This is a genomic window from Streptomyces sp. NPDC091280 (assembly GCF_044768565.1).
Taxonomy (GTDB): domain Bacteria; phylum Actinomycetota; class Actinomycetes; order Streptomycetales; family Streptomycetaceae; genus Streptomyces.
The window spans coordinates 202,444-314,420 of the sequence record NZ_JBIVUZ010000008.1; the positions used below are offsets into that span (position 1 = coordinate 202,444).

Here is a 111,977-nt window from a genome sequence, read left to right on the forward strand (position 1 = left end):
CATCGACAAGATCACCTGGGAGTGCGACTACCCGCACTCCGACTCCTACTGGCCCAAGAGCCGCGCCTACGCGGCCGAGGTCCTCGCCGATGTGCCGGACGACGAGGTGCACAAGATCGTGGAGCTGAACACCCGCCGCCTCTACAACCTCCCCGCATGAGCAGGCGCCCGGAGTCCGAACGCTCCGACTGGACCGACCTCGACCTGCTGACCCGCGACGAGGCGTACGGGCGCCTCCAGGAGGAGATCGGCCTCACGGTGGGCCGGCTCGCCGAACTCGGCGCGGCCGACGCGGCCGAGCGTGAACTCCTCGACACCCGGCTGCGCGCCCTGCGCGAGGCCGCCGAGGACCTGAATGTCCGCTGAAGGAAAGGGAGTCGGCGTGGGACGTATGGAAGGCAAGGTGGTCCTCATCACGGGGGCCGCCCGGGGGCAGGGGCGATCCCACGCGGTGCGGCTGGCGGAGGAGGGAGCCGATGTCGTCGTGACCGACGTGTGCCACGACATCAGCGCCGAGCTGCCCTACTCGCTGGCGTCGAAGGAACAACTGGAGGAGACGGCGGAGTTGGTGCGGGCGACCGGCCGCCGCTGTGTCGCCCTGCAGGCCGACGTGCGCTCGGTGGCGGAGCTGCGGGCCGCCGCCGACGCGGCCTGGGAGGAGTTCGGACGGCTCGACACGCTGGTGGCCAACGCGGGCGTGATGAGCATCGGCGCCGCCTGGGAGCTGTCCGAGGAGGCCTGGGACGTCACCGTGGACGTCAACCTCAAGGGCCCCTGGAACACGGTACGGGCCGCGGTGCCCAGGATGATCGAGGCCGGGCAGGGCGGCTCCGTCGTCATCACCAGCTCCGCAGCCGGCATCCGCGGCCATGTGCCGTACGCCCACTACACGGCCAGCAAGCACGGTGTGGTCGGCCTGATGAAGGCGCTGTCGAACGAACTCGCCCCGCACCGCATCCGGGTGAACACCGTGCACCCGACCGGCGTCAGCGACACCGGCATCACCGTCGGCGTCCCCATCGAGGAACTCGCCGCGCGCGAGCCGCTGTTCGCGCTGGCCGCGATGAACCCCCTCGCCCCGTACGTGGAACCGCGCGACGTGTCGAACGCCGTCCTGTTCCTCGCGTCGGACGAGTCCCGCTATGTCACCGGCCTCCAGTTCACCGTCGACGCCGGCTCGACTAACAAGCCGTAGAACGGAGTTGTGCATGAAGATCACGATCGACTCCTCGCTGTGCTCCGGGCACGCGAGGTGTGCGGCGGCGGCGCCGGAGGTGTTCCGGCTCGACGACGACGGCTATGCGCTGCCCTACGACGGCGAGGTGCCGGCGGAACTGGAACAGGCCGCCAGAGACGGTGAGTCGGCCTGCCCCGAGCGGGCGATCACCGTCGAGCGCTGACACCGAGGAGCCCCGCGGTCCACGACCGCGGGGCTCCTCTCACGCGCGCTCGGCTCAGCCGGCGGGCTGCGGCGGCGGGGTGAAGTGGTGGCCCCAGAACGCGCCGTCGGTGATCTCGTACACGGGGACCGGCTCCGGCACCTTCAGGCCGTTCCAGCCGAACTCGACCGCGTAGTTCTCCGGCGACCACACGTAGAACGACACCATGTGGTCGTTGGTGTGCTTGCCGAGCGAGTGCATCATCGGGACGTCCAGCTTCGCGGCCCGGTCCAGCGCGCGGCCCACGTCGTCCAGCGTCTTGCCCTCGACCATGAAGTGCAGCAGCCGGCCCGGGCCCGGCGCCGGAGTGACGCCCAGGGTGTGGTGGCGGGGGTTGCAGCCCATGAACCAGGTCGTGCCGCCCGGCGAGCGCATGGTGTTGCGCTCGATGAAGCCGAGGGTGTTGACGTAGAAGTCGAAGGTGCCGCGCGCGTCCTCGGCGGAGACGATCGCGTGCCCGAAGCCCATGTCACCGGTCAGGAAGCCCGAGACCAGCGGCGTGTGCGCCGGAACGTGGTCGAGGATCGCGCCGTAGAACAGCTCGACCGGGTTGCCGCCCGGGTCGTTGAACTTGACGAAACCGGTGACCCGGCGTTCCGCGGCCTCCTCCTCGGTGCCGGCGGTCACCTTGATGCCGGTCTTCTCGACGTCGGCGACCAGCCTCGCCAGCTCCCGTTCGTCGATGACCTCGAAGCCGAGGGCGGTCATCCCGCTCTGCGAACCGGGGGAGACCACGATGCGGGCCGGATAGTCGTCCATCCGGTAGTAGAGGGACTCCGGGTCGCCGCCCGCGACAGGCATCAGGCCGAGGAAATCCGCCCCGAACACCTTCCATTTCTCGATGTCACTGGATTCCAGCCGTACATACCCGAGTGAGCGCACACCCATCAGGGATCTCCCATCACCGTCGTCAAGTCCTTGCGGTCCGACGCTAATCAGGCGGGCCGGTCAGGAGCCGCGCACGTCCCACTGATCGGGAGGAGTGCGACACCCGGCCCGGACGCGGTGGCACGGTGACTGTCGCCCGTCATCCCGCGACCGGAGGCCACGCACCGCCATGACACTCACCGCTGAGGACACCCTGCGCGAACTGCGCACCGACGAGGGCACGTTGCGCTACCACGAGGCGGGCGACGGGCCGCCGCTGCTCCTGTTGCACGGTTCCGGTCCGGGGGTGACCGGCTGGCGCAACTACCGTGGGAACCTGCCCCTGTTCGCGAAGCACTTCCGCTGCCTGGCGCTGGAGTTCCCGGGCTTCGGGGTCAGCGACCCCACCGACGAGAACCCGATGATGGCGGCCCCGAAGGCCGTGCTGCGCTTTCTCGACGGCCTCGGCCTCGACCGCGTCGACGTGATCGGGAACTCCATGGGCGGCTTCGTCGCCGCCGGACTCGCCGTCGCCCACAAGGACCTGTTCCGCCGGGTGGTCACCATCGGCGGTGTCGGCCGCAACATCCTCTCGCCCGGCCCGAGCGAAGGCCTCAACCTGCTCGTCGAGTTCGCCGAGAACCCGACCCGCGAGAACCTGGTCCAGTGGCTGCGCTCGATGGTCCACGACCCGTCCCTCCTCACCGACGAACTCATCGAGGAGCGCTGGGCGAGCGCGACGGATCCGGCCACTCTGGAGGCCTCCCGGCGGATCTACGGCCGGCAGGCCATGGCCGCCATGCAGGCCGCGCAGGCCCACTCCGACCAGCCCATCTGGGCCGCCCTCCACAAGATCACCGCGCCCACGCTGCTGACCTGGGGCCGCGACGACCGGGTCACACCACTGGAGAGCGCGCTGATCCCCATGCGTACGATTCCCAAAGCGGAACTGCATGTGCTGCCCGACTGCGGACACTGGGCCATGATCGAGCAGAAGGAGGCCTGGGAGAGCGCGGTCCTGGCCTTCCTGACCCGACCCGAGGCGTCCTGAGCGTCGGCGGGAGCACCCAACGACCAGGGGGGACGACGTGGCGAGACCCGCAGCGGGACGGCGACCGGCGGCCCCGATGTCGAGCGGCCAGGCCGCCCGCCGGGTCGGCATCCTTCGCGCCGCCTCCGAACTCGGCGCGCGCGAAGGGCTGGCCAGCGTCCAGATGCACGACGTGGCCAAGGAGGCCGGCGTCGCCATCGCCACCCTGTACCGCTACTTCCCGTCCAAGCCGTACCTGTTCATGGCGGTCCTGGAGTGGCACATCGAGCAGTTCGTCGGCGGCCCCGAGAACACGGCCGCCGCCGGCGGGGGCACGGACCCCGCCGGCGAGATCGCCGAACTCCTCGTCTCGCTCAGCGGCAAGCTGCTGGACAGCCCGCTGCTCGCGTCGGCGGTGGCGCTGGCGTCGTTCACCGAGTACACGAGGATCGTCCCGGCCCGCACCGACCTCGTCGACAGCGCCCTGGGCCAGGCCATCCTGCGGCTGCTCGGCGTCGGCCCCCAGGAGGCATCGGCCACCGAGCGCAGCAGGGCGCGCCTGTTGATCTACGGCTGGTGGGGCCTGTTCGTGGCCGTGCTCACCGAGGAGCTCTCCACCGCGGAGGCGGAGACCAACATGCGCCTGGCCGCGCGGCTGCTCCTCACGCCGTAGAGACCTCAGGACGCCGTAGAGACCTCGTGACAGTGCCCGGAACACCCCTGGTGTTCCGGGCACTTGACGTGCTGTCAGATCCCGGCTGTCAGTTCTCCTCGCCCGCGATGTCCCGCACGGCCAGGTACGAGAACGCGACACTCGTACCGATGGGGGCTCCCGCACCCGGGTACACGCGGCCCGTCATCGCGGCCGCGGTGTTGCCGGCCGCGTACAGCCCCTCGATCGGGTTGCCGTCCGGGCGCAGCACCCGCGCGTGCTCGTCGGTCTTCAGGCCGCCCTTGGTGCCGATGTCGGCGGGGACGATGGTCGCGACGTAGTACGGCGGAGTGTCGAGCGGGGGCAGCAGCGGGTTGGGCCACTCGTCGGTGGGCGGCGGCGCCGGGTAGTTGAGCTGGGGCAGCGCGGGGAAGCCCAGGACGTACTGGGCCATCTGGTCCCAGGGTGTCTCGCCGCGGTGGAACTTCTCGTCGACCCCGGTCCGCGCGTAGGAGTTGAACTCCTCGACGGTCCGGCGCAGGGCGTCGAACGGGACGTCGATCAGCCGCGCCAACTCCTCAAGCGTGTCCGCCTTCTTGAGCGCGCCCGACGCGAACCACTCGGGGCGGACCGGCTCGTCGTAGGGGCCGCCGAAGCTGTCCCGGTCCAACTGGCGCTGGTCGATGACCCAGTGGGCGGGGATGTGCGAGACCCCAGAAGTCGCGTGCAGGCGCACGATCTCGCGGCCCGCCTGGTCGTAGGGGCGGGTCTCGTTGACGAAGCGTTCGCCGGCCGCGTTGACCCAGATTCCGCCGCGGGTGCCCGTGTGGAAGAGCGGCAGGCCGTCCGGCCACACGAGTCCGGGCGTGAACCAGGCCGCGTCGAGCAGATCGGTGGCGGCACCGATCGCGATACCGGCCTGGAGCGCGTCACCGGTGTTGCCCGGCGCGCCGTGGGACCACTCGCTGCCGCGCTCCGGGACCGGCTGGTACTTCTCGCGCAGCTCACGGTTGCGCTCGAAGCCGCCGGCCGCGAGGATCACCCCGCCCGTGGCACGGAACGTGACCCGTTCCCCGCCGCTCACCGCCTCCACGCCGACGACCTTGCCGTCCTCGACGACCAGGTTCTCCAGCGCGGTGTCCAGGCGCAGCGTGCCGTGGCCCGTCTCCAGGAACGCGGCCAGCGTCCGGCCGATCAGCGCGCGGCCCCCGCTGAGCACCGGGCCCTCGTCCTGGCCCCAGCGCTGGGCGGGCAGGCAGGCGCGGACCAGCCGGGCGTGTTCGCCGAGCTCGGCCACGGTGACCTTCGGCGGGAAGATCGTGTGCCCGGTGGGGGACGAGCCGGCGACCGCCGGGTAGTAGTCCGGCACCGGGAGGTGCTCGAAGGACTGGAACCACGGGTTCCGCTCCAGCTCGTCGATCAACTGCACGCCGGCCCGCAGATAGGCCTCCTGGAGCGGCTCGCGCGACGCGTCGTCGACGGTCTCGCGCAGATAGGTCCGCGCGTCCTCGACGCTCTCGTCGAGCCCCGCCCGCCGCATGGGCGCGGAGCCCGGGTACCACAGACCGGAACCCGAGTAGGCGGTGGTGCCGCCGACCCGGTCCGTCTTCTCGATGACGAGGGTGCGCAGGCCGCGCGACGCGGCGGCATAGGCACCGACCAGACCTCCCCCCGACCCGACCACGATCACGTCGTAGACGTCCTCGTTGCTGGCCAAGATGCCCTCCTCAGGTGTGCTGACGTTCTCGACGGCCGAGCGCGGCTCAACGCCACAACCTCTCGCGATGTGCGGGCGACGGTATCGAGCCAACTCACCCGCTCCGACCGGTCATCTCGCTCACCGAGACCATTTGTCCGCAACCGGACCGAGTCCCGGTGAGCGGAACGCGCCGGACCGCGAAAGGGCGCGGATGCCCAGGCTGGAGACCATCACGAGTTGAGGATGCGAATGACAGACGTTTGGGAACCGAGGGCCGTCGCGGACCGTGCGGGGGCGGTGGCCGAGGCGGTCGCACGACTGACGCGCGCGGCCGGCGACCGTCGACCGTGCGCTCCCGTACGGGATGTGCTCGGCGCCACCGACATCAGCCTCGCCTACGCCGTCCAACAGCGCGTCGTCGCCGACCGGATCGCGGCCGGATCGCGCGTCGTCGGCCGCAAGATCGGACTGACCTCCGCGTCGGTACAGCGCCAAGTCGGCGTCGACCGGCCCGACTTCGGGGTGCTCCTCGCCGACATGGACGTCAGCGCGCTGCCGGCCGTGCCGAGCGAGCGGCTGCTGCAACCCCGGGTCGAGGCGGAGATCGCGTTCGTTCTCGCCGCCGACCTCGACGACGAGGACCTCGATCTCGAACGGGTCCGGTCCGCCGTCGCGTACGGCGTCGCCGCGCTGGAGATCGTGGACAGCCGGGTGGCCGACTGGGACATCGCGATCACCGACACGGTCGCCGACAACGCGTCCAGCGGACTGTTCGTACTCGGCGCCGAGCGCGTCGAGTTGAAGGCCTTCGAACCCCGGGACGTGCGGATGCGGCTGTACGCCGACGGGGAGTTGGCGTCCGAGGGCGATGGCACCGCCTGCCTCGGCGATCCGCTCGCCGCGCTGCTCTGGCTGGCGCGCACCGCGCGGGAGTTCGGCGATCCGCTGCGGGCCGGTCAGGTCGTGCTCTCGGGTGCGCTGGGGCCGCTCGTCCCCACCCCGCCCGGAGTGACCGTACGGGCCGAGATGTCGGGCCTCGGCACCGTGACCGCGACGTTCTCGGCCGGGCCGGCGGACACAGCCGCGTCAGCTGGATCGACCGACGCATCCGACTCATCGGACTCTTCGAAGGAACAGGGATGACGAAGACCAAGGTGGCCGTCATCGGCTCCGGGAACATCGGGACCGACCTGATGATCAAGGTGCTGCGGCTGTCCGACACCCTGGAGATGGCCGCGATGGTGGGCATCGACCCGGACTCGGACGGCCTCGCGCGTGCCGCGCGCCTCAAGGTGCCCACCACGCACGAGGGCGTGGACGGGCTGATCCGGATGGACGGCTTCGAGGACATCGCGATCGTCTTCGACGCCACGTCCGCGAAGGCGCACGTCGAGAACGCCAAGCGCCTCACGCCCTACGGCAAACGGCTGGTCGACCTCACGCCCGCGGCCATCGGCCCGTACGTCGTGCCGCCCGTCAACCTCGACGAGCACCTCGCCAACGATGTCGACAACCTCAACCTGGTCACCTGCGGCGGCCAGGCCACCATCCCGATCGTGCACGCGGTCAGCAGGATCACACCGGTCCCCTACGCGGAGATCGTCGCCTCGATCGCCTCGAAGTCGGCCGGGCCCGGAACCCGCGCCAACATCGACGAGTTCACCGAGACGACGTCCGCCGCGATCGAGAAGGTGGGCGGCGCCCAGCGCGGCAAGGCGATCATCGTGCTCAACCCGGCCGAGCCGCCGCTGATCATGCGGGACACCGTGTACTGCCTGATCGGCGACGCCGACCACGAGCAGGTGCGGGCCTCCGTGGAGGGCATGGTGGACGCGGTCGCCGAGTACGTGCCCGGCTACCGGCTCAAGCAGCAGGTGCAGTTCACCCCGATCCCGGCCGGCGACCCGGTCCACACCCTCTTCCCCGGCGACGCCTCCGAGGTCACCACCAAGGTGTCCGTCTTCCTCGAAGTCGAGGGCGCCGCCCACTACTTGCCCGCCTACGCGGGCAATCTCGACATCATGACCTCGGCCGCCCTGCGGGTCGCCGAGCGCATCGCCGAGCGCTTCTCCAGCGAGGTGGCCAAGTGACCCCCAGGCTCTATGTGCAGGACGTCACCCTGCGGGACGGCATGCACGCCATCCGGCACCGGATCACGCCCGAGAACGTGGCCGCCATCAGCGCGGCCCTGGACCGGGCGGGCGTGGACGCCATCGAGGTCGCGCACGGCGACGGCATCTCCGGCGGCAGCCTCAACTACGGCCCCGGCAGCAACACCGACTGGGAGTGGATCGAGGCGGCGGCCGGCGCCATCCACCGGGCGACGCTCACGTCCCTGCTGCTGCCCGGCATCGGTACCATCGCCGAACTCAAGCAGGCGTACTCGCTCGGCGTCCGCTCGGTCCGCGTCGCCACCCACTGCACCGAGGCCGACGTGGCCGCGCAGCACATCGCCACCGCCCGCGAACTCGGCATGGACGTCTCCGGCTTCCTGATGATGGCCCATATGACCGACCCCGCCGAACTCGCCCGCCAGGCACGGCTGATGGAGTCCTACGGCGCGCACTGCGTGTACGTCACGGACTCCGGCGGCCGGCTGACCATGGACGGCGTCCGCGACCGGATCCGCGCCTACCGGGACGTCCTCGACCCGGACACCCAGATCGGCATCCACGCGCACGAGAACCTCTCCCTGTCCGTCGCCAACTCCGTCACAGCGGTGGAGGAAGGGGTCACGCGGGTCGACGCGTCGCTGGCCGGGCAGGGCGCGGGCGCTGGGAACTGCCCGATCGAGCCCTTCATCGCGGTCGCCAACCTCCTCGGCTGGGAACACGGTTGCGACCTGTTCGCCCTCCAGGACGCCGCCGACGATCTGGTCCGGCCGCTCCAGGACCGCCCGGTGCGGGTGGACCGGGAGACCCTCACCCTCGGCTACGCGGGCGCCTACTCCAGCTTCCTGCGGCACGCCGAGACGGCCGCCGGACAGTACGGCCTCGACGCGCGCACCATCCTCCAGGAGGTCGGCAGGCGGGGGCTGGTCGGCGGGCAGGAGGACATGATCGTGGACATCGCGCTGGACCTCACGCGCGGCTGCTGAACGCGCGTTCCGGCAGCGCCGCTTCCCGGTCCACACGCCGGGGGCGGCGCTTTCGCGTGTTGATTAGACCGGGCGTACCAATAAACTCGTGCACGCCTCTTGGCCTGTGTCCGGCGTCGTTGTACGTTGACGAAGGCGCCGAACTAGAATTGATTTCAGTTTGAGCAGAGAGGCATTGACGATGACGTCTGCCCTTCGCCTGGAACCGCGATACGAGGCCGACCGGCATGCGCTGCCACCGTCGATGATGGAGCGCGTCACGCTGATCATGGACCTCTTCGAGCGGCCCCAGACACACCTCACCCTCGAAGTGGTCTCCCGCCGCACCCAGTTGCCGCGCTCGACCACCCACCGGATCCTCGACCAACTGGTCCGCCTGGACTGGCTGCACCACACGGTCGCCGGATACGCGCTGGGACCGCGCGCGCTCGGCCTCGGCGGGCGGGAGATCGGACACAGCACACTGCGCGCGGCAGCCGCGCCCCAACTCCTCGATCTGGCCGTGCGGACCAAGATGGTCGTCCATCTCGCCGTGCTCGACGGCCCGGAGATCTACTACCTCGACAAGGTCGGCGGCCGGGCCGCGGTCGACATCCCCTCCCGGGTCGGCGGCCGGGCGGTCGCGCACTGCACCGGGCTCGGCAAGGCGATGCTCGCCTGGCTGAGCCCGGAGGAGATCGACGCCCGCTACCAGCAGTCGATGGAGTGCCGCACCTCGCACAGCATCGGCCGGCTCGACCTGCTGCACCGGGAGTTGAGCACGGTACGGCGGCGCAACGGGCTGGCGATCGACCGGGGCGAGTGCTTCCCCGACCTCGGCTGCGTCGGCCTCGCGCTGCGCGGGCCGGACGGCCCGGTCGGCGCGATCTCCGTGGTCGGCGACGGACGGGCGCCGCTGGAACTGGTCGCCCCGCTGGTCGTCAACGCCGTACGGACCGTGTCCGAGGAGCTGTTCGGGGACGGGGAGTCCTACCGGCGCGAGGTGGCCGAGGCGGCGGGGCTGTAGCCGGGGCGGTCAGGCCGCCGAGGGGTGCGCGGAGAGCAGGTCCGCGAGGTCGACGCGGGTCAGGAACTCCTGCCGGACCCGGTCGGACAGCACGGACACCGCCTCGGAGCCGTCGTCGGCCGGGTCGACGTGCACCCGGTACGGCCGCTGTCCCGCGGGCAGCGCGACGATCCGGGCGATCTCCTCGGAGACCAGCGAGGCGTCCGCGCCCTCGGGCGCCAACGCGGCCAGTTTCTGAGCCACTTGGGTCATCAGACCCGCGTACCGGGTCTCGTACCGCTCCTCGACCGCGCGGTCGGCCGGGCGCCCGGAGTGGGCGAAGTGGTTGGTGCCGCTGGTGAAGGAGCCGGGCACCACGATGGAGGTCTCCACACCCCAGCGCGCCAGCTCGGCCGCGTAGCTGACGGCGAGGGAGTCCATGGCGGCCTTGGCCGCGAAGTACGGCGCGAGATAGGGCGGGGTACCGCCCTTGACGCTCGAACTCGACACCCAGATCACCAACCCCCGCCCGGCCGCGCGCAGATGGGGCAGTACGGCGCGGTTGACGCGCTGGGTGGAGAGGACGTTGACGTCGTACAGCTCGGCGAGCTGCTCGGGTGTGAAGGCCTCGGCCGGGCCGGTGACCATGTGGCCGGCGTTGTGGATCAGGACGTCGACGCGGCCCTGCTCGGCGATGATCCGCTCGATCGCCGCGTCGACGGAGTCCTGCTGGTTGACGTCGAGTTCGACGGACCTGAGGTCGACGCGGTGCTTCTCGGCGTAGTCGGCGGCGGCCCGGACCTGGGGTGCGTTGCGGGCGGCGGTCTCGCGCATCCCGGCGTAGACGGTGTCGCCCCGGTCCGCGAGGGCGCGGGCGGTGAGGGCGCCGAAGCCGCTGGAGGCACCGGTGATCACGATGACGTTGTTCATGAAGTTCACTCCTCGAAAGGGGGTGGCTCAGGCCAGCCCGCCGTTGGCGAACAGCACCTGGCCGTTGATCCAGCGGGCCGGGCCGGCGAGGAACGCGACCGCCTCGGCGATGTCGTCCGGGGTGCCGAGGCGCTCCAGCGGGGCGGCCTTGGCGAGGTTCTCCACCGTCGCCTCGTCCTTGCCGTCCAGGAACAGGGGAGTGGCGGTCGGTCCGGGGGCCACGGCGTTCACGGTGATGTCCCTGCCGCGCAGCTCGCGGGCCAGGACGAGGGTCATCGCCTCGACGGCGGCCTTGCTCGCCACATAGCCGCCGTACGTCGGGAACTTGGTGCGGGTGACGGTGGTGGAGAAGTTGATGATCGCGCCGCCGCCGCGCACCCGGCGGGCCGCCTGCTGAGAGACGACGAACGTGCCGCGGATGTTGGTGCGGTGCATGCGGTCCAGGGCGTCGAGGTCCATGGTCGCGATGGGGGAGAGGGTCATGATCCCGGCGGTGTTGACGACCACGTCGATGCCGCCGAACTCCGCCTTGACCGCGTCGAACGCGGCGGACATCGCCCCCTCGTCGGCGACATCGCCGCCGACCGGGATCGCCCGGCCGCCGGCCGCGACGATCGCGGCGACCGTCTCGTCGGCCCTGGCCTTGTTGCCCGCGTAGTGCACGCCGACCGCGATGCCGTCCTTGGCCAGCCGCTCGGCGACCGCGCGGCCGATGCCGCCGGAACCGCCGGTGACCAGGGCGACGCGGGGAGTGGTCTCGGTGTCAGTCATGGTGCGGGTCCTTCCGGGTGGTGGGGATCTGCGTGAGCCACTGGCCGAGCAGGGCCGACTCCGCTGGAGTGAAGGGTTCGGGGGTGAGGCCGTCCAAGGACGAGAGCAGCGTGGTCGCGGCCACCGCGCGGGCGTCGGCGGCCGTGGTCTCCGCCGCGGGGTCGACCAGGATCGCCTGGTGGATCGCGTCGCGGACCAGCCTCGACAGGGCGGCGTCCGGATACAGCGCGGGGCGCGTGATCAGGGCCAGGGACACTCCGGTGTTGGCCGACATGACCATGCGTGCCGCGATCTCCGGTGCGACCCGGAGCCGGCCCTGCGCGGCGAGCCGCTCCAGGTCCCCGCGCAGGATGCGCATCGCCTCCGCCGCCGCCTCGGGCACGGCACGCAGCGCCGGGGCGAACATGAGCTTGTAGGCGTTGGGATGCGCCAGCGCGAACGCCGTGTGGCTGTCCCAGCCGGCCTGGATGTCCCGCAGTGGGTCGTCCGACTTCTCGGCGGCGCGCTTCGTCTCCAGGTACTGGTCCCAGACGTGGTCGACCGTCGCCGCCAGCAGCCCGTCCTTGTCGCCGAACAGCCGGTACAGCACGGGCTGTTGCACACCGGCCGCCTCGCACACCGCGCGCGTCGACACATCGCCGCTCGGTGACCGGGCGATCAGTTCCGCCGCCGCCTCGATAATCAGCGATCTCGTGTTCATGTAATCGACGATAACACCGATGCGTATCGCTGACAACGGTCTGCTGTTAGCGGTGAAAACAGGGGTGCCTCCCACCGCGTGCGTGCGGTGGGAGGCACCCCTGTGCTGCCGTGCGCTGGCTCAGGACTGCACGGTGAGCTGGAAGGCCTGCGCGGCCGAGCCGTCGCAGGTCCGCTGGGTGAGCTGGACACTGTTGGTCGCCGCCGCGGCGGCGGTCAGGCACTTGCCGCTGTGCCGCGCGACGAAGTGATAGCGCCCGCTCGTCTCCCGCACCGGCTGCCACTGCTGGTTCGTACCGCCGGAGTAGGCCCACAGCTGGAGCGGCGCGTTGTCCGCCGTCGAGCGGTCGGTCACGTCGATGACCTGCGCCGGGTTGCCGCGCGCGGTGATCTCCATGTACCCGCTGTCGGTGGAGCGGAACTGGTACTGCTGCGCCGCCGTACCGTTGCAGGCGTACTGCTGGATCGCCGTGCCGTTGGCCGTGGCCGCCGAACGGGCGTCCACACAGGTGCCGTTGCCGCCGTTCCGCACGGAGTACCAGGCGGTCTCGGAGATCGGCGTGTCCGTCGGCGGGGTCGAAGTGCCGCCCCCGCCCAGCCACTTGAGCCCGTTCAGCAGGAACTGGTTCTGCGTCGCGCTCGCGAAGGTCGACGACAGCCGCGTGTTGGTCGTGTAGTTCATCGCGTTGTGGCCGAAATTCGCGTACAGCATCTTGTACTTGGTGTTGGTCCAGATGATCGGGTAGTACCCGCTGTACCAGGACTGGTTGGGATCCGTGCCGACCGGGAAGCTGCTCGGGTCGATCGACGCCAGGATCTTGATGTCCGGGTTCTGCCGCAGGTCCTTGGACCAGCTGTACCACTCGCTGACCGACGAGGTGAACGTGGCGGGCAGGGCGGCGGTGGGCGGGATCGAGTGGTCCTCCACCTTCAGGGTCACCGAGGTCGGACCCCAGGTGTTGGACACGAAGTTCCCCGAGCCGAGGAACGTGTTGTGGTACCAGGACCAGCTCGCCGCGTCCGTGGTGAAGGCGGAGACATGGAAGCCCATGAAGCCGCCACCGCCCCGCATGTACGCCTCGAATCCGCTGCGTTGGGCGGCCGTCTGCGGCAAGTCGTCGAGGAACAGGACGACTTGGTACGCGTTGACCCCGCCGTCGGCGAGCAGGTCCCAGTCGGTGCTGGCCGTGTAGGTGTAGCCGTTGGCCGCCGCCTGTTGCGGGAACCAGACGTTCGCCTCCTTGTCGAAGTCGATGTGCGCCGCGTCGTAGGTCCCGCTGTAGAGCGCGAGGATCTTGAACGGTGTGGCGGCCGTGCTCGCCTGCGCGAGGGGCGGTACGGACGCGAGGCCGAGCAGGGTCGCCAGCAGGAGCAGGACCCGCAGCAGCGCGCGGGTGGAGCCGGATCTCATGGAGGTGTTCATCGGGTGATCGATCCTTTCCGCGCGGTCTACGGGTAGGTGGTCAAGTAGGCGACGTTGTTACTGGAGTTGGACGGTCCGCCGGTGTTGTTGATGATGTGGCTGATCGTGCCGACCCCGCCCAGCGAGACGGTCACCATGTCGTGGAACCTGACCCCGGACACGCTCGGCACCTCGAAGGCGTGATCGGCGACCACGCCGGAGTTGGAGCTGAAGTAGCAGTAGCTGCCAAGTCCCCACGCCTCGTGGGTGGTTACACCGGCGGCCACCTTGTAGGCGGGGTAGCCCTTGCCGGAGCCGTTCATCCACGAGGCCTGGTTCGGCGGGTCGTAGGGCATCTCGTTCTGGAAGAAGTACGTCCGGCCGCCGTTGCCGTTCCAGACGACCTGGGTCTTCTGGAAGTGCTCGACGAACAGGCCGTACGCCGTGACGTTGGCGCCGTTGACGATCAGCCCGGTGTCGGCCGTGTTGGTGGTCCAGCCGACCGTGCCGGAGTTGCCGTGGTCGGCCCGCCAGATCCAGGTGTGGTCGATGATCGTGTCGGCGCTGTTCACCACAAGGGAGTTGGTGGCCCTGCCGACGGTGGCGCCGCCGATGCGGACGAAGACATCGGACAGCTGTGTCGGGTCGGACGCGTGGGACGCGCTCGCACCGGACGGGCCGATCTGCACCAGTGTCCCGGAGTTGGTGGTGCCCGCGTCGATCAGCAGGCCCGCCAGCTGGATGCCGTCCACGTCGGCCGTCGAGATCGCGGTGATCCCGCCGTCCGGCACGAGGGTGGCGAGGCCCATGCCCAGCACGACCGTGTCGGGGCGGGTGATGTTGAGCGTCTGGTTCAGGTGGTAGACACCGGGAGTGACCAGCAGGTTCTTGCCGGCCGCGAGCGCGGTGTTCATGTCGGCGGCGGTGGCGCCGGGCCTGACGATGTAGAACTGGTCGATCGGCAGGGACTTGCCCGCCGGCGTCTTCCCGCTCCACGTCGTGCCTACGGCGTTGGACTGCAACCCCGGTACGAACACCTGGTAGTTGCCCGCGCTGTCGACGTAGAGGAAGGGCTTCTCGCGGATCGTCGGGGAGCTGGCGACATTGGTGTACGTCGGGAAGGACTGGGCGGGTGCGCCCTGGTCGCCGACGAAGACCATGTTCCAGTTCGAGCCGGACCAACTGCCCATCGTGGAGTTCCTGGTGAGGAACTGCTGCTGCGAGCCGGACTGGATCTGGCCGTCGACCTTGGTGTCGGCGATGAAGCCGCCACTGGACCAACCGCCGTCGTCCAGCGCCAGGTTGCCGCGCACATGCATGCGCCGGTACGGGGCGGCCTGCGAGACGGCCCAACGGTCGCTCCCGCCGGTGGGGTTGACCGACAGGTTCTCGGCGTCGCGCCAGAAGTTCTGCGTGGCGTTGCCCTGGAACCAGTCGGCCTCCGCGTGCACGGAACCGTTGATGGTCACGTCGTCAGGGGAGAAGCCGAGACCCGCGACCTGGGTGTAGAAGCCGACGTTGGCGTTCGCGCTGTACGTGCCCGGCTTGAACAGCAGGGCCTGGCGGGCCGAGCCGAACTGGTTGGTCTCCTGCTGGGCGAAGACCGAGTTCAGCTTCGCCTGGATGCTCGACGCCGACATCGACGGGTCGAACACGGTCACGTTGGGGCCGAAGTCCGGGGTGCCCGGCGGGTTGGTCGTACCGCCGCCGCCCAGCGTGAACGACTGCGCGGCGGTGCCGTTGCAGGTGTACTGCGCGAGTTGGACGCTGTCGGCGGTCGACGCGCTCGGTACGTCGAGGCACTTGCCGCTGTTGCGGTTCACGAAGTGGTAGGCGCCGTCGGCCTCGGCGACCGGCAGCCACTGCTGGTTGTTGCCGCCGCCGTAGGTCCACAGCTGGACGGGTGCGGAGTCGGCGGTCGAGACGTCGGTGACGTCCCAGGCCTCCGCGCCGTTCAGGTTGCTGTTCACGCGGTAGTAGCCGCCGCTGGTGGCCGCCAACTGCCAGTTCTGCGCGGTGCTTCCGTTGCACGCGTACTGCTGGACGGCGGTGCCGTCGGCACTCGCGGCCGAGCGGGCGTCGACACACTTGCCGCTGCCCTTGTTGACCACGGTGGTGTAGCCGGTGGGTATCGCGGCGGCGGCCGAGGGAGCCGCGCTCGCCGAGGCCTGCGCGGCGAACTCGACGCCGCTCATGGTGGTCGCTACGAGCGCGACCGCCGTGAGCGCTCTCGGAACACGGTGGCGGCCGGTCGGTTTCTTCCGTCTGGGCACGGATTCTCCTCGGGTGGTGGGGGGTGGACGCCGCCCGTGTGAAGGCGGTGAGAGGTGAACGCCGGCATTCATGTATGTGAGCGCGAAATACACTCGTGCGAGGTCTGCTGGCTGGTGAACCTAAAGGTCTGCACCAAAGCCGTCAAGAGATGCGACCGGACAAGTCCCGCGGGTCCCGCCTGAGTTGAGAAGTTGTAGGCGAAGGAAAAGAAATGACCAGGACCGTTGAGCGGCCGGTGCGCGCGGGGCACACTGTGCGGGCTTCGTGATGATCGTCAGGGCGTGTGTCGGAGGGGACCATGAACACAGCGGGGACCGCGGAGGTCGCGGTCCGGCACATCCTCGGTGACAAGGTCACCGGCGGCCTCCTCGCGCCGAGGACGCGCACGATCACCTGGTCCGCCGCCCACTACGTGGTCAAGCGGCCCCCGTCCGGCAAGCACACCGTGGAGCTGACCTGCACCGAGTGCTCGGCCTCCCTGCTCGCCGAGGTCCGCGACCACTCCTTCACCCGCACGTTCGCCGCCGTGCTCAAGGTCCTCGGCGTGCTCTGCGCGGTGGTCTTCCTCGCCGCCTTCGCCTATGCCGTCCACGAGGGCGGCAAGACGCTCCCGGAGGGGCAGTCGCTGCCGGTCCTCTTCCCGGTCAGCGTGATCGCCGTCGCCGTGACCTTCGTGGCCGCGCCCACGCTCTACGTGCAGGGCCGGAAGTACAACGGCGTCAGCATGCTCGACGCCCCCAAGCCGCGCCGCCGGCACCAGATAAGGCCGGTCCCGTCGGGGTCGCGGGGCGCGCGAACTCCCCGCTGAGCGCGACGGGCGCGGGCCGTGCGACGGCCCGCGCCCGCGCCCTGCTTGTGCCTCACGCGTTCGGGTCGAAGGAGATGCCGGACGGCTTCGCGATGGACAGGGCGTAGTTGAAGTCGCTGTCCCTGATCTTCAGGGTGGCCGAGCCGAAGTCGGCGGCCAGGAGCTTGTCCTTGAGGCCGGCCGGGTAGCCGTTCCAGCCCACCAGGCGCGGGAAGAACCAGTTGCCGGTGGCGTTCTCCGCGGGCTCGTCGTTCGTGTTGGCGAAGCGGAAGTCGTGCGAGCCGATGCCGTCCTTGTGGTAGACGATCTTGGGGTGCGTGCCGTCGAAGCGCACCCCCGAGGCCGCCGACACCTGGTAGGCGGAGTGCTGCGACACCGACACGTACTGGACCGTGTTGTCCTTGATCCACACCACCACGTGCTCCCAGTCGTGGGTGTGCCCGATCGCCGCCGGACCCAGGGTGACCTGGTCCTTCTCGAAGTAGCTCGCGTACATCACCGCGCACCAGTCGTTGTTGCACTTCTCGCGGGAGTACGTGTTCGCGTTGTTCAGCTGGGCGAGGTCGTGGCAGTGGCCGTTGACGTCGCCGCCGAGCTTGAGCCCGGGGTTGATGGTGCCGTCCAGACCGATGGCGGCCGTGGCGTAGCAGCCGTCGCCGTCGTAGTCGTAGGCCGGGGAGAAGGTCTGCTCCAGGCCGTCGGCGTTCTGCGGGAGCAGGGTGAGGACATTGGCCTGGGCGGCCGTCGCCTGGCCGACCACGAGGGCCAGCGCGCCGAGGACGGTGACGACGGCGGAGCGGCGCAGGCGTCGGCCGCGGGACTTCGGGGTTCTCGCCGGGCTGTCGGTGGGGGGTGTCAGTTCGGGCACGCCGACTCCAGTTCTGGGCTGTGGGGGCGCTCCAGGATGCGCCAGGTCCAGACCTTTGCAGCCGGGTGTGTGCACGTCAACACCCGTGCGATGTACGGGCCTTGGCCCACCGCTGAATTCTCCCGCGCCCCAGGCGACCGCCCGCCGGCCAGCTCCCGGTGTCACCCCTCCGATCGGTCGGGAAGGTCCGGAAGGTCGTCCAGGAAGTCCGCGGACGGCACGAAGAAGAGGCTTCCGGTGACGGCCGTGGAGAAGTCCAGGATGCGGTCGTGGGACGCGGAGTCGGTGCCCAGGAACATGTTGCGCAGCATCTCCTCGGTGACCGAGGGCGTGCGGGCGTACCCGATGAAGTAGGTGCCGAACTCGCCCTGTCCCGCGCTGCCGAAGGGCATGTTGTCGCGCAGGATCTTCCGCTCGGTGCCGTCCGGGCCGGTGATGACGTTCAGCGCGATGTGCGAGTCGGCCGGTTTGACCTCGTCGGCCATCTCCATGTTGGTCGACTTCGTCCGCCCGACGACCCGCTCCTGCTGCTCCACCGTCAACGCGTTCCAGGCGGCCATGTCATGGACGTACTTCTGCACGATCACGTAGCTGCCGCCCGCGAACTCCGGGTCCTCGCCGCCGACCACCACCGCCTGCCGGGCCGCCTCGCCGACGGGGTTCTCCGTGCCGTCGACGAAGCCCAGCAGATCGCGCATGTCGAAGTACTGGAACCCGGACACCTCGTCGCGCACGGACACCGCGTCGCCGAGCCGGCCCATGATCTCGGCGGCCAGCTCGAAGCACAGGTCGGCCCGTCCGGCCTTGATGTGGAACAGCAGGTCGCCGGGGGTGGAGACGGCGGTGTGGCGGGCGCCGGCGAGTTCGCGGAACGGGTGCAGCTCGGCGGGGCGGGGACCGTCGAACAGTCGGTCCCACGCCCGCGATCCGACACCGGTCACGCAGCTCAGCCGCCCGTCCGGGGCGCGGAACCCGATGGAGCGGATCAACCCGCCCAGATCGCCGAGGAGTTGACGCACCCGCCGCGCGCCGCCCGGCTCCACGGTGACGACGAGGAAGGTCGCGCTGGGCGTCAGCGACTCCAGCACCGCCTGCGTGGCCGGGACGGTCCCCGCGCCGCCCGCCGTGCCGTCCGTGCTCTCCACCGAGCCGTCAACTGTCATGAACTCCACGCCTCCGCTGTGTCCTCCGGGACGCCCGGCGGCGCCTCGGAACTCAGCCGAGTTTCCCAGTCCGCGCGTCCCGCCACAGATCCACCCCGCCGTCGACGGCGTACGAGTCGATCTCGGCCAGCTCCTCGGCGGCGAAGTCGAGGTTCTCCAGCGCGGCCACGTTCTGTTCGAGCTGCTCCGTGCGCGAGGCGCCGATCACCAGCGAGGTGACCCGCTCGTCGCGCAGTGCCCAGGCGAGCGCCATCTGGGCGAGGGTCTGACCGCGCTTGGCCGCGATGTCGTTCAGCGCGCGCAGCCGGCGCACCATGTCCTCGGTCAGCCAGCCCGTGTCGAAGGACGTGCCCTGCGCGGCCCGCGAGCCCTCCGGGATGCCCTCCAGGTACCGCCCGGTCAGCAGCCCCTGCGCGAGCGCGGTGAAACCGATGACCCCGAAGCCCTCGTCCCGCGCCGCGTCCAGCAGCCCGTCGTGCTCGATCCAGCGGTTGAGCATGCTGTACGACGGCTGGTGGATGAGCAGCGGTGTGCCCAGCTCGCGGAGGATCGCGGCGGCCTGCCGGGACCGCTCGGCGTCGTAGGACGAGATGCCGACGTAGAGGGCCTTGCCCTGGCGGACGGCGGTGTCCAGCGCGCCCATGGTCTCTTCGAGCGGGGTGCCGGCGTCCAGGCGGTGGGAGTAGAAGATGTCGACGTAGTCGAGGCCGGTCCGCCGCAGGGACTGGTCGAGGGAGGCCAGCACGTACTTGCGGGAGCCGCCGCCCTGGCCGTAGGGGCCGGGCCACATGTCCCAGCCGGCCTTGGTGGAGACGATCAGCTCGTCGCGGTACGGCGCGAGGTCCCGCTTCAGCAGGCGGCCGAAGTTGGACTCGGCGGCGCCGTAGGGCGGGCCGTAGTTGTTCGCCAGGTCGTGGTGGGTGATGCCGAGGTCGAAGGCGCGCAGCGCGATCTCGCGCTGGGTCTCGAAGGGGCGGTCGTCACCGAAGTTGTGCCAGTAGCCGAGGGAGAGCAGGGGCAGGTCGAGTCCCGAGCGGCCCGTGCGGCGGTAGCGCATCGTGGTGTCGTAGCGCCCCGGATCTGCGATGTGGTTCACCGCGCCCACTCTGCCCGCGCCCGCCGCGCGCGTCCAACCGTTCGCGGTCATCGCATTCAGTGGCTACGGCGCATAATCCGGCGGCGGCCCGCCCGCCCCGGGACGACATCAAACTTGAACCATTTGTTTTCTTGAATCACTCGTGTTTATGGCTGTAGGTTGAACGCCATGACCGCTTCCCCGCCTCCGACCACCGCCGAGGAGCTGCGCGGTGCCGGCCTGCGGGTGACGGCAGCCCGCGTCGCACTGCTGGAGACCGTTCGGCACGGTGACCACCTGGACGTCGAGGCCGTCGCCTCCGGCGTCCGTGACCGTGTCGGGCACATATCGCTCCAGGCCGTCTACGACGCCCTCCACGCGCTGACCTCGGCCGGACTCATACGCCGCATCGAACCGGCGGGCAGTCCCGCCCGCTTCGAAGGACGCGTCGGCGACAACCACCACCACCTCATGTGCAGGTCGTGCGGTGTCGTCGCCGACGTCGACTGCGCGGTCGGCGAGGCACCCTGCCTGACCGCCTCCGACGACCACGGCTTCGCGATCGACGAGGCCGAGGTCATCTACTGGGGTCTGTGCCCCACCTGTACCACCGCCCCCAGTTCCTGAGTCACGTGATCCACCCCGTTTGGAAGGATTCCCATGTCTGAGAACCACGACGCAATCGTCACGGACGCGAAGTCGGAGGACACCGGGGGCTGCCCCGTCGCGCACGGGCGCGCCGCGCACCCCACCCAGGGCGGCGGCAACCGTCAGTGGTGGCCCGAGCGCCTCAACCTGAAGATCCTCGCCAAGGACCCGGTGGTCGCCAACCCGCTCGGCGCGGACTTCGACTACGCCGAGGCGTTCGGTGCCCTCGACCTCGCGGCCGTCAAACAGGACATCGCCGAGGTACTGACCACCTCGCAGGACTGGTGGCCGGCGGACTTCGGCAACTACGGCCCGCTGATGATCCGGATGGCCTGGCACAGCGCCGGCACCTACCGCATCAGCGACGGCCGCGGCGGCGGCGGCCGGGGCCAGCAGCGCTTCGCGCCCCTGAACAGCTGGCCGGACAACGGCAACCTGGACAAGGCCCGCCGACTGCTGTGGCCGGTCAAGAAGAAGTACGGCCAGTCCATCTCCTGGGCCGACCTCATGATCCTCACCGGCAACGTGGCGCTGGAGACCATGGGCTTCGAGACCTTCGGCTTCGCCGGTGGCCGCGCCGACGTCTGGGAGGCCGACGAGGACGTCTACTGGGGTCCCGAGACCACCTGGCTCGACGACCAGCGCTACACCGGCGACCGCGAGCTGGAGAACCCGCTCGGCGCCGTCCAGATGGGCCTCATCTACGTCAACCCCGAGGGCCCCAACGGCAACCCGGACCCGCTGGCCGCGGCCCGCGACATCCGTGAGACCTTCCGCCGCATGGCGATGAACGACGAGGAGACCGTCGCCCTCATCGCCGGTGGCCACACCTTCGGCAAGACCCACGGCGCCGGTGACGCGGACCTGGTCGGCGCCGACCCCGAGGCCGCCCCGCTGGAGGCGCAGGGCCTCGGCTGGAAGTCCACCTACGGCAGCGGCAAGGGCGGCGACGCCATCACCTCCGGCCTTGAGGTGACCTGGACCACCAAGCCCACCCAGTGGAGCAACGACTTCTTCGACATCCTCTTCGGCTACGAGTGGGAGCTGACCCAGAGCCCCGCCGGTGCCAACCAGTGGGTGGCCAAGGACGCCGAGGCGATCATCCCCGACGCCCACAGCGACGCCAAGAAGCTCCCCACGATGCTCACCACCGACCTCTCGCTGCGCTTCGACCCGATCTACGGCGAGATCTCCAAGCGCTTCCACGAGCACCCGGACCAGTTCGCGGACGCCTTCTCCCGCGCCTGGTTCAAGCTGACCCACCGCGACCTGGGCCCGAAGTCCCTCTACCTCGGCCCGGAGGTCCCCGCCGAGACCCTGCTGTGGCAGGACCCGCTGCCGCAGGCCGAGGGCGAGACCATCGACGCCGCCGACGTCACGGCCCTCAAGGCGAAGATCCTCGCCTCCGAGCTGACCGTCTCCCAGCTGGTCTCCGCCGCGTGGGCGTCCGCCTCCACCTTCCGCGGCAGCGACAAGCGCGGTGGCGCCAACGGCGCCCGCATCCGCCTGGAGCCGCAGCGCGGCTGGGAGGCCAACGACCCCGACCAGCTCGCCCAGGTGCTGCGGGTCCTCGAAGGCGTCCAGCGGGAGTTCAACTCCGGCGCCAAGAAGGTCTCCCTCGCCGACCTGATCGTCCTCGGCGGTGCCGCCGCGGTCGAGAAGGCCGCCAAGGACGGCGGCGTCGACGTCGAGGTCCCCTTCACGCCGGGCCGTGTCGACGCCACCGAGGAGCACACGGACGTCGAGTCGTTCGCCGCGCTGGAGCCGGCCTCCGACGGCTTCCGCAACTACCTCGGCAAGGGCAACCGCCTCCCCGCCGAGTACCTGCTGCTCGACCGCGCCAACCTGCTCACGCTGAGCGCCCCCGAGCTGACCGTCCTCGTCGGCGGCCTGCGCGTCCTCGGCGCCAATCAGGGCCAGTCCACCCACGGTGTCCTCACCGACAAGGTCGGCACGCTGACGAACGACTTCTTCGTCAACCTGCTCGACCTGGGCACCACCTGGTCCTCGACCTCCTCGGACCAGCAGACCTTCGAGGGCCGTGACGCCTCCGGCGCGGTCAAGTGGACCGGCACCCGTGCCGACCTGGTCTTCGGCTCGAACTCCGAGCTGCGCGCGCTCGCCGAGGTCTACGCGAGCGACGACGCGAAGGAGAAGTTCGTGAACGACTTCGTCGCCGCCTGGGTCAAGGTCTCCGACCTGGACCGCTTCGACCTGGTCTGAACAGTCCGCACCACCTGATGTCCGGGTCGGCCCGCACGGGCCGGCCCGGACATCGCTCCGTCACCGAACCCGTGGCACAGGAGCGCACGTTCGTCACATAAGCTCCTGCGCATGAACGAGGGGGAGACCGACAGACGGGTCGTCGACGGCCGCTTCGAGCTGGAGTCCCGGCTCGGCGGCGGAGGCATGGGCACGGTCTGGCGCGCCCGCGACCTGCTCCTGCACCGCCATGTCGCCGTCAAGGAGGTCCGTCCGCCGGACGTCGACCTCGCCGAGTACGACCCCGGCGCCGCCGAGACGCTCCGCCAGCGGGTCCTGCGCGAGGCACGGGCACTGGCCCGGGTCCAGCACCCGAACGTGGTGACGATCCATCACATCGTCGACGGCGGCGAGGGCACCTACCCCTGGCTCGTCATGGAACTCGTCCAGGGCGGCTCGCTGGCCGACCGGTTGGAGCGGGGACCGATGGCACCGGCCGAGGCCGCCCGGCTCGGCTCCGGAGTGCTCGACGCGCTGAACGCGGCACACCAGGCGGGCGTCCAGCACCGTGACGTGAAACCCGCCAACGTCCTGCTGCGCACCGACGGCCGCCCCGTCCTCACCGACTTCGGCATCGCCGCGATCCGCGACGCCACCGCGCTCACCGCCACCGGCTCCATCATCGGCACCCCCGACTACATGGCCCCAGAACGGGTCTCCGGCCACAGCGGCGGCCCCGCCGCCGACCTCTGGTCGCTGGCGATGATGCTGTACGTCGCGGTCGAGGGCCACCATCCGCTGCGGCGCGGTACGACCCTGGCGACGCTGGCCGCCGTACTCCAGGAAGAGGTTCCGCCGCCGGTACGGGCCGGGTCGCTGACCCCGGTGCTGTCGTGTGTGCTGGTGCGTGATCCGCAGGGGCGGCCGGACGCGGGGACGGTGGCGCGGATGCTGGCCGTCGCGGCGGCCCAGCCGGAGACCCGCGGTCCCGAGACCACGTCGTACCCCCTCGCGCCCCCGGCCCCGCCGGTGCTCCCGCCCACCGACGACATGCAGGTCGCCCAGCGGCGCGGCCGGAAGGCGAAGCGGTCACCGGCTGTCGCGGTCGCGGCGAGCGTCGTGGGCGTCCTGCTCGTCGGCACGCTCACCTGGAAGCTGCTGCCGGGCGGGGACGACAAGAACGACGCGATCCAGTCGCCGGGCGCCACCGGACAGACCCAGCAGACCCAGCGGACCCAGGGGACTTCGCCCACGACCACCCCCAGCGCGACGTCCGAGAAGACCACGAACCTCCTCACCCCGAACGGCATCCGCACCGCGATCAAGGCCATCGAGAAGGAGACGGGACGGGACAGCTTCGGCGGCCTGACCGTCTATCCGGAGTACGTCATGGCCGATGTGATGGTGAAGGGCAGCCGCACCAAGTACGACTCGTACACCTATCGCGTCGGAAGCGGTGTCGAGAAGGACATCATCTCGGGCAAGTTGATGGACGGCTTCGAACCGGTCGACCTGCGGGAATACGAGTGGGACGCCGTTCCCGCGCTGCTCACGCGTGCGGGCAAGGTGCTCAACGTGAAGAACCCGACGTCCCGTTACCTGGTGGTCCAGGGCGCGTGGAAGACCTTCAACGATCCCGAGTACATGTCCGTCTACCTGAGCGACGCGTACCAGTCGAGCGGCTACCTGGAGGCCACTCCCCAGGGCAAGGTCACCAAGGTGACGCCCGCCGACGACTAGGTTCGCCCCATGCCCACCCTGCTGATCGTCCATCACACCCCGTCGCCCAACTGCCAGTCGATGTTCGAGGCCGTCGTCTCCGGAGCGACGACCCCGGAGATCGAGGACGTCCGGGTCGTACGCCGTGCCGCCCTGTCCGCGACCGTGTCGGACGTGCTGGCCGCCGACGGGTTTGTGCTGGGCACGCCCGCGAACCTCGGGTACATGTCCGGTGCCCTCAAGCACTTCTTCGACCAGGTCTACTACCCGTGCCTGGACCAGACGCGCGGCCGGCCCTTCGGGTACTACGTGCACGGCGGGAACGACGTGACCGGAGCCGTGCGGGGTATCGAGGCGATCACCACCGGACTGGGCTGGCGGCGGGTGGCGGAGCCGGTGACGCTCACCGGCGAGCCCGACAGGGCGGGCATCGAGGCCTGCTGGGAACTCGGGGCGACGGTCGCCGCCGGACTGACGGCCTGAGCGGTCGGCCGGAGGGGGTGGCCGGAAGGGGCGGCATGAGGGGCGGGCGCCACCCGTTCGGCCGTCGAAGAGTGTCGGGACCCCCCGGAGCACCCTCAGCGTGGAGGGACATGCCCCTCCGAGTGACAGGAGTTCTTCATGAGGAAGCGTCTGACGGCCGTGGCGGGTCTGGCTGGTGCGGCGTTGCTGCTGGCTGCCGGTACGGCGAGCGCGGACCCCGACCCCGTGGGTACCGCCGTCGGCAGCCCGGGCGTGCTCTCCGGAAACGTCATCCAGATCCCCGTGGACCTGGACCTCAACCTGTGCGGCAACACGATCAACGTGATCGGGCTGCTGAACCCGGCCGTGGGCAACCACTGCCAGGGCTGACGAGCCGTGCCGTGGACGAGCCGTGGGCCCCGCGCCCACGGCTCGTTCCGTGCGGTCGGGGGCGTACGTCAGGGCACGTCGGTCAGCCGGTGCAGCGGGGTGCCGTGGGCCCAGCGCCGTAGTCGCGCGCCGTCGATGAGCTGGACGCCGCCCTGACGGCGTGCCCACTGCACATCGCGTCCGCTGAAGGTCCCCCGGTGGACGACGAGCCGCAGATGCGGCCCGGAACCGGCCGTGCGCCCGGAGCGCGTGGGGGCCTCCTCGTCGGGCAGCGGTTCGGCGACCGGCCGGAAGGCCACCTCCAGCCGGCGACCGCGCCGGTCGCGCGCGTGCACCCGGGTGCGGCCCATCGGGTCGGAGCGGGCGAGCGCCCGCCAGCCGTCCCGGCGCAGCATCCGCGAGACGGCCAGCGCGAGCCCCTCCACATCCAGGTCGGCGATCTCCTCGGGCGTGTAGAAGCCCAGGCGGCGACGGGCCAGCGGCCGGTGGTGCACGACCGCCGCCCCGACGACCACACCGATCAGCGCCAGGCCCCCGACGAGCGCGCCGGTGCCGAGGGCGCGGTACGCCACGGCGAGGCCGGCCACGATCCCGCACACGACGGCGGCCACCGCCACCAGCGCGGGCAGCACCTCGGGCAGTCCGGGGCCGTAGCGTCCCTGGGCGCGCAGCGCGCGGATCGTCTCGCGCCGTAGCGAACGGCGTGACGCGCGCTTCCGATTCCTCCACAACCTCTGCGTCAACAGGGCCAACTCCCCCCACCCCCAAGCGCGTTGGCGCCTGCGGTACTGATACCCGGGGGAGGCGGTCCATGTGCGCGCCGACCGCGAACCGGCCACCGAAGCGGCCGAACCATTTCGACGCGCTCCTGCCCCCGGGGGCGGTGAACTCCTCCCTCCCGACCTCTGGCCCCCGGGACTTACCGCCCGGTATACAAGCCAGTGGATTGAGAGACGACCACGTCGGGCCGCCCGCCGCGCCGTCTCCTACCTGGGGGAGGACTCCATGAACCGTGAGACGCATCCGGCCGCGACGGCGCACCACCGCGGCAGGGCCGCGGCGGTCGCGGCGGCGGTCAGCGGCTGCGCCCTCGTCGTCGCGTCGGCGGCACCCGCCGCGGCACACGACCGGGGCCCCGGCCACGACCGCACCACGCGGTACGTGTCGCTCGGGGACTCCTACACGTCGGGCCCGTACATACCGACCCAGGTGGACGCCAACTGCGCCCGCTCCGACCAGAACTACCCCTCGGTGGTGACGGCCGACCAGAGAGGTACCGTCCTGACCGACGTGAGCTGCGCGGGCGCGAAGACCGACCAGATGTGGCAGGCCCAGGGCACCAACCCGCCCCAACTCGACGCCGTGCAGCGGGACACGGACCTGGTGACCCTCCAGATCGGTGGCAACGACATCGGGTACGCCTCCATCATCGCCACCTGCGCCAAGCTCAGCGCCACGGACCTGACGGGCAACCCGTGCCAGCGCTACTACAACTCCACGGGCACCGACCAGTTGGCGCTCGCCACCCTCGACACCGCGCCCAAGGTGGCCAAGGTGCTGCGGACCATCCACAAGAAGGCACCGCACGCGCGCGTGCTGGTCGTCGGCTACCCGGACCTGCTGCCCGACGACGGCAGCGGCTGCTACCCGCAAGTGCCGTTCGCCACCAAGGACTTCCCGTATCTGCGGGACGTCGACAAGCACCTCAACCTGATGCTCCGCGTGGTGGCCGCGCTCAACGGCGCGGAGTACGTGGACACTTACGGCCCGACCGTCGGCCACGACATGTGCAAGGCCCCCGCCGACCGCTGGATCGAACCCTTGCAGCCCGCCTCACCGGCGGCTCCGGCGCACCCCAACGCCAAGGGCGAGGCGGCGATGGCGGGCGCGGTCCTCAAGCAGCTGGAGCGGCGCCACCGCCACTGACGGACAGCGGCGGCCCCGGTTTTCCACAGGCCCAGGTGGTGTACTCGCGAAACGCGCCCCTGACGAGGAAAGATGGGGCCGTACGCGAAGTCGGTCGATGCGGAGGAGCGGTCAGATGCCACACGAGCGAGCGGGCGAACAGGCCCGTGCCGAGGATCTCGTAGACGTGGCCCGACTGGTCACCGCTTACTACGCGCTGCACCCGGACCCCGCCGAGCCGGGGCAGCGCGTCGCGTTCGGCACCTCCGGGCACCGCGGGTCGTCCCTGAACACCGCGTTCAACGAGGACCACATCGCCGCCACCAGCCAGGCGATCTGCGAGTACCGGGCGGGCCGGGGCACCGACGGCCCGCTCTTCCTCGGCGCGGACACCCACGCGCTGTCCGCGCCCGCGACCGTCACCGCGCTGGAGGTGTTCGCGGCCAACGAGGTCACCGTCCTCATCGACAGCGCGGACGGCTACACGCCCACCCCGGCGGTGTCCCACGCGATCCTCACCCACAACCGCGGCCGGACCTCGGGCCTCGCCGACGGGGTGGTGGTCACCCCCTCGCACAACCCGCCCGCGGACGGCGGCTTCAAGTACAACCCGCCGAACGGCGGACCGGCCGGTTCCGAGATCACCTCGTGGATCCAGGACCGCGCCAACGAGATCATCGCGGGCGGCATGAAGGACGTGCGCCGCATCCCGTACACGCGGGCCCTGGCCGCGCCCGGCACGGGCCGCCACGACTTCCTCGGCAGCTATGTCGCCGACCTGCCGAACGTCCTCGACCTGGACGCGATCCGGACCGCCGGGGTGCGGATCGGCGCCGACCCGCTGGGCGGGGCGTCCGTCGCCTACTGGGGCCGGATCGCCGAGGAGCACCGGCTCGACCTGACCGTGGTCAACCCGCTCACGGACCCGACCTGGCGGTTCATGACGCTGGACTGGGACGGCAAGATCCGCATGGACTGCTCGTCGCCGTACGCGATGGCCTCGCTGATCGCCCAGCGCGACCGGTTCGACATCGCCACCGGCAACGACGCCGACTCGGACCGGCACGGCATCGTCACCCCCGACGCCGGTCTGATGAACCCCAACCACTACCTGGCCGTGGCCATCTCGTACCTCTACGCCCACCGCGAGCGGTGGCCCGCGGACGCCGGGGTGGGCAAGACGCTGGTGTCCTCGTCGATGATCGACCGGGTCGCCGCCGACCTCGGACGCCGGCTCGTCGAGGTGCCCGTCGGCTTCAAGTGGTTCGTGGACGGACTGGTCGACGGCTCGCTCGGCTTCGGCGGCGAGGAGTCGGCCGGCGCGTCCTTCCTGCGCCGGGACGGCTCCGTGTGGACCACCGACAAGGACGGCATCATCCTGGCGCTGCTCGCCGGCGAGATCACCGCCGTCACCGGGAAGACGCCCTCGCAGCACTACGCGGCCCTCACCGACCGCTTCGGCACCCCGGCCTACGCCCGCATCGACGCCCCCGCCTCGCGCGAGGAGAAGGCGCTGCTCGCCAAGCTCTCGCCCGCGCAGGTCACCGCCGACACCCTGGCCGGTGAGCCGGTCACCGGCGTGCTGACCGAGGCACCCGGCAACGGCGCGGCCCTCGGCGGCATCAAGGTGACCACCGCCAACGCCTGGTTCGCGGCCCGGCCCTCCGGCACCGAGGATGTGTACAAGATCTACGCCGAGTCCTTCCTCGGGCCCGACCACCTCGGCCAGGTGCAGGAGGAGGCCAGGGCCGTGGTCGGGGCGGCGCTGGACGGCTGACCGCCTGGTCGGCCGTGCCGTCGCCCGTGACCGGAATGAACGGTGGGGCGGCCGGTGTTGGGCCGACACGTGAGTCACGACGCCAGGTGGAGTTGAACCCCGTATGTCCCTCGAAGCCACCGACTACACGGGGCAGACGTCGTGCGGCGACGAGGCCCGCACCCCGCTGCGCGACTTCCTGCGGACCGAGACCGGAAGCGCCGCCGTCCTGGTGGCGGCGGCGTTGGTCGCCCTCGTCTGGGCCAATGCCACCCCCTCGGCCTACGAGTCGTTCTGGCACACCGACCTCTCCGTACGGGTCGGCTCGCACGGGGTCTCCCTCGGTCTGCGGGAGTGGGTCAACAGCGGGCTGATGACCCTGTTCTTCCTCGTCGTCGGCCTGGAGGCGCGCCGCGAGTTCGACATGGGCGAGCTGCGCGAACGCAAGCGGCTGGCGCTGCCGCTGGTCGCGGGCCTGAGCGGCATGCTCGTGCCGGTCGGCATCTACCTGGCGATCAACGCCGGCCACGGAACGGCGGGCGGCTGGGGCGCGGCGATGTCCACCGACACCGCGTTCGCGCTCGGCATGCTCGCCGTCGTCGGCCGGGGCATGCCGCCCGGACTGCGGGTCTTCCTCCTCACGATCACCGTCGTCGACGACTTCCTGGCGCTCGTGGTGATCGCCGTCTTCTACAGCGACCGCATCGCGCTGCCGGCGCTCCTGGTCGCCGTGGGCACGTTCGCCGTCGTCCTGGCGCTGCGGCGGTCCGGGGTGCGCCGGGGCCCGGTGTACGCGCTGCTCGGGGTCGTCGCCTGGGTCGCGCTGCTCGAATCGGGCGTGGACCCCGTCGTCATCGGCCTCGCCATGGGGCTGATCACCTACGCCTACCCGGCCGGGCGCGACGACCTGGAGCGCGCCACCGGACTGTTCCGCCTCTTCCGCGAGCAGCCCACCCCCGAACTCGAACGCGACGTACGGGCCGGTATCGCCGCGTCCATCTCCCCGAACGACCGGCTCCAGCGCATGTACCACCCGTGGGCGAGCTATGTCGTGGTCCCGCTGTTCGCGCTGGCCAACGCGGGATTGCAGCTCAGCGGGGAGCAGCTGGCGAGAGCCTTCACCTCGCCGGTCGGGCTGGGCATCCTCGTCGGATACGTCGTGGGCAAACCGCTGGGCATCGTCGCCTCGACGGCGCTGACCGGCCTCCTGTCGCGCGGCCGGGTCCGGCCGCCGGTCGGCTGGGGCGCCGTGACCACGGGCGGCACCCTGGCGGGCGTCGGCTTCACTGTCTCCCTGCTCATCGCGACGCTCGCCTTCGACGGGACCACCCTGGAGGACGCGAAGACGGGCATCCTCAGCGCCGTCGTCGGCTCGTTCCTGGTGTCCCGGCTGGTCACCGGGGTGATCGGACTGCTGCCGCCGCAGATCCGGCCCCGGGTGCTGTTCGGCCGGGCGGAGACCATCGTCGACCTGTCCGTCCCGGTCGACCCCGACCGCGACCACCTGCGCGGCCCGCGCCACGCCCCGGTGACCGTTGTGGAGTACGGCGACTACGAGTGCCCGTACTGCGGCCAGGCCGAGCCGGTCGTGCGTGAGCTGCTCGGCGACTTCGGGGACGAGGTGCGGTACGTGTGGCGGCACCTCCCGCTCACCGACGTCCATCCGCACGCCCAGCTCGCCGCCGAGGCGGCCGAGGCCGCCGCCCTCCAGGGCGGCTACTGGGACATGCACGACCTGCTGCTGAGCCACCAGGGCGCCCTGCGCCTGAAGGACCTGCTGGGCTACGCCGAACGGATCGGCCTGGACACCGCCCGCTTCGAACGCGACATGCGGGCGCACGCCGGGACGGGCCATGTCGCCGAGGACGTGGAGTCGGCCGATCTCAGCGGGGTCGCGGGCACCCCCACCTTCTTCGTGAACGGCCGCCGCCACTACGGCGCCTACGACATCGACGGCCTCTCCCAGGCCGTACGGGCGGCCAGGGAGAGGGCCGCGGTACGGGTCTAGGGGGCGGGAATGCGCCGGGGGGTGCCGGTGTTGGAACGCATGTAGCTGACATGCTCGGGACAAAAAACCCGGGATGTGGGCGGAAGGAGGTCCTCATGGCACGCACCACGAACCGTCCCGTCGTCACCCTCAGGTCGACGGCCGGGACCGGCGTCACCTACGTGACCCGCAAGAACCGGCGCAACGACCCCGACCGGCTGGTCCTGCGCAAGTACGACCCGGTCGCGGGCGAGCACGTCGAATTCCGCGAACAGCGTTGAACCCCGCACAGCGGCCGTCCCTCCAGGGGCGGCCTGAGGAAGGAAACACCATGAGGTCCGGCATCCACCCCGTGTCCCGTCCCGTCGTCTTCCGCGACCTCGCGGCGGACACCGCGTTCCTGACCACCTCGACCGCGCGCTCGGCGCGCACGATCGAGTGGGCGGACGGGAACACCTACCCGCTGATCGACGTGGAGATCTCGTCGGCCAGCCACCCCTTCTACACCGGCAACACGCGGGTCGTGGACACCGCCGGCCGCGTGGAGCGCTTCGAGCGCCGCTACGGGAGGACGTCATGAAGGTCCGCAAGTCCCTGCGCTCGCTGAAGGCCAAGCCCGGCGCGCAGGTGGTCCGCCGCCGCGGTGTGACGTTCGTCATCAACAAGAAGGACCCGCGCTTCAAGGCCCGCCAGGGCTGACCCGGCGCACACGGCCCATCGGCCCGGCCCCGCCACGGCGGTGGCCGGGCCGTTGTCGTGCCGTCACCGCCCGTCCTGATCCATCGCGCCCCGGAGGTAGGCAAATCGGTTCTTTATGCTTATAGCGGCACCAAACCCTTTGGAGTGGTCGATGTCCCGGAAGCGCCCCACGGACGACGGCGACGAGCTGCTGGCCAGGCTCGGGACGCTGACCGCCCAGGCACGCGAGCGGGCGGAGCTCCAGCGCTCCCTGCTCCAGCTGGCCGTCGCGCTCCAGCGAGGCATGCTGCCCGGGGACATGCCTGTCACCCCCCGCTTCCACCTGGCGGTGAAGTACTCGCCCGCCAACCACGGCCTGAACGTGGGCGGCGACTGGTACGACGCCTTCACCATGCCCGACGGGCGCATAGGCCTGTCCATCGGAGACGTCCAGGGCCACAACATCGAGGCCGCCGCGTTCATGGGCCAGGTCCGGGTCGGCCTGCGCGCCCTCGCCTCCGTCACCAGCGAGCCCGGCGAACTCCTCGCCCTCACCAACGACCTGCTCCTCTCCCTCGGCACCGAACTCTTCGCGACCTGCACCTTCGTCCGGCTCGACCCGGCCACCGGAGTGCTGGAGAGCGCCCGGGCCGGACACATACCCTCCGTCTGGGCCACCGCGGACGGCCGGTGCGGCATCGCCGACGACGAGGGCGGACCGCCGCTCGGCATCGTCGCCGGACAGCGCTACCCGGTCAGCGAGCACCGGCTCACCGCCGGCGGAGTCTTCGTCCTGGTGACCGACGGAGTGGTCGAGGGCCCCTCGATGAGCGTCGACGAAGGCCTCGACCAGGTGATGCGCCTCGCAGGGATCGCCGCCGTCGCGGGCATGGAGGCGGGCTCGCTCGCCGCCGCCGTGATCAAGGGCGCCGAGCGGGTGGGACACGAGGACGACGCGGCCGTCCTGGTCGTGGGACACGACGCGCCCGGGACCGGGTCGTAGGCCGCCCCCGCGTCGCTCGCCTCGCCGACACGGCGGGGTCGGTGTCTGATGGCAGCTGTGGTGGGTTTCGATGATCTGCGGCGACCGGCCGGGTACGCCCTCCTGACGCTGGCCGTCGCGGGCTGCTACTTCGCGGCGGGACGGCTCGGCCTGCTCCGCGAGCTGGTGGTCGACGGCGCCGTCTTCACCCCGATCTACCCTCCCACCGGCGTAGCGGTGGCCGCCCTGCTGATCTTCGGGCTGCGGGTCTGGCCCGGCATCGCCCTCGGCATCCTGTTCGTGGTCATGTCCCTCACCTCGCTCCAGCCGACCGCGCTCGTCGTCCTCGCCGGCAACACCCTGGCGCCCGTCTGCGCCTGTCTGATGCTGCGCCGGGTGGGTTTCCGCACCGACCTCGGCAGACTCCGCGACGGCCTCGCCCTCGTCTTCCTGGGCGCCTTGACCGCCATGCTGATCAGCGCGACCTGCGCGGTCGGCCTGCTCGTCGCCACCGACAAGCTCGGCTCGCACTCCTTCTGGCCGGTCTGGCTGGGCTGGTGGGTGGGCGACGCGATGGGCGTGCTCATCGTCACCCCGCTGCTGCTCATGCTGCGCACGGTCCGCCTCCCGCTGGAGCTGCGCCGCTGGAAGGAGGCCCTGCCGCTGGCCGCCACCGTCGCCGTCGTCGTCCCCCTGGTCACCCACAGCCACGTCAGCATGCTGTTCCTGGTCTACCCCCTGCTGATCTGGGCCGCGCTGCGGTTCCGGTTCGCGGGCAGCATGCTGTGCGCCCTGTTCGCCTCCGTCATGGCCACCATCGCGGCGACCCGGCAGTCGGGCCCCTTCGCCGACCTCACGCATGTCGAGGTGATGATGAAACTCCAGGCATTCAACGGCACGATGGCCCTCACCGCCCTGCTGCTCTCCTCCGTCATCACCGAGCAGCGCAACACCAGACTCTCGGTGGAACAGGCCTGCCAGGAACTGGCCGAGGTCCTGGAACACCTCACCGCGGGCGACCCCCGCCAGGGCGGCCGGCCCTGACCCTCCGGACCCGTCAGGGGAGCCGGGCGTCGCCCCTGCGGCGCAGCACCAGCAGCGCGGTGTCGTCGCGGGGCGTACCCGCCGTATGGCGGCGCAGATCGCCGTAGAGCGTGGCCGGAACGTCCTTCGGGAGGACATCGCCCCAAGCCGCGGCCCGCTCCTCAAGGGGGTAGAACGCGCCGGACGGATCACGTGCCTCGGTCACGCCGTCCGTGCAGAGCAGGAGCGTCCCGTCGGCGGGGAACGCGAACCACTCGACGGTACGGGGCTCGGGCGCCAGCGCGTCCAGGCCCAGCGGCACGCACGGCTCCTGCCGCAGTACCGGGGCGGCCCGCTCCGCGCGCAGCAGCAGCGGCGCCACATGACCGCAGTTGATCGCCTGGACCTCCTGCTCGCCGTCGATGCCCAGGACGATCGCCGTCACGAACCGCTCCCGCTCACCGGTCTGGGCCGCGAAGGAGTTGTGCCGCAGCACCGCCTCCTCCAGGGCGTCCACCACGGCCGTGAGCGTGGGCTCGGCCACCGCCGCCTCGCGGAAGGCGCTCAGCACCGCGAAGGCGGCGCTGATCGCCTGGAGGCCCTTGCCCTGCACGTCGGCGATGAAGACCCGGGTGCCGTAGGGGGAGGCGACGACCTCGTAGACGTCACCGCCCACCCGGCTGTCCTCCTCCACCGGCCGGTACAGGCCGTGGACCAGCAACTGGTCGGTCATCAGGGGGAACGGGCGCAGGATCTGCCGTTGCAGGGCAGCCGCCGCCGAGCGCAGCCGGGCGATCTCGCCCTCCCAGCGGATCCGCTGCGCCGCCCGCGCCACGCTGAGACCGTTGAACACCAGAGCGAAGGCGATGACCGCCGCGTCCGCGCCGACCGTGCGCAACGGGCTGTCGAAGAGGGAACCGGCGATGACGATCGTCACCCACACGGACGCCACCGTGGTCTGACGCACAGTGCCGCGCCCCGCGATCAGCGCCGGCAGGACCACCAGAAAGGGTGCCGGCCGGGTGTCGCGGCCCAGCGCGATACCGGTCAGGGCCACCAGCGCCGTGCTGCTGACCAGCCAGAACACCACCACGGCCCAGCTGAGCGGAGGCGTGGACCGCTGTCCGGCGTCTACCGAGACGGAAGCGGCCGGATCTCCAGAGATACGCACCGGCCCTCCCACTGCCTGCCCTCGTCGGCCAACCGTCGGGAACACTTCCCACTCTTCAATATCAGCCCCATGTGTACCGTACGCGAGCCGCACCACCACTCCGGCCCGCACCCGGGACGCGCCTGACCCCGTCAGGGGGCTAGATTCCGATCCGTGTGTTCGTCCGAGGGTGGGGGAGTGGGGAGAGCGTGTTCATCTGGCGCACACTGCGGGGTGAATGGCAGGGCATCGTCGTCGATCCCGTACGACAGCTGCTGCGGCGCGGACTGCCGGGCATGTCCCTGGCGTTCGTCGCCGCCTTCGGCGTCATCTTCTTCCACGCGCTGGCGCAGCGGCCGGGCGGCGCCTCGATCGTCCGGCACCTCGGCGGTGTCCAGGGCGACCTGCCCCTGTGGCTCGCCCTGCTGCGCACCCCCATATCGCTGTACGTGCCGGCCCTCGACCTGCCCGTGTGGGCCGGCATCACCCAGCTGTTCCTGGCGTTCGCGCTCGCCGAGCTGGCGCTCGGCCGGGTCCGCACCCTGGTCGTCGCCTACGCGACCACCCTGGCGGGGACCCTCACGGTGCGCGTCATGCTCCTGATCGGGCCCGGCTGCGGGGGGATCGGGCTGAAGCCCGAGATCGGGCACATCCTCGACACCGGGCCGTCCGCAGCGGTCGTAGGACTCTTCACCTATCTCTCCGTCGTCCGGCGCGCGCCCATCGTCTTCTTCCTCACCGGCGGGTCGATGGTGTGGGAGTCGATCGTGAAGCCCAACCTGGCGGGCCGCGAGCATCTCGTCGCGGTGGCCGCCGCCATCGTCCTGGGCGTGGTCCACGAAGTGCGTCAGAAGCGTCAGAAGCGTTCGGCCGTCGGCACACTGCTCCCGCACATCAAGGCGGACCGGCCGGTCAGGCCTGAGGCACGCTGCCCATCTCCGCGCTGAAGCCCACCGGCTCGCTGTCGAACCCGCGCACCATCGGGCGGAACTCCCAGTCACCGGAGGCGTCCTTGGTGAACTCGCCGACCGTCGCCGCGGTGGATGCGCCCAGCGTGGAGAAGTCGTCCGACAGCAGCTCCTTGTACCCCTCCACGATCTGCGTCCTGGCGTGCGAGAGATCGCCGAAGGTGCGCGTCCCGCCGTTCTGATGGATCGCCACCCCCACCACCACCCGCCCGAAGGTCGGGGCCAGGCGGTCGAGTTCCAGCACCATCACCTCGATGTCGCCGTAGCCCTGACCGGTCTCGCTGTGCCGGCTCATGTTGATGGTGCCGTCCGGCGCGCGGGTCTCGGAGTTGACGACGTAGACCGGTCGTCCGTGCGGGGCGGCGGCCGTGTAGGTCGCCGCGACGATGTCCAGTCGGCACGGTCGGCTGCCCCAGGGGCTGGGATCCCAGCGGAGCCGTACCTCGATCTTGCCCGCCACCTTGCTGATGCTGCTCACCGGATGCCGCTCTCCCGATTCAGACCAGGACGGGACGATCCCCCGTATGGTCAAGTATGGCTCTTCGGGGGTCGGTTGATGCCGTCCGGGCGGTTCTGACATGCCCGGGATCAAGCACGGCGGATCGCGTCCACCAGTCCGGCGACGAGCCGCGCCCGCTCCACCATCGACGCGACCTCCAGGTACTCGTGGTCGGCGTGCGCGCCGCCCCCGACCGCACCCAGTCCGTCGAGCGTGGGCACGCCGAGCGCGGCCGTGAAGTTGCCGTCGCTGCCACCGCCGACCGCTCTGCCTTCGAGACCGGGCAGCAGCCGCCGGGCCACCGCGAACAGTCCGGCCGACGCCGACTCGGGCATCGGCGGCCTGCCGACCCCTCCCCGTACGGTGATCACGGCCTCGGCGAGACGCGGGGTCAGCGCCGCGAACGCGGACTCGACGCGCCGTGTCTCCCCGGCCGACTCGACGCGGACGTCCACGACGACGGTCGCCGCCGCCGGTACGACGTTGTCCAGCGTGCCCGCCGAAGCGACGGTCGGGGTGACCGTCGTACCGATCTCGGGCCGCCCCAACTCCGCGATGGCCAGCACCTGGTGGGCCGCCTCGACCAGCGCGTTCACCCCGGCGGCGGGCTCAAGGCCGGCGTGCGAGGCCCGGCCCGTGACCGACACCTCGAAGGTGCCGCAGCCCTTGCGGCCGGTCTTCACGCCCCCGCCGTCGGCGGCACCCTCGGCCACCAGCACGGCACCGCAGGCGAGGGCGCGTTCCTCGATGAGGGCCCGGGAGAAGTGGGAGCCGACCTCCTCGTCGGCCGTCACCAGGATCTCGACGCCCGACCGGTCGTCCAGCGACGCCAGCCCGTGGATCGCCTGCACCAGACCGCCGAGCATGTCGAAGACACCGGGTCCGGTCGCCCGACCGTGCTCGACCCGGAAGGGGCGGCGGGCGAGTGTGCCGAGCGGGAACACGGTGTCGTGGTGACCGAGGACCAGCACGCGCGGGGTGCCACCGCCGGACCAGTGGACATGCGGCCCGCCCTCGCTGTCGACGAGCACGGCCCGCCCGCCGAGCCGGGCCTCGATGACGGCGGCGACGGTCTCGGCCGATCTCCGCAGCGCCTCCAGGACCCGGGAGGGGGACTCGACCTCGACGAGGGTCCGCAGGTCTTCGATCATCGCGTCGACATTCGGGTCGACCGTCTCGCTTGTGGTCACCAGGGAAGGGTACGCGGGTCCCGTCCACGATCGGACGGACGAAGGGCCGGTCCGACGGCGAACCCGTCGAACCGGCCCAACGGCCTTGCGGACAACCGGAGTTCGGTCAGTCCGTGCCGGACTCCATCGCGGCGCGGTCCAGCAGCGCGTCGTCCTCGTCGACCTCGCCCCGGGAGGCGATGGCCTCGGCGCCGCCCTCCGGCATGCTGCCGATGAGGCCGGTCGCGGCGGCCTGCGCGGCGCCGATCGCGGTGTTGCCGGCGCCGATCAGACCGAGGCCCGCGTACTGCTCCAGCTTGGCGCGGGAGTCGGCGATGTCGAGGTTGCGCATGGTGAGCTGGCCGATCCGGTCCACCGGGCCGAACGCCGAGTCCTCGGTGCGCTCCATCGACAGCTTGTCCGGGTGGTAGCTGAACGCCGGGCCGGTGGTGTCGAGCAGCGAGTAGTCCTCGCCGCGCCGCAGCCGCAGGGTGACCTCACCGGTGACCGCCGAGCCGACCCAGCGCTGGAGGGACTCGCGGACCATCAGGGCCTGCGGGTCCAGCCAGCGGCCCTCGTACATCAGGCGGCCCAGGCGCCGGCCCTCGTTGTGGTACTGGGCGAGGGTGTCCTCGTTGTGGATCGCGTTCACAAGGCGCTCGTAGGCCGCGTGCAGGAGGGCCATGCCGGGCGCCTCGTAGATGCCGCGGCTCTTGGCCTCGATGATCCGGTTCTCGATCTGGTCGGACATGCCCATGCCGTGCCGGCCGCCGATGGCGTTGGCCTCCATCACCAGGTCGACGGGGGAGGCGAACTCCTTGCCGTTGATCGTCACCGGGCGGCCCTGGTCGAAGCCGATCGTGACGTCCTCGGTGGCGATCTCGACCGACGGGTCCCAGAACCGGACGCCCATGATCGGCTCCACGGTCTCCACGCCCGTGTCCAGGTGCTCCAGCGTCTTGGCCTCGTGGGTGGCGCCCCAGATGTTGGCGTCGGTGGAGTACGCCTTCTCCGTGCTGTCCCGGTAGGGCAGCTCGTGCGCGAGCAGCCACTCCGACATCTCCTTGCGGCCGCCCAGCTCGGTCACGAAGTCCGCGTCCAGCCAGGGCTTGTAGATCCGCAGATGCGGGTTGGCGAGCAGGCCGTAGCGGTAGAACCGCTCGATGTCGTTGCCCTTGAAGGTCGAGCCGTCGCCCCAGATCTGGACGTCGTCCTCCAGCATCGCCCGGACCAGCAGGGTGCCGGTGACGGCACGGCCCAGCGGGGTGGTGTTGAAATAGGCGCGCCCGCCGGAGCGGATGTGGAACGCCCCGCAGGTCAGCGCGGCCAGACCTTCCTCGACCAGCGCCGCACGGCAGTCGACCAGACGCGCGATCTCGGCGCCGTAGGCCTGCGCGCGGCCGGGCACCGAGGCGATGTCGGGCTCGTCGTACTGGCCGATGTCGGCGGTGTAGGTGCAGGGGACGGCACCCTTGTCGCGCATCCAGGCGACCGCGACCGAGGTGTCGAGTCCGCCCGAGAAGGCGATGCCGACGCGCTCGCCGGTGGGGAGGGAGGTGAGGACCTTAGACATAGGAAGATTATGCATGCTCGCGCATGGTCATGCAAAGTCCCCCTGCTGGAGCAGTTCCGCCGGGCACCCCGGAAGCGGTGCGGTGCCCGGCGGAACCTGCCTCGCCGACCGGGTCAGCAGCCCGCCTTGTAGAAGTACTTGCTGATCTCGGGCTGGTTCATGTTGGCCTTCGTGATGGCGACCATGTTCGTGCCGATCGACTTCTGGACCGACTTGCCCTCGAAGGCCGCGGCGAGTTGGTCCACGGCCTCCCTGCCGATGGCCGCCGGGTCCTGCGCGACCAGCACCTGGAGCGTGCCCGCCTTGAGCGAGGCGACCTCGTCCGGCTCGGCGTCGAACGCGGCGACCTTCACCGTGCCCTGCTTGCCCGCCTGCTTGAGACCGGTGGCTATGCCCGTACCGGTGTTGGTGTTGCCCGCGAAGACACCGCCCAGGTCGGGGTGGGCCGCCAGGGTCGACTGGATCTGGGAGGCCGCGGTGGCCGGCAGGTCGTTGTCGTAGAGCGTGGGCAGCATCTTGATGTTCGGGTACTTCTTCATCTCCTCGGTGAAGCCCTTGATGCGCGCGTCCGTGGTGGAGACACCCGGCTTGACGCTGATGACGATCGCCGAGCCCTTCTCGTTCATCAGCTTGGCGAGCGCGTCGGCCGCCACCCGGCCGCCCTTCTCGTTGTCCGACGAGATCCGGGTGATGCCGATCGAGGGGTCGGTGACCGTGGTGTCGACGAGACCGACCTTCGTCCCGGCCGACTGGATCTGCTTCAGCGACGGGGTGAGCGCGCTGACGTCGACCGGCGAGATCAGCAGCCCGTCCGGACGGGACGCCGCCACCGAGTCCAGGAGGGGCCGCTGCACCGACACGTCCCACTGCGCCGAACCGTCCGCCGAGAAGTCCATGCCCTTGGCCTTGGCCTCGGTCTGCGCCGCGCAGGTCATCGTGATGTAGAAGGGGTCGCTCTTCACGCCGGTGATCAGCCGGACCTTCTTCCCGGAGGCACCCCCCTTCGACCCCGAACCGCCGCTGCCGCTCGACGAACTACAGGCGGCGGCGCCGGTCAGCACCAGCACGGTGCCCGCGGCGACCAGTACCTTGCGCGTGATGCGAATGCTCGACATAAGGCTGTCCTCCAGAGTCATACGAGGGGTGGGGCGAAGGCCGGTGAGGCGGTCACGCGCGCTCCCGGGTCTGCCTGCGCATCTGGTCGATGTAGACGGCCGCCACCAGGACCACACCGACGGCGACGTCCTGCCAGTACTGCTGTACGCCGATGACGATCAGCCCGGTCGTCAGCACGGCGGGGATGAACACACCGATCACGGTGCCCAGGACCGAGCCCCGCCCGCCGAACAGGCTGGTGCCGCCCAGCACCACCGCGGTGATCACCTTCAGGTTGTCGGTGGAGTGCCCGGCGATGGACGTGGTGCCGTACGAGGCTAGCCACATCACCGCGCCCAGCCCGGCCAGCAGGCCCATCAGGCCGTACACCATGATCAGATGGCGGCCCACCGAGATGCCCGCGCGCCGGACGGCGGTCGGGTTGGAGCCGATCGCCAGCGTGTGACTGCCGAACCTCGTGGCGCCGAGCACCGCGCCGAACAGGGCGGTGACCGCCGCGGCCAGGATCACCATCCAGGGGATGCCGGCCAACTTGCCGAAGCCCAGGCTGTTCTGGAGATGGGTGGCGGCGGCCCCGGCCGGGTCCTGGCCGCCGGTGGCGAGTTCGGCGATGCCCAGCGCCGCGCCCAGTCCGCCCAGGGTCACGATCAGCGGCGGCACCTTCCCGGTCGCCACCACCGCTCCCTGCAACGCGCCCCAACCCGCGCCCACGGCAAGGGCGATGAGGACACAGACGGCGACCGTGCCCCAACTGGAGGCGGGTCCGCCGTGGTGGATGTTGTACTCGCCCGCCGCGACCGCCGCCAGCACCAGCACCGAGCCGATCGACAGGTCGATGCCCGCGGTGATGATCACGAACGTCATGCCGACGCCGAGCACCAGGTAGATGGCCGCGTTCACGGCGATCTGCGTGAGGTCGTACTGCGTGAAGAACTTCCCCGGCGCCGCGATGGTGAAGAACGCGACCAGCGCGACGAGGATCACGAACGTCCACAACTCGCTGATGCCGGCGGCCCGTCGCAGCCACGGGGGTAGCGCGAGACGTCCGCTGTCGGGCCGGGGCGGATCCGGGGCCGGGGCGGCCGGCTTGATGTCCTGGCTGTTGGCGCTCATCGCCCGTCCTCCGCTTCCGTCGCGCCGGCCGTGCCGGAACCGCCGTCGGGCACGGGCTCGTCCAGCGATCCGGTCATGGCGCCGACGAGTTTCTCGATCGTGGCGTCGGCCGCCGTGAACGAGGCGACCCGGCGGCCCAGCCGGAGCACCTCGACCCGGTCCGCGACCGACAGCACCTCGGGCATGTTGTGGCTGATCAGGACGACACAGATGCCCCGGTCCGCGACCCTGCGCACGGTGTCCAGGACGCGGGCCCGCTGGACGACCCCCAGGGCGGCGGTCGGCTCGTCCATGAAGATGACCTTGTTGGCGAAGGCGACCGCGCGGGCGACGGCCACGGACTGCCGCTGCCCTCCCGACAACGTTGTCACAGGAGCCGTCACATCTTTCAGTTCCACTCCCAGTTCACCGAAGGCCGCAATCGCCTCCCGCCGCATCGTGGGCCGGTCCAGCACACCGAGCCGGCCGAGGAGACCTCCGCGTACGAGTTCCCTGCCGAGGTAGAGATTGGCCGCCGCGTCCAGATCGGGCGCCAGCGAAAGATCCTGGTAGACGGTCTCGACTCCGTGCCGTTGCGCGTCCATCGGCCCGGCGAAGCGGACCGGCACCCCTTCCAGGCGCACCTCGCCCTCGTCCGGGGTGAGTACACCGGAAAGTACGTTCACCAACGTCGACTTGCCGGCACCGTTGTCTCCGATCAGGGCGACGACCTCACCGGCGTACGCCGTGAAGTCGGCTCCCTGGAGCGCCTGCACATGGCCGAAACGCTTGACCACACCATGTGCCGCGAGAAGTGGTTCCCTTGCTGAGGCCATGCTGTGCTTTCTGGTTGGTATCGTTAACAGTTCGTCGATTCTGAGAGGCCCATGAGTGGGCGTCAAGGGTCGCGACGGACACGGATTCGGGCACACTTCGGAGACCCGGCGGCCCGGTCGCGCGCGACCGGACGCGACGAGATCTGGAGGACGCGGCGTGGCCAGTCGTCCCAGGATGAAAGACGTGGCCGCGGAAGCGGGCGTGAGCGTCATGACGGTGTCCCGGGTGATCAACGGCGAGGCGGGCGTGGCCCCGCGCACCGCGGCCCGGGTGGCGGCGGCCGTCCGCAAGCTGGGCTATCAACGCGACGACGTGGCCAGGCAGTTGCGCCGCGCGGACCGGCTGAGCCAGACGATCGGACTGATCGTGGACAACGTTGCCGACCCCTTCATGGCGGCCGTCGCCTCGGCCACCGAGGACATCGCGCACCGGCGCGGCACCGTGGTCCTCATCGGCTCCAGCCGCGCCGACCCGCACCGCGAACGGGAGGTCGTCGCGGCCTTCACCGCCCGCCGCGTCGACGGTCTGATCCTCACTCCGGCCGCGGGCGGCCACCGCTTTCTGCGCCCGGCGCAGGCGCGCGGCACGAAGATCGTGTGCGTGGACCGGGCGGCGCCGGACCTGGACGTGGACACGGTGGTGGTGGACAACTCCGGCGCGGTGGAACGAGCTGTGGGCCAGCTGATCGCGCACGGCCACCGCCGGATCGGCTACCTCGGCGACCGGCGCGAGATCTGGACCTTCGGCGAACGCCACCGCGGCTATCTGTCGGCCCTGGACAGCGCGGGCATCGACGCCGACCCGGCACTCGTCCGGCACGGGCTGCGTTCCGGCGCGGACGCGGCCCGCGCCGTCACCGCGATCCTCTCCGCCCCTAAGCCGCCCACGGCCGTCCTCGCGGGCAACGAGGTCCTCGCACTGGGCGTCCTGCCGGTGCTGCCCGCCGGCGTCGCCTTCATCGCCTTCGACGACTTCGCGCTGGCCGCGCGACTGACCCCACCGGTCACCGTCATCGCCCAGGACCCGGTCGCCCTCGCGACGACCGCCGCGCATCTGCTGTTCGCCCGCATCCACGGCGACGCGTCACCGCCGCGCCGGGTGGTGATGCCGACCGAGCTGATTCCGCGGGGGTCGGGGGAGATCGCGGGGCCTGGTGGGGTGCTTTCGGGAGGCGGGTGTTGAGGGATTGCGGGGCCCGGCCTGTGCGGGGGCCGGTCAGGCGCGGCGCCCCGCCCCCGCCGGACAGGTGCTACGCCCCGCCCCCGCCGATCAGGTGCTACGCCCGGGGCCGCTCGAAGGTGAGGAGCAGGCCCTCGACCGCGCCAGGACCTATCCGGCCCTTGACGTCGGCGGCGGTGATGGCCTTCAGGCCCCAGCCGTCCTCGGCGTGCTTGTTCAGGACCTTCTCCAGCTTGTCGCTGTCCAGGGCGTCGCCGATCAGCGACTCCCGGAAGCTGACGACCTTGTACTCGAACGTGTAGGCGTTGCTCATGGCTGCGATGTCCTCCTGTGCGCGCACGGTGTGCGGTGGGCGGGGTCAGCCAATCACGCGGGCACGCTCGCGCGCAGGCCGGGGTTGGTTTCGGGGTCCGGCCGTCAACTGGGCTCAGGCGTGCGTGCGTTGAGCGGGGTGGGGGTCGGAAGGGGTCCTGCGGGTATGTCATCACGGCACGTCGCGGCAGTCGTGTCACCCGGGGCGCGACGGGGTGGAGACGTAGCGTGACGGCGCAGGCGGATACGGACCGATCCCGTGGGGGAGCGATGTGCTGGAGTGCGAAGGCGGATCTCGTCGCGGGCGCGGGCGTCCTCGCCGTGGGGGTGGCCTGTGTGGCCCGGACCCGGCGGCCGGCCGATCTGCCGCTGGCCGCGCTGCCGGTGCTGCTCGGTGTCCACCAGATCGTCGAGTCGCTGGTGTGGGCCCAGGGCGGGGGCACCGGCGCCGCCACCCTCACCTGGGCCGTCATCGCCCTGCCGCTGCTGGCCGTGTGGGTTCCGGTGGGGGTGTGGTGCGCCGCGCCGGCGCGCGCCCGGCCCCGGCTCGCCGTGCTGGTGGCGATCGGGGTGGCCACGGCCGCCGCCCTCGCCCACGCCCTGGTCGCGCATCCGATGTCGTCCGAGATCCGCGGCCACACCGTCGGCTACGTCGTCGATCTCGCCCACCCCCAACTGGTCATCGCCGGTTACCTCGTGGCGACGGTCGGCTCGCTGCTGCTGTCCGGTGACCGCGGGCTGCTGGTGCTGGGGATCCTGGTCGCGGTCGGCGCGTTCGTCTGCTGGATGCTGTGGAAGCTGGAGTTCGTCTCCACCTGGTGCGCGGTGGCCGCCGTGTCCTCGGTGGTCCTGTTCTTCTGGGTGCGCGGCCGGGACGGGCGGCCCGGGAAGCGCCCGAACGCCGGTGTGCCGGGCACCCGGTCCGCACATTCGTGACAGGGGCGGCGCACAGGGCGGGCACAGCCCAAGTCGCCGTACGGACAAGTTCGTTGATGTCGGGCGGTGCCGTCGGGTTGGATGGCGCCATGGAACGCGTTGACGTAGAGGTGTTCACTGACGGCGGGAACGACGCCGTGGTCCGTCTGCCCGGTCGCCGGTTCCCCGGTGTGCTGATCCAGGGCGACTCCCTGCACATCCTCCGCAGGGATGTGGCCGAGGTGGTGGAGGCCTGCGAGCGGGGCGACCTCGCCGAGGCGGAGGAGTCCGCGGCGCTGCTGCTGGCGGGCCTCGACGCGCTGCTGAACCGCTACTCCGTGGCCTTGGCGAACCACAGCATCCAGCGGCCCTACTGATCCGCCCCGACCGCGTTCACACCTCCCGGTGCTCGATGCCCAGCAGGCTCGCGGCGGCGCGGAAGTCGGCGGAGTGGTGGCCGAGAGCGAGGGACCAGTGGTGGCCGACGCCCGTGGCGCTCCACGCGTCGACCCACTCGCCGGGATCACGGCCGAAGTCGACCCGGCTGGTGGTGTTGCCGATCGCGAGCAGCGGTCCGGGTACGACCCTGCCCTCGGAGGTGATGAACGACAGGCTGCCGTCGGCGTCCTGGCCCACGCCGAGCAGGGTCACGGGACCGTGCCGGACGTCGAACTCCACGCTCACGCCCCAGCCGCGCTTGCCGTGGTAGACGCCCAGGCCGCGCAGCAGCGGGTCACGGGCGCAGACCGCGAGATGCGCGGGCCCGTCGTGCCCCATCTCGACCACCCCGTCCTCGAAGTCGAGGGCCTGGATCTCGGTGAAGGAACCCCCGGCGCCGATGCTCTGCGTCGCCAACTGGGCCAGGCTGGTGCGGAGTTCGTACTCGCCGGCGGCCGGCACGCCCCGGGCGGTGAGCAGGGAGGCGCCCAGGATCATGCCGGCGCCGAGCCGTTCGTGCAGTTCGCCGTCGAGCCCTCGGTGGTAGTAGGCGAGGGTGTCGAGGCCGAAGTCCTCGACGAGCCGGTCGAGCGCGACCGACACGGTCGCCCCCCAGGCGAGATCCTCGTCGACCACGCTGTCGTCCACGGTGAAGATCCGCCGGGCCAGGGCCGTGCGCTCGCGGGTCTCGGCGCCGCTCACCCGCTCGACGCGCTGCCGCAGATCGTCGAACTCCAGCACCTCGACATGCGAGCCGAACGTCGCCGGGAGCAGTGTCAGATCGGTCGACACGTCGAGCATGCCGGGATACAGATGCCCCATCAGACCGTGCCGGGCGTGCCGGAGTGAGGCCCGGACCCGTGCCGCCCGGACCCACTGCTCGATGCGCCGCCAGGCCGACTCCTGGCGCAGCCAGCCCGACACCGACCGGAAGGGGATGCCGGCCCGCCGGAAGACATTGCCGACCTCGGGCACCGGGCACTGCCCGCAGTAGGCGAGCCAGGCGCCGGTGTCGAAGGAGGCGTGGTCCATCCGTTCGGACGGCTGGAGGTCGATGACCAGGACGGGGGTGTGCGAGCGCTGGGCGATCGGCAGCACCATCGACGAGGTCAGGTACGTCGTCAGGAACAGCACGATCAAGTCGCAGTCCGCACGCCGTAGTTGCTCGGCGGCCACGGCCCCCTCCGTGGCGTCGGAGATGAAGCCGACGTCCGTCACCTCCGCGTCCGACCGCCGCAGCCGGTCGGCCACATAGGCCGACGACTCCCGCAACTGCGGGAGGAGATCGGGGAACTGCGGCCAGTAGGTGCCGAGTCCGCCCGCCACCAGCCCGATCCGGGTCCGGCGGCGGGTCACCGGTGGAAGCAACTCCCGCAGGGCGGCGGTGCGTTCGGCGGCGGTGGTCGCGGTGGTGGGTTCGGTCGTCGCCATGGTGCGGTGTTCCTTCCGGGGGCCGGGTGCGAGATCTGGGACCCGCTATCGCGGTCCGGGCCGTCCCTGACCCGTCTCAGGTCCGGGCCACGCCCAGACTCGCCGGGGCCGTGGCGGTGTCCGGAGAACGCCGGACGAGTGTGTGGATGACGTAGACACCGGCCACGCCCGACGCCGCCATGCAGAGGGTGATCGACCAGAGCAGGACAGAGGCGCTGTAGTCCATCAGGGCGGGCGTGACGAACGCGACGCCCGCGAAGACCCCGCGTGAGAGGGCGTAGGTGAGGCCCTGGGTGGTGCCTCGGGTGTCCGGGGGCAGCGTCAGCTGCGACCACACCTTGTAACTGGCCTCCCCGGCAAAGGGGTTGGAGATCTGGTACAGCACGAAGAAGACCAGCATGCCGACGAGGGCGCCCGCCGTGAGGGAGGCGATGCAGAAGGCGAGGACCTGCACGACCGTGAACACGTAGAACAGCCGGTCGCGCCAGGGGGTGTCGGCGAGCCGGACGAAGACGAAGGTCAGCACCAGCGCGATGGGCAGGAACGCCAGGTTGATCCCGGTGGCCAGACTCTGCGAGGCACCGCTCACCGTCACCAGCAGATACGTGCCGAACTGGCCGAAGGTGTTGGCGCCGATGCCCCAGGTGACGTAGTAGGCGAAGGTCGCGACCATCGGCACCAGCGTGGCGCGGTTGCAGATGTTCCGCAGCTCGACACCGCGCGGCACGGCCTCGCTCGGCACCGCTTCCTCGGCCGGCGCGTCGGCCAGTTCCAGGCGGGCGCGGAGCTGCCAGGTGACCAGCGCGGCGACGACCAGGTGGCCGGTGATGAACCGGGCCCCGGTCAGGCCCGTGTCGGACAGCAGATAGCCGAGGAAGATCACGACGACTATGCCCAGCACCCACATGACCTGCGTGAAGGACACCAGGCGGGCCCGGCCGTCGGCGGGCGCGGCGTCCGAGACCACGGCCAGCGAGGTCGGCAGATCGGCACCGGCCGCCAGCCCCGCGACGAGCACGCCGACGAAGAGCACGATGTCGTTGGGCGCCAGCGTGATCACGATCGCGCCCACCGCGTAGCAGAGGATGTCCAGGTTGTAGACGCGGCGGCGCCCGAACAGGTCGGCGAGCCGGCCACCGACCAGCGAGCCGACCGCGATGCAGCCGGTGACGATCGCGCTGATCGCCCCGGCCATCCACACGCCCATGTGGTAACTGTCGCGGTAGATGGCCAGGTTGACGGCGATGCTGACGATGAGCGCGGCGTCCAGGTAGGAGGCCATGCCCGAGAGGGCCGCGACCTTCCACAGGTGCTTCGGGATGGGCTGCTCCGGGCGGGCCTGGGCAGCGGGCAGGAATCGGCTCATGGTGCGGCTCCTCGCGGCTCCGGGGCCGGGGTCGCAGTGAATATAGGGTTAGGAAAACGTTCCAACAACCCCCCTTGCGCCATTCGACGTGAAGAAGCGTCAGCCTTCTTCCCGGCTTCCGGTGGCGGTGCGAACATCGCAGGTGGCAGACGACCGGACGGACCAAAAACGTTTTTGATCCGTATGGGTGACCGAACCGCACCCGGAAGGACCGCCGACGTGATCTCTCCCGAACTCCAGCAGCTCTTCGACGCCCCGCCCCGGGACTTCGGCCCCACCCCGCTGTGGTGGTGGTCGGGCGCCAAGGTCACCCGCGAGCGGATCGACTGGCAGCTCCGCCGGTTCGCGGACGGCGGCATCCACAACCTCGTGGTCATCAACCTGGCCCCGGCAGGCCCGAGTTTCGGCGCCCCCACCGACGACCCGCCGTGGTTCAGTGAGGAGTGGTGGGACCGCTTCACCGACACCTGCCGGATCGCCCGGGACATCGGTACCCGCCTGTGGTTCTACGACCAGCTCGGCTTCTCCGGCGCCAACGTCCAAGGCGCCGTCACCCGCAGGCACTTGGCCGCCACCGGCCGCGCTCTGCGCTCCCGCACGGCCACGGTCACGGACGGCACCGTTCCCGCGCACGGCGCCGAAACCCTCGTAGCCGCCTACGACTTGACGGGCCGTCGGCTACCGGCGCATCCCTCCGCCGGCGCCTTCCGGATCGAGGCCGCGCACGGTACGGACGTCCGGCTCGTTCTCGCCGTCCCCACGGCCTTCGACTACCTTTCGCCGCACGCCGTGGGACTGCTGCTGGACGCCGTCCACCACGAGTACGACCGCCGCGTCCCCGAGTACCTGGGCAACGTCGTCGCAGGCAGCTTCCAGGACGAACTGCCCGCCACGAACTCCTGGACCCCCCGTTTCCCCGAGGAGTTCCGCGCCCGCCGCGGCTACGACCTCCTCGACCACCTGCCCTCGCTGTTCGACCCGGCGGACGCCCGCGCGGCGAAGATCCGCGCCGACTACTACGCGGTCCGCGCCGAACTCACCGAAGAGGCCCTCTTCAAGCCCCTCGCCGCCTGGCACGAGGAGCGCGGCATGCTCGTCGGCGCCGACCAGAGCAACCCCGCGCGAGCCGGTTTCCCGGCCCAGTCGACACAGCTCTACACCGACTACTTCCGCACCCACCGCTGGTACGGCGCGGTCGGCAGCGACCACCACGGCGACGCCAAGGTGCACTCCTCCATGGCCCACCTCTACGGCCACGAACGCGTCTGGATCGAGGCGTTCCATTCCTCCGGCTGGGGCGGCACCCTCGCCGACACCTACGACTGGCTGCTGCCGTTCCTGCGCAGCGGCGCCAACCTCTACAACCCGCACGCCAGTTACTTCGGCACCGCGGGCGGCTGGTTCGAGTGGGCGCCGCCGTCCACCGACTGGCGCCAGCCCTACTGGCGGCAGTACCCGGCGTTCTCCCGGGCCGTCGCCCGGATCTGCTCGATCATGTCCTGGGGCACCTACAGCGCCGAGGTAGCCGTCCTGCACCCCACCGCCACCATGCAGGCCCTCCTCCCTCTCGACGCGCCTGTGCACCACTTCGGCGACGGCCGCCTCGGCGAGGACCACGCCGACGTCGACGAGACCCAGGAGCACTACCTCGGCCTGTGCGGCACGAACAACTGGCTGAGCCCGCGCGTCGGTTCACTGGTCAGCCGCGGCATCTCCTTCGACATCGTCGACGATGCCTCCGTGCAGCGCGCCGCGGCCGTCGAAGGCGCCCTGCACGTCGGGGACCTGGCGTACCGGGCCGTACTGCTGCCCTCGGCGAGCGTGCTGGAGGAGGAGACGGCACGCCGGCTGACCCAACTCCTCGACGCGGGCGGCCGGGTGGTGGTCGTGGGCCGGGTGCCTGCCTCGGCCGCCGGGCTGGCCGGTGACGACTCCGTCGTGGCGGCGCTCCTGAAGCACCCGCGACTGGAGCGGGCGGGCGACGCCGAGGGCGCGGCGGAGATGATCGCGGACCACGCCGGACACGCCACCGGTGAGGTGCCACTGCTCGTCAGGAGAAAGGGAGTCGACGCGGCGGCCCTGGTGACGGGCGCCTTCCCCGATGCGCGCACGCTGCCGGGAGACGCCGACCATGTGGCGGACCCAGCCCGTTACGCCCGCCGCTCGACCGTCACCGTGCGCGCGGAAGTGGCCGAGGCAGAGATCTGGAACCCGGCGACCGGCACCCGGCAGCGGGCGGACGTCACGATCCGCGACGGCCGCTCGACCATCGCGGTACCACTGGAAGGCGCCCCGGCCGCCCTCGTCGTATGGCGCGAAGGCACCCCGCCGACACCCCGGACGACCGCACCACCACCGGGACCGGAGCGGACGGCCGACATCTCGGACGGGTGGATGTACCGCTTGGTCCCCACCCTGGACAACACCTGGGGCGACCTGGCGCTCCCGGCCGGTTCGTCCGTCGCCGCACCGCAGATCTGGACCACCCACTGGACCGAGACGGACGGTCCCGACGCGAACTGGCAACCCGCCAGGGCGACTTACGGCAACCGGGTGCGCGTGCTGCCTCCGACACCCGCCGCCCGCGCCCCCGAACCACTCGACGGAATTGGCGTCGCGCAGGTCCTCGCCGACATCCGCCCTCTCACCCCCTCGGACGAGAACTGGCAGGTCGCGCTGTACTCGTCGAGCCGTGGCATCCCGGAGCCGCACGGTCTGCTCGGCAACAAGGGGCTGGTGCCGGAGGAGTTCGTGCGTGTCCCCGTGCCGGGGCCGGGCTTGGTCGCGAGGGTTCGAGCGATCGTCGAGACGGACCACCGGGGACCGGCCGAGCTGCACGTGGGCGCGGTGGCCGTCAAACGGGTGTGGTGGAACGGCGAGTTGTGCGACACCGCTCCCGGATACCTCACCACTTCACGCGTGACGGTCGCACGGTCCCGCAACGTCCTCGAATACGAACTGGCCGAGGCCCAGGACAGGCCGCTGCTGATCTCCGGCACGGCGGACACCCCCCTGGGCAGCTACTTCTGCCTGACCCGACCGGGCGGATTCACCGCCCGTCCCCAGTTCATGTGCCTGCCCGACGACGCACGACCGCACGGTGGCGTCACCTACCGGGGCCGCCTGAGTGCCTCCGGCGAGGCGGTCCTCGTGGTCGGTGCCGCGGTGGGCGTCACCGTGCTGCTCGACGGGACGGTCGTCGCCCGCCAGGAGAAGGCGGAGTACTACGAGTCCGACTGGGGTGCCGTACCGATGTTCTTCCGCCACCAACTCGCCCTGGAGGAAGGCGAACACGTGCTGGAGGTGGTTGCCGACGCCGGCCGTCCGCGCGAGGCGGTGTTCCTTGACTGCGTGGCCCGCACCGGGCCGACCGTCAACTCCCTGACGAGCGGCTCCGGTTGGGAGGCCGAGACAGGGGAGTGGCACGGCAGGACCGTCGAACACGACGGCCGGTGGGGCGAGTTGCAGCACTGCTACGCGGCCGTACGACCGCACCCGCTGCCGGGGACCGAGTGGCTGACCGGAGCGCCGGTGCTCGGCGCCGCCGTACTGCCCCTGCGGTCCACCGACTCCGTCCGCCCCCGTGCGCAGCGCTTCCGCTTCACCGTGCCGCCGGGCACCGTGGCGCTGGAGCTGCCGCTGGAGTCGGCGGCGCGGGTGCGGGTCGGCGGTGACGAGCGGTCTCTCGACGGACCGGTGCTGACGCTGGATCAACCACTGCCCGAAGCGACGGAGTTGGAGGTCGTCACCGAGCCCACGGCCGTCCTGCGGGGCGGTTCCGCCTGGCGCGGTCCGGTGCTCGTGCACACCGGACCGGCGCGACTGCCGCTGGGGGACTGGCGGTTGCTGGGGCTGGGCGGCTGGAGCGGTGGGGTGACCTACTCGCGGGAGGTGGAGGTTCCGGCCGGGGCGGACCCGGTGCTGGACCTCGGGCAGGTGCGCGGCAGCGTCTCGGTCGCCGTCGACGGGGAGCGCGTCGGCGAGGGGTTCTGTCCCCCGTACCGCTTCCGGCTCCCGGGCGCGGCGGGACGGACGGTCCGGTTGGACGTCACGGTCAACAACACCCTCGCGCCCTACCTGGCGGAGGCGACCCCCACGGCCTGGGCCTTCCCGTCCCAGCTGCCGTCCGGGCTGCTGGGGCCCGTGACCCTACGAACTCCCGCCTGACGGCGGGCGCGTGGAGTCGCGCAGGACGAGGTCGGGGGCGAACACCCTTGTCTCGTGGGCGTGTTCGGCGCGGGCCTCGACCTCGTCGAGCAGCATCCCCACGGCTGCGCGGCCGAGTTCCTCGACCGGCTGCCGTACCGTCGTCAGGGTCGTGCCCACGAAGCTCGCGAGGTCCAGGTCGCCGTAACCGACCACCTGGACCTCCTCGGGTATGCGCACCCCGCGCTCGCCCAGCCCTCGGCACAGGCCCGCGGCGAGGAAGTCGTTGGTGCAGAAGACACCGTCGGGCAGTTCGTCCAGGTCGCGGGCGATCCGCAGGCCGTACGCCACCGTCATCTCCTCGGCGACGAGTTGGCGCAGCCGCGCCTCGCGCCGGGTGCGGACGGCCTGGCGGGCGCCCTGGTGGCGGTCCGCGCACTGCACGATCCCGCGCTCGCCGTTCACCACGAGGATGTCGCGCGCCCCGCTGTCCAGCAGGTGGCGCACGGCGATCCGGCCGCCGGCGATGTCGTCGACGGAGACGGAACAGCCGTCCTGGGCCGGCAGCGCGCGGTCCGCGAGCACCAGTGGGATGCCGCGTTCCCGCAGCCGGGTGAGGCGGGTGGGATCGGCGCCGAGCGGCACCACCACCGCCCCGACGGCCCGTTGCTCGATCAGCATTGTGAAGTAGCCCTGCTCGCGCTCGGGATCGTCTCCGCTGTCGCAGAGCACGAGCGAGTAGCCGTGGTCGTAGGCCGCTTCGGCTGCGCCCCGCGCGATGCGCGAGTAGAAGGAGTTGGCCACGTCGGGCAGTACCAGCCCGATCGAGGACGAGTGCCCGGTGCGCAGCCCGGCCGCTCCCGGGTGCGGTACGTAGTCGAGGGCGGCGACCGCGTCACGGACCCGCTCGGCGGTGCGGGCGTTGACCCGCTCCGGCCGGTTCAGGACGTTCGACACGGTGGACACGGACACTCCCGCGGCGGCCGCGACATCCTGGATACGGGCGGGGCGAACCTGCATGACGTCCACCCCCTCGCTCTGACAGCCGCGCGACCAGGCACGACGTGGTCCTCATGGGCGGCGTCAGTGTACCTCGGTGGGTGTTGGAACGTTTTGCGCGGTTCACCGTCCCGCGCCGGACTCCTGGCTCAACTCCCCGAAGTAGTGGCCCTCTTCGATGTCCGGGATCAGCGCGGGGTGCGTCGGGTTCCATCCGGTGCGACGCCGGGTGAGCGCGCTCGACGCCGGGTTGTCGAGCGCGACGAACGCGGCGAGGAAACCGGCGAAATGCCGGCCGGCCTCATCGGGGGTCAGACTGACGGCCGGGACCCGCAACCGGCGGCCGATGGCCCGCGCGACCTCGCGGAACGGCACCCCCTCCTCGGCGACCGCGTGGAGGCGGGCGCCCGCCGGGGCGGATTCCAGGGCCAGTCGGTACAGGCTCGCGGCGTCCCGTCGATGCACCGAGGGCCACCGGTTCGCGCCGTCCGCGACGAACGCGGACACCCCCGTCGTGCGGGCGCGGTCGATGAGAGCCGTGACGAAACCGCGGGCGTCACCCGGGCCGTGCACGGTCGGGGCCAGCCGTACGGAGGACGAGCGCACCCCTTGGCCGGCCAGGGCGATGGCGGACAGTTCGACCTGGAGGCGCGGGGCCGTGAGGGCGGTCGGGACGACGGGGGTCTCCTCGGTGAGCAGCTGCCCCGGGGTGCGGCCGAGGATCCCCGAGGTGACGACGAACGGCCGCTCCGTGCCCGCCAGTTGGGAACCGATCGCCTCCACCGCGTTCAGCTCGGCCTTCGCGCGGGCGGCCGGATCGGTGGTCTCGGAGATGTGCTGGTTCGCCGCGTAGACGACACCGTCCGCCGCCGCGGCTCCGGCCCGCAGACTGTCGGTGTCCATGAGGTCGCCCCGGTGCACGGCGACTCCGGCTCGCGTCAACGCCTCGGCGGCCGGGTCCGAGCGGGCGAGGCCGACGACCTGGTGCCCCGCTCCGAGGAGTTCGCGGACGACGGCGGATCCGATGTAACCGGTCGCGCCCGCAACGAAGACTCGCACAGTGGAGATCCCCCAGGTCGGTCCGTGTCGACCCACCGACCAAGCGCGGCGGGTTCACGGACCACGTTAGGAACAGCGGCGCGCGGGTGTCCAAGGCCCGTACGGCATAAGGCGATACGCGGCAGGCATGACGTCCGGTGGGGCGCGGTGCGAGCGGGCCGGGTGTCGCACCAGCGCGGCGCCGGACCCGTGAACTCGGGCCCGGCGCCGCGTGGTTGGCGGGTCAGCTGATGTGGTAGCTGTCGCCGTAGACCTTCCAGGACAGGGGAGTGTTGAGGTCGAAGTTGCCGTTGCGCAGGAAGACGCGCTGCTCGGTGTCGACGCGGGTGGTGTCGCTGTGCGCCTCCTCCTGCTTCATGGCCCACACGCGTGCGTCGAGGAAGGCGTTGAGATACGTGGTCTCGTTGCCGCCCTGGGCCGGCGGCTTGGCCGAACGCAGCGCGCGGGCACGGATGTTGCGGAAGCTGGTCGGGTCGTCGCCGTCGCCGTGCATGACGATGGCGTCGTAGTACGTGAACTGGCCCAGGACGCGCAGGCCGTCGGTCTTGCCCTGGCTGACGGCCGGGTTGAAGTACACGCGGTCGCGCTCGTCGTTCTGCGCCTGCTGGAACACCGTGTCCTGCGCCGCGGTGCGCCAGTCCTTGGGGAAGTTCGGGTCGAGGCCGGAGTGCGAGTCCGTGCCGTTGACCCTGCGCAGCGCGGGCAGGTACTTGGCGAGGACGTTGCCGGGCTTGCGGTTCGTGTAGAGCTGGACGAGGTCGAGCATGTCGCCGGTGCCCGAGCAGAAGCCGATGATCCCGGCGGTGTAGCCGCGGCCGTCGCCTATGTCCTCGATGTACTTGTACTGGGCCTTCCAGTCGAGGGAGGAGTTCTCCGCGCTCGACACCAGCTTCATGGCGATCTCCTTCTTCGCCGGGTCGTCGAGGCCGATCGCCCGGGCCGCCGCGGGGGCTGCCGAGGCCTGCGCGGTGCGCAGCAGCGGTGCCGCCGTGAGCGAGACGCCCAGGAGCGCGAGAAGCGTCCGGCGCGAGGGGGTCGCCGGTTCGGGGGTCGCTGCGGCACGGAACGGTTGGACCACGGGGACTCCAAAGGGTGGTGGGGGGTGGGGAGTTGGTCGTACGGTCGAACTGATAGGAAAGTTAACTATCAGAGGTTCGGCGCGGACGGCACCCGCCGGGAGTCAAGTTCGTAGATATGAACGAGAGTCGTGTGTCTGTCCGATGGTGATGCTCGACGGTTTGTCCGCCCTTGTCGTCACGGGCGCTCGGGCCGCGCGCCCTCCACCGAGCCGGAGCGCGCGGTCTGCGAGGGACGGGCGGGAGCTAGGATGCCGCTGCCGAAGACCGGGAGACACGATGGCACCAGGGACAGGACGCGGCGCGGGAGCCGCACCGCGCAGTGTGGACGTGGCGCGGCTGGCGGGCGTGTCGCAGAAGACGGTGTCCCGGGTGATGAACCACGAGCCGTACGTCTCCGCGGACGTACGCCGCCGGGTCCTGGCGGCGGCCGAGGAACTCGGCTACCGCTCGAACAACGCGGCCCGCGCCCTGGCCTCCGGACGCACCCGGTCCATCGGCGTCGTGACGCTCGGTACCGCCCTGTACGGCCCCGCCTCGCTGCTCATGGGCATCGAACGAGCCGTCCGCGACACCGGCTACGCGCTGCGCGTGGTCAACACGATGGAGGGCGAGTCGGCGGGCATCGCCGGTGCCGTGGACTCGCTCCTCGACCAGGGCGTGGACGGCATCGTCATCTCCGAGCCGATCGACGAGGAGGACGGCGAGGGCCTGTCCGCGCGGGTCGCCGTGCCGGTGCTCGTCCTCGGCGCGCCACCACCCTTCGACGCGCCCCAGGTGGTGACGGCCGGCATCGTCTCCGGGCGGCTGGCGCGGGCCGCGACCGAACACCTGCTGGAGCTGGGCCACACCACGGTTCACCACCTGGCCGGACCTCAGCGTTGGTACTCGGCCCGGGACCGTCTCGAAGGCTGGCGGGCGGCGCTCGCCGCGCACGGCCGGCCGGAACCGCCGGTCGTTCAGGGCGACTGGTCGGCGGCCTCCGGTCACACGGCCGGTCGCGCACTCGCCGAGGACCCCGCTGTCACGGCGGTGTTCGCCGCCAACGACGACATGGCGATCGGCCTGATCCGCGCACTGACACAGGCCGGCCGCAGGGTCCCGGAGGACGTCAGCGTGGTCGGCTTCGACGACACCCCGGTCGCCGCCTACGTGACTCCGCCGCTGACGACCGTGAGGCAGCCGTTCGACGCCATGGCGCGAACCGGCCTGCGCCTCCTCGTCCACGCCATCGAGAACCCGCAGGCACCCCCGCTGCCGGTCACCGACCCACCGGTCGAACTCGTCGTCCGCGCCTCGTCGGCGGCCCCGCCTCGCTAGGCTGACCTGCCATGAGGATTCGGCACAAAGCGCGGGCCGTGCTGCTCGACCACGACCATCTGGTGTTCCTCAAGCGGGGCTGGCCCGGCGGCGACTCCTACTGCACGACCGTCGGCGGAAGCGTCGAGCCCGGCGACGCGGACCTCGAAGCGGCGCTGCGCCGCGAGGCGATGGAGGAGATCGGTGGCACGATCGGTCCCGCGACCGAGTTCCTGACCCTGACCGAACCGGGCGCGACGACCACGGTCGTGGAGCACTACTTCCTCGCCGATCTGCTCGACATGGACCTGTCCCGTCGGCACGGTCCCGAGCTCGGCGACCCCGACACGGGCGACTTCGCGCCGGTCCGGGTGCCGCTGAGCCGCCCCGCCGTGGCAGCCCTGAACCTCCAGCCGCCTGCGCTCGCCGAGCATGTGCTCCGGCATGTCGACGCGTGGGGCGCCGCCTGAGGGACGGTCACCGTCGTGGGCGGCCGGGTCACGGTGTCAGTACGACCTTGCCGGCGACCGTGCCGGACTCGGCGAGGCGCAGGGCCTCGGAGACGCGGGCCAGCGGCAGCCGGGCCGCGATCCGCGGGGTGACCTCGCCGCGCTCGACGGCCGCGAAGACCTGCGCGAGGTCGGTGCGCAGCCGGGCGCGGAACTGGTTCTTGTTCAGGGCGCGCCCGGCCCAGACGTTGAAGAAGTAGGCGTGGCGGCCGTTGGGCAGCGCGTTCCACGTCCAGACGCGGCCGAGGATCTTCAGCACGGGCAGCTGCTTGGAGCCCTCGTCGTCGCGGGTGGAGGCGCTGCCGTAGGAGACGAGGGTGCCGCCCGGGGCGAGTTCGCGGACCCGTGCGGCGAGGTCCGGGGTGCGGTAGTCGATCGGTTCGACGCCCTGGGCGCGCAGCGCGTCGTGGTGGCGCGGGGACGCCGTGCCGATCACGCGCGCACCGGCCGCGTGGGCGAGCTGGACCAGGACCGTGCCGACTCCGCCGTTGGCGCCGTGCACCAGGATCGTGTGGCCCGCGCGGACCCGGGCCCTGCGGTGCAGCATCTGCCAGGCGGTGATCCCGTTGACCACCACGGTCTCGGCCTCGGCTGAACCGACCCCGGCCGGCACTGGCACCACGTCGGCCGCGTCGACGCGCACATGGCTGGCCCAGCCGCCGACCTTCACCAGCGCGGCCACCCGGGTGCCGACCAGGTTCGGCGCCACGCCGGTGCCGGTGCTCTGGACCGTACCGACCAGGTCGTAGCCGGGGACGAAGGGGAACGCGGGCTGGTCGTAGTACCGGCCGCGGCGCATCTGCTGTTCGGCGAAGGAGACCCCGGTCGCCTCCATGCGGATCACGACCTGGCCGGGGCCCGCGACGGGGACGGCGCCGTGCCGGACCTCCAGGCCCTCCGGCTCGACCTTGCCCGGCAGGACGACCTCGACGAGTGCGTCGGTGGTGTTGTTCATGGCGACCTCCACTGTGCGCTGCGATGAGCTAGGTGCTTTCGTGTTCGTTATAAGTTCTAACTCACGCTAGAAGGGGTCGTCAAGCGTCTCCGTGATAGCTTCTAACTGAAACTTGAGCGTGTATTTCTGTGGGCACGGAAGGCGGCCGGTCATGGCGGAAACAGGCACGAGGACCCCGCGTGAGCGCTACCGCGACCAGGTGCGCACGGAGATCAAGGACCACGCGCGCGAGCAGATCGCCGCGGCGGGCGCCTCCGCGCTCTCCCTCAACGCCATCGCCAAACGCATGGGCATGAGCGGCCCCGCGCTCTACCGCTACTTCGCCAGCCGGGACGACCTGATCACCGAGCTGGTCCGGGACGCGTACCGCAGCCTCGCCGACACCTTCCGCACCGCCGCCGGGACCGGCGCCGACCTGTCCGGCATGGCCCACATCCTGCGGACCTGGGCCCTCGAAGACCCCCAGCGGTACTTCCTCGTCTACGGCACACCCGTCCCCGGCTACCACGCGCCCGACGACATCACCGGCATCGCGTCCGAGATCATGGCGACCCTGCTGGACGCCTGCGTCGCCGCGGGGCTCCCGGCCGGTCCCGCGACCCCCTTCGATACGCACCTCGCCGACCACCGCGACTGGGCCGGCGACCACACCGCCCCGCCCGAGACCCTCCATCTGGCCCTGACCCTCTGGACCCGCCTCCACGGCGTCCTGTCCCTCGAACTCGCGGGCCACTTCACAGGAATGGGCTTCGACCCGGCCCGGCTCTACGCCGCCGAACTGGCCGCTCTGGTGGAGCCGCCGCCCGCGCGCTGATCCGACCGGCTTGCTCCAGCGGTCCCGACGGTGTGGCGGCGCCGTGGTGAAGATCAGATCGGGGACACTCGCGGTCCGGCGCCGCGCGGGCGACGGGTTCCCCCTCTGGCTGGAGAAACGTGGTGCGACTTCCCCTGCTGCGGGCCGCCCTGGCGGCCTCGGTGCTCGTGGCGTCCGCGACGGCCGCCGCCGCCCCCGTCCGGGCGGACGGCAAGCCCAAACCCCGGGCCGTCGACGATCTCGCGCGGTACGTCAACCCGTTCGTCGGCACCGCCCCCGGCGGCCCCGACTTCGGACACGGCGGCGGCGCGGGCAACACCTTCCCGGGCGCCTCGGCCCCGCTCGGCGGGATGCAGTGGAGCCCCGACACGGTGACCTACCAGCACGGCGGCTACTCCTACGGCGACAACCGCATCCGCGGCTTCAGCCTCGCGCACATCTCCGGAGCCGGCTGCGCCGCCTACGGCAACGTCCCCTTCATGCCCACGCAGGAGGCCGCGCCCCCGGCCTACGCCACCTTCTCGCACGCCAACGAGCAGGCGGCGCCCGGCAGTTACCACGTCACCTTCGACAACGGCATCGGCACCGACCTGACCGCCACCCAGCGCTCGGGCACCGCCCGCTTCACCTACCCGGCGGCCGACACCCGCCCGGCGGCGGTGAGCATCGACGCGGCCAAGGCCTTCACCGCGGCCACCGGATCCGTCGACATCGGCACCGACACCCTGTCCGGCTACAGCGACAGCGGCGCCTTCTGCAAGTCCAAGAACCGCTACCGGCTCTACTTCCACGCCACCTTCGACCAGCCCTTCGCCACGTCGTCCCACCCGGACGGAAAAGCGGGCGCGGCCATGGTCACCTTCGCCCCCGGCGTACGGACCGTGACCGCCCGGGTCGGCGTCTCCTTCGTCGACGTCGACGGCGCCCGCCGCAACGCGCTCACCGAGCAGGCGGGGCGACCGTACGACACCGTGCGGCAGGCCGTGCGCGCCGACTGGAACAACTGGCTGAACCGCATCACGGTCGGCGGCGGCACGGACGCCCAGCGCCGGGTCTTCTACACCGCGCTCTACCACGCCCTCCTGCACCCCAGCGTCTTCAGCGACACCGACGGCCGCTACACCGGCATGGACGGGCTCGTCCACCGCACCCGCGCGGGACACGTGCAGTACGCGGACTTCTCCGGCTGGGACGTCTACCGCTGCCAGGTCCAGCTGCTGGCGCTGCTCGCCCCGCGCGAGGCCTCCGACATCGCGCAGTCCGTCCTCGACCAGGGCCTGCAGGCCGGGTACTTCGACCGCTGGACGCTCGCCAACGGCGGCAGCGGCGTCATGGTCGGTGACCCGCTGCCCGCCATCGCCTCCGCCGTCCACGCCTTCGGCGCCACCGACTTCGACGCCGACCTGCTGCTGCGCACGGCCCTCGCGGACCGGCAGGACGACCGCCAGCGCCCCGGACACACGCAGTACGACACCCTCGGCTACGTCCCGGCCGGCACCAAGGGCGTGTGGGGCTCGGTCTCCACCACCCTCGAATACGCGGTCGCCGACTACGCGCTGGCCCAACTCGCGCACCGGCTCGGGGACTTGACGGCGTACAACACCCTGCTGAAGGCCTCCGGGAACTGGCGCAACCTCTTCAACCCCGCCACCGGATACATCCAGCCCCGCGCCGCCGACGGCACCTGGCCGGCCTTCACCCCGGCCCAGAAGACCGAGTACGTGGAGGGCAACGCGGCCCAGTACACCTGGATGGTGCCGCAGGACCTGCCGGGACTGTTCGCGGCCATGGGCGGCGACGTCGCCGTCACCGCCCGTCTCGACACCTTCTTCACCAGCCTCAACGCGGGCGCCTCGGAGCCGTACGCCTACCTCGGCAACGAGCCCTCGTTCGGGACCCCTTGGGCGTACACCCACGTCGGCCGCACCGATCGCGCCGGGGCCGTCGTCCAGCGCGCGCTGTCCACGCTGTTCAGCGACGAGCCCGCGGGCCTGGTCGGCAACGACGACCTCGGGGCCATGTCGTCCTGGGCGGTGTGGGCGAGCCTGGGCCTGTACCCCGAGGTGCCCGGCAGTGCCCAACTCACCCGCACCGCACCCCTGTTCACCACCGCCACCGTCCACCGGGGCGACGGCACCTCGCTCACCGTCGGACCGGTGTCGCCCAGGCACTCCTTCCGGCAGCCGCCCAAGTACTCACTGCGGTAGCGGAGTTCGTACGGGACGGGCCCCGGGTCCGGGAGCGGCCGTCACCTCGGTCGGCGCCAGCGTGCCGTGCGGCCCGTCGCACTCCACCACCACGCGGACCGGCGCACCGCACGCGGTGTGCCGGACGTCGAGGACCGGGCCCTCGGAGTCGGCGGCATACGTCTCGCCCCACTGCCGCAGTGCCATGAGGACCGGCCACAGATCGCGGCCCTTGCCCGTCAGCCGGTACTCGTGGCGCGTCCGGCTCCCCGCCTCGCGGTAGGGCACGGTCGTCAGGATGCCGGCCGCGACCAGTTTGCGGAGCCGGTCGGACAACACCGCGTCCGAGAGTCCGATATGGCGCCTGAAGTCGTCGAAGCGGCGGACCCTGATGAAGGCGTCCCGCAGGATCAGCAGGGTCCACTTCTCGCCGACGAGATCGAGCGTGCTCTGGACCGGACAGTTCTCCATGCTCACATCGAGCCATTCCATGCCGCCACCATAGCCACCTGGCTCTGTCATTGACAGTCAGCTGCGACCCGATCTAGCTTCTTTCACAGAAGCCAGCCGAGGAGGTAGCACCGCATGGGACGGTCACGCACGTACGAGTGGGAGGACCCGGGGGTCTCGGCAGCCGCCGTAGGACAGGCCACAGGGCTTGAGTTCCTGCGGGAACTGATCGGCGGACGCCTGCCCGCGCCGCCCATTGGCGCCACCCTGAACTTCAGCCTCGACGAGGTGGAGCACGGCCGCGCGGTGTTCTCCCTGCTGCCGGGGGAGGAGCACTACAACCCCATCGGCAGTGTGCACGGCGGGGTCTACGCCACCCTGCTCGACTCGGCGGCCGGCTGCGCGGTGCAGTCCACGTTGCCCCAGGGCATGGGCTACACCTCGCTCGACCTGAGCGTGAAGTTCCTGCGACCGGTCACCGCCGACACCGGGCGGATCCGCGCCGTGGGCACCGTCCTCAACGGCGGACGGCGCACCGCGCTCGCCCAAGCCGAGCTGTTCGACGAGAAGGACCGGCTGCTCGCCCACGCCACCAGCAGCTGCCTGCTGTTTCCCGTCCCCTGACCGGAAACCGTCGTGGAAGAGGAGTCCGCCTGTCCCCCGCGCAGGCGGATCCGTACCGTCAACTCCCTTGATCCACACGGTCGCGGGCCTCGGCGGCACGCTGTGAAGTTTGCCGCCGGACGTTGCCGTGGTGGTATGGGGAGAAGTACGTAGTGGATGTGACCCACGCGGGATCGTGAGGACGTATGACGGTCGGGGTGACCGGGGTGTACGAGCGCATGCTGGCGGTCGCGGTGGCGGCGCTGCACGAACGGGATCCCGCACGGCTGTGGCCGCTGGTCGCCGCGGCCCTGCCGGGCCTGTGCGGGGGCGAGGCACTGATCTACAAGCTCGGCGAGTGGACGGACCGGTCCGGCGCGATGGGGCTCTCGCCCGCCGCCGAGGCCCACTTCGGGCGCATCGACGACGAGGCGATGACGGTCCTGCGCCGGGGCTACCCCTTCGCCGACCACTACTTCACCGCCGGTGCCGACCGCCGCCCCGGAACCGCCCACCGCATGGCCGGCAAGGGCTGGGCGCACAGCCGGACCGCCGGCACCATCAACCGCCTGATGGACGCCGACCACGTCCTGGCCATCCCGCTCCCGGGCACGGCCACTCCGGTCACCGGCGCCCTCGTCTACCAGGCCGGCGCCGACTTCACCGAGGACCACGTCCGGGCCGCCGAACTCATCCAGCCCCTGCTGGCCGGCGTCGAACAGCAGCGGCAGCTCCTCGAACGCTGGCACGCCACCCAGGCCCCGCCCGAACCGCCCGAGGACTGCCGCCTCACCCCGCGCCAGGTCACCGTCCTGCTGCTCCTCGCCGACGCCCTCACCGCCTCGGCCATCGCCCACCGCCTGGGCATCTCCGTGCGCACGGTCCACAAGCACGTCGAGAGCCTGTACCGCAAACTGGGCACACGCGACCGGGTGAGTACGGTGCTACGGGCGCAGGAGATCGGCCTGCTCCCACCCCGCACGGGACGCTGAACCCCCGAGCCGCCGCACCGACAGGAGCACACCCTCGTGACCTACGACATCACCGCCCTGCGCGCCCTGTTCCCCGCGCTCAGCACCGGGACCGCCCACTTCGACGGCCCCGGCGGCACCCAGACCCCCCGCCCGGTCGTCGAGGCCATCACCCGGGCCCTGTCGAACCCCCTCTCCAACCGCGGACTGATCACGGCGGGGGAGCGCAACGCGGACACCATCGTCACCGGCGCCCGCGCGGCCATGGCCGACCTCCTCGGCGCCCACCCCTCGGGCATCGTCTTCGGCCGCAGCGCCACCCAGCTCACCTACGACTTGGCCCGCACCCTCGCCGACACCTGGGCACCCGGCGACGAGGTCGTCGTCACCCGCCTCGACCACGACGCCAACATCCGCCCCTGGACACAGGCCGCCGAGCGGGTCGGCGCCACCGTCCGCTGGGCGGACTTCGACCCGGCGACCGGCGAACTCACCCTCGACCACCTCCGCGCGGCCCTGTCCGCACGCACCCGGCTGGTCGCCGTCACCGCCGCCTCCAACCTGATCGGCACCCTGCCCCCGATCCCCGAGATAGCCCGCCTCGCACACGAGGCCGGCGCGCTGTTCCACGTCGACGGCGTCCACTACACGGCGCACGCCCTGGTCGACCTCGGGCAGCTGGGCGCGGACTTCTTCGTGTGCTCGCCCTACAAGTTCCTCGGCCCGCACCTCGGCGTCCTCGCCGGCCGGCCCGAACTGCTGGAGACCCTGCGCCCGGACAAGCTGCTCCCCTCCTCCGACGCGGTCCCCGAACGCTTCGAACTCGGCACCCTGCCCTACGAGTTGCTCGCCGGCACCAGCGCGGCGGTCGACGTCCTCGCGGGCCTCGACACCGACGCCGCCGGGAACCGCCGGGAGCGGCTGACCGCGAGTCTCGCCGCGCTCCACCGGCACGAGGACGTCCTGCGCGCCCTCATCGACCAGGGACTCGCCGCCCTGGACGGCGTCACTGTCCACTCCAACGCGGCCGACCGCACCCCCACCGTGCTCCTCACCTTCGACGAGGCCCACGGCGCGCTCGCCACCCAGGACGCCTCCCGCTTCCTCGCCGAACGCCAGGTCCACGCCCCCTCCGGCGCCTTCTACGCCATCGAGGCCTCCCGGCACCTGGGCCTCGGCGACACCGGCGGCCTGCGCATCGGCCTCGCGCCCTACACCGACACCGAGGACGTCGACCGGCTGCTGACCGGCCTCGAACTGTTCCTGAAGCGGCCGACCGCCTGACATTCCGGCGGGCGGATCGCGGCCGGGCCCCGTCCGGGGGCTCTTTTGAGGGAAAAAAGATGGGTCCGCTGACGGGACAATGATGGATTTGCCCCTTCAGTAATGCCCCTGCGCGCATCTAGCGTTGCGTCCACGTAAAAAGCCTGGTCGGCGGGCCCGTCCGGAACCTCAGAAAGGCCACAGCATGAGCACCTCACCGCTCAACAGGATCGCCGGTGCCCCCATCTCGTGGGGTGTCTGCGAAGTGCCCGGCTGGGGCTACCAGTTGACGCCCGAACGCGTGCTGAACGAGATGCGCGAAGTCGGCCTCGCGGCCACCGAGTTCGGCCCCGAGGGCTTCCTGCCCGGCGAGCCGGACGCCATGGCCCGCACCCTCGCCGACCACGACCTGCACGCGGTCGGCGGCTTCACCCCGCTGCTGCTGCACGTACCCGGCCACGACCCGCTCCCCGAGGCCGAACAGCTCCTCGCGGGCTACGACGCCTCGAAGGCCGAGGTGCTGGTTCTGTCGGCCGTCACCGGCCAGGACGGCTACGACTCCCGCCCCGAACTCGACGCCGACGGCTGGAAGTTGCTGCTCTCCAACCTCGACCGGATCGCCTCGCTCGCCGCCGAACGCGGGGTGCGCGCCGTGCTGCACCCGCACGTCGGCACGATGATCGAGAACGGCGACGAGGTCCGGCGCGTCCTGGAGCACTCGGCGATCTCCCTCTGCCTCGACACCGGCCACCTCCTCATCGGCGGCACCGACCCGGCCGAACTCACCCGCCAGGCCCCCGAGCGGATCGCCCACACCCACATGAAGGACGTGGACGCCTCCCTCGCCGCCAAGGTCCAGGACGGACAGCTCAGCTACACCGACGCCGTCCGCAAGGGCATGTACCGCCCGCTGGGCGCCGGAGACGTGGACGTACAGGCCATCGTCACCCACCTCAGCGCCCGCGGCTACGACGGCTGGTACGTCCTGGAACAGGACACCATCCTCACCGAGGAGCCGAAGACGAAGGGCCCGGTCGAGGACGTGTGGGCCAGCGCCGAACACCTGCGCTCGGTACTGCGCGGGGTCGCGTAGCCGACGGGCGGACCACCACGGACGCGGCGGACCACGACGGGCCGCGTCGGACGAGGTCCGGGCCGAGTCTCAGCTCCGGCGGCGCTCGGCCGCGGCCCGCAGACCGGTGCGCAGCTGTTCGGGCGTCCAGTCCTCGGTGACGGCTTGGTGCAGGATGTCCGCCTGCGAGGGCGGGGCGAGGCCCTCGACCGGCGGGTCGAGATCGAGGTTGGTGGGGAACGGGTAGCCCTCGGCGGTGGCGGCGATCACGCGACGCAGCCAGTCCGCCGAGACACCCTCCGCCTTGCGCCTGAGCAGCACCGGGAACACGGCGTTCGCCATCGCCTCGCGGTCCACCGTCTCCATGGCCCGGCCGAACGCGGAGGACACCTGAAGCAGATTGGCCATGCGCCTGATGCCGGCCGACCGGTTGTGCCCGGCCGCGTGGAAGAGCGCCGGGTTGAAGAAGGCCGCGTCGCCCTTCTCCAGGGGGAGTTGGACGTGGTGCGCGTCGAAGTACTCGACGAACCGCGGGAGCCGCCAGGCGAGATAGCCGGGCTCGAACTTCTGCGAGTGCGGCAGATACAGCGTCGGCCCGGACTCGACGGGCATGTCGCAGTGCGCCACCGCGCCCTGGAGCGTCAGCACCGGGGAGAGCCGGTGGACGTGCGCGGGGTATGCCGCCGCCTGCTCCTGGGAGAGGAAGCCGAGGTGGTAGTCGCGGTGGACGCTCTGTGCCGCGCCGCCCGGGTTGACCACGTTGACCTGCGAGGTGACCTGGTAGGCGGGGCCGAGCCAGGCCTCGGAGACCAGCTCCAGGATGTCGTTGGCGTAGTAGTCGGCGAACGCCTCGGGTGCCCGTACGGCCATCTTGTCGAGGGCGTTCCACACGCGGTCGTTCGCGCCGGGTTCGGCGAAGTGGTCGCCGCGCCCCGCACCGCTCGCGCGCTCCTCCTCGATCAGCGCGCGGAAGGCGTCGGAGGCGCGGTCCACGACGGCCCCGTCGGGGAAGGCGCCCTTGAGGACCACGATGCCCGGCCCGTCGAGCAGCGTCGCGACCAGTTCGCCCTGCACACGGCGGCGGCCCTCGGCGGTGGCCGCGAGAGCGCGCAGCCGGGCGCTGTCGTAGAGCGGGACGTTCTGCTCGACGCGCTCGGCCGAGGGGTGGTCGGCGAGGTCGGTGGGCCGCTCCACGAGTGCGCGGAACGCGTCGAGATCGCAGTCCGCCTCGGTCAGCCAGGTCCGCGTCGTTGCGGTGGTGGGAGACATCCGGGTCCTTTCACTGTCCGTGCGTTTCTGACAGTCTTGACAACTCAAACCCATCATTCAATGCTCACAGCTCCATCAAAAGCGCATCATCGGTCCGGGAGATCAGGCATGCGACATCCGTACCCGATCAGGGAAATCGCCCGTCAGTCCGGGCTGAGTACGGCCACGGTCGACCGTGTCCTGAACCAGCGGGGCAACGTGACGGAGAGCACCATCAGAGAGGTGCGCGAAGCCATCAAGGACCTGGACCGCCAGCAGAGCCAGGTCCGGCTGGGCGGCCGTACGTTCATGGTCGACATCGTGATGCAGACCCCGGAGCGGTTCTCCACCGCCGTACGGGACGCGCTCGAAGCCGAGCTGCCCTCGCTGCATCCCGCGCTGGTGCGGTCGCGCTTCCACTTCCGCGAGACCTGCCCGCCCGCCGAACTGACCGCGATCCTGGACGGGATCGCCCGGCGCGGCAGCCAGGGCGTGATCCTCAAGGCCCCGGACGAGCCGGAGATCACGGCGGCCGTCGGACGGCTGGTCGCGGCCGGAATCCCCGTGGTCACCCTGGTCACCGACCTCCCGCACAGCGCGCGCCTCGCCTACGTCGGCATCGACAACCGCGCGGCCGGCGCCACCGCCGCCTATCTCCTGGGCCAGTGGCTGGGCCAGCGGCCCGGCCATGTGCTGACGACCATCAGCCGGGGCTCCTTCCGGGGCGAGGAGGAACGCGAGATGGGTTTCCGCAGCGCGATGCGCCTCGCCGACCCCCGGCGGTCCCTGGTCGAGGTCACCGACAGCGACGGCCTGGACGCCACCCAGCACGACCTCGTCCTGGCCGCGCTCCAGCGGGACGCGGACATCGTCGCCGTCTACTCGGCGGGCGGCGGCAACCAGGCCACCCTGGACGCCTTCGACGCGCTCGGCCGGGAGTGCGCGGTCTTCGTCGCCCACGACCTCGACCACGACAACACCCGGCTGCTGCGCGAGCGCCGCCTGTCCGCGGTCCTCCACCACGACCTGCGCCAGGACATGCGCCGCGCCTGCCAGATCGTCCTGCGCGCGCAGCGGGCGCTCCCGGACGACGGCCCCTCGCTGCCCTCGGCGATCCAGGTCGTCACACCGTTCAACATGCCGCCGGGAGCACCGGCCCCGGCACCGGCCGACTGAGGACGCGGGGCGCGCGGCGGGCCGCGCCGATAGGCTGGTGGGGCTCGGCCCATCAGCGCGCGCTCAGCCGGAACTCCCGCGATCGCAGCACAGGAGGAACCATGGCCGGTCAGTTCGAGGCGACAGCCGAGATCAACCGCCCGGTCGAGGAGGTCTTCGCCTTCCTCGCCGCCGGCACGAACGACCCGAAGTTCAGCCCGCGGGTCCAGGAGATCACGAAGACCCCGGAGGGCCCGACCGCCGTGGGCACGGTCTTCACCAGCACGGTCAAGGATGCCGGGATGAAGACCGGCCGGACCTTCCGGATCACCGAGTTCGACGCACCCCACCGCATCCGCTGGGCGGAGACCTCGAAGAACGTCGTGACGGCCGACGAGGGCGGCTACGACCTCGAATCCACCGGGCCGGGCACGACGAAGGTGCGGATCTTCAACGTCCTCGAAGGCCACGGCATCGGGAAACTGTTCGTGGGCTTCGCGCTGAGCGCGGCCCGCAAGGACGCGCCCGCGTTCGGGCAGCGCATCAAGGCGGCGGTGGAGGCCTCCTGACGCGCCGCTGACCCCGGCGCCCTCACAGGTCCAGGACCAGCTCCGTGTCCGGCCGGGCGCAGCAGATGAGGACCTCGCCGGCGGGCGGCGGTTCCAGGGGTTCGGGGGAGTAGGCGATCGTGCCGGACAGCAGGGGTGTCACACAGGTGTGGCAGACGCCGGTGCGGCAGCTCCAGCGGGTGGGGACGTCGCAGGCGTCGGCGAGTTCGAGCACACTGCGCCTGCCCTCGTCGAACGGGACCGTGAGACCGCTGCGCGCGAAGGTCACGCTCGGACCGGTGCCGGGCGGCCCCGGGGGCCGGTGCGGTGCGCGGGCCGGGCGGCCGGTGAGGCCGGGGTTGACGGCGGCCAGGGTCTCGAACAACTCGGTGTGGACGTGCGCCGGGTCGATGCCCGCCTCGGTGAGGGCCTTCCGCATGTCGGCCATGAAGGGCGCGGGGCCGCAGACGTAGGCGGTCGCGTCGGCCGGGACGGACAGCGCGATCAGCCGGTCCTTGGTGAGGCGGCCCGGCGCGGCATGGGCGTGCCGGGCCGCCTCGGGGGTGGCCGCGCTGTAGAAGACGTGCTCGCGCGCGTGCGGCAGCGAGGCGAGGAGGTCGTGGGCCTCGGCCGCGAGGGGGTGTTCGCGGGGGCCGCGGGCGCCGTGGATCCACCAGACCTCGCGCTCGCTCTTCCGGGCGGCGAGCGCGTGCAGCATGGACAGCACCGGAGTCAGACCGATACCGGCGGAGACCAGGAGCACCGGCCCGCTGCCCTCGGCGTACACGAACTCGCCCCGGGGCGCGGCGACTTGGAGGTCGACGCCGGGCCGTAGCCGCGTGGTCAGATAGCCGCTCGCCGTGCCCCGCGGCTCGTGTTTGACGCTGATCCGGTAGCTGCCCGTGTCGGGCGCGGCCGAGAGCGAGTAGCTGCGCACCGGGGCGGGGCCGGTCGTGGCGGGGACGCGCAGGGTGAGGTACTGGCCCGCGCGGGCGGCCGGGAGCGGGGAGCCGTCGGGGTCGGCCAGCCGGATCGAGGTGACCGTCGTGCTCTCGGCGGTCACCTCCGTCACCCGCAGCGGGCGGAACCCGTCCCAGGCCGGACGGGCGGTGGGCTCCGAGCCGGCCGCCAGGAGGTCACGGAACGACCCCTGCCAACCGGGGCTGAGCGCGGGCACGTCCAGGGCGAGCCGCAGTTTCGCGGGGTCGCGGCCGGGGAGGTAGAGCAGCGCGTCCGTGTCCGCCACGGTCAGCGCGCCCGGACCGGTCCTGGTGCGGACGATCGGGTCACCGGCCCGCACCTGTCCTTCGCGTACGACCCGCATGTAGAAGCCGGGACGGTGATGGCTCACCAGCAGGGCGGCCAGCTCGGGTTCGCCGAAGCGCATGCCGACCCGGTAGCAGGTGACGCGCGGCTGGGTGACCTCGAACTCGGCCTCGCCGATGCGGTACCGGTCGCCGATGCAGACCTCGTCGTCGAGGAGGCCGTCCACGGTGAGGTTCTCGCCGAACTGGCCGTAGCCGAGGTCGGTCCGGCCGAAGTGGCGCTGCCAGTGCCGGTACGACTGGATCTGGTAGACGAGCACGGCCCGCTGCTCGCCGCCGTGCCCCGCGGTGTCGCCCTGGCCGTCGCCGTCGATGTTGAGCCGCCGGACCATGGCCGGGCCCCGCACCGGGTACTTCCACACACCGGTGCGGACGGTCCTGCCCTCCCACGGCACGTCCTTCGGCATCCCGACATTCACCGACAGCAGGGTGGGCACGGGGAGCTCCTTCCCACGGGGACGCCCGGCACGGTCGCGCCGGGGGCGCTCACGCCGGGACGGCGGTGGGCAGTGGTCCCCTCCCATACTGAGGGCGCGGTCGCCGCCGTGCGAGACCGCGCCCTCAGGGGACCGGCTAGTTCGGTGCCGTGATCCGGAGCCTGATCGTGCGGGCCTCCGGGCGCAGCGCGAACGCGGGCCAGACGTCCGGGCCGCAGGCCCGGGAGCCGAGGCCGTGCTGTGCGGCGTCGACGGTGAGATGGCTCGACGTCGAACGCGGCAATTCGAACGGGTGCCCGGATTGGGCGATCTCCTGCGGGGTGTGGCGGCTCAGCGTGAAGCCGGGACGACGCCCCCGGGTGTCGGCGAGCGCCTCGACGCGCAGCACCTCGGCGCCGCCGGACGTCAGCGCCAGCCGACGCAGCGCGGAGCGGTGTCCTGTCTCCTGGGGCCGCGCGTACTCGACCGGGAGATCACGGATACCGGCGGCGAAGCGGCCGGTGCGGGCCGCGCGCAGACTGTCCGGGTAGGACTCCAGCGGGCCCAGGCCGAACCACTCGGCGCCGTCGACCGGAGCCGAGCCGTCGGGCAGCTCGAAACGCACCCCGATCCGCGGCCACACCGTCGTCCAGCCGTACGAGGGCTGGATCTCCACCCGCACCTCGACCTCGCCGTCGCTCTCCAGCGACCACACCGACTCCACCAGCACCGACAGCGCCGAGTCGGCGGCCGAGACCTTGTCGACCGTGCGCAGCGCGTCCGTGGTCTGCTCCACGGACACCCGGCGCGAGGTCAGCCGGTCCAGTCCGTCGCGCAGCCACAGCTCGGCGTTGGACACCCCCGACACGCTCGCGTCGCTCTCGTCGACCTCGCCCCACGCGCCCTTGTCGTTGTCGGTCGGCGCGCGGAACAGCTCCAACCGGGGCCCGGCCACGGCACGTTCACCGAGGCGCACGAGGGATCCGCCGACGAAGTCGGCGATCCCGAGGGTGAGGGTCCCGTCGCCGGGCCGCCAGCCGCTGCGGGGCCGGACGGCGGGCACCGGACGGCGAACCGACAGGTCCAGCTGGGCAGTCGCCACCACATGGCCCTCGGACGCCCAGACCGTCTCCCGCGCCAGCTCGGCGTCGATCGTCAGCCAGGTCTCCGCGTCCGGCGCCGCCTCGAACTTCGGCAGCGACACCTGGGCCGAGTCGCCCACCGCGATCCGCGGGACCTCCAACTCCCCTGAATCCACCGGCACTCCGTCGTGCTCGACCCGCCAGCGGAAGCGGAGGTCGGACGTGTCGGCCGTGTGCCGCAGATTGGTGATCGCGAGCTTGTCGCCGTCGAACGCGAGGTCCACCGGGGCCACCACGGCCTTGAACTCGTGCAGGCTCGGCGTCGGGCTGCCGTCGCTCAGCACCATGCCGTCCATCACGAAGTTGCCGTCGTGGACGACCTCGCCGAAGTCACCTCCGTACGCGTAGTACGGCGTCCCGTCCGCAGCCTCGGCCAGGATGCCGTGGTCGCGCCACTCCCACACGAAACCCCCGTGCAGGCGCGGGTGTTCACGCACGAGCGCCTCGTACTGGTCGAAGGCGCCGGGCCCGTTGCCCATCGCGTGGGCGTACTCGCACAGCAGGAACGGCTTGGTGCGCTGCCGGGCACCCTGTGCGGGCGTGCAGTTGAGCAGCGGGGCGCGGGAGCCGTCGGTGCCGATCTGCTCGGTCTCCAGCACGGACGCGTACATCCGGGAGTACACGTCCGTGTACTCGCCGGTGTAGTCGCCCTCGTAGTGCACCGGGCGTCCGGCGTCGCGGGCGTGCGTCCACGCCGACATCGCGGCGAGGTTGCTGCCGGTGCCCGCCTCGTTGCCGAGCGACCAGATCACGATGCTGGGGTGGTTCTTGTCGCGTTCGACGGTGCGCTCGATCCGGTCGAGGTACGCCTCGCGCCACGCCGGGTCGTCACTGGGGTTGCCGGTCCAGTCGACCTTGTGGAAGCCGTGCGTCTCCAGGTCGCACTCCAGGATCACCCAGAACCCGAGTTCGTCGGCGAGGTCCAGCAGCCGGGGGTGCGGCGGGTAGTGGCTGGTGCGGATCGCGTTCACGTTGAACCGCTTCATGAGCGCCAGGTCCTCGCGGGCGTGCGCCTCGTCGAAGACCCGGCCGCGCTCGGGGTGCGTCTCGTGCCGGTTCACGCCGTGGAAGACGACCCGGCGCCCGTTGACCAGGAACTGGTCCCCGCGGATCTCGACCGTACGGAAACCCACGCGCAGGGAGACCGTCTCCGCCGCCGTCGACACGGAGGCGTCGTAGAGGCGGGGCAGTTCGGCGGACCACGGCTCCACGGCGGCGATGTCGACGGGCGTCACGTCGGCCGGTGTGGCCCAGACCCGCTCCACGCCCAGTTCGGGGATGCGCAGGGTGACCGGGAACGCGGTGGCGTCGGCGGTGATCTCCGTCTCGACCCGGCCGCGTCCGTCGTCGAAGCCGGTCCGCAGCCAGACGTCCTCGATGCCCCCGGCGGGGCGGGCGATGAGGGTGACGTCGCGGAAGATGCCCGGCAGCCACCACTGGTCCTGGTCCTCGACATAGCTGGCCGCCGACCACTGGTGGACCCGCACCGCGACCACGTTCTCGCCCGGACGCACCTGGGACGTCACATCGAACTCGTGGGCCAGCCGGCTGCCGCTCGCGCTCCCGGTCTCCACCCCGTTGACCCACACCCGGAACAGCGACTCGACCCCGTCGAAGCGCAGCACGACCCGCTCCGCGTCCGACCAGTCGGCGGGCACGTCGAAGGTACGGCGGTAGTCGCCGGTCGGGTTCTCGTCCGGGACGTACGGCGGGTCGATCGGGAACGGGAACTGGACGTTGGTGTAGATCGGGCGGCCGTAGGCGCCGTCACCCTCCAGCACCCAGTGCGCGGGTACGGGGATGCTGTCCCAGCCGTCGGCGTCGAAGCCCTCGGCCGCGAAGTCCTCCGCCGCCGACGCGGTGGGGGACAGACGGAAACGCCAAGGCCCGTTCAAGGAGAGGGACTTGGCGTCGGAGTGCAGCCACGAGCGCGCCGGGCGCAGGGCACCGCGGCCGGGTGCGGGGTCGTAGACATGGGGGGAGGACTGGGGAAGCACGAGGTCACAACACTTTCATGAGAGCGGAACAGGGCGTATCGCATTCGATCATGGCGGTCTAACGGAGCACGACGGAGTGGATCTCCCAGGGTCCGAGGCCGACTTCGAGCATGTCGGTGACCGGCGTGCGGGCGAGCGGCCGGCCCAGCAGGTCGACGGTCGTGGCCTCGGTGAAGGTCCCCGTCACACGGGCCGTGGTCGCGGTGCCGCTCATCGCGGTCAACCGCACCTCGGTGCCGGGCACTTGCGTGTCGTCGCCACCGCTGCGGCGGACCGCCGACACGAGGACGTCCTGCCCGTCGACCCGCAACCCGGCCCTGTCCGGCGGCAGTTGACCCCGGGCGGGCCCGGTGCCGCGTGTCACCAGGACGTCGTTGCGGAACTCCTCGGCCAGCGCCACCGCGTGGGCACCGCGCCAGCCGGACGCCGAGGGCACGACGGCGAACCGGTTCTCGATCCGCATCCCGAGATCCTGCGCGCCGGGTACCGGGATCTCGCTCGCCGCCGGTTCGTCGCGGAGGGGGTGGATGTTGACGCTGATGGAGCCGATCGCGCGCAGCAGCGTGATCGCCAGTTCGGTGCCGTCGCCGACGAGTTCGTACTCGCTGGTGTGGTCGAGCAGGACGGTGGCGGTGCCCGCCGACACGAAGGAACCGGCCGGGAAGGTGGGGAGCGGGTACTCGCCCCAGCCGCCCTCGGCGGTCAACCCGCGTTCGGTGACGGCGAACTGGCCCGCCGACGCGGAGGTGGTCACCCGCTCGGGCAGCGGCACATGGAAGCGCAGCCGGTGATCGGCGGACTGGTTGAGGAAGGACGTGGAGACCCGCACGAAGGGCTCACCGACCCGCACTTCCACCAGTGTCCGCACGGGCGTCGGCACGACGTGGTCGGCGCGCGCATCGCGGTCGGCGGAGAGCGCGGCGGGCCACTCGTAGACCCGCGTGACACTCAACCGCGAGCGCAGCGGCCCGCTTTCGAGCACCTCGACGGCGACATCGGTGGGGTCCGTGACGAGGACGTCCCGCGCCGGGGGAGCGTAGTTGTAGCTGTCGCCCCGGTCGCCGCCGTCGACCAGGCGCCCCACGCCGGACAGGACGGTGCCGTCCGGGCCGGTGATGTCGAGGGTCCCGTCCGCGGCGACCGTGACCTCGACCAGGCCGTTCGTGAGGGTGCGGTCCGTCGCCGCGGCGGGGACGGACGTGGTCACGGCGGCGCTTTCGCCCGGCTCGACCCGGAAGCCCGCCAGCCCGGAGGCGGGGACGGCCACGGGTACGAGCGCGGTGGCGCGGGCCTCCTCCAGGGTCAGCACCCGCCACTCGCCCGGATGCGCGGCGGCTGCCTCGGCGACCTCGCGGCGCAGGATCAGCAGGTCGAAGGGGCCGCTCGTCGGTACCTCGGCGAGGTGGAACACCATCTCCCCGGCGGTGAGTTCGCAGCGGTCGATCTGCCGGCCGAAGAGTTCGCGGCGGTGGATGCGGCGCAGCACGCCCGCGAGCCGGGCGGCGTCCACGCGCTCGTCGGCGAGGACGGTCGGCGCCTGGGAGATCAGCTGTACGGGGGCCGTCGAGCCGTCGGCGGCGGTCGCGAGGAGCGCGGTGCCCTCGGGCGGGGCCACCACGTCCACCTCGACCAGCGCCGTACGGTCGAACGGCAGCGGGTTGGCGACCAGATGGCCGTCGCTCGGCACCCGGGCGGCGGGCTCGGCGAGTGCCGCGTCCCGTACCGCACGGGCCGTCTGGGCGGCCTCGGCGAGGCGCGCGGCGACCTGGTCGCAGGTCTCGTCGGTGCCGGAGCCGACCACCGAGTCGTGCGCGGTCGACTCGATGATCCGGTGCCAGGCGAGGTCGAGGAAGGGCGCCTCGTCGTGCCGGGACCACAGCGCGTTCACGCGCTCGGCGTGGTCGATCGTGCGCTCGGCGAGCGCCATCCGCTGCTTGAGCCCGAGCCGCACCGACAGCACGCCCGGGAGGATGTTGCCGCGCACATGGCTGCGCAGCTCGCCCGTGACGACGGCGGACACCTCGGCACGGGCGTGCTCGCGGACGTACGCGTCGAGCGTGGCCATGGTGATGGGGCGCCCCTCGCCGGAGGCCCGCCGCAGCCAGGACGCCAGGCGCGGGTCGGGGGCGTGGTGGTCGGTGCCTGCCATCGCCAGCACCGGGTCGCCGTTCCACCGCTCGGCCGTCATCTCGGCGTAGTCGTTCAACGCGCGGCCGATGCGTTCGGGGATCAGCAGGACGTCGAGGCCGTTGTCGTAGCCGTCGAAGAGGAACTCGGTGCGGACCCGGGAGCCGTCCGGTGCCCGCCAGTCGAAGGCGTGGCCGTCGACGGAGCCGGGCACCCCGCGCCACAGCGCCGCGTGCTCGATGCCGGCCCGCGCCAGGATCTGCGGCATCTGCGCGATGTGGCCGAACATGTCCGGCAGATAGCCGACCGGCATCGCGCCGCCCAGTGCCTCGGCCGCCGTCCAGCCCATCCGCAGGTTGCGCACGATGGTCTCGCCGGAGCAGAGGAACTCGTCGAGCAGGACGAGCCAGGGGCCGATGGCGAGCCGGCCCTCGCGGACCAGCGCCACCACACGGTCGCGGTTCTCCGGCCGCATCTCCAAGTAGTCCTCGACCGCCACCAGTTGACCGTCGACCATGAACCGGAAGTCCGGGTCGGCCTCCGCCGTCTCCAGCACGGTGTCCAGGGCGGCCACGAGCCGGTGCCGGAACACCTGGAAGGGCTCGTACCACTCCCGGTCCCAGTGGAAATGGGGCACGAAGACAGCGGAGTCGCTCATGACGGGTGGCACCTTCCGTGCGGGGGCGGTCACTTGAGGGAACCGGCGGCGAGTCCGGTGCGCCAGAACCGCTGGAGCAGGACGAACAGGATGATCACCGGCACGATCGACACCAGCGATCCGGTGATCACGGACTCCTGGAGCAGCGGGGCCCGGGCGGTCTGGCCGTTCCACTCGTAGAGGCCGAGCGTGATCGGGAACAGGGACTCCTTCTGGAGCATCACCATCGGCAGGAAGAAGTTGTTCCAGATGGCGACGAACTGGAACAGGAAGATCGTCACCAGCGAGGGCGACATCAGCTTGACCGCCACCGAGAAGAACGTGCGGAACTCACCGGCGCCGTCGAGGCGTGCCGACTCCAGCAGCTCCTGCGGGACGGCCGCGCCGGCGAAGATGCGGGCGAGATAGACGCCGAACGGGCTGACGATGCTCGGCAGGAACACGGCGAAGTAGGTGTTGACGATGCCGGTCGCCGAGAACAGCAGGAACAGGGGGAGCGCGAGTGCGGTGGTCGGGACGAGGACTCCGCCGAGGATGACGGAGAACAGGAACTCCCGCCCGCGGAAGGGGAACTTGGCGAGCGCGTAGCCGCACAGCGCGGAGATCAGCGTGCCCACGGCCGCGCCGAGTACGGCGTAGATCACGGTGTTGACGATCCATCTGCCGAAGACGCCGTCGCTGCGGGTGAACAGGACGCGCAGGTTCTCGAACAGGTTGAAGTGCGAGAAGGCCAGGCCGTTGGTGGCGGCCAGATCGCCCTGCGGCTTGGTGGCCGCGACGATCAGGAAGTAGATCGGCAGCAGGAAGTAGACCGCCAGGAGGAGCATCAGGGCCATGGCCGCCGTACGGCTGACCTGGCTCTCGCGGTGCACGGGGTGCTTGCTCACAGGCCGGCCCTCTTCGAGGTCAGTCGCATGAACCCGAAGCTCAGGACGAAGGTGATGACGGCGATGACCACGGAGATCGCCGCGGCCTGCTGGTAGTTGTTCCCGGAGGCCACCGCGTACGCCAGCATGTTCGGTGTGAACGTGCTGGAGATGTTCGAGGAGATCTGCCGCAGCACGGCCGGCTCGGCGTAGAGCTGGAGCGTGCCGATGATCGAGAACACCGTGGTGAGGATGATCGACGGGGCGATGATCGGGACCTTGATCCGCCAGGCGATGGACCAGTTGGTGGCGCCGTCCAGCCTGGCGGCCTCGTACAGCTCCTGCGGGATCGACTGGAGCGCCGAGTACATGATCAGCATGTTGTAGCCGGTCCACAGCCAGGTGGAGATGTTCGCCGCCGACCACAGCACCGCGCCCGGCCCGAGGAAGTCGGGCTTGAGCCCGATGCCGTTCAACAGGTCGACCACGGGGCTGAGTTGGGGCGAGTAGAGGTACGACCACATGATCGCGGCGATCACGCCGGGCACCGCGTACGGCATGAACGCGGTGACGCGGAACACCGACTTGAGGCGCAGCAGGGGAGTGTCGAGGAGCAGCGCGATCACCAGGGCGACGAACAGCATCACCGGCACCTGCACGATGCCGAAGAGCCCGATGCGGCCGACGCTCGACCAGAACTCGTCGTTCTGGAAGACCTTCGTGTACTGCTCGAAGCCGCCGAACGTCGTGTACGAGGTGCCGTACTGGCCGCCGGTGCGGCGCACGACGCGGACGCTCTGCCACAGCGCGTAGCCGACCGGCACCAGGTAGAAGAGCACGAACGGGAGGAAGAAGGGGAACACGAACGCGAGGACGGTGCCCGCCCGGGGGCCGCCGCCGTTGAGACGGCGGCGGCCCCCGGGCGATGCCACCCGGCGCGTCGCGCGGGTCGCGATGTCGGTCATCGTGCGGTCACTTGCCCGCCGCTGCCGGGATCGCCTGATCCTTCATCGACTTGAGCGCGGTCGCCTGGGCCGCCGACAGGGCGTCGGAGAGCGTGCCGCCGCCGGCCGCCGCCTTGGCCATCGCGTCCTGGAGCGCCAGGTTCACCGTCTTCTGGGTCGGACCCCAGGCGAAGCTGGTGTTGATCTTCTTCGACGAGTCGGCGAAGACGTCGAAGATCTTCTCGTTGTCGTAGTACGGAACTCCCTTGGACAGCGCGGGGAGTTGGAGCCCGGCGAGGGCCGCCGGGTACAGGCCGCCGAGCTGGTTCTCCAGCGCGAGGGCCGCCGGGTCGGTGTTGAGCCAGGTGTTGAACTTCACCGACTCGTAGAGGTGCTTGCCGCCCTTCATGAACGCGACCGTCGAACCGCCCCAGTCACCGGAGGTGCCGTCGGAACCCCACGTCGGCATCGGGACGATCGACCACTTGCCGGCCTGCTTGGGCAGGTTGTCGCGGAACATGCTGTAGCCCCAGGCGGCGCCGACGTAGCTGGCGATCCGGTCCTGCTGGTACGCCGCGTACATCTGCGTCGAACCGTTGGCGAGATCGGTGCGCACGAGCTTGCCGGCGATGAGCTTCTGCCAGTAGTCGGCGACCTGCCGGCTCTTCTGCGAGGCGACCGTGACCTGCCACTTGTCGCCGGAGTAGCTGTACATCTGGGCGTTGTTCTGCCACAGGAGCCCGTTGAACCACTCGGCGTTGTTCGGGTCGAAGAACGTGATGTCGAGCTTCGGGTCCGCCTTGTGCAGCTTCGCCGCGGCGGTCGCGTACTCGTCCCAGGTGGTGGGAATCGCGATGTCGTACTTCTTGAAGATGTCACTGCGCACATAGAGCGCCATCGGGCCGGTGTCCTGCGGCATCGCGAACACACCGGTGTCGCCGAAGCTGGCCTGCGACCAGGTCCACGGCACGAACTTCGACTTGGCCGCCGTCGCCGCGGAGCAGGCCGACGCGTCCACGAACGCGCTCTGGGTGCGCAGGTTGGGGAGCTCGTCGTAGCCGACCTGGGAGAGGTCGGGGGCCTTGCCCGCCTTGAGGGCGTTGCTGAGGATGCCGTACTGGTCGTTGGAGATGTTCTTCGTCTCGACCTGGATGTTCGGGTTCTTCTCGTTCCACAGGGCGACGACCTTGTCCATGCCCGGAACGGTGTTCCAGTACTGGAGGGTGACCTTGCCCTTCGCGGGTTCGCAGGAGGTCGCGGATGTCTTGGTCGAGGTCGTGGATGACGAGCATCCGGCGACCACGGAGACACTGGCGGCCACGGCGACGACGGCGAGGCGGAAGCGGGTGGTTCTGCGGCTCATGGTTTCCGTTCCAGACAACGACTAGCGGCGGTGCTAGGCGGCTCGATGCTGATCCCTCGGACGGGATGCCTGCTGGAGTGGGTACATCGTTCGTTGCGGTGGGCGGCCTTCCGTGAGCGCTCCCGTGAGCGTTCACGGGACTGCTCGCGGAGGGACCTGTCGAAGTGTGTGGGGAATGTTCGGAAGTTTGCGCTCCGGCGCGGAGGGTGTCAAGACATTCGGACCGGGCGCGCGGCCGTGCGGGTCAGGCGGAGCCGCTCAGCCGCAGTTCGCCGCGGACGACCAGCTCCTCGGCCGCCAGCGCCTCGGTGCCCGACAGCAGCCGGGCGATCTGCTCGATGGCGAGGGCGCCGAGCCCGCGCGTGTCGAGGGCGACGCTGGTGAGCGGGGGCTCGATCAGCGCGCCGAGCTGGAGTCCGTCGAAGCCGATGACCGCCAGCTCGTGCGGGACGTTCCGGCCCAGCCGACGGGCCTCGCGCAGGGCGCCCAGCGCGATGATGTCGTTGAACGTGAAGACCGCGGTGACATCGGGATGGGCGTCGAGCATGGCCCTGAGCGCCGTCCCGCCGCCGTCGGCGGTCTGGTCCGCGCCGACCACCAGGCCCGGGTCGATCCCGTGGGCCGCCGCGGCCGTCGTGAACCACTCGTGCCGGATGCTCGGCTCGGCGCGGGTGTGGTGGTCGAGCATGCCGATCCGGGTGTGCCCGCGCGCGACCAGATGCGCGACCGCCGCGTGCACCCCCTCCGAGCCGTCGATCGTGATCGCACTGAACCGTGTCGGCTGCTCCCGGCCGACCAGCACCACCGGCATGCCCCGCGTGAACTTCTCCAACTCGCCCTCGGGGCAGCTGAAGTAGCCGATGACCGCGTCCACTTGGGAGCTGATCACCTGGAGCGTGCCGAGTTCCTCCTCCGCCCGGTCCCCGGTGTCGTAGACGACGACCTGCCAGCCGCGGGTGCGGGCCGCCTCCAGCGCGGCGGCGGCCACCTCGGTGAAGAACGGGTTCAGCAGGTCGGGGATGACCAGCCCGATCGTCATCGTGTCCTGGCGGACCAGACCCCGGGCGAACCGGCTCGGCCGGTACCCGAGCGCCCGGGCGGCGTCGAGCACCCGCTGCTTGGTGTCGACGTCGATCTCGCCCTTGTCGTTGAGCGCCCGTGACACCGTCTGCCGGGACACCCCCGCCGACCTGGCGACGTCGTTGATCGTGATTTTCCGGGGTTCGGCCCCCGTCGATGATGGCAGCGCCATCTCCCACCTCCCGCTTCTCGCGAACGCCGGTGCGCGCGCAAGGCCCGAGTATGCACGTACCGGGGCGACCGGACGAAGCGACGGCCATCGGCGGGCGGTGTCGGGCGGCGGAGGTCCGTCGTGGAGGGGGAGGGCGCCCCTGTGCTGCGGCGGCGCGACGGGAGGCGCGCAGGACGGGCCACGCCTCCGAGTCGCGGACGAGCGACCTCCCGGCGTCGGTGAGCGCGTGCGGCGCTGCTCAGGTCGAGCCGGACGGCGCGGTGCCGCTCACGAAGTGCTCCTCCAGGACGGGGCGTCGAGGTCGGGCTCGTCAGGGCCGGCGAAATGGAACGGCACACCGAACCGCTCGGCCAGGGCGCGGCCGACCGTCTCCGCCTCCCGCGCTTCCGGCCACGGCGGGACCGCGCCGTTGAACAGCCGCAGGTCACCGCCGCGCCGGACGACGGCGAGCCGGTGCTCGGCGACCGGGGCGTCCGTGTGGGCCATCAGGTCCACGCACCAGCCGTGGCTGTCCCCGTCCCACCGCGCCTCGATGGCCACCGTCCGGCCGGGCAGCGCCTCGACCCGCTCGGCGAGCGTCGCGAGGTCCAGGGGCGGGGTCGGGCCGCGTTCGAAGCTCAGGCCCAACTCGCGGTAGCGCTCCGCCACCACGTCCATCGTCTCGTACAGGCCCGGCCTGGATTCGGCGGGGAACGACTCGCGCACGCGGGCGAGCGCCGGGAGGCGGTGGTCCCGACGGATCAGCTCGTCCACGGCGGAACGTTCGGCGGCCGACAGCGCGGCCCAGATCGGGGAGTCCATGACGGTATTCAACCCACATCCGCCACTCCACTCGACACCCGCCCCAACTGGGCTTCCCCAGAAAGGGCTTGCCGCCGTCCCCCGGCGGCTGGCACGATCGCCTCCTCCATCACTCCGGGCAACGGAGGGTGGCCGTCGAGGAGGTCCGGTGTCCAAACGCTGGCTGTTTCTGTCGGCAGCCGCGGTACTGATCGTCGTCTCGCTGGCACTGGTGCTGCTGCCCGGTGACAAGAACAGCGAGGACGTGACGGCCGAGGCGGGACCCGCCACCACGGCGCAGACCGCCACGAACTCCCCCTCCCCGACCGGTACTTCACCTGCCTCCGCCACTCCGTCCGCGCACGCGAGCGACGCGTCCGAGAAGCCGTCCGTGACACCGTCGGCCCGTCCGACCGCCGCCTCGGCCACCCCGTCGGCTGCCAAGGCCCGTCAACAGGCCGCCGCCACCGCCTCGTTGGCGGGGCGCATCAAGCCCGGAGTCACCTACCGAGGTGTCGCCACCTTCTACGACGCGGACGGTGGCGGCGGCGCCTGTCTGTACGACCCGGACGGCGACGTCCTGACCGGCGCGATGAACACCGCCGACTACGAGTCGTCCAAGGCCTGCGGGGCGTACGTGCTCGTCCACGCGGCCGGCGGCGCCACGGTCACCGTCCGGATCACCAACGAGTGCCCGGGGGACTGCGCGCCGGGACAGATCGACCTCAGCGCACAGGCCTTCGCCAAGCTCGCCAGCCCTTCGGCCGGACGGATCCCGATCACCTGGAACCTGGTGAGCCCCAGCACCACCGACACGATCTCGATCCGCTACAAGACCGGGTCCACCCGCTACTGGTGCGGTATCCAGGCGATCGGCCACCGCAATCCGCTGGCCCGCCTGGAGGTCCTCGCGGGCGGCACCTGGCGGCAACTGCCGCGCGCCGACTACAACTACTTCCTCTCCGAGAGCGGCAGCGGCTGCGGCGGCGCGATCAGGCTCACCGACATCTACGGCGAGCGCCTCACCTTGCCCGCGCTCGCGGTGCGCCCCGACGTCGTACAGTCCACGGGCCTCCAGTTCGCCCGACACTGAACACGCGCCGGACGGATCCGCCGCGCACCCGGCCCCTAGCCACGCGGGCGGACCTCGACGGCCCGCTGGAACTGTCCTGAACACGACTTCCGCAACACTGCCGACACAGCTTGGTTTCCTTAGGTGCTACCGGCGGTAACAACAGAGGTGTCACGGGCGCGCGCCACGTGTCCGGCACACCTCCCGCACCTCCCGTACCTCATTCGGAAGGCACCTCATGGAGAACTCGACGTCCCCCACGGCGATCAGCAGACGAAGAGCCCTGACGGTGGCCGGCGGCGTCGCCGCCGGCGCCGCGCTCGCGGCGCACGCGGTACCGGCGTTCGCCGCCGGCACCGCGGACGCCGACGCCATCGTCGTCGGCCACGGCCTGGCCGGACTGGTCGCGACGGCCGAACTGGTCGCCGCCGGAAAGAAAGTGCTGCTCCTGGACCAGGAGCCCGAGTCCAACCTCGGCGGCCAGGCGTTCTGGTCCTTCGGCGGACTGTTCCTGGTCGACTCCGACGAACAGCGGCTCATGGGCATCAAGGACTCCCAGGAGCTGGCCTGGCAGGACTGGTTGGGCACGGCCGGCTTCGACCGCGGCATCGACGACCCGACCGGCCAGGACTACTGGGCCCGCAAGTGGGCCGAGGCGTATGTGGACTTCGCGGCCAACGAGAAGCGGTCCTGGCTCTACGGCCTCGGCATCCGCTGGTTCCCGATCGTCGGCTGGGCCGAGCGCGGCGGCGGCCTCGCGGACGGGCACGGCAACTCGGTGCCCCGCTTCCACGTCACCTGGGGCACCGGCCCGGCCGTGGTCGAGCCGTTCGAGAAGCAGGTGCGGGCCGGGGTCGCGAACAGCAAGGTGACCTTCAAGTTCCGCCACCAGGTCAACGAGATCGTCCGTACCGGCGGCGCCGTGACCGGAGTCCGCGGCTCGATCCTCGAACCCAGCACCGCCCAGCGCGGCAAGGCCACCTCCCGCACGGTGGTGGGCGACTTCGAGCTCAAGGCCCCGGTCGTGATCGTCACTTCGGGCGGCATAGGCGCCAACCACGATCTCGTACGGCAGAACTGGCCGGCCCGGCTCGGCACCCCGCCCAAGTCCATGGTCACCGGCGTGCCAGCCTATGTGGACGGCCGGATGCTGGGCATCACCGCGGCGGCGGGCGGCCGTATCGTCAACCCCGACCGGATGTGGCACTACACCGAGGGCCTCAAGAACTACGACCCGATCTGGCCCAACCACGGCATCCGCATCCTCCCGGGCCCGTCCTCGATGTGGTTCGACGCCAAGGGCAAGCGCTTCTCCGCCCCCGACATGCCGGGCTACGACACCCTGCACACCCTGGGCTCGATCACCGCGAGCGGCTACGACTACTCGTGGTTCGTCACCACCAGCAAGATCATCGCGAAGGAGTTCGCGCTGTCGGGGTCCGAGCAGAACCCGGACCTCACCAACAAGGACATCCTGATGCTGCTCTCGCGCATCTGGCAGACCCCGGAGCCGATCGAGAAGTTCAGGAAGAACGGCGTCGACTTCATCACCGCCTCCAGCCTCTCCGAACTGGTCCTCGGCATGAACAAGCTGACCGGTGACGGCCTGATCCAACTGGCCGATCTCCAGCGGCAGATCGAGGCCAGGGACCGGGAGATCGACAACGCGTACTCGAAGGACGCCCAGGTGATGGGCATCCGCAACGCCCTCTCCTACCCCGGTGATTCGCTCAGCCGCACCGCCGCGATCCACAAGATCCTGGACCCGGCGGCCGGACCGCTGATCGCCGTCCGCCTCAACATCCTCACCCGCAAGACCCTCGGCGGCCTGCAGACCGACCTCTCCGGCCGCGTCCTGGACGCCACCGGCACGCCGATCCCCGGTCTGTACGCGGCGGGTGAGGTGTCCGGCTTCGGCGGCGGGGGAGTGCACGGCTACCGCTCGATGGAGGGCACGTTCCTCGGCGGCTGCCTGTTCTCCGGCCGCCAGGCGGGCCGCGCGGCGGCGGCAGCGCTCTGAGCGCTCCGGCCGCGCAGCACAACAGGTCGGCAACTCGGTTGGGCCCGAACCGAGTTGCCGACAAGGCGGTTCCGCCGATCCGTTCCGGCCACTCGCCGCTCCAGGGCGTCCGCGGACGCGGAGGGACTGTCGCCCGCAGGGACGGTCACGCGCGGGCCCGGACGCCTCAGCGGCGCAGGCCCAGCGCCGACCGGCCGGCGTAGCGGGCCTGGGTGCCCAAGTCCTCCTCGATACGGATGAGTTGGTTGTACTTGGCGGTGCGGTCGGCGCGGGACAGCGAACCGGTCTTGATCTGACCGCAGCCGGTGGCGACGGCGAGGTCGGCGATCGTGGTGTCCTCGGTCTCGCCGGAGCGGTGGGACATCACGACGGTGTAGCCGGCGCGGTGCGCGGTGGCGACGGTGGCCAGGGTCTCGGTGAGGGTGCCGATCTGGTTGACCTTCACCAGGATCGAGTTGGCGATCCCGTCGCGGATCCCGGCACTGAGCAGTGTCTCGTTGGTGCAGAAGACGTCGTCACCGGTGAGCTGGCAGCGTCCGCCGAGCCGCGCGGTCAGCTCGCGCCAGCCGTCGTGGTCGTCCTCGGCCATCGGGTCCTCGATGGAGGCGATGGGGTAGCGGTCGGTCAACTCGGCGAGGTAGTCGGCGTGTTCGGCGGAGCTGCGGCGGACGCCCTCGCCCGTGTAGTCGTAGACGCCGTCGCGGTGGAACTCGGAGGTCGCGGGGTCCATGACGAGGGTGATGTCGGTGCCGGGCTTGTAGCCGGTGCGTTCGATGGCGTGCAGGACGAAGTCGAGGGCTTCGTCGGCGGTGCGCAGATCGGGCGCGAAGCCGCCCTCGTCGCCGACGTTGGCGCTGTGTCCGGCGGCGATCAGGTCGCGGCGCAGGGTGTGGAAGACCTCGGAGCCCATCCGGACGGCCTGCGCGAAGGTGGCCGCGCCGATCGGGGCGATCATGAACTCCTGGAAGTCCAGCGGGTTGTCGGCGTGGGCGCCGCCGTTGACGATGTTCATCATCGGCACCGGAAGCAGCCGGGCGTCGACGCCGCCGATGTAGCGGTACAGGGGCAGCCGGTGGGCGGCTGCGGCGGCCTTGGCGGTGGCCAGGGAGACGCCGAGCAGGGCGTTGGCGCCGAGGCGCGACTTGGTGTCGGTGCCGTCGAGCTCGATCATCGTGTGGTCGACGGTGGCCTGGTCCTCGGCGTCGAGTCCGGTCACGGCGTCCGCGACGGTCTCGTTGACGGCGTCGACGGCGCGCCGAACTCCCTTGCCGTGGAAGCGGGTCGGATCGCCGTCGCGCAGTTCGACGGCCTCCCTCGCTCCGGTGGAGGCGCCCGACGGTACGGCCGCGCGGCCGAGCGATCCGTCCCGCAGTTCCACGTCCACCTCGACGGTGGGATTGCCCCGGCTGTCGATGATCTCGCGTGCGACGACCCGGCTGATGGCGGTCACGGTGCAACTCCTCACGCAGGGCCCGCGTCCCGGACGTCGGCGGGCTGTAAGTTCCGTCATGAAACAAAGTGAGTCCTGAAAGAGAACCTACTATGGGCGCATGAGGATGCACAACGCCGACGAGAACTGCGGCATCGCCCAGGCAGCCGTGGTCCTGGGGGACTGGTGGAACGTGCTGGTGCTGCGGGAGATCGCCCGCGGCCAGGTCCGTTTCGACGCGCTGGCCGCCGGGATCGGCCTGTCCCGCAACGTCCTGACCGAGCGCCTCGGCCGGCTCGTCGCGAGCGGGGTGCTGCACCGCAGGCTCTACCAACGGCGGCCGGTGCGCTACGAGTACGTGCTCACCGACGCCGGTCTGGCGCTGCTGCCGCTGCTCGTCGCGATGCAGGACTGGGGCGACCGGTGGATGCTGGGCGACGGCACCCTCACCGCGACCGCGGCCGAGGACGGCGCCGAACACACCCGCGTGCACGCCCTGCCCGGCACCCGCCTGCCCGACGGCCTTGGACTCCCGGGCATCCAGGGCACGGACGTACCGGTCGTGTCGCCCGAGGCCGCCGCGACCGTCCTGTTCACCTACCCCGGCACCGGCATCGACTGGGGCGAGCCGCCGATCCCCGGCGCCGAGGGCTGCACCCTGGAGAACCGCCTCTTCCGCGACGCCTGGCCCGACTTCCGCCGCGCGGGCGTGGACCTACGCGGAGTGAGCACCCAACTCCCGCACGAACAGGCCGAGTTCACCAAGGCCGAGGAGATCCCGTATCCGCTGCTGTCCGACGCGGCCCAGCACCTCGCCGCGGCCCTGCGGCTGCCGACGTTCCGCGCGGCGGGCCGGCCGCGCCACAAGCGCCTGATCCTCGTCCTCGACGCCGAACGGACCGTACGGCACACGCTGTTCCCGGTCACCGACATCCCGCACGCGGTCGCCGAGAGCCTGCGCCTGGCCGCCGACTGCGCCCGGTGACGTCCGCTACGCGAAACCCCCGTTGCTCAACAGGAGTTGGCCGTTGATCCACTGACCCTGCGGCGAGCAGAGGAAGTCGACGAGATGGGCGGTGTCCCGCGGAGTGCCGAGCCGGTCGAGCGGGGTCCGCCGCAGCGCCTCCGCCCGCCCCTCCTCGGTCATCCAACCGGTGTCCACCGGACCCGGGTTGACGGCATTGGCGGTGATCCCGAGATGGGCGAACTCATGGGCGGCGGCCAGCGTGATGCGGTCCAGGGCGCCCTTGCTCGCGCCGTAGGGGAGGTTGTGCACGGTGTGGTCGCTGGTGAGCGCGATGATCCGGCCGGTGCCCGAGGCGGCGGTGAACCGGCGGCCGTACTCGCGGATCAGCAGCCAGGTGGCCCGCGCGTTGACCGCGAAATGCCGGTCGAAACTCTCGACGGTGGTGTCCAGCAGACCCGAGTCGACCGACTCGCAGTGGCACATCACCAGGGCGGTGACACCGCCCGGTCCGCCGCCGACCTGGTCGAAGACACGGGCCGGGGCGTCCGGATCGGACAGGTCCGCCTCGACGGCCGTGGCCGTGGCGCCGTGTTCCCCGAGCGCGTCGGCGATGACCGCAGCCGCGCCGGACTCGACACCCCACGGCATGCGCTCGTCGTAGGGAGTCCAGTAGGTGAAGGCGATGTCCCAGCCCGAGGCCGCCAGCCGGTGTGCGATGCCCGCGCCGATGCCGACGGTGCGCCCCACTCCGGTGATGAGCGCGAGCGGACGGGGGGAGGGGTGATCGGTGCTGGGCGTCATGGTCAGGGATCGTTCACGACGGCCCCGGGATCGGCAACTGGCTTTCCCCGGGCGGCGGTTGAGAGGCGGCGGACCGGTCGGTGACGACGGCTGCCAGGTCCGCGCCCGCCCGGAGGAGCCCCACGGTCCGTACGGCGATCCCGTCGAGGCGTTCCCGCAGGACGCGCCGGGCCTCACCCCCGCCGTCGAGCCCGTGCAGGGAACCCATGATCTCCCGCACGGCCGGGACACCGTGACCGGCGCCGCGCAGGGCCGTGACGATACGGGCCGCCCTGACGGCCGGGACGCCGTAGCGACGCGCCCGCTGGGAGGTCACGCGGTCCGGGGTGACGAGCCCCTCCTGCTCCCAGAACCGCAGAGTCGACGCGCGCACCCCGAGGGCTCTGGAGAGTTCGGTGATCGTCATGGCGTCACCGTCCCGCTCCGGAACCGGCACGTCCGCCTCGTCCTGGATCGCGCGCAGCGCCTCCTGGGCACGGAGGGTCTCCGCGCGTTCTCTCGCGAGCCCGACATGGACCTCGCCGATCGCGGAAGCCGCCTCCGAGAGCGTCCTCGTCCGCAACTCCGCGAGCAGCCGCCGGGCGATCACCGGGCCCACAGCCCCCGCGAGCCCCCGATAGGCGCGCAACGCCCGCACATGCGAGGGCGTGTAGGAGCGGTAGCCGTTCTCCGACCGGGCGGCCGGCGGGATCACTCCCAACCGCTCCAGATCACGCACCTGTTGCGGCGAATACCCCGACGCGCGCGCCACATCGACGGTCCTGAGCGTCCCCCGCCGCCCGCCGCCGCCTCGCCCCTCACTCACCCCAACCCCACACAAGCACTTGAAGCCGATGCTTGAACCATGACCATGGAACAGATCATCGCAGCCGTCCGCGCCCTCCCCGGCGCGTTCGTCCTCGCACCGGAGCCGGGCGGCGACTTCCCCGAACTCGCCTGGGGGGACGCCTTCTTCTACTACGCCCCGGACGCCCGACCGCCCCGGCACACCCAGCCGTACGCCACCGTCGTCACCAAGAACCTCCCCGGTGACACCACCTCCGACCTCGACCCTCCGGACCGCTGGCGCGTGAACATCCACGCCGGCCGAACCACGACCGGCGAACTCACGGGGACGGAGCCGCATGACCACTCGGCCACCGACACCCTGCTGCCGCACCCGGTGTACGGAGCGCTTGGCTGGATCTGCGTGATCAGCCCCGGCCCCAGAACGACGGACACGGTCCTACGGCTGCTGCGCCGCGCCCATGACGACGCGCGGGCCCGGTTCGGGCGTCGGCACGGCGACGGCGACGGCGGCGACGGCGACGGCGACGGCGACGGCGAGGGCCACGGCATGGGCGGGAGCTGAGCGGACGGCCGGGTGGCGTTCGGTAAAGTGAACGGCACGTTTTCTGTAATGCCATAATGTTCGGTATAGTGAACGCATGGTTCATTCGATCGAAGCTTCTCGGGTGGGTGCGCAGAGCAGTGCCTACCTCGACGACACGTACTTGGAGCAGGTCGACACGACGGTCGTCGCGGTCGGCGAGCACGACGGGACACCCTGGGCCGCCGTGGCGGAGTGCCTGTTCCATCCGCAGGGCGGGGGACAGCCCGCCGACCGGGGGTGGCTGGCGGACGCGGAGATCGTCCCGGTCCGGGACCGGGATTCGGGACTGGTCGTGGCGGTGGGCGACGGACTCCCGGCCCTCGCCGTGGGGGAGCGGGTGCGGGCCCGGATCGACCTTGAGACCCGGATGCTGCACGCCGCGCTGCACACGGCCGGACACCTCGTCGAGGCGGTCGGGCGGGCGCAGGGCTGGGAGATGGCCGGCAGCATCCACTTCCCGGGGCAGGCGCGGATCGAGTTCCGGGCGCCGCACGCGGACGCGCGGCTCGCCGATCCGGACGGGCGGGAGGAGGTGACCGCCGTGCTCCGCGCCGGGGTGGCGGCCGCCGTCGCCGACGACCTGCCGGTGTCCGCGCGGTATCTGCCGGACGGGCGGCGCGTGGTGCGGCTCGGCGCGCTGCACTCCGCGCCGTGCGGGGGCACCCATGTGCGTGCCCTCGGGGACCTCGCCGAGCTGGCGCTGCCGACGCTCAAGGTCAAGAAGGGCCGTATCCGCGTGTCCTACTCCGCGACCCACCGGAGCCCTCGATGACGCCCCCGCCGGCGGGCCGGCGGCCGGTGAGCAGTACCGCGGCGGCGGTCGGCGCGAAGATCCGGCTGCGGCGCCAGCAGCGCGGGATGAGTGCCGCCGAGATGGCCCGGCGGGCCGGTCTGAGCAAGGCCACGCTGTCGCAGCTGGAGGCCGGGAACGGCAATCCGACGATCGACACGCTGGACGCCATCGCGATCGCGCTGCGCATCCCGATCGCCGACCTGCTCGCGCGGGACGCCGACACCGGGCCGGTCTTCCGGCCCGCCACGGACATCGAACCGGGCGAGGTCTCAAGGGAGTTGCTGCGCCGCATCAGCAGCGGCAACAGCCTGGAGATCTGGCGGCTGCGCATTCCGCCGGAGACGGAACTGGCCGGTGTGCCGCACGCCACCGGGACGATCGAGCACCTGCTCGTCGCCACCGGGTACGTCACGGCCGGACCCGTCGACGCCCCGCAGGACCTGGGCCCCGGCGACATGCTCGCCTTCGCCGGAGACGCCCCGCACTTCTACCGCACCGGCGCGGACGAGGTCGACATCACCGTCGTCTTCGCCTCCCCCATCAGCACCTGAGACCCGAGGAACCCCGTTCATGAGCGCGACCACCGCCACCACGCCCTCCGGCCGGGCCTTCATCAGCGACAACATGGCCGGAGCCGCACCGGAGATAGCCCGCGCGGTCGCCGACGCGGCGGCCGGGCACGTGCTGCCGTACGGCAACGACCCCCGCACCGAACGGACCCGCCGCAGGTTCTCCGAGATCTTCGAGCGGGACGTCGACGTCTTCCCGGTGTCCACCGGGTCCGCCGCCAACGGACTGGGCCTGGCCGCCCTCACCCCGCCGTGGGGCAGTGTGCTCTCGCACCCGGAGAGCCACATCAACACCGACGAGTGCGGGGCGCCGGAGTTCTTCACGAACGGCGCCAAGCTGGTCGGGGTGGCGGGTCCCGACGGCAGGATCGACCCCGAGGCGCTGCGGGCGGCGGTGTGCCGTCGGGCCGGTGACGTGCACAGCGTGCAGCCGTCCGTGGTGAGCATCAGCCAGGCCACCGAGAGCGGCGGCGTCTACGGCCTGGACGAGATCCGGCGGCTCGCCGCCATCGCGAGGGACGCGGGGCTGCGCGTCCACATGGACGGCGCGCGCTTCGCCAACGCGCTGGTCCGGCTCGGCGCCACCCCGGCCGAGATGACGTGGAGGGCGGGCGTCGACATCCTGTCCTTCGGCGCCACCAAGAACGGTGCGATGACCGCCGACGCCGTGGTCTCCTTCGTCCCCGGGCTCGCCGCCGAACTCGCCTTCCGCGCCAAGCGCGCGGGCCAGCTCACCTCCAAGATGCGGTTCCAGACGGCCCAACTCGACGCGTACCTCACCGACGGACTGTGGCTGCGCAACGCCCGCCGCGCCAACGAGATGGCCGCCCGCCTCGGCGACGGCCTCAAGTCCATCGCCGGAGCGGGCCTGTTGGCCGCCCCGCAGGCCAACATCGTCTTCTGCCGCCTGCCTCAGCGGGTCACCGAAGGACTCCTCGCGGAGGGCTACGCCTTCTACCACGACCGCTGGGAACCGGGCATCGTCCGGTTCGTCACCGCCTTCTCGCACCGCGCCGACGACATCGACCAGCTTCTCGACGCGGTCCGCCGCCACACCGTCTGATCCCTGGCGGCGGACCTGGTGAACTCCGTGGTGTCCAGGGCGACTTGTCAGACGGTGACGAGTGGCTGGAGCGGCGGTGCGAGGGTCGGCGGCACGGCGTGCAGGGTCCGGGTCACCTCGGTGAGGTCGGCGATGAACATGCCCGCGAGTTCGGCGGTGAACCCGGTGCGTACCACCAGCCGCAGGACCGAGACGTCCTGGCAGGGGGCGGGGAAGCTGTAGGCGGGCAGATGCCAGCCGCGGGCGCGCATGCCGTGGGAGACGTCGAACACCGTGAAGCCCTGCGTGCCGGGGGCCAACCGGAAGGCGAACGCCGGGAGTTCGGAGCCGTCGGTGACCAACTCGTAGGGGGCGATGGTCCGGATGCGCGCGGCGAGGGCGCGGGCGGTGGTCCGGCTCTGGGTGGCCAGGTCCTTCAGCCCCTCGAAGCCGTAGCGGAGGAAGCTGTAGTACTGCGCGACGACATGCGCGCCCGGGCGGGAGAAGTTGAGCGTGAAGCTGGGGGAACTGCCGCCGAGGTAGTCGACCTCGAAGACCAGGTCGTCCGGGAGGGCTTCGGCGTCGCGCCACAACGCCCAGCCCAGACCGGGGAAGACGTGCCCGTACTTGTGTCCCGAGGTGTTGATGGAGGCGACCCGCTCCAGCTGGAAGTCCCACATCAGGTCCGGGTCGAGGAACGGGGCGACCATGGCGCCGGACGCGCCGTCGACGTGCACGGGGATGTCGGTGCCGGTGGCCGCCTGGTATCCGTCCAGGGCCATGCAGATGTCCGCGACGGGCTCGTAGGAACCGTCGAACGTGGAGCCCAGGATCGCCACGACGCCGATGGTGTTGTCGTCGCAGTACGCGGTGAGCGCGTCGGCGGTGAGGTGGTAGCGGCCCGGCTCCATCGGGACGTAACGCGGCTCCACCTCGAAGTAGTTGGCGAACTTCTTCCAGCACACCTGCACGTTCGCGCCCATGACCAGGTTCGGGCGGGCGGTGTCCTTGCCCTGGGCGCGGCGGCGTTCCTGCCAGCGGCGCTTGAGGGCGAGTCCGCCGAGCATGGCGGCCTCGCTGGAACCGGTGGTCGAGCAGCCGCGGACCTGCCCCGGGTGCGGTGCGTGCCACAGCCTGGCGAGCATCCGTACGCAGCGCTCCTCCATGGCGGTGATCTGCGGGTACTCGGCGCGGTCGGCGAGGTTCTTCTCGGCGGTCTCCGCCATCAACTCCCTTGCCTGCGGCTCCATCCACGTCGTCACGAAGGTGGCGAGATTGAGCCGTGCGTTGCCGTCGAGCATCAGCTCGTCGCGTACGCGGCGGCAGATCAGGTCGGGCGAGGACGAGGTCTCGGGCAGTTCGTCGAGCGGCAGCAGGAGGTCGGCGGCGGCCGGCTGGCCGGCGCGGAGGGAGAGGGTCCGGGTGTCGAACTCGGCTTCGGGCATGACGGCGGTATGCGGGATGGGCATGAGTGTGGGGATGCCTTTCTGGTCCGTGCGGCCCCGTGCATTCCGACGCTAGATCCCTTGACCGTGCGACGTATGTGCCGATTACACCGATTCAGTGATCGATTTGCGCACTGATGAACTGGATTTTCCCTTGTACATACTGGATGCCTCCTTATTCCTTGCCCCGGGCCCGATGCCGGCGCACCGCGTCGCGGTTGGCGCAGAGTTGGGAGCAGTAGCGCTGCCGTCCCGTGCGGGAGGTGTCGGCGAAGGCCGTGCCGCACTCGGCCACGGCGCAGCGTCGCAGGCGGTGCATTCCGCGGCCCGTCAGGTGCAGTGCCGTACCCACCGCGATCAGCGAGAACAGCACATCGCCGAGCGGCTTGCGGTCGTCGCGGTAGTGCAGGTGCCAGCCGCTGCCCGCGTGATCGGTCATGCGCGGATGGGCGGCGGCCTCCTCCAGCATCCGGTTGACCAGCTCCGCGCGTTCCTCCTCGCTCTCCGCGTCGACGACCCGCTCCCAGGACCGCAACGCGTACCGCGCGCGGTCGAGATCCTCGGCGGTCGTCGGCCGGTCCAGCACCAGGCCGGCGGTACGGCAGCGGTCCGCGAGTTCCTCGGCGTCGGCGGGAGGCCGGCCGACCAGATCGGCGGCCAGGTTCACGGCATCCGCGCCGTAAGGGTTGAGATGCACAAGACCATTACAGCAGTCTGATCCCCATGCGACAACGCGACGACACAGACCCGTCCCGGGTACGGCGGGCCGCGGAGTACGACCTCGTGGAACTCATACGGCTACGGGCGCTGCTCTTCGAGGACTTGGGCGGCGACTTCTTCAACCCCGCGTCGGCGGACGGCGGTTGGCTGGACGCCCTCGCCGTCGTGCTCAAGGAACAGCTGACGGCGGACACCGTGCGCGTCCTCGTCGTGGACGGTCCCGACGGCACCCTCGCCGCCTGCGGCATCGGCACCGTCGAACAGCGCCTGCCCGGCCCGCATCTGCGCAACGGCCGGATCGGTCAGGTCCTCGGCGTCGTCACCGACCCGTCCCACCGGCGGCTCGGCCACAGCCGCGCGATCATGCGGGGACTGCTCGACTGGTTCCGGGAGAGCGGTGTCTCCCGGGTCGATCTGCACGCCTCCGCCGACGGCGAGCCGCTGTACCGCGACCTCGGCTTCACCGAGCACCCTGACCCGTCCCTGTACTGGCGTCCTTGACGGGCGGCACTACGACGGCTCGTGCCCGGAGCGGCTCCGGATGCGGTCCACGAGCGAGTCGGCGGCCGGTACCGCGATCCAGCAGAGATAAGCCCAGTGGGTGAGGAACGAGACCGGGATCGACACCAGGAAGCCCGCCGCCACCATGCCGAGCCCGCGGATCGTGCGGGAGAACAGCTCGGGCGGAGTGCCGGTACGGGAGAGGCCGGCGCGGCGGACCTCGGCGACCATCAGGATGAACAGGAGGCAGGCCGCGAACTGCACGCCGGCGTAGAAGACGAACCGGGCCTGGAACGCGCCGTCGCCGCCGATGACATCGGTCGCGAACGGGGTGATCACCAGCATGAGCAGCCAGTACATGCTGAACGTCGTCAACCTGCCGCTCGTCGCCGTGACATGGCGGAACACCCGGTGGTGGGAGCGCCAGTGCGCGGCGATCACCACGAAGCTGATCATGAACGCCAGGTAGCTCTCCCGGTGGTCCGAAGCCGAGTGCCACAGCTCGGAGTTGGTCGAGCCCTCCGGGACCGGCAGCTCCAGGGCGAGCAGGGTGAGCGCGATGGCGACCACCGCGTCCCCGAAGAAGGTGAGCCGCTCCGCGGAGACCGCCCGGATCTCCATGTCCTCGTCCTGGGACGGCAGTTCGTGATCGGTCGAGACGTTCATGGCAGCAGAGGATGCCATACGCCGATGGCCTTCTCGCACGCGTGTCGACGCGTGCCGGGGCAGGGGAGTGGTACTGCTGGTCCTACCCGGACGGCTGGCGGTCGGCAGGGCGCCGAGCGGATCATCGGAGGGCGGGTCCCCCCCCCGTGACCGCGCGGTGCAGGACGTAGAACGGACGCCGTCATGACCCTGGCCTACCTCGCACAACCCGAGCAGCAGCAGCGCCTCGAATGGCTCGACGGTGGTGAGTTCGCCGTACTGCTGGACGCGGCGGCCACCGCCGGACAGCTGACCGTGGGACGGTTCACCGTCGCCAAGGGCGAGGCGCCGCCGTACCACAAGCACACCCGTGAGGACGAGGTCTTCCTGCTGATCAAGGGCAGCGCACTGCTCTGGTGCGACGACCAGGAGATGGAGCTGTCGGAGGGCGGTGTGGTCTTCCTGCCCCGCAACGTCCCGCACGGCTACCGGATCACCTCCGACACCGCGGATCTCCTCATGATCTGCACACCCGGCGGCATCGAGGGCATGTTCCGGCACGCGGGACGCGACCTGGCGACCCCGCGCCCCGAGGGCTTCGAGATCTCCCGGGACCTCATGGCGGAGGCCGCCGACAGGTACGGCCAGATCATCGTCGGCCCGCCGCGCTGAGCGGCGGCGTTCCCGCGGCCCGCTCCCCCCGCAGCCCGTCTCCCCACAACTCCCCTCCCACGGCTTTCACTTGAACCACGGAAGAGGCACCGCCATGTCCCGGCAACAGCGCCAGGCCCTCGACGAAATGCTGCGGCACGGTCCGCTCGACCTCGGCGGCGATGTCGCCGAACAGCGCGCCGTGTTCGGCGAGATGATGGCCTCGATCCCGCTGCCGCCCGACGTCTCGACCACCGTGGGCGAACTGGGCGGCGTACCGGTCGTCACCGTCGAGACCCCGGCGAGCGACCCGGCCACCGTGGTGCTGTACCTGCACGGCGGCGCCTACGCCATCGGCTCGGCGGCCGGCGCCGCCGGCCTGGCCGCCGAGATCGTCCGGCGCACCGACGCGCGCGCCGTGTGCGTCGACTACCGGCTGGCCCCCGAACACCCCTTCCCCGCCGCGGTCGACGACGCCCTCGCCGTCTACCGCGCCCTCCTCGACGACGGACTGCCCGGCTCCGCCATCGCCTTCGTCGGCGAGTCCGCGGGCGGCGGTCTCGTCGCCGCGACCCTGGTCGCAGCCAGGGACGCGGGGCTGCCCCAGCCCGCGTCGGCGGCGGTGTTCTCCCCGTGGGCCGACCTGACCGTGTCCGGCGCGAGCGCCGTGACCAAGGTCGCCGTCGACCCCTCGCTGACCCCGGAGGGCCTGCGCACACGCGCCCGCGACTACCTCCGCGACACGGACCCCACGACACCCCGCGCCAGCCCCGCCCTCGCCGACCTGACCGGCCTGCCGCCGCTGCTCATCCAGGTCGGCTCGCACGAGATCCTGCTGGACGACGCCGTACGACTGGCCGCGCGCGCCGCCGCGTGCGACGTACGGGTCGATCTCCAGGTCTGGCCCCAAGTGCCGCACGTCTTCCAGGCGTTCGCGGCGCTGCTCGACGAGGCCGGGGACGCGCTCGACGCCGCCGCCGCGTTCACCCGGGCCCACTGGACCGCCGCCACCGAGCCACCCGGGCAGGAGGCGGTGCGGGCGGCCGGGTAAAGGATCCGTAGTACGGAGGCCGAAGCTCCGTGTGCCGTACGGCGTGTCGACGACGATGGCGTGCATGGCCACGACGAACCACTTCGGCAGCTCTCTGCGGGGGTGGCGCGAGCGTGTGTCACCGGAAGACACCGGGCTGGAGCCGGCCGGGGACCGGCGCATCCCCGGACTGCGCCGGGAGGAACTGGCCCGGCTGGCCGGCCTGTCCGTCGACTACGTGGTCCGGCTGGAACAGGGCCGCGCCCGCAACCCCTCGGCCCAGGTCGTCACCGCGCTGGCCAGGGCACTGCGCCTCGAACCGTCCGAACGCGACCATCTGTTCCGCTGCGCCGGGCTCGCGCCGCCCGCGACCGGGGACGTGGTCAGGCACGTGCCCGCGAGGGTGCACCGGCTGGTGGGGCGGCTCGCCGACAGCCCCACGGCGGTGTTCGCCGCCGACTGGACCCTCATCGGCTGGAACGCCATGTGGTCCGCCGCGATCGGCGATCCCCGCACCTACGGCTGGGACGAGCACAACCTGGTGGCCGGGATGTTCCGGCCGGGCGGCGCGGGCGGCCGGGCGCCGATCGCGGGCTGGCCGGTGCGGTCCTGGGCGGGCGACGAGGCCGAGGAGGAGGATCTCGTCGCCGACCTGCGGGTCACGGCCACCGCCCATCCCCACGACGAGCGGCTCGTCACCCTCGTCGACCGCATGCTGCGCGACAGCCCCCGCTTCGCCCGCCTGTGGTCCAACGGCACGGCCCGCACCCACGTCGGCGACCGCAAGACGGTGGAGCACCCCCGGGTGGGGGACATCGATCTCGACCTCGACGTCGTGATGGCAGCCGGCACCGACCTCAGGATCGTCACTTATACGGCGGCGGCCGGGACGAGCGACGCGGAGAAGCTGGACGACCTGCGCGCGGCCCGCCCCCGGCCGGCCCCGGTCCGCTGAAAGCCGCGGTTCGCCCTCCGCTACGGTCGTGAGGTGGCCGTTCCGCGCCCGCCCACCGTGGTGAAAGGACCGTCGGAGAAGGCGAGTCGGGCGAAGCGCTCGCCGATGAGCCGGTGCGTGGCGGCGTCCGGGTGGAGGTCGTCGGGCAGGGGCAGCTCGGCGTGGTCGCTCGCGCCGTAGAGGGCCAGGCCGTCGAGGTGGAACAGGTTCGGGTCGGTCGCGGCACGCAGGCGGACGATGCGGGCCAACTCCTCGCGGATCACGGTCAGGGTCAGCTTCCCGGCGGCCGTCTGCGCGGGATCGCCGGTGGCCACGAACCGCAGCCGCCCCTCGCCCGGCGCGCCGAGATCCATGGCGCTGGGGCCGGGCGTGTCCTCGTGGATGGGGCAGTAGAGGGGCGAGACCACCAGCAGCGGGGTGGTGGGATGGCCCTCGCGGACCGTGTCGAGGAAACCGTGGACGGCCGGACCGAACGCGCGCAACCGCATCAGGTCGGCGTTGACGAGGTTGATACCGATCTTGACGCTGATCAGGTCGGCCGGGGTGTCGCGCAGGGCGCGGGCCGTGAACGGGTCCAGCAACGCGCCGCCGCCGAAACCCAGGTTGACCAGCTCCACACCACCGAGCGCGGCGGCGACGGCAGGCCAGGTCCCGGTCGGGGTGGCCGCGTTGGAGCCATGGCTGATCGAACTCCCGTGGTGCAGCCAGACCTTGCGGCCACTGGGCGGTGCGGTGCGGACGGGAGCGTTGGTGCGCAGGGCGACGAGCCGGGTGCTCTCGTCGTGCGGCAACCAGATCTCGACGTCCTGCTCCACCGCGCCTTCCCCATCCCCTTCCCCGTTCCCTTGCGCTTTCCTTTCCACATCCCCTGCTGCGTTCGTCAGGGTGGTGAAGCGCACGGTCTCGACCGGACCGGGACGCGTCTCGGCGGTCCCGGCGGCCATGTCCACGGTGACCGTGTCCCCGTCGGGCACGCTGCCTCGGCCCACGAGCCGTCCGCCGACGACGAGTTCGTACACCCCGTCCGGGCGCGGTGGCACTCCGGGATAGATCCGTTTCGTGGCCACGACGTCCAGCTCGACGGCGGTGGCCCGGGTGCGGAACACCAGCCGTACGCCGGACGGTTGTGATTCCGCCATCGCCAGCTGGCCGTCCGGTATCTGCCGGCGGGCGCGGGCGGGCAGCCGGTGGGGCAGCACACCGCGTTCGGTGTGCTCCAGGTCGAGGGCGCCGCGCAGGAGGTCGGCGGTGACCGGGGTGGTGATCCAGTCCTCGGCGGTGTTCAACTCTCTTACTCCTTCGGCTTGTTCGGTCAGGAGGCGGTGGTGGGCCAGGTGCGCAGCAGGGTGTCCAGCGCGTTGACGATCTCGGTCCAGCTCGCCTGCGAGTCGGGTGCGCTGTGCTCGAAACCGCCGGCGGACTCCAGGCCGACATAGCCGGTGAAGACGCTGCCCAGCAGGCGCACGGCGTGGGTCTCGTGCGGTTCGGCCAGGTCGTAGCCGCGCAGGATCGCCCGGGTCAGCTGCGCGTGCCGGACCCCCGCGCCGGCGGCGGCCGTCTCCGGGTCGAGCCGGTACCGGGCCGCGGTGAAGCGCCCCGGGTGCTCGCGGGCGTAGTCGCGGTAGGCGTTCGCGAAAGCGGCCAGGGCGTCCTTGCCGGCCCGTCCGGCCACCGCCGCGGAGACCTGGTCGGCCATTTCCTCCAGGGCGAGCAGGGCGATCCTGGTCTTGAGGTCGTGGGCGTTCCTGACATGCGAGTAGAGGCTCGCGGTCCTGACGCCGAAGCGCCGGGCGAGCTCGGCGGGGGTCGCGTGCTCGAAGCCGATCTCGTCGGCGAGGTCCGCGCCCGCCCGGACCAGGCGCTCCGTGGTCAGACCCACCCGTCCGGTCCCCGTCATGGTCGTCCTCCGCGTCGCTGTTCCCTCTCTGGCTTAAGTGATTATGTATTTGCCTAACTCGTTTAGGCAAATCGCCGTGTCCGTCATGAAGCCGCTGACCGAGCGGCCGCAGCCTGCGCTCGGTGTGCCTGACCGGCGCGCGTGACCAGTGGCGCTTCGCGGAAGTCCACCCCGTTCGGGACCGCCGACGTGCCGCCGGCCCGCTCGGCCCCGTTTGTTAGGCTCCCCAAGCCTCCCGCGGGGGAAGTCCGGTGAGAGTCCGGCGCTGACCCGCAACGGTGTGCGTGGCGACCCCGTGGTCGTCGCGTGAGCCCGATCGCCCGTGGGTGGTGCGACCCGTTGACTGCTCGCCGTGGACTGCGAGAGGGGACCCGAGCGGCCGGCACGGTCGTACGGGCTGTCTCCTTGAGCGAGGCTCACCAGGCGGCCCCAGGTGAAGGACCGCCGATCGTGCGCCGACCTCCGAGCTCCGGCCCGGGCCGAACACCCCAGCCGCTGCTGATACTTGGACTGCTGCTCCTGCTGTGCGTCTCCATCGGGTGCGGCGTGGGACTGGGCGCGGCCGGCATCGGACCGGCCGATGTGTGCCGCTTCGTGTGGGCCGGCGTCAGCGGCGGAACCGTGCGCGCGGACGACGCCGCCGCGTACACCATCGTCTGGGAGATCCGGCTGCCGAGGGTCGTCCTCGCCGCCGTCGTGGGGGCCGGGCTCTCGGCCGTCGGCGTGGCCGTACAGGCCATGGTCCGCAACGCGCTCGCCGATCCCTTCGTCCTCGGCATCTCCTCCGGCGCGGCCGTGGGCGCCAACGCGGTCATCCTGCTGGGCGCGTTCGCCGGTCTCGGCGTCTGGGCGCTGTCCGCGTCCGCGTTCGCCTCGGCGCTCGCCGCCATGGTCCTGGTGTACGCCGTGGCCCGCACGCCGCACGGCCTCACCCCGCTGCGGCTGATCCTGACCGGGACCGCGCTGGCCTACGGCTTCGAGGCCGTCACCACCGTGATGGTGTTCGGCGCGGCCCGTGGCGAGGCGGCCCGCTCGGCGATGATGTGGCTGCTCGGCAGCCTGGGCGGCGCGACGTGGGCACAGGTCCCGCTGGCCGCCGTCACCGTGGCGGCCGGCTGGGCCTGGCTGCTCCGGCGGGCGGAACCGCTGAACGCCCTCGCGATGGGGGACGAGACCGCCGCCGCGCTCGGTATCCAACCGGCCCGGCTGCGGCGGGAGTTGTTCCTCGTCACCGCGGCCGTGACCGGAACGGTGGTCGCGGTCAGCGGAGCGATCGGCTTCGTCGGCCTCATGGTCCCGCACCTCGTGCGGATGCTCGTCGGCGCCGACCACCGCAGGGTCCTCACGGTCGCGCCACTGGCCGGAGCGGTGCTGCTGGTGTGGGCCGACGTGCTGTCCCGGCTGCTGCTGGCGCCCGCCGAACTCCCGGTCGGCGTCATCACCGCCGTCGTGGGAGTGCCCGCCTTCCTGCTGCTGATGCGGCGCGGCGGCCATGCGTTCGGAGGGCGTTGATGCGACTCGACATCGAGGGCCTGTCGGTCGACGCGGGCGCGGCGCGGCTGGTCGACGACATCCGGCTGACCGTGGACACCGGGACCTTCGTCGGGCTCGTCGGCCCCAACGGCAGTGGAAAATCAACCCTGTTGAGGTGCGTCTACCGGACGCTGCGACCGGCCGGCGGCGCGGTCCGGCTCGACGGGGACGATGTGCACGCCATGGAACCACGGGCCGCCGCCCGGGTGTTGGCCGCGCTGCCGCAGGAGTCGTCGGCCGAGTTCGACTTCACCGTCGCCGAAGTGGTCGCCATGGGGCGGCTCCCGCACCGGGACCGTACCGCCGCCTCCGACCACGAGATCTGCGCCGGCGCCATGCGGCGCACGGGAGTCGCCCACCTCGCCGACCGCGGGTTCCTCGCCCTGTCCGGCGGCGAGAAGCAACGCGTCCTGATGGCCCGCGCGCTCGCCCAGCGGCCCCGCGTCCTCGTCCTCGACGAACCCACCAACCACCTCGACATCGCCCACCAGTTGGACGTGCTGTCCCTGGTCCGGCACAGCGGCCTGACCGTCCTCGCGGCGCTGCACGACCTCAACCTCGCCGCCGCCCACTGCGACCTGCTGTACGTGATCTCCGACGGCCGGATCGTCGCGTCCGGCGCACCGCACGACGTGCTGCAACCCGCCCTGCTCGCCGAGGTGTTCGGAGTCCGCGCCCACCCGGTACGGCACCCGGAGACCGGCGCCGTCCAGCTCCTGTTCGACCTGCTCCCACCCACTACCTGAGGACCTCCCATGCGCAAGCTGCTAGCCGCCGCCCTCTGCCTCGCCGCGACCGCCACCGGCTGCGGTGCGAGTGTCGAGACGGGCGCGGACGCCAAGTCCACCGCCGCGGTCACCCTCACCAACTGCGGCCGGAAGGTGACGTACAAGACCGTCCCGAAGCGTGTGGTCACCAACGACGTCGGCATCACCGAGCTGATGTTCGCCCTCGGACTGGAGAACCGGATGGCCGGGTTCGCCATGCCCGACGACAAGGGCGATCTGACCGACGTCCCCTGGAAGGACGGATACAAGAAGGTCAAGTGGCTGTCCAAGGACCAACTCACCAAGGAGAACGTCCTCGACGCCCGCGCCGACCTCGTCTTCGCCGGCTGGAACTACGGCTTCCGCGACGACAGCGGCTTCACCCCCGACGCCCTGAAGAAGCTCGGCATCCCCTCGTACGTCCTCACCGAGTCCTGCCGCAACGGCCGTACCGACACCTCGCGCGGCATCATGCCGCCCCTGGACGCCCTCTACGCCGACCTCACCAACCTCGGAAAGCTCTTCGGCGTCGAACAGCGCGCGGCCACCCTGATCGCCGACTTCAAGAAGCAGATAGCCACCGTCCACAGCGAGGCCCCCGCCAAGAGCCCCACGGTCTTCCTCTACGACAGCGGCCAGGACGCCCCGTTCACCTCCGGCCGCTACGCCGCCCCCGACCAGATCATCAGCGAGGCCGGCGGGGTCAACGTCATGCACGACATCGAGGACTCCTGGACCACGGTCGGTTGGGAGACCGTCGTGCGACGCGACCCCGACGTCATCGTGATCTGCAACTACGGCGATGTCAGCGCCGAACAGAAGAAGAAGTTCCTTCTCTCCTACGCCCCGCTCCGCGACGTCTCCGCCGTCAAGCACCGGCGCATCTTCGTCCTCGACTACGTCGACCTCGTGGAGAGCCCCCGCAACCCGTCGGCCATCGCCCGCCTCGGCGCGTATCTCCGCACGGTGGCCGCGGAGTAGCGGGCCGTGCGGAGAGGAGCGCCGATGGGTACGGGCGTCGGAGCGTGCCTTACGCGGAACCGTTCGGCAGCAGGAGTCGCCTGAGCCAGTCGGTGCGGGTCCGGCGGGCCGTGACCGAGATGTCCGCCTGCGGGTACAGGGCGTCGAAGCCGTGGAAACCCCCTGCCCAGACGTGGAGTTCGGCCTGACCGCCGGCCGCCCAGACGCGGGTGGCGTACTCGGTGTCCTCGTCGCGGAAGACTTCCGCGGAACCGACGTCGATGTAGGTGGTCGGCAGGCCCGAGAGGTCCTCGGCGCGGGCGGGGGAGACGTACGCGGACACCTCGTCGGCGGTGGGATCCCCGAGAACGGCCGTCCAGCCGAACTCGTTCATCTCGCCGGTCCAGACACCGGGCATGCCGGAGTACTGGCGGGCGGACGTGGTGGAGTTGCGGTGGTCGAGCATGGGGCAGATCAGCACCTGCGCGGCGACCGCCGGGGTGCCGAGGTCGCGTGCCATCAGGGTCAGGCCGGCCGCCAGGCCACCGCCGGCGCTGGCTCCGGCGACGACGATCCGGGCGGGGTCGATGCCGAGTTCCTCGGCGTGTTCGGCGGTCCAGAGCAGCCCTTGGTAGCAGTCGTCCACGAGCGTGGTGCCGGTGGCTTCCGGTGCGAGCCGGTGGTCCACGGAGACCACGACCGCGCCGAACGCGTCGAGCCATTCCAGAGGGATGTCGAGCTGCGAGAAGCGGTCGCCCATGACCATTCCACCGCCGTGGATCCAGTAGACGCACGGGGCTGCCGTGACGTCAGCGGTGTTCGCCGGGCTGAAGACCGACAGCCGAATACGGGCCCCGTCCTTGGCCGGCACGTCGACCTCCCGTCGGTCGACCTGCCGCTGGGCGAGCAGCGAGTCGACCGGCGGCGAGGGGAGTTGCCGCAGTTGCGCGAGGATCTCCGGCGTGAGCCGGGACATGAGGGGCATGGCGGTCAACAGCTCGCCGAGTTCGGGGTCCAGAGCGGGACGCGCGGTGGTCATGTCGTAGGCCTTTCGTGGTGTTGTGTGGTGTGGCGCGGTGGGGTGGGGTGCCGGGCGGACAGCGAGGAGGGGGAGCCGGGAGGACGGGGCCGGAGTTCAGAAGGCGGCCTTGCCGAGGACCGGGATGTGGTCGGTGTACCGGGGCTCCTCGGCCAGCAGCCCGGCGATCCGCGCCACGATGGCTTGGGCGGCCTCGCCCGCGAAGATCCGGTGGTGGTCCGCCTCGCTGGTCCAGCCCTCGGTGACGTGGATGAGGTCGGGGTCGGACGCGGAACGGGAGACGAGGTAGACGACGCAGTGTTCGCTCGCGCCGGGACTGCCCTCGTCCAGGCCGGTCAGCAGCAGGTCGACCAGCTGGTCGCCCACCCCGGGCCTGGCGGTCAGGGTGGCGGTGAAACCGTAGTGGGCAAGCATGTCTCTCTCCTTTGTGATGTTCGAGTGCGGTGCTGGAGTGCGGTGATTCCATTGAAGGCCCCTGACCTGCTGAAACGTTAGAACGATGCTCGCGGGAACTTGCACGATCCTCGCGACCTCGGGAGCGGAACGGCGACGAAGTGCTGCAATGGGCGCATGTCCTTGGAAGAGTTCCGAACCCTGCTGGACCGGCATGCCCGGCCCGACTGGACCACCGCCGTCGACGGCGTCCTGATCTCGAAGGTCGACCGGCCGGATCCGCCCGCGCCCTCCATGTCCGGCACGGTGCTCGCCGTCATCGCCCAGGGCGCCAAACGCCTCGCGCTGGGCGACCGGGTCTTCGAGTACGGCCCCGGCCAGTACCTGGTCGCGTCGGTCGACCTGCCCGTCACCGGTCAGTTCACCCGGGCCGACCCCGAAGAGCCGGCCCTCGGTTTCGGCCTCACGCTGGAACCGTCCGCCGTCGCCGAACTCCTGCTGCGGGCCGGTCCCGGAGACCTCCCCCGCACCGGCGCGGGCGCACCGTCGGGGATCGCCGTCAGCGACGCCCCGCTCGCCCTGCTCGACGCGGTGGTCCGGCTGTTGCGGCTGCTCGACGAGCCCCGAGACCGGGCTGTGCTGGCCCCGCTGGTCAAGCGGGAGATCCTGTGGCGGGTGATCACCGGCGAACAGGGGGCGACGGTTCGTCAACTCGGCCTGGCCGACAGTGGCTTGAGCCATGTCTCCCGGGCCGTGCGCTGGATCCGCGAGCACTACGCCCAGCCCTTCCGGGTCGAGGACGTGGCACGGCTGTCCGGCATGAGCGTCTCCGCCTTCTACCGCAACTTCCAGGCGGTGACGGCGATGAGCCCCATCCAGTTCCAGAAGCAGATCCGCCTCCAGGAGGCCCGGCTGCTGCTGGCCACCCACCCCGGAGACGTGACGGGGGTCGGGCAACGCGTCGGCTACGACAACCCGTCGCAGTTCAGCCGCGAGTACCGCCGCCAGTTCGGTGCACCCCCGAGCCGGGACGCGGCCGGCCTCCGGAACGTGGCGCGCACGCCCGCAGCCGTCCTGCCTTGAACGGAATGGCACGGAACGGAACGGGGTGAGACCGGGCAGGTCGAGGCGTGGAAGAGGATCGTGCAAGTACGGAAGAGAATAGTTCTACTATTCCGCCAGGTCAGAGCGATTTACTGGATTCAGAAGTTCTTCCGCCGAGTAGGAAAATGCCTGCTCGTCGCGGAACCCAGCAGATCGTGAGGATCGCAGCATGAAGACAGTTCTGATCACCGGTGCCTCGTCCGGATACGGCCGCGCGACCGCCCTCCACTTCCATGAGCAGGGGTGGAACGTCATCGCCACGATGCGCACACCGCGTCCGGGCGTCCTGCCCGACTCGGACCGGCTGCGCGTCGTCGAGCTCGACGTGACCGACCCCGCGAGCATCGCCGCCGCGTTCGAGGCGGCGGGACCCGTCGACGTCCTCGTCAACAACGCGGGCGTCCCGTCGATCGGCGTGTTCGAGGGCACCCCCATGTCCCGGGTGCGGGAGGTCTTCGAGACCAACACGTTCGGCGTGATGGCGACGACGCAGGCCGTGCTCCCGCAGTTCCGCGAGCGGGGCTCCGGCGTGGTGGTCAACGTGACCTCCAGCGTGGTGCTCGGGCACATGCCCCTCTCGGCCGTCTACAAGGCCAGCAAGATGGCCGTCGAGGGGTTCACCGCGTCCCTCTCGCTCGAACTCGCGCCCTTCGGCGTGCGGGCGAAGACGGTCGAACCGGGCGCCTGCCTGACGACCAACTTCGCCGCCACCGCGACGTCCGGCGGCTCGGTGGAGGACCTGGTCCCGGCGCCGTACGCGCCATGGGCGAAGACGACCATGGACGCCTTCACGAGCCAGGACCTGTTCACCAAGGAGAGCGACGTCGCCGAGACGGTGTGGCGCGCCGCGCACGACACGACCGGCCAACTCCGCTTCCCGGCGGGCCCCGACGCGGTCTGGCTCGCCCAGGCGAAGTGACGCCCCCGAGGAGTCCCCGCGGAACCGGCGCCGGTCAGCGGGCCGGGAAGGCGCTCAGCGCGAGATCCCACTCCTCGGCCGCTTCGAGCAGCGCGGCCGGGTCGACCCGGACCTCCACGGAGTACTGGTAGATGTCCGCCCTGTCGTCACCCCGCTGCCAAGGCGGTGCCCCTTCCAGGGACAGGTGCACGCGGACCGACGCCCCGGCCGCGTCCCGTTCGGCGAGGCTGAACGCCAGCACCGGTTCGGTGAACCAGGTGTCCGGGGAGAGGTAACCGGTGGCGTCGGGGAGGGGCGGGCCCACCTCTCCCGTGGCCGCCCCGCGCAGCCAGGCGGTGATCCGGTGGGCCTCGTGGACCAGTAGGCAGGGGTCGGCGAAGGACCAACTCCCCTCGGCCGTGGTCACCTTGACGCCGACGACCAGCCAGTTGTCGTCGTAGCGGTTCCCCCTTGCCGTGGCGAACTGATAGCGCAGGGGGACGAGTTCGACGCCGGTCGCCCGGTCACTGAGCCGCACGGCCACAGGATGTCATGCGGCCCCGCGGTGGCGTGACTAGGTTTCCGTCGGCCGGACTTGGTCGTAGCGGCCCAGGAAGCGGAACGCGCCGTTCGTCACCTGGTAGAGGAAGGAGGTGTTCGTGGGGTCCATCGTGTGGGTGGTGCCCTGGACGAAACGGATCGGCTTGGCCACGCCGTCGTACGAGACGTGGAAGAGGCGCTCGGCGACCTGCGCGGGTTCGATCGTGGTCGTCGTCCCGAGCGCGTCGAGGGCCCGGGCGATCAGGCCGACGGCGTCGTACGCCTCGGCGGACCAGCGGCCGGGCGCCGCGCCGTAGCGTGCGCGGTAGGCGGCGGTGAACGCCTTGGCGGCCTTGGTGCCCGCCGACTGCGCCTCGGTGTACGGCGCTTCGACGACCCAGCCCTCGGCCGCCTGTCCGGCGGTGTCGAGGAACCCGCCGCGCATCACCGGTTCGAAGCCGGCCACCGCTCCCTCGAACCGGGCCGCGGTCAGCGCCTTGGCGCAGGCCGCGGCCCGGTCCGGTGCCGTGCCCGCGTAGACGACCGCCTGCGGCCGGGTGGCCAGGGCGCGGGCGACGACCGGGCCGAAGTCGCTTGTCCCAGCGGCCACTTGATGTGTGGTGGCCGTCCCGTCGCTGGGCGGTGTCTCCACCAGGTTCCGGTTGATCTCCGCGGCCGTCTCGCCCGCCGCGCGGTCCAGGACGACCGCCGTACGATGGGTGGGGCGGACCATGGTCAGGTAGGAGACGATCGGCAGGGTCTCGGAGCTGTCCGGGGCCCGGATCACGCACAGGGTGCGCAGGCTCGTGGTGGAGAGGCCGGCGGACCCGTCGTCCACCGACACCAGCACCACCGGCATGGACGCGGCGGCGTACAACGGCGCGGCGGCGCGGGCACCGGCCGCGGTACTGGGGCCGATGACGGCGCTCACGGACCGCGCGGCCAGCACGCGCCGGGCCGTCTCGCGCGCCCGCTCGGCGTCACCTCCGTCGTCGTAGGAGGACAGTGCGAGACGGTAGGAGACGTCCGCGCGGGCGTTGTGGGCGGTGACGGCGAGGAGGGCTCCGCGCTGCTGCGCCCGGCCCACGGCTTTCTGAGAGCCCGTCAGATCGGCGTGCAGCGCCAGGGTGTGCGTGGGGAGGTCGTGGCGCGCACCGGTCGTCGGCTGGCCCCGGGTGAGCAGGACGGCCGCGCCGGTGCCGGACGCGGCCAGTACGGCGGCTGCCGAACCTCCGACCGTCAGGATGCGGCGGCGTGAAATCCCGTGCGCTGCAAGCGTGTTGGGTGAGTCGGTGGTGGGGGCGATGGGGCCCGCCGTGCGCGGTGGCGGGTCGAGGGCGCGTGCCGAGCGTTCGGCGATCAGCCGTAGGACCGCGGGCGGCAGCCAGTCGGGCGCCGGGGCCGGGTCCTCGTCCGGGTGGCCGTCGCCCGTCAGCGTGGCGTGGACCTCGGTCGCCGTGGGGCGGAGCGCGGGGTCCTTCGCCAGGCAGCCGTCGATCACCGACCGCAGCGGCGGCGGGAGTTGGGCGAGGCCGGTGCGGTCGGGAGGCTCGTGGACGGTGCGGTACAGCACCACGGGCGCGTCCCCCGTGCCGAACGGCCGCCGTCCGGTCGCCGCGTACGCCAGCACGCAGCCGAGGGAGAACAGATCGCTGGCCGGACCGACCTCGCCACCGCGCGTGCGGGCCTGTTCGGGGGAGAGGTAGCCGGGGGTGCCGACGATCGCGTCGGGCGCGGTGAGCGCGGTCGTGCCGGCGCCCTTGGCGATGCCGAAGTCGATGAGCCGGGGACCGTCGGGGACGAGGAGGATGTTGCCGGGTTTCACGTCCCGGTGGACCAGGTCGACGGCGTGCAACTCGCTCAGCGCGCGGGCCAGTCGGGCACCGAGCGCGGTGACCGATCGCGGGGGCAGCGGCCCGAGTCCGTCCACCGCCTCGGCGAGCGAGGGGCCGGGGACGAACGCGCTGGCCAGCCATGGTTCCCGCGCCTCGGTGTCGGCGGCCGTCACCGCGACCACCCACCGTCCGGCGAGCCCGGTGGCCAGCCGCACCTCCCGCCGGAAGCGGGCGCGGAAGGCGGGGTCGGCCGCGTACTCGGCCCGGATCACCTTCAGCGCCACCGGCGTACCGTCGGCGGACCGGGCCAGATACACCACGCCCATCCCGCCCGCGCCGAGCCGCGCGAGCAGCCGGTGCCCGCCCAGCTCTTGTGGGTCCTCGGCCCGCAACGCCCGCATCCGGTGGCTCCCGTCGCTGCTCGGTGACGGCTTCTTCGCCGCTCAGGAGGACAGCCCCACCGGCCCGGTGTAGGCGAAACGGCCGTCCTTGACCTGGTAGTGCTGAACCTGCCGGGTGACGAGCTGGTGGTCGGCGTCGAAGGTGTAGGTGGTGACCAGTCCCTTGAACCTGGACTTGCCCAGCGCGGCGGTGACTTGGGCCCGGGAGGGGCGGCGCGGCGCGCTGCCGCCGGTTGCCGTGCCCGACCCGCTCCGGGCCAGCGCCGTGAGCCGGTCCGCCAGCAGGCGGGTGACGTCGTACGCCTCGGCGGCCCAGTCGCCCGGTGCGGCGCCGTAGCGCTTGCGGTAGGCGGTGGCGAACGGCCGTACGGCCGCTGCGGACGGGTCGATGTACGGCGCCAGGACCTGCCAGCCCTCGCCCGCCGGGCCCGCCGCCGAGACGAAGGCCGGGGTGGCCGACGAAGTGTCCAGGAAACGGGTGCCGTTGAAGCCCCGCGCCGACAGGGCGCGGGCGAGCGGGGCGGCACGCTCGGGGGTGCCGGTGTAGAAGAAGCCGTCCACGCCGTGCGCGAGCATGTCGGCGACGACGGTCGACACGTCGGGCGCGAGCGCGGGCACGACCCGGGCGTACAGGGCGATGCGCGCCGCCTGGGTCGCGCTGTGCACGACGTTGACGGACTCCATGCCGGTGATACCGCCCGCCCGGTCGACCAGCAGCCCCGGGCGGCGCGAGCCCTGCGCGGTGAGCGCGGTGACGGTCGCGAACGCGGAGTACGCGGTCAGCGGGGCGGCCCGGAAGTAGCTCTTCGGCTTGGCCAGCAGCGCCGACTGGACGGCGGAGACCGAGAGTTCGGACACGGTCACCAGGGGCAGCCCGGCACTCTCGTACACCTCCACCGCGCTCTGCGCCGAGGCGTAGCCGGTGGGCCCGAGCACGGCGAGCACATCGCTGTCGGCGGTCAGCCTGCGCGCCACCGCCTGCGCGCGGGTCGGGTCGCCCCGGTCGTCCAGCACCCGCAGAGTGAGCGTGAACGCCTTGTCCTCCCGGGAGTTGAACTGTTCCACGGCCAGCCGTGCGGCCCGCTCCTGGGCGCTCCCCGCCGCCTTCAGCGGGCCGCTCAGGTCGGCCTGCACGCCGATGGTCCAGGCCCGGCCGGTGGCCGAACCACCCTGTGCCGTACGGTCGTTGTCGCGCAGCGCGGCCCACAGGGCGGCTCCGCCACCGGCCGCGAGCAGGGCCGTGCCTCCGGCGGCGAGGGCAAGTACCCGACGTCGGCCGGGTCTTGGGGGAGCGGCCCCGGCGGGGACCTCGGTGGGTTCGATGCCGGGCAGCGCGAGCATGGCCGCCGACCGGTCGGCGACCATCCGCACCACCGGGTCCGGCAGCCAGCCGATGGAACCGGTCGGCGCGTCCTCCAGCAACTCGGCGTCGATCGCGCCGACTTCCGGCCGGTCGGCGGGTTCCTTGGCCAGGCAGCGCGCCAGCAGCGACCGCAGCTCGACGTCCTCGACGCCGTCCAGGTCCGGTGTGTCGTGCACGGTCCGGTACAGCAGCGCGTCCGCCGCACCCGTACCGAACGGCAGTCGCCCGGTCGCCGTGTACGCCAGCACACACCCCAGCGAGAACACATCGCTCGCCGGACCCACCGGCAGCGCCCGGGCCTGCTCCGGGGAGAGGAACCCGGGTGTGCCCACCACCATGCTGTCCGAGGTCAGTTCGGTCTCCTCGGCCGCCGTCGGCCGGGCGATGCCGAAGTCGATCAGCCGGGGCCCGTCCAGCGCGAGCAGCACATTGCCCGGCTTGACGTCCCGGTGCACCAGACCCGCCCGGTGCACGGCGTCCAGGGCGCGCGCCAGCACCTTGCCCAGCACCCGCACCACCCGCGCGGGCAGCGGCCCGCACTCCGCCACCGCCTCGGCCAGCGAGGGCCCCGGCACGAATGCGGTCGCCAGCCACGGCGCCGGACCCTCCGTGTCCGCGCCCAGCACCGGCACCACCCACGGGCTGTCGACCCCGCGCGCGGAGTCCGCCTCACGCCTGAACCGGGCCCGGAACTCGGCCTGTTGCGCGAACTCGGGCTGGATCACCTTCACCGCCGCGAGTTCCCCGGCCGTGCCGCGCGCCACGTAGACCACACCCATGCCGCCCGCGCCCAGCCGCCCCAGCAGCCGGTATCCGCCCAGGCGGGACGGGTCGGCGGGAAGCAGCCGCTCCATCACGACCCACCGCCCTTCGTGCCCGTCGCCGATCCGCCGGTGGAGCCGATCTCCTGCTGCACCCGCAGCAGCATCCTCGGAAGCACCTCCGCCACAAGGGAGTTGAGCTCGTCCTGGCTGCGGCCCTTCCCGCCGCACACGGACGTCCCGGCCACCACCGAACCCAGCACCGCCTGCTGCCACCAGTACGGATACGGGCCCCCGCGCGTGTCGCTGACGCACTGCCCGGTCTCCAGCAGCAGATCGTCCCCACTGGTGTTGCCGCCCTCGCCCCGCGCGAACGACAGCGACTGCAAGCCCGTCAGCCGTTCACCGGGCCGCTGGGTCTGCTCGGTGCAGTCGAGGTCCTCCTCCAGCATCCGGGCCTGCTCCCAGGACGCGTCGAGCGCGGTGCGGTGCACGGTGACCGTGGCCGACAGCCGCACGGCCCCCTTGCCGCCGCCCGCGGGCACCTCGAAGTGCCGGGTCAGGGTGGCCAGCGCGTCCCCGGGCAGCGGCTCCAGCCGCCACAGACAGTCGTCCCCCAGCACCGCCCACTGCCCGGGGTCGCTCTCGTACGGCGTGGCCCGCTCCACTCCGGTACCGAACAACTCCGGCCCGGAGATGACCCGTTCGACCAGTGCGCGAGCCCGCGCCGGTGTCTTCGGCTCGCGGGCCGGATCCACCTCGGGTGCCGCCGAAGCGGCTGACTGCGAGCCCGCGGACGCGGACGCGGAGGCGGTGGCGGTGGCGCTTCGGGTCCCGCCGGACGCCACCGCGGACGGCGACGCGGAACCGCCGTCACCCCCACCCGTGCACCCCAGCAGCAGGCACCCGCAGGCCGCCACCGCCCCACCGACCCGCAGTGCTCTGGCATACGCCACGACGTCGCCCCCTCCACGGCCTGCCGAACGGCCGGTCCCATGCCACTACCGATGCACCCGGCCACAGGACGGTTCCCACGGTCCGCTTCTGTTTCCGGCTTCGCACAGGATGCGTACAGACGAGTCGATCGTAGTGCTGCCGGCCTCTCAACTCACCCTGTACAAAGGGCAGTTCGGAGTCGAGGCGACGTCGTGTCCCGGCGCGGTCCTGAGTTGCTCGACCCTGTTCGTCCGGCGGCAGGGGGAGAGCCGGTCGGCCTCGCGCGCGCAAGGCGTTTCCGACGTGACCAAAGCCAACGCTCACCGGCGACTGACAGCGCGCACCTTGGGTACTCACCGGCTCATGCGAATGAGCGTGGTGGATGTGGGGTCGAACACGGTGCGGCTCGTGGTGGCGGATGTCGGGGACGGTGTGCCGTTGCCGGTGCACACCGCCAAGTGGAAGTTGCGGCTCTCCGAGCGCGTCGGGCCGGGCGGCGAGATCCCCGAGGAAGCCGTACGCCATCTCGTGAAGGCGGTGTCGGCCGCCGAGGAGACCGCCCGGCAGTGGGGCGCGGCAGGGCCACTGGCCTTCGCGACGGCGGTCGTCCGCGGCGCGCCCAACCGGCTCGACGTGCTGAGCGCGGTGCGTGCGCAGACCGGGATACGGCTGAGCACGCTGCCGGGGGAGCTGGAGGGCGAGCTCACGTTTCTCGGTGCCCGGCGCTGGATGGGCTGGCGGGCCGGGCCGCTGGCCCTG

The 111,977-nt window shown here is 71.4% G+C and carries 105 protein-coding genes and 1 riboswitch (2 of these 106 only partly in view); of the genes, 56 read left to right on the top strand and 49 right to left on the bottom strand.

Annotation, left to right across the window (positions count from 1 at the left end):
• The 4 genes in view from ACIQPR_RS24700 to ACIQPR_RS24715 are tightly spaced (at most 16 nt apart) and all read left to right on the top strand, a layout consistent with a single transcriptional unit that may run on beyond the window.
• Positions 1–160, top strand: the end of a protein-coding gene (locus ACIQPR_RS24700; protein WP_403651894.1) for an amidohydrolase family protein. 986 nt of this gene lie to the left of the window's left edge; 160 of the gene's 1,146 nt are visible here — the last part of the coding sequence; its start codon lies off the left edge, out of view; the stop codon is at positions 158–160.
• Positions 157–366 (top strand): hypothetical protein, encoded by a 210-nt coding sequence (locus tag ACIQPR_RS24705; RefSeq protein WP_403651896.1) that lies wholly within the window; start codon positions 157–159, stop codon positions 364–366. Before ACIQPR_RS24700 ends, ACIQPR_RS24705 begins: the two co-directional genes overlap by 4 nt.
• 16 nt (positions 367–382) lie before the next feature.
• Positions 383–1,195, top strand: coding sequence for a mycofactocin-coupled SDR family oxidoreductase (locus tag ACIQPR_RS24710; RefSeq protein ID WP_403651898.1), 813 nt, complete (start codon positions 383–385; stop codon positions 1,193–1,195).
• A 13-nt stretch (positions 1,196–1,208) separates the two neighbouring features.
• Entirely contained in the window at positions 1,209–1,400 is a 192-nt protein-coding gene (locus tag ACIQPR_RS24715) for a ferredoxin (RefSeq protein WP_403651901.1), read from the top strand.
• 54 nt (positions 1,401–1,454) lie between these two features.
• Here the strand turns inward: ACIQPR_RS24715 and ACIQPR_RS24720 are convergent, their stop codons facing one another.
• Positions 1,455–2,327, bottom strand: a complete 873-nt coding sequence (locus ACIQPR_RS24720) for a VOC family protein (protein WP_403651903.1) — start codon at positions 2,325–2,327, stop codon at positions 1,455–1,457.
• Between the two features lie 169 nt (positions 2,328–2,496).
• On the opposite strand from ACIQPR_RS24720, the gene ACIQPR_RS24725 reads away from it, so the two are divergent.
• On the top strand, positions 2,497–3,357 hold the full coding sequence (locus ACIQPR_RS24725) for an alpha/beta fold hydrolase (protein ID WP_403651906.1): 861 nt from the start codon (positions 2,497–2,499) through the stop codon (positions 3,355–3,357).
• A 37-nt stretch (positions 3,358–3,394) separates the two neighbouring features.
• The gene (locus tag ACIQPR_RS24730; RefSeq protein ID WP_403651909.1) at positions 3,395–4,009 is read left to right on the top strand and encodes a TetR/AcrR family transcriptional regulator; all 615 of its coding nucleotides are present in this window, start codon (positions 3,395–3,397) and stop codon (positions 4,007–4,009) included.
• Between the two features lie 88 nt (positions 4,010–4,097).
• On the opposite strand, the gene ACIQPR_RS24735 is transcribed toward ACIQPR_RS24730, so the two are convergent.
• Positions 4,098–5,705 (bottom strand): FAD-dependent oxidoreductase, encoded by a 1,608-nt coding sequence (locus ACIQPR_RS24735; RefSeq protein WP_403651911.1) that lies wholly within the window; start codon positions 5,703–5,705, stop codon positions 4,098–4,100.
• A gap of 231 nt (positions 5,706–5,936) precedes the next feature.
• Here ACIQPR_RS24735 and ACIQPR_RS24740 point away from each other — a divergent pair, with 231 nt between their 5' ends.
• The 4 genes from ACIQPR_RS24740 to ACIQPR_RS24755 all read left to right on the top strand — a co-directional run bounded on the left by ACIQPR_RS24740 (position 5,937) and on the right by ACIQPR_RS24755 (position 9,790).
• Complete coding sequence (locus tag ACIQPR_RS24740) at positions 5,937–6,830, top strand: 2-keto-4-pentenoate hydratase (RefSeq protein WP_403651914.1); 894 nt, start codon at positions 5,937–5,939, stop codon at positions 6,828–6,830.
• Positions 6,827–7,777: an acetaldehyde dehydrogenase (acetylating) gene (locus ACIQPR_RS24745; protein ID WP_403651916.1), complete on the top strand. Its 951-nt coding sequence runs from the start codon at positions 6,827–6,829 to the stop codon at positions 7,775–7,777. Before ACIQPR_RS24740 ends, ACIQPR_RS24745 begins: the two co-directional genes overlap by 4 nt.
• Positions 7,774–8,784, top strand: a complete 1,011-nt coding sequence (gene dmpG, locus ACIQPR_RS24750) for a 4-hydroxy-2-oxovalerate aldolase (protein WP_403651918.1) — start codon at positions 7,774–7,776, stop codon at positions 8,782–8,784. Before ACIQPR_RS24745 ends, dmpG begins: the two co-directional genes overlap by 4 nt.
• A gap of 244 nt (positions 8,785–9,028) precedes the next feature.
• Positions 9,029–9,790 carry an IclR family transcriptional regulator gene (locus ACIQPR_RS24755; protein ID WP_403652667.1) on the top strand — a complete coding sequence of 254 codons (762 nt, stop codon included), beginning with the start codon at positions 9,029–9,031 and terminating at the stop codon, positions 9,788–9,790.
• A gap of 9 nt (positions 9,791–9,799) precedes the next feature.
• On the opposite strand, the gene ACIQPR_RS24760 is transcribed toward ACIQPR_RS24755, so the two are convergent.
• The 5 genes from ACIQPR_RS24760 to ACIQPR_RS24780 all read right to left on the bottom strand — a co-directional run bounded on the left by ACIQPR_RS24760 (position 9,800) and on the right by ACIQPR_RS24780 (position 15,766).
• Positions 9,800–10,699, bottom strand: a complete 900-nt coding sequence (locus tag ACIQPR_RS24760) for an SDR family oxidoreductase (protein WP_403651921.1) — start codon at positions 10,697–10,699, stop codon at positions 9,800–9,802.
• Positions 10,700–10,726: 27 nt separating this feature from the next.
• Positions 10,727–11,470: an SDR family oxidoreductase gene (locus ACIQPR_RS24765; protein ID WP_403651924.1), complete on the bottom strand. Its 744-nt coding sequence runs from the start codon at positions 11,468–11,470 to the stop codon at positions 10,727–10,729.
• On the bottom strand, positions 11,463–12,170 hold the full coding sequence (locus ACIQPR_RS24770) for a TetR/AcrR family transcriptional regulator (protein ID WP_403651926.1): 708 nt from the start codon (positions 12,168–12,170) through the stop codon (positions 11,463–11,465). The genes ACIQPR_RS24765 and ACIQPR_RS24770 overlap by 8 nt, the downstream gene beginning before the upstream one ends.
• A gap of 120 nt (positions 12,171–12,290) precedes the next feature.
• A complete protein-coding gene (locus ACIQPR_RS24775) occupies positions 12,291–13,592 on the bottom strand; it encodes a ThuA domain-containing protein (protein WP_403651929.1) in 1,302 nt (433 codons plus the stop codon).
• A gap of 26 nt (positions 13,593–13,618) precedes the next feature.
• Complete coding sequence (locus ACIQPR_RS24780; RefSeq protein WP_403652670.1) at positions 13,619–15,766, bottom strand: RICIN domain-containing protein; 2,148 nt, start codon at positions 15,764–15,766, stop codon at positions 13,619–13,621.
• A 377-nt stretch (positions 15,767–16,143) separates the two neighbouring features.
• Between ACIQPR_RS24780 and ACIQPR_RS24785 the strand changes: the two genes are divergently transcribed.
• Positions 16,144–16,653, top strand: coding sequence for a hypothetical protein (locus tag ACIQPR_RS24785; RefSeq protein ID WP_403651931.1), 510 nt, complete (start codon positions 16,144–16,146; stop codon positions 16,651–16,653).
• A gap of 52 nt (positions 16,654–16,705) precedes the next feature.
• Here ACIQPR_RS24785 and ACIQPR_RS24790 read toward each other — a convergent pair whose 3' ends face one another.
• From ACIQPR_RS24790 to mgrA, 3 genes are all read right to left on the bottom strand, one after another.
• A complete protein-coding gene (locus tag ACIQPR_RS24790) occupies positions 16,706–17,458 on the bottom strand; it encodes an NPP1 family protein (RefSeq protein ID WP_403652673.1) in 753 nt (250 codons plus the stop codon).
• Positions 17,459–17,682: 224 nt separating this feature from the next.
• A complete protein-coding gene (locus ACIQPR_RS24795; protein ID WP_403651934.1) occupies positions 17,683–18,684 on the bottom strand; it encodes a Dyp-type peroxidase in 1,002 nt (333 codons plus the stop codon).
• 52 nt (positions 18,685–18,736) lie between these two features.
• Positions 18,737–19,780 carry an L-glyceraldehyde 3-phosphate reductase gene (gene mgrA, locus ACIQPR_RS24800; RefSeq protein ID WP_403651937.1) on the bottom strand — a complete coding sequence of 348 codons (1,044 nt, stop codon included), beginning with the start codon at positions 19,778–19,780 and terminating at the stop codon, positions 18,737–18,739.
• A 168-nt stretch (positions 19,781–19,948) separates the two neighbouring features.
• Here mgrA and ACIQPR_RS24805 point away from each other — a divergent pair, with 168 nt between their 5' ends.
• The 5 genes from ACIQPR_RS24805 to ACIQPR_RS24825 all read left to right on the top strand — a co-directional run bounded on the left by ACIQPR_RS24805 (position 19,949) and on the right by ACIQPR_RS24825 (position 25,180).
• On the top strand, positions 19,949–20,386 hold the full coding sequence (locus ACIQPR_RS24805; RefSeq protein WP_403651940.1) for a Fur family transcriptional regulator: 438 nt from the start codon (positions 19,949–19,951) through the stop codon (positions 20,384–20,386).
• Positions 20,387–20,419: 33 nt separating this feature from the next.
• Positions 20,420–22,630, top strand: a complete 2,211-nt coding sequence (gene katG / locus ACIQPR_RS24810; protein WP_403651943.1) for a catalase/peroxidase HPI — start codon at positions 20,420–20,422, stop codon at positions 22,628–22,630.
• Positions 22,631–22,741: 111 nt separating this feature from the next.
• Entirely contained in the window at positions 22,742–24,349 is a 1,608-nt protein-coding gene (locus ACIQPR_RS24815; protein ID WP_403651946.1) for a serine/threonine-protein kinase, read from the top strand.
• Between the two features lie 9 nt (positions 24,350–24,358).
• The gene (locus tag ACIQPR_RS24820; protein WP_403651949.1) at positions 24,359–24,811 is read left to right on the top strand and encodes a flavodoxin family protein; all 453 of its coding nucleotides are present in this window, start codon (positions 24,359–24,361) and stop codon (positions 24,809–24,811) included.
• Between the two features lie 138 nt (positions 24,812–24,949).
• Positions 24,950–25,180 carry a chaplin gene (locus tag ACIQPR_RS24825; RefSeq protein WP_403651951.1) on the top strand — a complete coding sequence of 77 codons (231 nt, stop codon included), beginning with the start codon at positions 24,950–24,952 and terminating at the stop codon, positions 25,178–25,180.
• 68 nt (positions 25,181–25,248) lie between these two features.
• Here the strand turns inward: ACIQPR_RS24825 and ACIQPR_RS24830 are convergent, their stop codons facing one another.
• A complete protein-coding gene (locus ACIQPR_RS24830; RefSeq protein WP_403651954.1) occupies positions 25,249–25,923 on the bottom strand; it encodes a hypothetical protein in 675 nt (224 codons plus the stop codon).
• 262 nt (positions 25,924–26,185) lie between these two features.
• Here ACIQPR_RS24830 and ACIQPR_RS24835 point away from each other — a divergent pair, with 262 nt between their 5' ends.
• From ACIQPR_RS24835 to ACIQPR_RS24870, 8 genes are all read left to right on the top strand, one after another.
• Positions 26,186–27,106 carry an SGNH/GDSL hydrolase family protein gene (locus ACIQPR_RS24835; RefSeq protein ID WP_403651957.1) on the top strand — a complete coding sequence of 307 codons (921 nt, stop codon included), beginning with the start codon at positions 26,186–26,188 and terminating at the stop codon, positions 27,104–27,106.
• Between the two features lie 115 nt (positions 27,107–27,221).
• Entirely contained in the window at positions 27,222–28,862 is a 1,641-nt protein-coding gene (pgm, locus tag ACIQPR_RS24840; RefSeq protein ID WP_403651960.1) for a phosphoglucomutase (alpha-D-glucose-1,6-bisphosphate-dependent), read from the top strand.
• Positions 28,863–28,965: 103 nt separating this feature from the next.
• On the top strand, positions 28,966–30,849 hold the full coding sequence (gene nhaA, locus ACIQPR_RS24845; protein WP_403651963.1) for a Na+/H+ antiporter NhaA: 1,884 nt from the start codon (positions 28,966–28,968) through the stop codon (positions 30,847–30,849).
• A gap of 95 nt (positions 30,850–30,944) precedes the next feature.
• Positions 30,945–31,109, top strand: coding sequence for a 50S ribosomal protein L33 (gene rpmG / locus ACIQPR_RS24850; RefSeq protein ID WP_019068175.1), 165 nt, complete (start codon positions 30,945–30,947; stop codon positions 31,107–31,109).
• 50 nt (positions 31,110–31,159) lie between these two features.
• Positions 31,160–31,408, top strand: coding sequence for a type B 50S ribosomal protein L31 (locus ACIQPR_RS24855; RefSeq protein WP_403651966.1), 249 nt, complete (start codon positions 31,160–31,162; stop codon positions 31,406–31,408).
• Positions 31,405–31,527, top strand: a complete 123-nt coding sequence (ykgO, locus tag ACIQPR_RS24860) for a type B 50S ribosomal protein L36 (protein WP_006130958.1) — start codon at positions 31,405–31,407, stop codon at positions 31,525–31,527. Before ACIQPR_RS24855 ends, ykgO begins: the two co-directional genes overlap by 4 nt.
• Before the next feature lie 151 nt (positions 31,528–31,678).
• Positions 31,679–32,509 carry a PP2C family protein-serine/threonine phosphatase gene (locus ACIQPR_RS24865; RefSeq protein WP_403651970.1) on the top strand — a complete coding sequence of 277 codons (831 nt, stop codon included), beginning with the start codon at positions 31,679–31,681 and terminating at the stop codon, positions 32,507–32,509.
• 48 nt (positions 32,510–32,557) lie between these two features.
• Positions 32,558–33,532 carry an MASE1 domain-containing protein gene (locus tag ACIQPR_RS24870; protein ID WP_403651973.1) on the top strand — a complete coding sequence of 325 codons (975 nt, stop codon included), beginning with the start codon at positions 32,558–32,560 and terminating at the stop codon, positions 33,530–33,532.
• Between the two features lie 13 nt (positions 33,533–33,545).
• Here the strand turns inward: ACIQPR_RS24870 and ACIQPR_RS24875 are convergent, their stop codons facing one another.
• Positions 33,546–34,682, bottom strand: a complete 1,137-nt coding sequence (locus ACIQPR_RS24875; protein WP_403651976.1) for a PP2C family protein-serine/threonine phosphatase — start codon at positions 34,680–34,682, stop codon at positions 33,546–33,548.
• Between the two features lie 188 nt (positions 34,683–34,870).
• Between ACIQPR_RS24875 and ACIQPR_RS24880 the strand changes: the two genes are divergently transcribed.
• Positions 34,871–35,608, top strand: a complete 738-nt coding sequence (locus tag ACIQPR_RS24880; RefSeq protein ID WP_403651978.1) for a hypothetical protein — start codon at positions 34,871–34,873, stop codon at positions 35,606–35,608.
• Here the strand turns inward: ACIQPR_RS24880 and ACIQPR_RS24885 are convergent.
• The 6 genes from ACIQPR_RS24885 to ACIQPR_RS24910 form a co-directional block, all read right to left on the bottom strand.
• The gene (locus tag ACIQPR_RS24885) at positions 35,574–36,107 is read right to left on the bottom strand and encodes a TerD family protein (protein WP_403651981.1); all 534 of its coding nucleotides are present in this window, start codon (positions 36,105–36,107) and stop codon (positions 35,574–35,576) included. The two genes, ACIQPR_RS24880 and ACIQPR_RS24885, sit on opposite strands and share 35 nt — an antisense overlap.
• A 110-nt stretch (positions 36,108–36,217) precedes the next feature.
• Positions 36,218–37,279 carry a M20/M25/M40 family metallo-hydrolase gene (locus ACIQPR_RS24890; RefSeq protein WP_403652676.1) on the bottom strand — a complete coding sequence of 354 codons (1,062 nt, stop codon included), beginning with the start codon at positions 37,277–37,279 and terminating at the stop codon, positions 36,218–36,220.
• A gap of 145 nt (positions 37,280–37,424) precedes the next feature.
• On the bottom strand, positions 37,425–38,870 hold the full coding sequence (gene argG / locus ACIQPR_RS24895; protein WP_403651984.1) for an argininosuccinate synthase: 1,446 nt from the start codon (positions 38,868–38,870) through the stop codon (positions 37,425–37,427).
• A 113-nt stretch (positions 38,871–38,983) separates the two neighbouring features.
• Positions 38,984–39,985 carry an ABC transporter substrate-binding protein gene (locus tag ACIQPR_RS24900; protein ID WP_403651986.1) on the bottom strand — a complete coding sequence of 334 codons (1,002 nt, stop codon included), beginning with the start codon at positions 39,983–39,985 and terminating at the stop codon, positions 38,984–38,986.
• A 52-nt stretch (positions 39,986–40,037) separates the two neighbouring features.
• Positions 40,038–41,099 carry an ABC transporter permease gene (locus ACIQPR_RS24905; RefSeq protein ID WP_403651989.1) on the bottom strand — a complete coding sequence of 354 codons (1,062 nt, stop codon included), beginning with the start codon at positions 41,097–41,099 and terminating at the stop codon, positions 40,038–40,040.
• On the bottom strand, positions 41,096–41,914 hold the full coding sequence (locus ACIQPR_RS24910) for an ATP-binding cassette domain-containing protein (protein ID WP_403651992.1): 819 nt from the start codon (positions 41,912–41,914) through the stop codon (positions 41,096–41,098). The genes ACIQPR_RS24905 and ACIQPR_RS24910 overlap by 4 nt, the downstream gene beginning before the upstream one ends.
• Positions 41,915–42,089: 175 nt before the next feature.
• Between ACIQPR_RS24910 and ACIQPR_RS24915 the strand changes: the two genes are divergently transcribed.
• Entirely contained in the window at positions 42,090–43,097 is a 1,008-nt protein-coding gene (locus tag ACIQPR_RS24915) for a LacI family DNA-binding transcriptional regulator (RefSeq protein WP_403652679.1), read from the top strand.
• A 94-nt stretch (positions 43,098–43,191) separates the two neighbouring features.
• On the opposite strand, the gene ACIQPR_RS24920 is transcribed toward ACIQPR_RS24915, so the two are convergent.
• Complete coding sequence (locus tag ACIQPR_RS24920) at positions 43,192–43,407, bottom strand: DUF4177 domain-containing protein (protein ID WP_019056094.1); 216 nt, start codon at positions 43,405–43,407, stop codon at positions 43,192–43,194.
• 269 nt (positions 43,408–43,676) lie between these two features.
• On the opposite strand from ACIQPR_RS24920, the gene ACIQPR_RS24925 reads away from it, so the two are divergent.
• Together ACIQPR_RS24925 and ACIQPR_RS24930 are read left to right on the top strand one after the other, a co-directional pair.
• Complete coding sequence (locus tag ACIQPR_RS24925) at positions 43,677–44,342, top strand: DUF6629 family protein (protein ID WP_403651995.1); 666 nt, start codon at positions 43,677–43,679, stop codon at positions 44,340–44,342.
• 89 nt (positions 44,343–44,431) lie between these two features.
• Positions 44,432–44,698, top strand: a complete 267-nt coding sequence (locus tag ACIQPR_RS24930) for a DUF6959 family protein (RefSeq protein ID WP_403651998.1) — start codon at positions 44,432–44,434, stop codon at positions 44,696–44,698.
• A 16-nt stretch (positions 44,699–44,714) separates the two neighbouring features.
• Here ACIQPR_RS24930 and ACIQPR_RS24935 read toward each other — a convergent pair whose 3' ends face one another.
• Both ACIQPR_RS24935 and ACIQPR_RS24940 read right to left on the bottom strand, forming a co-directional pair.
• Complete coding sequence (locus ACIQPR_RS24935; protein ID WP_403652002.1) at positions 44,715–46,190, bottom strand: arabinose isomerase; 1,476 nt, start codon at positions 46,188–46,190, stop codon at positions 44,715–44,717.
• Positions 46,191–46,266: 76 nt separating this feature from the next.
• On the bottom strand, positions 46,267–47,556 hold the full coding sequence (locus ACIQPR_RS24940; protein WP_403652005.1) for an MFS transporter: 1,290 nt from the start codon (positions 47,554–47,556) through the stop codon (positions 46,267–46,269).
• A gap of 219 nt (positions 47,557–47,775) precedes the next feature.
• Between ACIQPR_RS24940 and ACIQPR_RS24945 the strand changes: the two genes are divergently transcribed.
• Positions 47,776–51,723, top strand: a complete 3,948-nt coding sequence (locus tag ACIQPR_RS24945; RefSeq protein WP_403652008.1) for a glycosyl hydrolase — start codon at positions 47,776–47,778, stop codon at positions 51,721–51,723.
• Here the strand turns inward: ACIQPR_RS24945 and ACIQPR_RS24950 are convergent.
• The 3 genes from ACIQPR_RS24950 to ACIQPR_RS24960 form a co-directional block, all read right to left on the bottom strand.
• On the bottom strand, positions 51,706–52,731 hold the full coding sequence (locus ACIQPR_RS24950) for a LacI family DNA-binding transcriptional regulator (protein ID WP_403652009.1): 1,026 nt from the start codon (positions 52,729–52,731) through the stop codon (positions 51,706–51,708). The genes ACIQPR_RS24945 and ACIQPR_RS24950 overlap by 18 nt on opposite strands.
• Before the next feature lie 93 nt (positions 52,732–52,824).
• A complete protein-coding gene (locus tag ACIQPR_RS24955) occupies positions 52,825–53,760 on the bottom strand; it encodes an SDR family oxidoreductase (protein WP_403652012.1) in 936 nt (311 codons plus the stop codon).
• Between the two features lie 223 nt (positions 53,761–53,983).
• Positions 53,984–54,838: a chitosanase gene (locus ACIQPR_RS24960; RefSeq protein WP_403652014.1), complete on the bottom strand. Its 855-nt coding sequence runs from the start codon at positions 54,836–54,838 to the stop codon at positions 53,984–53,986.
• A gap of 277 nt (positions 54,839–55,115) precedes the next feature.
• Between ACIQPR_RS24960 and ACIQPR_RS24965 the strand changes: the two genes are divergently transcribed.
• On the top strand, positions 55,116–56,156 hold the full coding sequence (locus tag ACIQPR_RS24965; RefSeq protein WP_403652017.1) for a LacI family DNA-binding transcriptional regulator: 1,041 nt from the start codon (positions 55,116–55,118) through the stop codon (positions 56,154–56,156).
• 11 nt (positions 56,157–56,167) lie between these two features.
• The gene (locus ACIQPR_RS24970; RefSeq protein ID WP_403652020.1) at positions 56,168–56,605 is read left to right on the top strand and encodes an NUDIX domain-containing protein; all 438 of its coding nucleotides are present in this window, start codon (positions 56,168–56,170) and stop codon (positions 56,603–56,605) included.
• A gap of 28 nt (positions 56,606–56,633) precedes the next feature.
• On the opposite strand, the gene ACIQPR_RS24975 is transcribed toward ACIQPR_RS24970, so the two are convergent.
• A complete protein-coding gene (locus ACIQPR_RS24975; protein ID WP_403652023.1) occupies positions 56,634–57,599 on the bottom strand; it encodes a medium chain dehydrogenase/reductase family protein in 966 nt (321 codons plus the stop codon).
• Between the two features lie 151 nt (positions 57,600–57,750).
• Between ACIQPR_RS24975 and ACIQPR_RS24980 the strand changes: the two genes are divergently transcribed.
• Positions 57,751–58,413: a TetR/AcrR family transcriptional regulator gene (locus tag ACIQPR_RS24980; RefSeq protein WP_403652026.1), complete on the top strand. Its 663-nt coding sequence runs from the start codon at positions 57,751–57,753 to the stop codon at positions 58,411–58,413.
• Between the two features lie 119 nt (positions 58,414–58,532).
• Positions 58,533–60,620 (top strand): GH92 family glycosyl hydrolase, encoded by a 2,088-nt coding sequence (locus ACIQPR_RS24985; RefSeq protein ID WP_403652029.1) that lies wholly within the window; start codon positions 58,533–58,535, stop codon positions 60,618–60,620.
• Here the strand turns inward: ACIQPR_RS24985 and ACIQPR_RS24990 are convergent.
• Positions 60,609–61,091, bottom strand: a complete 483-nt coding sequence (locus ACIQPR_RS24990) for a winged helix-turn-helix transcriptional regulator (RefSeq protein WP_403652032.1) — start codon at positions 61,089–61,091, stop codon at positions 60,609–60,611. The genes ACIQPR_RS24985 and ACIQPR_RS24990 overlap by 12 nt on opposite strands.
• Before the next feature lie 93 nt (positions 61,092–61,184).
• Between ACIQPR_RS24990 and ACIQPR_RS24995 the strand changes: the two genes are divergently transcribed.
• The 4 genes from ACIQPR_RS24995 to ACIQPR_RS25010 all read left to right on the top strand — a co-directional run bounded on the left by ACIQPR_RS24995 (position 61,185) and on the right by ACIQPR_RS25010 (position 64,979).
• Positions 61,185–61,673, top strand: a complete 489-nt coding sequence (locus ACIQPR_RS24995; protein WP_403652035.1) for a PaaI family thioesterase — start codon at positions 61,185–61,187, stop codon at positions 61,671–61,673.
• A 185-nt stretch (positions 61,674–61,858) separates the two neighbouring features.
• A complete protein-coding gene (locus ACIQPR_RS25000; protein ID WP_403652038.1) occupies positions 61,859–62,644 on the top strand; it encodes a response regulator transcription factor in 786 nt (261 codons plus the stop codon).
• Positions 62,645–62,680: 36 nt separating this feature from the next.
• Positions 62,681–63,907 (top strand): cysteine desulfurase-like protein, encoded by a 1,227-nt coding sequence (locus tag ACIQPR_RS25005; RefSeq protein ID WP_403652041.1) that lies wholly within the window; start codon positions 62,681–62,683, stop codon positions 63,905–63,907.
• Between the two features lie 184 nt (positions 63,908–64,091).
• Entirely contained in the window at positions 64,092–64,979 is an 888-nt protein-coding gene (locus ACIQPR_RS25010) for a sugar phosphate isomerase/epimerase family protein (RefSeq protein WP_403652044.1), read from the top strand.
• A gap of 69 nt (positions 64,980–65,048) precedes the next feature.
• Here ACIQPR_RS25010 and ACIQPR_RS25015 read toward each other — a convergent pair whose 3' ends face one another.
• Positions 65,049–66,227: a phytanoyl-CoA dioxygenase family protein gene (locus ACIQPR_RS25015; RefSeq protein ID WP_403652046.1), complete on the bottom strand. Its 1,179-nt coding sequence runs from the start codon at positions 66,225–66,227 to the stop codon at positions 65,049–65,051.
• Positions 66,228–66,335: 108 nt separating this feature from the next.
• Here ACIQPR_RS25015 and ACIQPR_RS25020 point away from each other — a divergent pair, with 108 nt between their 5' ends.
• Both ACIQPR_RS25020 and ACIQPR_RS25025 read left to right on the top strand, forming a co-directional pair.
• Positions 66,336–67,382 (top strand): LacI family DNA-binding transcriptional regulator, encoded by a 1,047-nt coding sequence (locus tag ACIQPR_RS25020; RefSeq protein WP_403652049.1) that lies wholly within the window; start codon positions 66,336–66,338, stop codon positions 67,380–67,382.
• A 101-nt stretch (positions 67,383–67,483) separates the two neighbouring features.
• Positions 67,484–67,930: an SRPBCC family protein gene (locus tag ACIQPR_RS25025; RefSeq protein WP_403652052.1), complete on the top strand. Its 447-nt coding sequence runs from the start codon at positions 67,484–67,486 to the stop codon at positions 67,928–67,930.
• A 22-nt stretch (positions 67,931–67,952) separates the two neighbouring features.
• Here ACIQPR_RS25025 and ACIQPR_RS25030 read toward each other — a convergent pair whose 3' ends face one another.
• The 8 genes from ACIQPR_RS25030 to ACIQPR_RS25065 all read right to left on the bottom strand — a co-directional run bounded on the left by ACIQPR_RS25030 (position 67,953) and on the right by ACIQPR_RS25065 (position 80,800).
• A complete protein-coding gene (locus tag ACIQPR_RS25030; RefSeq protein WP_403652054.1) occupies positions 67,953–69,671 on the bottom strand; it encodes an MOSC domain-containing protein in 1,719 nt (572 codons plus the stop codon).
• A 136-nt stretch (positions 69,672–69,807) separates the two neighbouring features.
• Positions 69,808–72,789 carry a glycoside hydrolase family 2 TIM barrel-domain containing protein gene (locus tag ACIQPR_RS25035; protein WP_403652057.1) on the bottom strand — a complete coding sequence of 994 codons (2,982 nt, stop codon included), beginning with the start codon at positions 72,787–72,789 and terminating at the stop codon, positions 69,808–69,810.
• Between the two features lie 58 nt (positions 72,790–72,847).
• Entirely contained in the window at positions 72,848–75,574 is a 2,727-nt protein-coding gene (locus ACIQPR_RS25040; protein ID WP_403652059.1) for an alpha-mannosidase, read from the bottom strand.
• Between the two features lie 29 nt (positions 75,575–75,603).
• Positions 75,604–76,410 (bottom strand): carbohydrate ABC transporter permease, encoded by an 807-nt coding sequence (locus ACIQPR_RS25045; protein WP_403652682.1) that lies wholly within the window; start codon positions 76,408–76,410, stop codon positions 75,604–75,606.
• Between the two features lie 47 nt (positions 76,411–76,457).
• The gene (locus ACIQPR_RS25050) at positions 76,458–77,405 is read right to left on the bottom strand and encodes a carbohydrate ABC transporter permease (protein ID WP_403652062.1); all 948 of its coding nucleotides are present in this window, start codon (positions 77,403–77,405) and stop codon (positions 76,458–76,460) included.
• 7 nt (positions 77,406–77,412) lie between these two features.
• Positions 77,413–78,747, bottom strand: coding sequence for an ABC transporter substrate-binding protein (locus tag ACIQPR_RS25055; RefSeq protein WP_403652064.1), 1,335 nt, complete (start codon positions 78,745–78,747; stop codon positions 77,413–77,415).
• Between the two features lie 244 nt (positions 78,748–78,991).
• Positions 78,992–79,999, bottom strand: coding sequence for a LacI family DNA-binding transcriptional regulator (locus tag ACIQPR_RS25060; protein ID WP_403652067.1), 1,008 nt, complete (start codon positions 79,997–79,999; stop codon positions 78,992–78,994).
• A gap of 267 nt (positions 80,000–80,266) precedes the next feature.
• On the bottom strand, positions 80,267–80,800 hold the full coding sequence (locus tag ACIQPR_RS25065) for a hypothetical protein (protein WP_403652069.1): 534 nt from the start codon (positions 80,798–80,800) through the stop codon (positions 80,267–80,269).
• Between the two features lie 148 nt (positions 80,801–80,948).
• Between ACIQPR_RS25065 and ACIQPR_RS25070 the strand changes: the two genes are divergently transcribed.
• Both ACIQPR_RS25070 and ACIQPR_RS25075 read left to right on the top strand, forming a co-directional pair.
• Complete coding sequence (locus tag ACIQPR_RS25070) at positions 80,949–81,872, top strand: expansin EXLX1 family cellulose-binding protein (RefSeq protein ID WP_403652072.1); 924 nt, start codon at positions 80,949–80,951, stop codon at positions 81,870–81,872.
• Between the two features lie 217 nt (positions 81,873–82,089).
• Positions 82,090–83,871, top strand: a complete 1,782-nt coding sequence (locus ACIQPR_RS25075; protein ID WP_403652074.1) for an FAD-binding dehydrogenase — start codon at positions 82,090–82,092, stop codon at positions 83,869–83,871.
• Between the two features lie 166 nt (positions 83,872–84,037).
• Here the strand turns inward: ACIQPR_RS25075 and eno are convergent, their stop codons facing one another.
• A complete protein-coding gene (eno, locus tag ACIQPR_RS25080) occupies positions 84,038–85,321 on the bottom strand; it encodes a phosphopyruvate hydratase (protein WP_403652078.1) in 1,284 nt (427 codons plus the stop codon).
• A 100-nt stretch (positions 85,322–85,421) separates the two neighbouring features.
• Here eno and ACIQPR_RS25085 point away from each other — a divergent pair, with 100 nt between their 5' ends.
• Positions 85,422–86,285, top strand: coding sequence for a winged helix-turn-helix transcriptional regulator (locus ACIQPR_RS25085; RefSeq protein WP_403652081.1), 864 nt, complete (start codon positions 85,422–85,424; stop codon positions 86,283–86,285).
• A 6-nt stretch (positions 86,286–86,291) separates the two neighbouring features.
• Here the strand turns inward: ACIQPR_RS25085 and ACIQPR_RS25090 are convergent, their stop codons facing one another.
• Together ACIQPR_RS25090 and ACIQPR_RS25095 are read right to left on the bottom strand one after the other, a co-directional pair.
• Complete coding sequence (locus ACIQPR_RS25090; protein ID WP_403652084.1) at positions 86,292–87,068, bottom strand: SDR family oxidoreductase; 777 nt, start codon at positions 87,066–87,068, stop codon at positions 86,292–86,294.
• A gap of 13 nt (positions 87,069–87,081) precedes the next feature.
• Positions 87,082–87,873, bottom strand: a complete 792-nt coding sequence (locus ACIQPR_RS25095; protein WP_403652087.1) for a MerR family transcriptional regulator — start codon at positions 87,871–87,873, stop codon at positions 87,082–87,084.
• 45 nt (positions 87,874–87,918) lie between these two features.
• On the opposite strand from ACIQPR_RS25095, the gene ACIQPR_RS25100 reads away from it, so the two are divergent.
• From ACIQPR_RS25100 to ACIQPR_RS25115, 4 genes are all read left to right on the top strand, one after another.
• Positions 87,919–88,419 carry a DUF6194 family protein gene (locus ACIQPR_RS25100; protein WP_403652685.1) on the top strand — a complete coding sequence of 167 codons (501 nt, stop codon included), beginning with the start codon at positions 87,919–87,921 and terminating at the stop codon, positions 88,417–88,419.
• Between the two features lie 76 nt (positions 88,420–88,495).
• Positions 88,496–89,212, top strand: a complete 717-nt coding sequence (locus ACIQPR_RS25105; RefSeq protein ID WP_403652090.1) for a metal-dependent hydrolase — start codon at positions 88,496–88,498, stop codon at positions 89,210–89,212.
• On the top strand, positions 89,209–89,784 hold the full coding sequence (locus ACIQPR_RS25110) for a helix-turn-helix domain-containing protein (RefSeq protein WP_403652092.1): 576 nt from the start codon (positions 89,209–89,211) through the stop codon (positions 89,782–89,784). The genes ACIQPR_RS25105 and ACIQPR_RS25110 overlap by 4 nt, the downstream gene beginning before the upstream one ends.
• A 19-nt stretch (positions 89,785–89,803) precedes the next feature.
• The gene (locus ACIQPR_RS25115; RefSeq protein ID WP_403652095.1) at positions 89,804–90,865 is read left to right on the top strand and encodes a threonine aldolase family protein; all 1,062 of its coding nucleotides are present in this window, start codon (positions 89,804–89,806) and stop codon (positions 90,863–90,865) included.
• 47 nt (positions 90,866–90,912) lie between these two features.
• Here ACIQPR_RS25115 and ACIQPR_RS25120 read toward each other — a convergent pair whose 3' ends face one another.
• Together ACIQPR_RS25120 and ACIQPR_RS25125 are read right to left on the bottom strand one after the other, a co-directional pair.
• Positions 90,913–92,313, bottom strand: a complete 1,401-nt coding sequence (locus ACIQPR_RS25120; RefSeq protein ID WP_403652098.1) for a glutamate decarboxylase — start codon at positions 92,311–92,313, stop codon at positions 90,913–90,915.
• A gap of 151 nt (positions 92,314–92,464) precedes the next feature.
• Positions 92,465–92,986: a CGNR zinc finger domain-containing protein gene (locus tag ACIQPR_RS25125; RefSeq protein WP_403652101.1), complete on the bottom strand. Its 522-nt coding sequence runs from the start codon at positions 92,984–92,986 to the stop codon at positions 92,465–92,467.
• Between the two features lie 26 nt (positions 92,987–93,012).
• Here ACIQPR_RS25125 and ACIQPR_RS25130 point away from each other — a divergent pair, with 26 nt between their 5' ends.
• Entirely contained in the window at positions 93,013–93,510 is a 498-nt protein-coding gene (locus ACIQPR_RS25130; protein WP_403652104.1) for a GNAT family N-acetyltransferase, read from the top strand.
• Between the two features lie 9 nt (positions 93,511–93,519).
• Here ACIQPR_RS25130 and ACIQPR_RS25135 read toward each other — a convergent pair whose 3' ends face one another.
• The gene (locus ACIQPR_RS25135) at positions 93,520–94,176 is read right to left on the bottom strand and encodes a TMEM175 family protein (protein ID WP_403652107.1); all 657 of its coding nucleotides are present in this window, start codon (positions 94,174–94,176) and stop codon (positions 93,520–93,522) included.
• Between the two features lie 183 nt (positions 94,177–94,359).
• Here ACIQPR_RS25135 and ACIQPR_RS25140 point away from each other — a divergent pair, with 183 nt between their 5' ends.
• The 3 genes from ACIQPR_RS25140 (at position 94,360) to ACIQPR_RS25150 (ending at position 96,791) form a co-directional block, all read left to right on the top strand.
• On the top strand, positions 94,360–94,827 hold the full coding sequence (locus ACIQPR_RS25140; RefSeq protein WP_403652110.1) for a cupin domain-containing protein: 468 nt from the start codon (positions 94,360–94,362) through the stop codon (positions 94,825–94,827).
• Positions 94,828–94,921: 94 nt separating this feature from the next.
• Positions 94,922–95,857, top strand: coding sequence for an alpha/beta hydrolase (locus ACIQPR_RS25145; protein ID WP_403652113.1), 936 nt, complete (start codon positions 94,922–94,924; stop codon positions 95,855–95,857).
• Between the two features lie 64 nt (positions 95,858–95,921).
• A complete protein-coding gene (locus ACIQPR_RS25150; protein WP_403652116.1) occupies positions 95,922–96,791 on the top strand; it encodes a helix-turn-helix domain-containing protein in 870 nt (289 codons plus the stop codon).
• A 20-nt stretch (positions 96,792–96,811) separates the two neighbouring features.
• Here ACIQPR_RS25150 and ACIQPR_RS25155 read toward each other — a convergent pair whose 3' ends face one another.
• A complete protein-coding gene (locus ACIQPR_RS25155; RefSeq protein WP_403652119.1) occupies positions 96,812–98,077 on the bottom strand; it encodes a GDSL-type esterase/lipase family protein in 1,266 nt (421 codons plus the stop codon).
• 26 nt (positions 98,078–98,103) lie between these two features.
• On the bottom strand, positions 98,104–98,688 hold the full coding sequence (locus ACIQPR_RS25160) for a TetR/AcrR family transcriptional regulator (RefSeq protein WP_403652122.1): 585 nt from the start codon (positions 98,686–98,688) through the stop codon (positions 98,104–98,106).
• 240 nt (positions 98,689–98,928) lie between these two features.
• Positions 98,929–99,010, top strand: a riboswitch (cobalamin riboswitch).
• A 128-nt stretch (positions 99,011–99,138) separates the two neighbouring features.
• On the opposite strand from ACIQPR_RS25160, the gene ACIQPR_RS25165 reads away from it, so the two are divergent.
• Genes ACIQPR_RS25165 through ACIQPR_RS25175 form a run of 3 tightly spaced genes read left to right on the top strand, consistent with a single transcriptional unit; the run spans position 99,139 to position 101,969 of the window.
• Positions 99,139–100,200 (top strand): FecCD family ABC transporter permease, encoded by a 1,062-nt coding sequence (locus ACIQPR_RS25165; RefSeq protein WP_403652125.1) that lies wholly within the window; start codon positions 99,139–99,141, stop codon positions 100,198–100,200.
• Positions 100,200–100,967 carry an ABC transporter ATP-binding protein gene (locus ACIQPR_RS25170; protein WP_403652128.1) on the top strand — a complete coding sequence of 256 codons (768 nt, stop codon included), beginning with the start codon at positions 100,200–100,202 and terminating at the stop codon, positions 100,965–100,967. Before ACIQPR_RS25165 ends, ACIQPR_RS25170 begins: the two co-directional genes overlap by 1 nt.
• Positions 100,968–100,976: 9 nt before the next feature.
• Positions 100,977–101,969, top strand: a complete 993-nt coding sequence (locus ACIQPR_RS25175) for an ABC transporter substrate-binding protein (RefSeq protein ID WP_403652131.1) — start codon at positions 100,977–100,979, stop codon at positions 101,967–101,969.
• A 49-nt stretch (positions 101,970–102,018) separates the two neighbouring features.
• Here the strand turns inward: ACIQPR_RS25175 and ACIQPR_RS25180 are convergent, their stop codons facing one another.
• Both ACIQPR_RS25180 and ACIQPR_RS25185 read right to left on the bottom strand, forming a co-directional pair.
• A complete protein-coding gene (locus ACIQPR_RS25180; protein WP_403652133.1) occupies positions 102,019–102,987 on the bottom strand; it encodes an alpha/beta hydrolase in 969 nt (322 codons plus the stop codon).
• 96 nt (positions 102,988–103,083) lie between these two features.
• Positions 103,084–103,401: a putative quinol monooxygenase gene (locus tag ACIQPR_RS25185; RefSeq protein ID WP_403652136.1), complete on the bottom strand. Its 318-nt coding sequence runs from the start codon at positions 103,399–103,401 to the stop codon at positions 103,084–103,086.
• 156 nt (positions 103,402–103,557) lie between these two features.
• Between ACIQPR_RS25185 and ACIQPR_RS25190 the strand changes: the two genes are divergently transcribed.
• Together ACIQPR_RS25190 and ACIQPR_RS25195 are read left to right on the top strand one after the other, a co-directional pair.
• Positions 103,558–104,463 (top strand): AraC family transcriptional regulator N-terminal domain-containing protein, encoded by a 906-nt coding sequence (locus ACIQPR_RS25190; protein ID WP_403652138.1) that lies wholly within the window; start codon positions 103,558–103,560, stop codon positions 104,461–104,463.
• Positions 104,464–104,653: 190 nt separating this feature from the next.
• Positions 104,654–105,403: an SDR family oxidoreductase gene (locus tag ACIQPR_RS25195; protein WP_403652141.1), complete on the top strand. Its 750-nt coding sequence runs from the start codon at positions 104,654–104,656 to the stop codon at positions 105,401–105,403.
• Between the two features lie 34 nt (positions 105,404–105,437).
• On the opposite strand, the gene ACIQPR_RS25200 is transcribed toward ACIQPR_RS25195, so the two are convergent.
• The 4 genes from ACIQPR_RS25200 to ACIQPR_RS25215 are packed head-to-tail and all read right to left on the bottom strand — an operon-like array spanning position 105,438 to position 111,238.
• Entirely contained in the window at positions 105,438–105,920 is a 483-nt protein-coding gene (locus tag ACIQPR_RS25200; RefSeq protein WP_403652144.1) for a hypothetical protein, read from the bottom strand.
• A 36-nt stretch (positions 105,921–105,956) separates the two neighbouring features.
• Entirely contained in the window at positions 105,957–108,158 is a 2,202-nt protein-coding gene (locus tag ACIQPR_RS25205; protein ID WP_403652146.1) for a bifunctional serine/threonine-protein kinase/ABC transporter substrate-binding protein, read from the bottom strand.
• 42 nt (positions 108,159–108,200) lie between these two features.
• Positions 108,201–110,375, bottom strand: coding sequence for a bifunctional serine/threonine-protein kinase/ABC transporter substrate-binding protein (locus ACIQPR_RS25210; RefSeq protein ID WP_403652149.1), 2,175 nt, complete (start codon positions 110,373–110,375; stop codon positions 108,201–108,203).
• On the bottom strand, positions 110,375–111,238 hold the full coding sequence (locus tag ACIQPR_RS25215; protein ID WP_403652151.1) for a hypothetical protein: 864 nt from the start codon (positions 111,236–111,238) through the stop codon (positions 110,375–110,377). The genes ACIQPR_RS25210 and ACIQPR_RS25215 overlap by 1 nt, the downstream gene beginning before the upstream one ends.
• 343 nt (positions 111,239–111,581) lie before the next feature.
• Between ACIQPR_RS25215 and ACIQPR_RS25220 the strand changes: the two genes are divergently transcribed.
• Positions 111,582–111,977 carry the 5' end (the start) of a Ppx/GppA family phosphatase gene (locus ACIQPR_RS25220; protein WP_403652154.1) on the top strand. Its footprint extends 630 nt past the window's final position, so 396 of the gene's 1,026 nt are visible here — the first part of the coding sequence; the start codon lies at positions 111,582–111,584; its stop codon lies beyond the right edge, outside the window.

Coding starts and splice junctions, on each gene's coding strand:
- ACIQPR_RS24870 (WP_403651973.1), top strand. CDS start 32,558: ATGGCAGCTGTGGTGGGTTTCGATGATCTGCGGCGACCGGCCGGGTAC.
- ACIQPR_RS24745 (WP_403651916.1), top strand. CDS start 6,827: ATGACGAAGACCAAGGTGGCCGTCATCGGCTCCGGGAACATCGGGACC.
- ACIQPR_RS24925 (WP_403651995.1), top strand. CDS start 43,677: ATGTGCTGGAGTGCGAAGGCGGATCTCGTCGCGGGCGCGGGCGTCCTC.
- ACIQPR_RS24725 (WP_403651906.1), top strand. CDS start 2,497: ATGACACTCACCGCTGAGGACACCCTGCGCGAACTGCGCACCGACGAG.
- ACIQPR_RS25115 (WP_403652095.1), top strand. CDS start 89,804: ATGAGCGCGACCACCGCCACCACGCCCTCCGGCCGGGCCTTCATCAGC.
- ACIQPR_RS24820 (WP_403651949.1), top strand. CDS start 24,359: ATGCCCACCCTGCTGATCGTCCATCACACCCCGTCGCCCAACTGCCAG.
- ACIQPR_RS25015 (WP_403652046.1), bottom strand. CDS start 66,227: ATGTCTCCCACCACCGCAACGACGCGGACCTGGCTGACCGAGGCGGAC.
- ACIQPR_RS25105 (WP_403652090.1), top strand. CDS start 88,496: ATGGTTCATTCGATCGAAGCTTCTCGGGTGGGTGCGCAGAGCAGTGCC.
- ACIQPR_RS24865 (WP_403651970.1), top strand. CDS start 31,679: ATGTCCCGGAAGCGCCCCACGGACGACGGCGACGAGCTGCTGGCCAGG.
- ACIQPR_RS24970 (WP_403652020.1), top strand. CDS start 56,168: ATGAGGATTCGGCACAAAGCGCGGGCCGTGCTGCTCGACCACGACCAT.
- ACIQPR_RS24705 (WP_403651896.1), top strand. CDS start 157: ATGAGCAGGCGCCCGGAGTCCGAACGCTCCGACTGGACCGACCTCGAC.
- ACIQPR_RS25110 (WP_403652092.1), top strand. CDS start 89,209: ATGACGCCCCCGCCGGCGGGCCGGCGGCCGGTGAGCAGTACCGCGGCG.
- rpmG (WP_019068175.1), top strand. CDS start 30,945: ATGGCACGCACCACGAACCGTCCCGTCGTCACCCTCAGGTCGACGGCC.
- ACIQPR_RS24720 (WP_403651903.1), bottom strand. CDS start 2,327: ATGGGTGTGCGCTCACTCGGGTATGTACGGCTGGAATCCAGTGACATC.
- ACIQPR_RS24995 (WP_403652035.1), top strand. CDS start 61,185: ATGGGACGGTCACGCACGTACGAGTGGGAGGACCCGGGGGTCTCGGCA.
- ACIQPR_RS24765 (WP_403651924.1), bottom strand. CDS start 11,470: ATGACTGACACCGAGACCACTCCCCGCGTCGCCCTGGTCACCGGCGGT.
- ACIQPR_RS24980 (WP_403652026.1), top strand. CDS start 57,751: ATGGCGGAAACAGGCACGAGGACCCCGCGTGAGCGCTACCGCGACCAG.
- ACIQPR_RS25040 (WP_403652059.1), bottom strand. CDS start 75,574: ATGAGCGACTCCGCTGTCTTCGTGCCCCATTTCCACTGGGACCGGGAG.
- ACIQPR_RS25085 (WP_403652081.1), top strand. CDS start 85,422: ATGAGGATGCACAACGCCGACGAGAACTGCGGCATCGCCCAGGCAGCC.
- ACIQPR_RS25055 (WP_403652064.1), bottom strand. CDS start 78,747: ATGAGCCGCAGAACCACCCGCTTCCGCCTCGCCGTCGTCGCCGTGGCC.
- ACIQPR_RS25090 (WP_403652084.1), bottom strand. CDS start 87,068: ATGACGCCCAGCACCGATCACCCCTCCCCCCGTCCGCTCGCGCTCATC.
- ACIQPR_RS24965 (WP_403652017.1), top strand. CDS start 55,116: ATGGCACCAGGGACAGGACGCGGCGCGGGAGCCGCACCGCGCAGTGTG.
- ACIQPR_RS25050 (WP_403652062.1), bottom strand. CDS start 77,405: ATGACCGACATCGCGACCCGCGCGACGCGCCGGGTGGCATCGCCCGGG.
- ACIQPR_RS24775 (WP_403651929.1), bottom strand. CDS start 13,592: ATGAACACCTCCATGAGATCCGGCTCCACCCGCGCGCTGCTGCGGGTC.
- ACIQPR_RS25025 (WP_403652052.1), top strand. CDS start 67,484: ATGGCCGGTCAGTTCGAGGCGACAGCCGAGATCAACCGCCCGGTCGAG.
- ACIQPR_RS24740 (WP_403651914.1), top strand. CDS start 5,937: ATGACAGACGTTTGGGAACCGAGGGCCGTCGCGGACCGTGCGGGGGCG.
- ACIQPR_RS24795 (WP_403651934.1), bottom strand. CDS start 18,684: ATGACAGTTGACGGCTCGGTGGAGAGCACGGACGGCACGGCGGGCGGC.
- ACIQPR_RS25210 (WP_403652149.1), bottom strand. CDS start 110,375: ATGGAGCGGCTGCTTCCCGCCGACCCGTCCCGCCTGGGCGGATACCGG.
- ACIQPR_RS24920 (WP_019056094.1), bottom strand. CDS start 43,407: ATGAGCAACGCCTACACGTTCGAGTACAAGGTCGTCAGCTTCCGGGAG.
- ACIQPR_RS25100 (WP_403652685.1), top strand. CDS start 87,919: ATGGAACAGATCATCGCAGCCGTCCGCGCCCTCCCCGGCGCGTTCGTC.
- ACIQPR_RS25150 (WP_403652116.1), top strand. CDS start 95,922: ATGGCCACGACGAACCACTTCGGCAGCTCTCTGCGGGGGTGGCGCGAG.
- ACIQPR_RS24805 (WP_403651940.1), top strand. CDS start 19,949: ATGACCGCTTCCCCGCCTCCGACCACCGCCGAGGAGCTGCGCGGTGCC.
- ACIQPR_RS25170 (WP_403652128.1), top strand. CDS start 100,200: ATGCGACTCGACATCGAGGGCCTGTCGGTCGACGCGGGCGCGGCGCGG.
- ACIQPR_RS24990 (WP_403652032.1), bottom strand. CDS start 61,091: ATGGAATGGCTCGATGTGAGCATGGAGAACTGTCCGGTCCAGAGCACG.
- ACIQPR_RS24825 (WP_403651951.1), top strand. CDS start 24,950: ATGAGGAAGCGTCTGACGGCCGTGGCGGGTCTGGCTGGTGCGGCGTTG.
- katG (WP_403651943.1), top strand. CDS start 20,420: ATGTCTGAGAACCACGACGCAATCGTCACGGACGCGAAGTCGGAGGAC.
- ACIQPR_RS25075 (WP_403652074.1), top strand. CDS start 82,090: ATGGAGAACTCGACGTCCCCCACGGCGATCAGCAGACGAAGAGCCCTG.
- ACIQPR_RS25185 (WP_403652136.1), bottom strand. CDS start 103,401: ATGCTTGCCCACTACGGTTTCACCGCCACCCTGACCGCCAGGCCCGGG.
- ACIQPR_RS25145 (WP_403652113.1), top strand. CDS start 94,922: ATGTCCCGGCAACAGCGCCAGGCCCTCGACGAAATGCTGCGGCACGGT.
- ACIQPR_RS24835 (WP_403651957.1), top strand. CDS start 26,186: ATGAACCGTGAGACGCATCCGGCCGCGACGGCGCACCACCGCGGCAGG.
- ACIQPR_RS24905 (WP_403651989.1), bottom strand. CDS start 41,099: ATGAGCGCCAACAGCCAGGACATCAAGCCGGCCGCCCCGGCCCCGGAT.
- ACIQPR_RS25135 (WP_403652107.1), bottom strand. CDS start 94,176: ATGAACGTCTCGACCGATCACGAACTGCCGTCCCAGGACGAGGACATG.
- ACIQPR_RS25180 (WP_403652133.1), bottom strand. CDS start 102,987: ATGACCACCGCGCGTCCCGCTCTGGACCCCGAACTCGGCGAGCTGTTG.
- ACIQPR_RS24910 (WP_403651992.1), bottom strand. CDS start 41,914: ATGGCCTCAGCAAGGGAACCACTTCTCGCGGCACATGGTGTGGTCAAG.
- ACIQPR_RS25160 (WP_403652122.1), bottom strand. CDS start 98,688: ATGACGGGGACCGGACGGGTGGGTCTGACCACGGAGCGCCTGGTCCGG.
- ACIQPR_RS24930 (WP_403651998.1), top strand. CDS start 44,432: ATGGAACGCGTTGACGTAGAGGTGTTCACTGACGGCGGGAACGACGCC.
- ACIQPR_RS24940 (WP_403652005.1), bottom strand. CDS start 47,556: ATGAGCCGATTCCTGCCCGCTGCCCAGGCCCGCCCGGAGCAGCCCATC.
- ACIQPR_RS24715 (WP_403651901.1), top strand. CDS start 1,209: ATGAAGATCACGATCGACTCCTCGCTGTGCTCCGGGCACGCGAGGTGT.
- ACIQPR_RS25140 (WP_403652110.1), top strand. CDS start 94,360: ATGACCCTGGCCTACCTCGCACAACCCGAGCAGCAGCAGCGCCTCGAA.
- ACIQPR_RS25130 (WP_403652104.1), top strand. CDS start 93,013: ATGCGACAACGCGACGACACAGACCCGTCCCGGGTACGGCGGGCCGCG.
- ACIQPR_RS25190 (WP_403652138.1), top strand. CDS start 103,558: ATGTCCTTGGAAGAGTTCCGAACCCTGCTGGACCGGCATGCCCGGCCC.
- ACIQPR_RS25205 (WP_403652146.1), bottom strand. CDS start 108,158: ATGCGGGCGTTGCGGGCCGAGGACCCACAAGAGCTGGGCGGGCACCGG.
- ACIQPR_RS25045 (WP_403652682.1), bottom strand. CDS start 76,410: ATGGCCCTGATGCTCCTCCTGGCGGTCTACTTCCTGCTGCCGATCTAC.
- ACIQPR_RS24915 (WP_403652679.1), top strand. CDS start 42,090: ATGAAAGACGTGGCCGCGGAAGCGGGCGTGAGCGTCATGACGGTGTCC.
- ACIQPR_RS24935 (WP_403652002.1), bottom strand. CDS start 46,190: ATGGCGACGACCGAACCCACCACCGCGACCACCGCCGCCGAACGCACC.
- ACIQPR_RS24890 (WP_403652676.1), bottom strand. CDS start 37,279: ATGATCGAAGACCTGCGGACCCTCGTCGAGGTCGAGTCCCCCTCCCGG.
- ACIQPR_RS24975 (WP_403652023.1), bottom strand. CDS start 57,599: ATGAACAACACCACCGACGCACTCGTCGAGGTCGTCCTGCCGGGCAAG.
- ACIQPR_RS25020 (WP_403652049.1), top strand. CDS start 66,336: ATGCGACATCCGTACCCGATCAGGGAAATCGCCCGTCAGTCCGGGCTG.
- ACIQPR_RS25175 (WP_403652131.1), top strand. CDS start 100,977: ATGCGCAAGCTGCTAGCCGCCGCCCTCTGCCTCGCCGCGACCGCCACC.
- nhaA (WP_403651963.1), top strand. CDS start 28,966: ATGTCCCTCGAAGCCACCGACTACACGGGGCAGACGTCGTGCGGCGAC.
- ACIQPR_RS24755 (WP_403652667.1), top strand. CDS start 9,029: ATGATGGAGCGCGTCACGCTGATCATGGACCTCTTCGAGCGGCCCCAG.
- argG (WP_403651984.1), bottom strand. CDS start 38,870: ATGTCTAAGGTCCTCACCTCCCTCCCCACCGGCGAGCGCGTCGGCATC.
- ACIQPR_RS24815 (WP_403651946.1), top strand. CDS start 22,742: ATGAACGAGGGGGAGACCGACAGACGGGTCGTCGACGGCCGCTTCGAG.
- ACIQPR_RS24785 (WP_403651931.1), top strand. CDS start 16,144: ATGAACACAGCGGGGACCGCGGAGGTCGCGGTCCGGCACATCCTCGGT.
- ACIQPR_RS25120 (WP_403652098.1), bottom strand. CDS start 92,313: ATGCCCATCCCGCATACCGCCGTCATGCCCGAAGCCGAGTTCGACACC.
- ACIQPR_RS24770 (WP_403651926.1), bottom strand. CDS start 12,170: ATGAACACGAGATCGCTGATTATCGAGGCGGCGGCGGAACTGATCGCC.
- ACIQPR_RS24760 (WP_403651921.1), bottom strand. CDS start 10,699: ATGAACAACGTCATCGTGATCACCGGTGCCTCCAGCGGCTTCGGCGCC.
- ACIQPR_RS25010 (WP_403652044.1), top strand. CDS start 64,092: ATGAGCACCTCACCGCTCAACAGGATCGCCGGTGCCCCCATCTCGTGG.
- ACIQPR_RS24900 (WP_403651986.1), bottom strand. CDS start 39,985: ATGTCGAGCATTCGCATCACGCGCAAGGTACTGGTCGCCGCGGGCACC.
- ACIQPR_RS24780 (WP_403652670.1), bottom strand. CDS start 15,766: ATGAGCGGCGTCGAGTTCGCCGCGCAGGCCTCGGCGAGCGCGGCTCCC.
- ACIQPR_RS25000 (WP_403652038.1), top strand. CDS start 61,859: ATGACGGTCGGGGTGACCGGGGTGTACGAGCGCATGCTGGCGGTCGCG.
- ACIQPR_RS25065 (WP_403652069.1), bottom strand. CDS start 80,800: ATGGACTCCCCGATCTGGGCCGCGCTGTCGGCCGCCGAACGTTCCGCC.
- ACIQPR_RS24855 (WP_403651966.1), top strand. CDS start 31,160: ATGAGGTCCGGCATCCACCCCGTGTCCCGTCCCGTCGTCTTCCGCGAC.
- ykgO (WP_006130958.1), top strand. CDS start 31,405: ATGAAGGTCCGCAAGTCCCTGCGCTCGCTGAAGGCCAAGCCCGGCGCG.
- ACIQPR_RS25195 (WP_403652141.1), top strand. CDS start 104,654: ATGAAGACAGTTCTGATCACCGGTGCCTCGTCCGGATACGGCCGCGCG.
- pgm (WP_403651960.1), top strand. CDS start 27,222: ATGCCACACGAGCGAGCGGGCGAACAGGCCCGTGCCGAGGATCTCGTA.
- ACIQPR_RS25060 (WP_403652067.1), bottom strand. CDS start 79,999: ATGGCGCTGCCATCATCGACGGGGGCCGAACCCCGGAAAATCACGATC.